Source organism: Kribbella deserti (assembly GCF_042434725.1).
Lineage (GTDB): Bacteria > Actinomycetota > Actinomycetes > Propionibacteriales > Kribbellaceae > Kribbella > Kribbella deserti.
Map to the genome: position 1 here is coordinate 1 of NZ_JBHLTC010000008.1, position 113479 is coordinate 113479.

A 113479-nucleotide genomic window follows, 5' to 3' on the forward strand; every position below is an offset into this window, starting at 1 on the left:
CGACCGTCCACAGGCCGAACGAGAACTTGTCTTCCTTGCGAGGGGTGTAGTCCGTCATAGCGCGATCTCCTGCCATTGTCGGGTCGCCGAACTCTCCTCGACGGCGGCCAGCACACGTTGGACCTGCAGGCCGTCGGCGAAGGAGGGCAGTGGGTCACGGTTCTCCGCGATCGCGGTCACGAGATCGACCACCTGATGGGTGAACCCGTGCTCGTAACCGAGCAGGTGACCCGGCGGCCACCACGCCGCGACGTACGGGTGCTCGGCTTCGGTCGCCAGGATCCGGCGGAAGCCGGCAAGCTGGCTGGAGTCACCTGCGTCGTAGTAGTGCAGCAGGTTCATGTCCTCGAAGTCGAAGGCCAGACTGCCCTCGCTGCCGTTGATCTCGATCCGGATCGCGTTCTTCCGGCCGGTCGCGAACCGCGTCGCCTCGAACACGCCGAGCGCGCCACTGCCGAACCGGGCCAGGAAGATCGCGGCGTCGTCCACCGTGACCGGACCACGCTCGGTACCCGCCGTACCGGCGAGACCGCTGTGCTCGGTCGGGATCGGCCGTTCCTTGACGAATGTCTCCAACTGACCGCTGACCTGCCTGATCCGGTCGCCGGTGATGTACTGCGCCAGGTCGACGATGTGCGCGCCGATGTCACCCAGTGCTCCGGAGCCCGCCCGCTCCTTCTGCAGCCGCCACGACAGCGGCGCCTCCGGGTCGACGATCCAGTCCTGCAGGTACTGCGCCCGCACGTGCCGGATGGTGCCGAGCTTGCCCTCGGCAACCAGCTGCCGGGCCAGCGCGATCGCCGGCACCCGGCGGTACGTGAAGCCGACCATCGACCGTACGCCCTGGGCGGAGGCCTTCGCGGCGGCCGCGGCCATCACTTCCGCCTCGGCCACCGTGTTCGCCAAGGGCTTCTCGCACAGCACGTGTTTGCCGGCTTCGAGAGCCGCGATCGCGATCTCGGCGTGGGTGTCGCCGGGTGTGCAGACGTCCACGATCTGCACGTCGTCCCGGGTCAGCACCTCGCGCCAATCGGTTTCGACACTGTCCCAGCCGAGTTTGCCCGCGGCCTGTTCGACCGCGTTCTTGTCCCGTCCGCACAGCACCGACATCGCCGGGTTCAGCGGCAGGTCGAAGAAGCGGGGTGCGCTCCGCCAGGCCTGGGAATGCGCCGCACCCATGAACGCATACCCGATCAGCCCCACGCCGAGAGTCGTCATCAGGACTCGAAGGCGGTCGGCAGGTACTGGTCGACGTTCTCCGACGTCACCACCGGCGCGTACAGCTGGATCGTTCGCGGCACCTCGACCTCGACCAGGTCACCAAGGGCCTTCTTCTGCACGATCAGCCGGGCCAGCCGGATACCGTCGGCGCCCTGGGTCGACGGGTAGATGACCGTCGCCTTGATCAGGCCGTTGCCGGCCTTGATCTCGCGCATGACGTTCGCCGAACCGGCGCCACCGACGACGAAGAACTCCTTGCGGCCGGAGTTCTTGATGGCGGCCATCACGCCGACACCCTGGTCGTCGTCGTGGTTCCAGATCGCGTCGATCTTCGGCGCGGCTTGGAGCAGATTCGCGGCGGCCTTCTCGCCGGACTCGACCGTGAACTCGGCCGCGACCCGGTTGTTGACCTTCAGCCCGCAGTCCGCGAGTGCCTCCTTGAAGCCCTTGCTGCGGTCTTGGGTCAGCGGCAGCGAGTCGATCCCCGCGATCTCGGCGACCACCGCGTCCTTCTTGCCGTCGAGCTGCTTGCAGACGAAGGTGCCTGCCGAACGGCCCATACCGTAGTTGTCACCGAGCACGGTCGAACGCGCCGCGAACGGGCTGTTGAACTCGCGGTCCACGTTGACGACGGTGATGCCCGCCTCCATCGCCTTGGTCGCGACCGCCGTCAGCGCCGCGCCGTCGAACGGCAGCAACACGATCGCGTCGACCTTGTCGTTGATGAAGGTCTCCACCTGGCTGATCTGCAGGTTCACGTCATTGGTGCCTTCGGCAACCACCAGCTCGACGTCGGAGTGCTTGCCGGCCTCCTTCTTCGCGGCGGCCGTGATCGCGCCCATCCAGCCGTGGTCCGCGGCCGGCGCGGAGAACCCGATCTTGACCTTCTTACCCGGCTGGTCGTTCGCACCGGCTTGAGCCTGGTTGGTGGCGCCCGGGGCACTCGGCTCAGCCTCGGGTGTGTTGCTGGTACAGGCCGTCACCAGCAGCGCGCTGATCCCGACAACGGCTGTGGCGGATAGCAGCCTTCTTGCGGACATCTTCGTCCTCCTCGGACTTCGTACTGTCTACAGGGGATTTCAGGAACTTGTGGCGCGGGTGGCGAACCGTTGCTGCAGCAGAACCGCGATCACGATGATCACGCCCTTCGCCACCGACTGCGCCGAGATCGACAGGTTGTTCAGCGTGAAGACGTTGCTCAGCGTGGTGAAGATCATCACGCCGAGCACCGTGCCGAAAATGGTGCCGCGGCCACCGGACAGCAGCGTGCCGCCGATCACCACCGCGGCGATGGCGTCGAGTTCGTAGAGCGTGCCGTGGGTGGAACTGCCCGTGGTGGTCCGGGCCATCAGCATCACCGCGGCGATGCCACAGCACAGCCCGGCCAGCACGTAGAGCGCCACCGTGTGCCGCTGCACCTTGATACCGGCCAACCGCGCCGCCTCGGCGTTGCCACCGACGGCGAACGTACGACGGCCGAAGGTGGTCCGGTTGAGCAGCACCCAGCCAGCGACCGCCACTAGCGCGAACATCCACACGATCGTCGGCAGGCCGAGGAACGAACCGCCGAAGAAGTCGACGAATCCGGGCACCTTGACGGTCTGCGTCATCCGCCCGGCGATGATCTCGGCCAGACCTCGGGCACCGGCCAGCATCGCGAGCGTGGCGATGAACGGCACCACCCGCCCGTACGCGATCAGCAGCCCGTTGATCAGGCCACAGGCGGCACCGACCAGCAAGGCGGTCGAGACCATCAAGATCCAGTGGTAGTCCCTCGCCATCTGCTGAGTGGCCAAGGTGGTCGCCCAGACCGAGGCGAGTGCCAGCATCGCGCCCACGGACAGGTCGATACCGCCACCGGTGATCACGAACGTCATACCGATGCTGACCACGCCGATGACGGCTGCGAGCCGCAGGATCGTCAGGACGTTGGCCGTACTCGCGAACCGGTCCCCCGCGGTGATCATGCCGACCACACAAAGCAGGATCAGCGCGATCACCAGACCGAGGCTGCGCGCGCCACCGCTGTTCATGGCCTTCTGGAAGTAGTTGCTACCGCCAACTACCGCCGGTTCTGGCCGCGCGACTCCCTCACTGGTCACACGACGCTCCCTTCCATCACCAGGTCGAGCACCCGGTGCTCGTCGATTTCGTCCGCGGGTCCGCTGAACACGGCCCGCCCCTCCCTCAGCACCACCACCCGGTCGGCCAGACCGAGCACCTCCTCCACCTCGCTGGACACCAGCACGACCGCGACACCGCTCTCGGCGAGACGCCGTACGAGCGCGTAGATCTCGGCCCGGGCGCCGACGTCGACACCCCGGGTAGGTTCGTCGAGCAGTAGCACCCGGCAGTCGCGCAACAGCCAGCGCGCGAGCACCACTTTTTGCTGGTTACCGCCGGACAGGTTGCGGACCGGTCGATCGACGCCGGCAGGCCGTACGTCGAGGGCCGTGGTCAGCTCCTCGGCGGCGTCCCGCTCGGCCCGCCGGTTGAGAAAGCCGGTCGTGGCGAACCGGGCCAGGCTCGACACGGTGATGTTGCGATAGACGGATTCGTCCAGCAGCAGGGCCTGGCTCTTGCGTTCCTCCGGTGCGAGGCCGATACCCGCCCGGACGGCGGCTGCAACCTGGCCCGGGCGGAGCCGACGGCCGTCCACGTACACCTCGCCGGTGGCGGCGCGCCTGGCGCCGTACAGGGTCTCGAGGATTTCGGAACGGCCCGAGCCGACCAGACCGGCCAGCCCGAGCACCTCCCCGGCGCGGACCTCGAACCCGATGTTCTCGAACTCTCTCGGCCGGGACAGGCCTTCGACCTTCAGCACCACCTCGGCGTCCGGCGGAATCGCGCGGCGAGGTGGGAAGACGTACTCGATGGAGCGGCCGGTCATCAACCGGATCAGCTCGGTCGTCGGAGTCTCCTTGGCCGGCAGACCGGTCGCGACGGTGGCGCCGTCCTTGAGCACGGTCACCCGGTCGCCGATCTCGCGGATCTCCTCGAGCCGGTGCGAGATGTAGACGACGGCGACACCTCGTTCGGTCAGGCCCCGGATCACCCGGAAGAGGTTCGCGACCTCCTCGGAGTCGAGCACCGCGGACGGCTCATCCATGATGATCAGCCGCGCGTCCCGGGAAAGCGCCCGGGCCATGCTGACCACCTGCTGGCCCGCGGCCGGTAGCGCGCCGACGCGGCGGCCCGGCGGGATCTCCCCGTGGCCGAGGCCGCGCAGCAACTCCCGCGTCCGGCCGACGATCTCCGTGCGGTTGGTGAAACCGAAGCGGGCCGGCTCGTGGCCGAGAAAGACGTTCTCGGCGACGGTGAGATCCTGCACCAGGTCGAGTTCCTGGTAGATGGTGGCGATACCGAGCTTCATCGCGTCGGCCGGTGAGCCGAAGGACGCTTCGTTGCCGTCGACAACGATAGTGCCCTGGTCCGGCTGGTGCGCGCCGGAGAGCACGCGGATCAAGGTCGACTTGCCTGCGCCGTTCTGGCCGAGCAGGCAGTGCACCTCGCCGCTGCGCACGTCGAGATCAACGCCGTCGAGGGCCCGCACACCCGGGAACTGCTTGACGATGCCGGTCATCCGGAGAAGTTCCGAACTCATGCCGATGCTCCAACCTGAGTGGGGACCTGGGTCGGGTCGTCGAAGACCGAGTCCAGGGAGATCTGCGCGCCGCCACGAACCGCGGCGGTGAAGCCGAGCCCGGAGCAGACCACCCGGCAGCCGCCGCCGTCCGGCGCGATCACGCGGTCACGGATCGCCTCCTCCAGCGGTGCGGTCAGCCAGGGCCCGAGCGCGCCGAAGTAGCCGCCGAGCACGAGCACGTCCGGGTTGAGAATGTTGACCACGATCGCGCCACCCAGGCCGAGCCAGGTACCAACGTCCGCCAGCGCGGCCAGCGTGCGCTCGTCACCGGCCTCGGCCCGGCGGGTGATCTCGGCCAGCCGCTGCTCGACGTCGAGCGACACATCGCGAACGGGGTCGTCGGGATCGGTCGCCTTGTCCAGCAGGGCCGTGAGACCGACCACGGTCTCCCAGCAGCCGGTCCGTCCGCAGCCGCAACGACCGCCGGCCGGCGCGACCGGCAAGTGGCCGACCTCGCCGCTGAAGCCGTGCCCGCCGCGCTGCAACTGCCCGCCCGCGACAACGCCACCACCGACACCGACGGCGCCCGTGAGCAGTACAAGATCCCGGACCGCGGCGGGATCAGCCGCCGCGAACTCGGCGTACGCCGCCAGCGCGCCCAGGTTCGCCTCGTTGTCGACGCTCACGTGGTAGGTCGGCTCCTGCAGGCGCTCGGTCATGGCGCGCACGATGTCGACCGATTCCCAGCCCAGGTTGGGCGCGAGGGCCAGGATGCCGGCCGCGCTCTGCACCAGACCCGGTACGGCGAGTGTGACGCCGACGGTCTGACCGCCGCGAAGGCCGATCGCGGCTACCGCCTGCTCGATCAAGCCTGCCAGCCGGTCGAAGGTGGCGTCCGCGCCGAGATGCGCCGCGTCGAAGGGGATCCGGCTCTCGATGATCACCTCGCCGGTGAGATCCAGCGCGGTGACCGCGAGGTACTCGACGTTGAGCTCGGCGCCGACGCCGCAGACCCGGCGGCCGTCGAGTTCGACCAGCTGCCCTGGCCGGCCGACGGCACCACGCTCGGACTCGGCTTCGCGGAGCAGCCCGCGGTCGACCAGTTCGGCGACGAGGCTGCTCACGGTGGCCTTGTTCAGCCCGGTGTCAGCGGCGATCCGCGCCCGGGACCGGGGGCCCGCGTCGCGGATGTGGCGCAACACCACCGCGAGGTTGTGACGCCGGAGGGAGACGTGATCGGCGGGGGCGACGACACCGGTCGATCGTTGGCCGTCAGACAGGCTCACGGCGCCTCCTCACCTCAGTCTGTGATGGGCATCACAGACTTTGTCTGTTGGGCCAACAAACTAAAGAGCGGTGGCAGAAGCGTCAAGATGTTGCGAGGAAGTTTCTTTCCAGCTCCGCAAGATTGCAGTTGCGCCGCCTGCAACCGCTCGCTCAGGCATTGACAACGTGCGTCTTCAGGTCCGAAGCTCGCTCATCAATCAGGTTTTTGCGTCTTTGTGCACGTTGCTTGCGAGACCAAGCAACCGTTTGTATCTCCCGCAGCTCTACCCGCCCCCAGTTTTGGAGACTGCAATGGATCTATCCCGGAGGAACTTCCTCGCCCTCAGCGCGGCGGCCGGCACCGGCATCACCGCGCTCTCGACCTCACCTGCATGGGCCACCGGCACCGGCTCAACCGCCAGCCCGCCCGGCGACGTGGTCGGCAAGATCACCGTTGGCTACCAGGGCTGGTTCGCCTGCGCTGGTGATGGCGCCCCGATCAACGGCTGGTGGCACTGGAGCCACAACTGGGGCCAACCGCCCTCGCCGAGCAACAACGCGATCGCCAGCTGGCCGGACGTTCGCGAATACACCAGCACCTACCAAACGGCGTACTCGAACCTCGGAAACGGACAGCCCGCAAGGCTCTTCTCGTCGTACGACCAGCAGACCGTCAACCTGCACTTCCAGTGGATGCAGCAGTACGGCTGCGATACCGCCGCCCTGCAACGGTTCAACCCGACGGGCGGCGAAGGCCCGACCCGCGACCAGATGGCCGTCAAGGTTCGCCAGGCCGCCGAGCAGTACGGCCGGAAGTTCTACATCATGTACGACGCCACCGACTGGGCGAACATGCAGACGGAGATGAAGGCCGACTGGATCAACAAGATGCGGGTGATGACCGAATCCCCTGCCTACGCACGGCAAAACGGCAAACCCGTCATCTGCATCTGGGGTTTCGGCTTCAACGAACCCAACAAAACCTGGCCCGCCTCGGTCTGCCTGGACGTCGTGAACTGGTTCAAGAGCCAGGGCCTGTACGTCATCGGCGGTGTGCCGACGCATTGGCGCCGCGGCGTCGAGGACTCGCGCGCCGGCTACCTCGACGTGTACCACGCGTTCAACATGCTCTCGCCGTGGATGGTCGGCCGGATCAGCGACGTCGCGGGCGCGGATCACTACTACAACAACGTGAATCAGCAGGACCAGGCCGACTGCAACGCCCATGGCATCGACTACCAGCCGTGCGTGATTCCGGGTGATCTGCAGTCCGGGCATCGCCGGCACGGTGATCTGATGTGGCGGCAGTTCTATAACCTCACGCGGATCGGCGTGCAGGGCATGTACATCTCGATGTTCGACGAATACAACGAGGGCAACCAGATCGCCAAGACCGCCGAGTCCTCGGCCTGGATCCCGAATGGTTCAGGCATTCGGGCTCTGGACGAGGACGGCACCCCCTGCTCATCGGACTACTACCTGCGTCTCACCGCCGATGGTGGGCGCATGTTCAAGGGGCAGATCGGGGTGACGCCTAACCGGCCTACCTCGCCGATGCCAGGTCAGGGTGGAGGTGGCGTTGTGTTCTACCAGCATGTGGATTATCTGGGCTCCGCGGGGCAGCCGTTGGGGCGGGGGCAGTACACGGCGGCGCAACTGGCGGCGGCTGGGGTTCCGTCGTTGTGGGCTTCGTCGGTGAGGATTCCGCCGGGGTGGAATGTCACGATCTATGCGGGTGACAACTTCACCGGGCAGTCGTGGAACCGGACGGGCGATACGCCTAACTTCACGACGCTTGTTCCCAATGCGAATGATCAGCTGGTCTCCTGTCGCATCAGTTAGCCCTGGGGATTTGCTGGGCACCCGTCCCCCTGAGTCTTTCGAATTGTCAGGTCGGTTGCTATCAGGGGGACGGGTGAGGTCTGGCCGGGTTTTCGGGTGGTCCCGCATGCTTCGCGTGAGGACTCGCCGCGCGCCCTGCGCCGGGGTTCGTGCGATGCGCGTCAGGGTTTGCGGTGTGCAGTGCGCCGGGTTTGCCGTACTTGCGCCGGGTGGTTGGTGGCGTGCGGGTGGTCCGAGGTCGGCTGCCGACTTTTCGTACGACTACCTGGTTGCAACCGGGTAGCGGTGCAACAACTCGGCAGCGGGGATGCCGAAGCCCGGTAGGCGCGCGAAAACCCGGCAGCGGGCTGCCCTGAAACCCGGGTGGCGATCGCGTGTTGCCGTCGGAGGCCGTTGCGCCGGTTGAGCGGGCCCCGGGCAGTGGCTGGCCATTCGGAGCGTGGGTTACCACCTGGGATTCCGGGGTGGTAACCCACCTTCCCCGTGGCCAGCCACTCTCAGGGCAAACCCCGGGCCGTCGCGCCAGCGTCTCGCAGATCGTCGCAGCGCATCGCGTACAGCTCGCGCGTCGGGGCCCTCGCGTATCGCGCACCGATCGCGGCTTCCCGTCCGGCCGCCATCAGCCGGTGTCGGCCGATCAGGAGTTCAGGTGACTGAGGTGGTGACGGCTTGGCCGGTGGGGGTTTGCCAGTAGAGGACCTGGCGGCCGGAGCGTCGGCGTTGGAGCAGGCCGGCGCCGGATAGGACGCGGAGGTGGTCCGCCACGGTGGCTAGCGGTAGGCCGGTGGCGGCTACGAGGGCCGTCGTACTGATGGGGGCTGCGGACTCGACCAGGATGCGTGCTCGGTTGCGGCCCAGGAGGCGGACCAGGGGTTCGGCGAGTGGCTGGGCCGTGGCGAAGATGCCGGTGACGGGATAGCTGAGGGCGTAGCGGTCCGGAAGGCGCCAGCTGACGTTGACGCCGCGGCTGTGCGCAGCGATGAACATGAGGTCGCGGCCGCGGATGTCCGTTGGTGGAAAGTTCGACCGGTTCACCTGCATGCGGCCGTTGCCGAGCCAGCGCACATCCGGCCCGAGACCGCGCAGTACGCCGGACCAGCCTTGCTCGCTGAGGCGAGAGGTTCTGGAGACGATGTCGGCCTGGAGCACGCGATGGCGGCGCGGCCATTCCGCTTCGACAGTGGTCGTCCAGACCCAGCGGAGCAGGTCGGCAACGTGTAGCGCCAGGCCGCTGCCGTTGGCGAGTACGGGCGGGAGCGGCGACCGTACGACGGCCAGGTCCGCGCGGATCCGGTCGTCCGGCAGGGCGCTGAGCGGGCCTAGCTCGTCCTCGATGTCCAGGTCCGGCGCGAGCGGTGGAACGGTCAGGAAATCGGCGGTCCATCGATTGCCGAAGGCGCTGTCGACCAGGGCCTTCCACACCGGCTGGGCGTCCAGTTGGGCGGTGAACGCGGCCAGGTGTGCGTCGCGCCAAGGGCGGTACCACGGCTGCGCCGGCTCTCTGAGCATCTTCAGGGCCGAGACCGTCTCCGTGAGCTGAGACGTGCCGAACCGCGCGTTCGCCAGCACATCGGCATCGACGATGAACTCGGACATTGTTTCGCCTCCATCCGAAACTGTAGGCGATCGCGCTGGGCCAGGTGAGGGTGATCCACCATGAGCACCTATCGCGAGATCTTCCGCCAGCGCGAGTTTCGGACGCTGTGGCTCAGCAGTGCTCTGGGCAATGTGTCCGCGACGATGACCAGTCTCACGCTTGCCATCGTGGTCAACGCCGACACGGGCTCAGCCTTGCTGTCGGCCTTGATCATGTTCGGCCCGTCGCTGGTGCAGGTTGTTGGCGCGTCGACGCTGATGTCCGCCGCCGACACCGCGAGGCCGCGGCGGATTCTCGTTGTCCTGGCAGCTGTTTCCACTGTCGCCGTCGTGGTCCAGGCCGCGTTTGATCTGCATGCCATGACGCGGTTGCTGCTCACCCTGGCGGTCGCGTACGGGCTGTCGATCGCGTCCGGCGTGCGGTGGGGTCTGCTGAACGAGGTGGTCCACCGAGACCAGTTCGTCCTCGGCCGGTCGACGATGAACCTCTCGGTCGGCGCAATGCAGATCGCGGGCTTCGGCGGCGCTGGTCTGCTGCTCCAGGTGTTTGACCCGGCTCAGGTGTTCTGGCTGGCTGCGATCTGCTCGGCGCTCACGTTGCCCATCCTGCGTTTCGGCCTGCAGGACCGGGCGCCACGACGGGCGGCGGCAACGAGTCCGCGCGAAACCTGGCGAGGCAACCGCAGACTGCTGGCCGAGCCCGCCACTCGCCCGTTGCTGCTCGCGCTGTGTCTGCCGAACGGTCTCATCGTCGGATGCGAGGCGCTGTTCGTGCCGTACGCCGGTGCCGCGGCCGGTCTGCTGTTGGCCGCGGCCGCCGCGGGCATGATGTTCGGCGACCTGGTGACCGGCCGCTTCCTCAGCCCTGCCATGCGGCGGAAGGCCAGCGTTCATCTCCGGATGCTTCTTGCCGTGCCGTTCCTCGGGTTCGTGGCGGAGCTCCCCATGGGCGTACTCGCGGTGCTGGTCGCCATCGCGTGTATCGGCTATTCCGCGTCCTTGTCCCAGCAGGAGTTGCTCGTCGCGGTCACGCCGTTCGAGCTGCGAGGGCAGGTACTCGGCCTGGAGTCGGCCCTGCGCATGACCACCTTCGGCGTGTGCGCCGTACTGGCCGGTGCCGTGGCGGACCTCGCATCACCGCGCCCGGTCATCGTCGCGTTCGCCGCGTTGTCCCTGCTGGTGTCGATCGCCCTGACCCGCCCGCTGACTCGCGTGGCCGTGGCCGTTCCGGCGGCCGCGTAGATCCGTTAGATCAAAGGAGTTCGAGGGTGTCCGTGGTGAGGGTGATGACGGCGCCGGGCAGGAGCGTTCGGCAGGCGATGGCGTGGCCGGTGCAAGTATGCAGGGCTGGGCCGGCGGCATCGATGACGCGGTACTCCACCGACTGGGTGCAGCGATCCGGCACCCCCGCCTCGCGGTAGCAGCCGATGATGCGGCAGCGAGACACGTGGCCATACACGACGAGCGTGACGCCATGCTCCGGGCAGATGCCCCACGCGACTTCGCAGGTGCGCTCGGCGTTCGCCACCACGCGTACGAGTTCACCCGCGGTGGACTCGAGTTCGCCGGCCATCTCGCGGCAGGCGCGGGCCACGTCGTCGAGGCGGCGGCGGAATCGGCGGGCTTCGGCGGATTCCGGCAGCTGTTCCGTTGCCGCGCGTAAACCGTCCGAAAGGGCCATCGCGGCCACGGCGATCTCGTCAACGCGCACGGGCATCGTGAGGCCGTACTGGCCCTCGGTCACGTCCGCACCACTGTCCCCCGCATTCTCGTCCTGACCGCCCCTACCGGGTTCCCTGTTCGGGTCGGTCTCGTCGGCCATCGGCACGTCGGCATCGTCGGCGGCGAGCGCGCCCGGGATCCACCTGGGCCGTTCGTTCCCGCTGCGATGGCTCGCGCGTCTGGTCTTCGCCATGGTCCCGTCCCCCAACGTCGGCAACTCCCCCGTGCCGGGATGTTGCCACGTCAACGAAGTCAGGCAAAGACCTGGGGTGGACCGGTGACCAAAGGCAACCAAGATCTTGCGTACAGCAACAGGATTTGAGGTCTCGGATCACCCAGCGTCAAGACCCACGCGGGTGCTGACACCGGAAACTAGGTCAAACGTTCGCTGGGACGTCACAACCTGTGACCGCGCGTCGAAAGCGGGAGGGCCCGGCCGCGCCCGCACCTCGGCGGTCGGCACCGAGTGCGCGGTTCTGCGGAAGCATTACCAAGCGTGAACCTGCGGCCACGCTCGAAAGGATTGCCCGGCGCGGTGTGCATCGTTGTACTGAGGGTTCCGGGTCGCCAGCGGCCCGCCGCCCCCAGGGAGGACCTTGATGAGACGTTCGAGACCACTCGGGCTCACCGCCGTGATCGCCACCGTGGCCGGTCTGGCTACCGGGTTGACGCCTGCGCAGGGAGCAGCCGCCGAGCAGATCGTGAAGTACCACGGCTACCAGGTCGCCGTCCCGGCCGGCTGGCAGATCGTGGACCTGGCCAAGGACCCGTCCGCCTGTGTTCGCTTCGACCGGCCCGCGGTCTATCTCGGCCATGTCGGCGAACAGCCCAATTGCCCCGCCCACCTCGTCGGCCGAACTGCCGGCCTGCACATCGAGGCCCTCGACCGGCAGGCCACGGTGACAGCCGACACGGCCGAAACCGCCGCAGGCCAGGCCGTTCAACACTCCGCGAAATCGGTCGGCGGCGAGATCAAGGTGGCCGTCGAGGACGCGGGTGTACTCGTCACCGCGGTGCACGCGCCGGAACAGGAGAAAGTCGTTCGCGACGTTCTCGGCAAGGCCAAGCTCGCGTCCGGCGGCAGCCGCGTGGAGTTGGTCAGGCCCGCGCCCGTACGAACCGCCGCCGCGCCTATCGTTGCCCCGGGCAACCTTCTCGGCGAGGCTTTCGACGCTTGTACGGCGCCCTCGCTCGGGGCGATGAACGCCTGGCGCAGTTCGCCGTTCAAGGCCGTCGGCATCTACATCAGCGGTAGCGTCCGGGCCTGCGGCCAGGCCAACCTCACACCCTCGTGGGTGGCGGCCAACTACTCGAACGGCTGGCAGTTCATCCTGATCGATGTCGGCCGTCAGGCGCCCTGTACGACCTACGCCACCAAGATGTCGAGTGACCCCGCGACGGCGCGGCAGCAGGGCCGGGACGCGGCGGCGGCTTCGGCGCAGTCGGCGATCAACCTCGGCTTCGGCGGCGGTAGCGCCATCTACTCCGATATCGAGAACTACCCGTCCAACGCGAGTTGCAAGGCCGCTGTGCTGTCGTACGTGAGCGGCTGGACTCAGGAACTCAACGCCCGCGGCTTCCTCGGTGGCGTCTACACCAGCGCAGGCTCGGGCGGCGTCGACCTGTCCTCCGGGGTGGGTGATTCGCGGTACACGCCGCCGGACCACATCTGGTTCGCTTGGTGGAACGGCCTGGCCAACACCGACGGCGGCCGCTACATCCCGGCAGGCCTATGGGTGAACCACCAGCGGCTGCATCAGTACCGCGGCGACCACAACGAAACGTGGGGCGGCGTGACCATCAACATCGACAGCAACTTCGTCGACGTGGGCACACCTACTCCCCCGCCACCGATGAGTGACGGCATCTACCGGATCAAGGCGGAGGTCGGCGGCTTCGACCTGGACGTGACCGACTGCCAGAGCCAGGACGGCGCCGACGTACGGATGTGGGACCGCATCGCCGGCAGTCCCTGCCAGAAGTGGCACGTTACTTCTACGGGCAGCCCCAACGTTTTCAAGATCTACGACGGCCACACGGGCAAGCCGCTCACTACGCAGGGCTGTGCCACGGCAGACGTCACTCCGGTGACCTTGTGGACTGAGACCAACACCCCGTGCGAGACGTGGCTGATCGAGCCGCTCGCGGGTGGAGCGTACAAGGTGATCAACAGTGCCAGTGGTACGTCGCTAGACGTGGCGGGCTGTTCTGCCAGCCGCGGCGCTGACGTAATCCTCTGGCCGTTCCATGGTGGTTCCTGCCAGCGCTGGTACTTCAGCCCGGCCTAAGTAGCTTGAAGGCCCACTACCGCCTAGCGGGGGTAGCGGGCCTTCTAGCTGGCTGTCAGCCCCAGAGTTGGCGGAGTTCTACGTAGCCGTCTTTGGCGGCTGGGTGCTTGGAAGCGACCTCGATGGCCTCCTCGAGGTCACGGCACTCCAGCAGATCGAAGCCGCCCATCTGCTCCTTGGCCTCCGCGAACGGCCCATCCGTCGTCACCACCTTGCCGCCGCGCACGGTGACCGTGACCGCTTCCTCGGCCGGCCGGAGCCGATCACCGACGAGCCGGACACCGCGTGCCTGCATCTCTTCGACCCAGACCGTGGCCTCCGCGATCGCCTCGGGCGAGACCTCGGCCGGGGAGTCGGGGCCCGCGCCGATCAGCAGCAGATACTTCATCGTGGTTCTCCTCGTCTCACGCCCCATCCGGGCGCGTTCACGGGGGACGTCGGAACGGGATTGCACGAACTGACATTTCGGCCGAACCTTTTTGTCCCCGGGCTCTGACATACTCCGCCCTGTTGTCACTTCGACCCTGGGGGGGTCCTGTGTTCTTCCGTCTTTCCTTGCCGGCAGCCCTGCTCGCCGCCGTGCTGGTACCACCCGCGACGCCGGCCGTCGCCGCGCCGCCACTGCCTGTGCCCGCACAGCTACCGTTCGCCCAGCCCGCGCCCGGACAGGCGTTCGCGCCTGACACCGTGCTGGTGAAGTTCCGCGCGGGCGCGGAGGCTCGCGAGCAGACGCTGCGGCGCAACGCGGCCCGGGTGACCGGGAACCTGCCCGGCGGTTTCGTCGAGGTGAAGGTGAGCGGCCGGGCCGAGGCCGCCCTGGCGACGCTGCGCAAAGACCCGTCGGTCGACGTGGCCGCGCTGGACTACATCCGCCAACCCACCGTCGCGCCTGACGACCCCTTCTACAAGGGCGGCAGCCAGACCTACCTGGATCTCGTGCGCCTGCCATCGGCGTGGTCCCTGAACCGCGACGCCACCAAACAGATCATCGCCGTCCTGGACAGCGGCGTGGACTCGGGCCATCCCGAGCTGGCCGGGCGGCTCGTGCCCGGCTACAACTCGGTCGACGGCGGCAGCACGAACGACGAGAACGGGCACGGCACGTTCATCGCGGGCGTGGCCGCCGCCAAGACCAACAACGCGCTCGGCGTCGCCGGAGTGGTGTGGAACGGCCGGGTCATGCCGGTCAAGGTGACGTTCAATCCCAAAGGCCACTCCCGCGACAGCGACATCATTCGCGGCCTCGACTGGGCCGTCGCGCACGGCGCCACCATCGCCAACCTGTCCTTCAGTGGCACCGCCGGAAACCCTGCACTGCACGCGGCGATCCAGCGCGCCACCAGCAAGGGCGTGCTCGTGGTCGCCGCCGTGGGCAACTCCGGCAGCGGCCAGATCGAGTATCCCGGTGCCTATCCCGAGGTGCTCGGCGTCGGCGCCACCGACATAACCGGCAAACTCGCCGACTTCAGCACCTGGGGCAGCTGGGTCGACATCGCCGCACCAGGTACGAGCATCGTGTCGCTCTCCCCGCGCGCCCTCTTCCCGTCGGGCTACGGCATCAGCAGCGGTACGTCGTACTCCGCGCCGCTGGTGGCCGGGGTGGCCGCGCTGCTGCGGACGCGCTACCCCTCGCTCACGCCCGCGCAGCTGATCGGCCGGCTCAAGTCGACTGCCCGTGACGCCGGACCGCGGGGCATCGATCCGTACTACGGCTTCGGCATCGTCGACGCGTATGCCGCGCTCGGCGGCACCTTGGGCGGCGATTTCGGCACCGCCTCACCGGATGGCAACGAGGTTCCCGATCGCGCCACCGCGGTGACCGCGCCTGGCTCCACCACCGGCACGATCGCGATCGAGGGTGACACCGACTGGTACCGGTTCGATGTCGACGAGGCGAAGTCGGTCCGGATCCAGCTCGACGCACCGCCACTCGAAGGGGAGCAGAACCTGCGCGCCGCCTTCGGCGTCTACGGACCAGACCTCAAACGAATCAACGGCGTTTCGGCCGAGTTCACCGGGGACGATCTGACCTTGACCGTTCCGCTCGAGGCCGGCCGCAACTACATCGCGGTCAAAAACCTCAGCGGTGCAGCGGTCAGCCGCGCGTACACACTGACGCTCACCGATGCGACCGGTGGTCCTGCATTGCTGGACGAGCAGGAGTGGGTTCGGGATCTTGGCCCGGCCGACTTCGCCGGCGGCGTCGCGCTCGCGGCCAAGCCGTTCGTGCGGTTCCAGCGCGAGATCGACCCGGCGTCGGTTGGCGCCACCACGGTCCGGCTGATCCAGAACCGCAGCTACGCGTCGGTTCCCGCCACCGTGGCCTACGACGAGACCACCCGCACGGCCACCCTCACGCCGGCCAACCCGCTCCAGGACGGGACGCCGTACCGCCTGGTGGTGAACGGCGTGCGCGATACGGACGGCGAGACCTTCACCGAGGGATACTCGACCACTTTCCAGACGGTGAATCTGGCTCCGCCGGCAGTCGGAGGCTTTGACGCGACCGGCGGCTACGGAACGGCCAGCGTGAAGTGGACCGTGCCGACGCTTGGCGATCTCGGCCAGGTCATCGTCCGCCGCGAGGTTGGGACCACGCCGCCGGCTTCCCCGGCCACCGGCACGGCTGTCTACAACGGGACCGGCTCAAGCGTCGCCGTCAGCGGTCTGACCGCCGGCACGACGTACACCTTCCGCGCCTGGGTGAAGGACCGCGCGGGCGTGCTCAGCACACCGGTCGACACCCGGCTGTTCGGGACAAAGGCAACCATCGGCGTTTCGCCGGCGACCCTCACTTACGGCGGATCCACCACGATCAGCGGCAAGCTCGTGCGCGCGGACAACGGGGTCGGCGTGGCAGGGGCCTCGTTGACGTTGTACCGCAAGCAGAAGGGCGCGACGGCCTGGCAGACGGTCACCACCCAGAAGACGACGAGCGCCGGAGTCGTGTCGTACCCGCACAAGCCGGTGTGGGGGCAGGACTACCAATGGGCCTACAACGGTTCGACGGACCTGCTCGGCGCCCGCAGCGCGATTGCCGCCGTCGGAGTCCGGCCGGTCGTGACGGCCAACGTCTCGAAGAACACCTTCGCGCTCGGTGGATCGGTCCTGGTCTATGGCAGTGTCACGCCCGCGCATCCGGGTCAGCCCGTTTACCTGCAGCGCTGGATCGGCGGCAAGTGGAACCACGTGACCGCTGTGAAGACGACCAGCTCGAGTACGTACATGTTCACGATCAAGCCGACCGTCCGGGGCACCTATGCCTATCGCGTGGCGAAACCCGGTGACGTCGACCACCTGACCACAACCAGTCCGATGCGGACCTTCAAAGTCACCTGATCTCAGCAGTACCACCTGACCGCCACCAGGGAGTGTGCACGAACCGATGCGATCCATCCTTACGGCGCTGACCGTCGCCGGTCTCACCTTGACCGTTGGCACCAGCCCCGCCACCGGCGCGACGCCGGCCGGCAAACTCGTCTCCTATTCCGGCTACCAGGTGACGGTTCCGGCCGCCTGGCCTGTCATCGACCTCGCGAAGGACCCAACCGCCTGCGTGCGGTTCGATCGGCCGGCCGTTTACCTCGGCCGTAGTACGGCGCAGCCCAACTGTCCGGCCGACGCTGCCGCGGATCGCGCCGCGGGTCTGGTGATCGCGCCGCTCGACAGCCCGGCCGCCGGCTCGATCGCCAAGGATGGCGACATCCAGGTCGAGGTCAAGGAAGCGGGTGTCCTCGTCACGGCCTTCCACAGCCCGGCCCTGGAACAAACCGTTCGCAACGTGCTCGCCACCGGTACCCTCGCCTCTGGCCGCAAAGCCACAACCACAACGGCCCGCACCGCGTCCTCCACGGCCGCGGCTGCTTCGCTTGTGACGCCAGGAACCCTCAAGGGCCAGGCGTTTGACGCTTGTACCGCGCCGTCTCAGGCCACGATGGATGCCTGGCGCTCGGCTGCGCCACGTCCGTTCGAAGCCGTTGGTATCTACATCAGCGGCGCCCGGCGGTTGTGCGCCCAGCCGAACCTGACCCCGAGCTGGGTCCAGGCCAACGCTGCGAACGGGTGGAAGTTCCTACCGCTCGACGTCGGCAAGCAGGCGCCCTGCTCGAACTACTCCAGCCGGATGTCCTACGACCCGGCCACCGCCCGCGCCGAAGGCCGAGCCGCGGCCGTCGGTGCCGCACAGGCCGCCGGCGCGCTCGGCATCGGCCCGCGCAGCACGATCTACTCCGACATCGAGTCGTACACCACGACCATCGCCTGCCGGGCCGCCGTCTTGTCGTACGTGAGCGGCTGGACCAATGAGCTCAACACCCGCGGCTACCTCGCCGGCGTCTACACGAGCATCGGCACGGGCGGCGCGGACCTGAAGTGGGGCTACAACGACGCCCGCTACACGCGTCCGGACAGCCTCTGGTTCGCCTGGTACAACGGCAAGGCCGACGTCGAGGCCGGCACCTGGCTCGACCCCGGCCAGTGGGTGAATCACGAGCGCGTCCACCAGTACCGCGACAGTCATGACGAGACGCACGGTGGCGCGACGGTGAACATCGACAGCAACTTCGTCGATCTCACCGTGCCGCCTGCTGCGGTTCGTGGATTCGACGCGACCGGCGGCTATACCCAGGCCACGCTTCGGTGGACCGCTCCGCCCGCGGGCGATCTCGGCCAGGTGATCGTTCGCCGCAACACCGGTACCACGCCGCCGGCGACCCCGGCCAACGGCACCGCGGTGTACGCCGGAACCGGAACGTCCGCGACCGTGACCGGCCTGTCCAGCGGCACGACGTACACCTTCCGCTCGTGGGTCAAGGACAAGTCGGGCAAGGTCGGCCCGCCCGCGGACACCAGGCTCGTCGGCACCCGCACGACCATCGCGATCTCGCCCGCCTCCCTCACCATGGGCGGCGCCACCACGATCACCGGCCGGGCGACCCGGATCGACACCGGCGCCGCGCTGGCCGGCGTACCGCTCAACCTGTACCGGCGGCAGAAGGGCACAACCGCCTGGCAGCTGATCAAGACGACAACCACCAACGCGAGTGGCGTCGCCTCGTACGTGCACAAGCCGGTCTGGAGCCAGGACTACCAGTGGGGCCCGAACGGTTCCGCCGACACCCTCGGCTCGCGCAGCGCCAGCATCGCCGTCGGGGTTCGGCCGGTTGTCACTGCCAGCGTGACGAAAACGACCATGCCGCTCGGCAGCGCGTTGCTGCTGTACGGCAGCGTCAGCCCGGCTCATCCCGGTCAGGCCGTCTACCTACAGCGCTGGGTCGGCGGCAAGTGGAACCACGTGACGGTCGGCAAGCTCACCACCAAGAGCACCTACATGTTCACCATCAAGCCAACCGTCCGCGGCACCTACGCCTACCGCGTCGCCAAGCCCGGCGACGTAGATCACCTGACCACCACTAGCCCGATGCGAACCTTCAAGGTCACATAGCTAGCTCCCGAGGGACCTGCTGCAGCGTGGGCTGCGGCAGGTCCCTCGGCGATTTACGGCTGGTAGGTCTGGACTGATCCGCCCTGGGAGAAGTCCACGAGTCGCGGCGCGACCTCTCGAGCCTGGCAAACGATGTCGGCGAGGTCTAGGCGGATCAGCCGTCGTTCGTGCACGACTACATCGCCGTCGACTATTACGGTGACCACGTCGCTCGCCCGGGTGGAGTAGACCAAGGCGGCTCGCGGGTCGTGAACCGGCTGCACGTGCGGCTGGTTCAAATCGACCAGGGCGATGTCGGCCAGCCTTCCGGCTTCCAGCGCTCCGGCTTTCGCGCCAAGCCCGGCAGCCGCCGCACCGCCGCGCGTCGCCATCCGGAGCACGTCCGAGACGGTCATCCAAGTGGCGTCCCGCTCGTTTTGCTTCTCCACCAGTCCGATCAGCCGCAAGGCCTCCCACACGTCAAGCGTGTTGTGCACCGCGGCGCCGTCCGTCCCCGCGCCCACGGCAATACCAGCCTCACGCAGTCCGCGGAACGGCGTCGTCGAACCGATGGCCATCTTCAGGTAGACCTTCGGACAGGACGCGACGGCCGTCCGATCGGCATACCGCTCGAGAATCGCCAGATCGCCCGGGAGAATGCCGCACCCGTGCGCGATCAACGAGCCCGCGTCGAGCACACCCGTACGTTCCAGCACCTCGACCGGCGTCACCCCGAACCGCGCTTGCGACGAAGTGGTCTGGTCCATCGTTTCGGCCGCATGCAGGTGGATCCGGAATCCCTCGGCGCGAGCCACCTCCGCGGTCCGCTCCAGATCTTTACCGGTGACCGTGTACGGCGCGTGCGGTCCGAGACTCGCCGTCACCCGGTCCAGCCCGAGCTCGCCAATCCCCCGGGCCGCGTCGTACGCCGCCTCCCGCTCGTCCGGCCCGTTCGAGGAGAAGAACGTGGGCGCGAGGTCAGCCCGAATCCCCGTCTCCGCCGCCGCGAACGCGATCTGATCGGAGTGAAAATAGTGGTCCACGAAGGTGGTCACGCCACCCAGGAGCATCTCGGCGCACGCCAGCCGGGCTCCAACCCGGACGAGCTCCGGCGTCAGATTCACTTCCATCGGCCAGATCCGCTCGTTGAACCAGCGATCCAGCGGCAAGTCCTCCGCGGCACCACGCATCAACACCATCGGGCTGTGCGTATGCGAGTTGGTCAGCCCCGGCACCGCCAGCAGTCCACACCCCTCTACCACCTTGATGCCCTCGGCAACAACCGGGCTGGTCGGTTTGATGGCGGTGATCACGCCGTCGTCGATCCAGATATCGCGAGCCGGTTCGATCGAACACTCGCCCACCTCCGGTACCACCAGCACAGCGCAGTTCCGCACCACCAGTTGCCGCATAACCCTCCTCGCCCGGACCCCCTGAGCGGGCAAGTCTAGAGTGGAAGATGGCTTCGCGAACGCATACGATCGAGGTCGACGGTCCCATCGTCCGCAAGCGCTACCGCAGCTGGCACCAGGAGTGAACGAGCACGCTGATGGCGCAGGACGGACGGCGTCGGCCGGTGCTTCACCTCCTTGGCTGATTCAGTTTCGCGATGAAGCGCTGATAGTGCGGGTCGAACAACGTCGCGTCGGTGGCGTCGATCTCCGCCGGAGTCCACCATCGGGCCTCGCGGAACTCCGCCGGGTCGGGCGTCAACGGCATGCCGCGCTGTCCGATCAGGACATACCAGAGGCTGACATCGGTATGGCCATGATCGATACCGACCGTCTCCGTGATGGTGATGAACGCGGGCACGGGCGCGGATTCGACCACCCGCAATCTCCCGACGCCCCCAGCAACCGCCCCTTCGACCCCGGGACCCCTGGAAGCGCCCGCTCGACCGGCCGCGGGATCGGTGAAGGCATCCGCGCGCGCGAAGCGGGGGGTGATGCCTAGTTCTTCTTGTGCCTCGCGGCGGGCGGTGTCCGCGGGATCTTCGCCGGGCTCCACGTGACCGCCGGGCGGGAGCCAGCGTCGCGCGTTGAGGTGATCAACGAGCAGGCTGCTTCCGTCGGTTGGGTCGAGCAGCACGACGTACGAGACGAGGTGAGGACTCGGGGTCGCGGGTTTGGATCGCCGGAACACATCGGCCGTTTTCGTCAGCCATTGCAGGGCTTCTGAACGATGCGCAGACTCCAGTTCGTCGAAAGGCCTTATCCCTTCGACGAGCCGGTAGATCCGATCCACTGCGATATCCATAGCGAAACCCTGCCATCCGCCACCGACATTCTTGAACGCGCGCACGCCGGGCTGACTAGTGGCCGAGTCTCTGGCGGTCATAGCCGGCGGGACGCCCGGCTGGCGTACCAGCCGAGAGTCGGCCCGCCGTACCGACTTGGCCATGTGGTGGCTAGGCGGAGGCGGCTTCTACCGCGGGAGTGGTTAGGGTGCGGCGGGCGGTGGTGAGGCTGGCGGCCATGGTCAGGGCTAGGGCGGTGCCGGCGATGCCTAGGTAGAGGGCGAGGCCCATTTCGGGGAAGACGGTGCCGGTTCGCGCGAGGCTGTACGGCACGATCGCGACCACCGCCGCGAGTGATCCGAACAGCACGCCGGTGATGGCGAGCGCGGCGCCTTCGAAGCCGACCATGCGCAGCACCTGGCCCGGCGTGGAGCCGATCAGCCGTTGCTGGCCGAATTCCTGCCGCCGGTAGGTCGTTGCCGCGATCAACGTGTTGATCAGCATGATGGCGGCGAACAACGCGATCATGCCGACCACGACGAAATTGAGCGTTTCGATGGCCTTGGCGTCCGCCGCGGTGGTCGACGTACCTGCGGACGGCATCGCGGAGTTCTCGATGCCTTGCATATAGAGGGTGCCGGTCGCGATACCGGTGAACAGGATGATCGGAACCAGCGCGCCGGCCATCTGCTGCGTGCGGCGGCGCACGTTGATCACCGTGAGATAGCCGGCCGCCCCGGCGCCACGCAACGGAGCCGCCAGTACCGCGGTGACCGAGCGCAGCAGCACCGGCGCGAACAACGCGAGACCGATCGACGACAGAATCGCTGCTTGTCCCCCGACGGCCATCGCGTCGATGCCCTTGCCGTTGAACACCGTCGCAGTGACGACGCCGCAGCTCAGTCCCGCGCCCAGGAAGACCCAGGCGGCGATGAGGCGGACACGGCCCATCCCTGAGGTTTCCATCGAGGCGTCCGCCAGTGCGTCGCGGGCTCGCATCCGGGTCACTCGGCGGGCGGTCAAAAGCGCGGCGGCGACGGCTGCGACGAAGGTGATGCCCAGGCCCATCTGGATGGCGATCGAGCCGAATCCGTAGCCGATACCAGTCGCAACCTGACCAGTGTCCTTGAGGACCGACAGCAGGAGCGCCCCGCCCACGGCCGCGAACGGAATGGCCAGCGCGGCAGCGACCAGCGCCACCAGACCTGCCTCGACCACGATCATCGAGCCGACCTGTCCAGGCGTAGCGCCGATGCTTTTCAGCAACGCCATCTCCCGGCCTCGCTGGCGTACCGACAACGTCAAGGTGGACGTCACCGCGAACACCACGATCAGCATGCCCCAGCCACCAACGATCGTGGCCATCAAGCTCAACGCCTGCTTGCTCACCTCGTCCACCCCTGGCCCGGCGGCGGTATCGAGCATCGACGCGAACGTCATCAAGATGATCGCGCCGAGCCACATCGCGAGAAAGCTCGCCGCGAACGCACTCGCGCGATAACGCAGGGAACGCAACGCCAGTCCGATCATCTCAAGCACCGGCCTGTACGTCGTGGGTCTCACCGAGGTGGGCCATCCGTTCCGCGACCGCGTCGGCCGTCGGGTTGTCCAAGCCACCGGCAAGTCGCCCATCCACCAGGAAGACCACGGAGTCGGCGTACGACGCTGCGACCGGGTCATGCGTCACCATCACCACGGTCTGGTCGTAAACCTGTACGGATTCCCGAAGTAGTTCCAGCACCTCCCGGGCGCTCCGCGAGTCCAAGGCTCCAGTGGGCTCGTCGGCGAAGACCACGCGCGGATCGGTCACCAGCGCTCGGGCGATCGCCACACGTTGTTGCTGGCCTCCGGACAGTTCAGCGGGCCGATGGTCCAGCCGGTCGCCTAGACCGACTCGGCCGAGTATCTCGCGGCAACGGCGTCGGTCGATCTTGCGGCCTGCCAGGCGCAGCGGCAGCGTGACGTTCTGCATGACCGTCAGCGTCGGCAGGAGGTTGAACTGCTGGAAGACGAACCCGACGCGCTGCCTACGGAACTTGGTTAGGACGGCCTCGCTGTTCCCCGCCAGTTCCTCCCCCTGGATGTACACCCGGCCGGTAGTCGGCAGATCCAGCCCTGCGGCGCATTGCAGGAACGTGCTCTTGCCCGAGCCGGACGGACCCATCACGGCGGTAAAGCTGCCAGAGGGCAGACCGAGCGTTACGCCGTCTAGGGCTGCAACGGGGTTCGCGGTCGTTCCATAGACCTTGCGAACGTTAACGAGCCTGACGGCTTCGACTGCCGCTCCGGCCGGTTGACCGTCGTCACGAACGACAGCGCGGGGTGTGGTCGTAGTCATCCTGAAGCCTCCCTACCAGCGCCCAGCGCGCCGATACCCCGACGCTAGGCAGTCAGCCGCTCCAGCTCGATGGGCCTGTCCCCACCGCCATGGTGGACACAGCACCACCCTGCGCCGACGGCATCAGTAACCAGCCAGACGGTCATTGAGGAGTTCGACCTGCGCCGGGTTGCTGGTGAGCGCTAGCGCGCGCTGGTCGGCCTCGCGCGCCTCTACGGGTCTGCCGTCGGTGCGGAGCAGTTCGCCACGTATAGCGTGAAACAGCGGGTAATGCCGCAGCGCCGCGTCTAAGCCGTCCAACTCGGCTAGTGCCGCCTGGACGCCTTTGACGTACCGAATCGCCACTGCGCGGTGCAACTGAGTGACCGGGCTCGGCTGAAGATGAAGCAGCATGTCGTAGAGAACGAGGATCTGCTCCCAGTCCGTGTCGGGCCAGGTCGCGGCCTCGCAATGGCAAGCAGCGATCGCGGCCTGCAGTTGGTAGGGCGCCGGGCTCCGATGGCGACGCGCCGTACGAGTCAGTAGTCCGGTGGCAGCGGCTATGGCGGCGTGGTCCCAGGTACTGCGATCCTGGTCCTGCAGCAGCACGAGCCGCCCGTCCGGGGTGAACCTGGCGGCAGTACGCGCGCGGTGAAGCCGGATCAACACAAGCAGCCCAGCCACCTCCGGCTGGTTGGGCAACAACCCGGCCAGCAGCGCGGCGAGCCACTCCGCGTCGTCGACGAGATCGCGTGAATGGGCCCGATCGCCCGTACTGGACAGGTAGCCCTCGTTGAACATCAGGTAGACGACCGCGAGCACCTCGCCGAGCCGTTCGGTGAGCTCGTCATCCCGCGGTACGCGATACGGGATTCCGGCGTCCGCGATCTTCCGTTTGGCGCGAGTGATGCGCTGCGCCACGGTGGCCTCCGGTACGACGAAGGCGGCGGCGATCTGCGCGGTGGTCAGGCCGCACACCACGCGCAAGGTCAACGCGATCTGGACCTCCCGCGCCAGCGCCGGGTGACAGCAGGTGAAGATCAGCCGCAGCCGGTCGTCCGACGCCGAACCCACCGGCCATTGCAATTGCGCGAGCTTGGCGTGGTAGTTCTCCTGCCGCCGCAGTACGTCGAGCCCCCGGCGGCGGGCCACGGTAAAGAGCCACGCGTCGGGCCGATCAGGTATCCCCTCCACGGGCCAGCGCCGAAGCGCCGTCTCGACCGCGTCCTGGACAAGATCCTCGGCCGCGGAGAAATCGCCGAGCAGTGAGACGAGCGACGCCGCGAGGCGGCCCGCGTGGTCTCGTACGACGCGGGCCAGCTCGTCAGCGGCGGGACTCGGGGTCATCGCGGAGTCGTGGTCATCGGGACTCGTGGTGTGGTGGCCGCGGCTATCCCTGGACCGGGCGGATTTCGACCGTTGGGCAGGCGGGCCACGCCTTGACCATGCGTAGCGCCTCGTCGAGATCGGCGACCTCGATCTCGGCAACGCCGGTGATGACCTCCTTGCCCTCCATGAACGGGCCGTCGGTCGTGACCGGCTCGGGACCGCCCAGCCGCACGGTTGTCGCCGATCCCGGGTGCTGGAGTTTGCTGTGGCTACGGAGTTTGTCCGCGTGATCGATGAACCACTGGTTCACTCGTTCGTAGGCCTGCTCGAGCTCAGGCTGGCTCAGCGCCGCCAGCTCCTTCGCGAATTCCTCGGTCTCAGCGAACATCAGGACGTACTTCACGTGCTCCACCTCCTGTGGACAGTCTGGCCGGTCGGATCAGCTGGTGGGGAGAATCGCGTAGAGATCGATGCCGTTGCCGGACGGATCCGCCACGGTCGCGTACCGCATGCCCCAGGGCGCATCCCATGGCTCTTGCAATTCGGTAACCCCAGCGGCGGCCAGTTCGGCGTACTTGGCGTCGACGGCCGCGGGCGACTCGAGCTGGAACGCGAGGAACGTCCGCCCGGCCGAAGGTGCCGACCACCCGGCGGTGATCTTGGTGCGCGCCTGGTCGGTGTCGAGCATGAGGTGCAGCCCGTTGGGCAGATCGCAGCCGGCGTGGTCGGACGGCATATGCGGATCCGGGACGAACTCCAGCCCGAGGAGCCGGTAGAAGTCGATCGCGGCGCCCAGGTCGGTCACGCAGATGTCGAGCACATTCAGGGTCGGTTGCATGCCGGTCTCCTGTGGAAGTGAGGTTGCTGTCGTAAGGGAGACGATCGGCGCGCAGCCGAATACGACAGGCAGCCGGAATTGCTCAAGCCGGCCGGGTGGCGCGACCCATCGCGTGCGGGGACGCCGGCGACGGTTTGTCCGGCGGGAAGGCGAACCGCTCGAGCTCGTCGATCAGGAAACCTGCCGCGCCGATCGCGGAAACGGTGTCCCGGCCGAGGTGGCATCCACCCATCAGGCGTGGCCAGAGCGTCGCGTCGGCGATCCGCTGTACCCGGGCGAGGCGGGTGCCGGTCTGGGCCGCGACGTGCTCGTAGAACCGCAGCTCACCACCTGGCCGCAGTACGCGGAACGCTTCGTCGAGCGCGGCGCCCTGGTCCTCCACCGAACACAGCACAAGGCACATCACGACCGCGTCCACCGTGCCGGCGTCGACGGGCAGCTCACTCGCGAGGCCTTCCACGACCTTGATGTCGGCCGATGCCTCAGCGGCAGCCTGCGTCGCTTTGGCCCTGAGGTAGGGATCCGGCTCGATCGCCACGACGCCTGTCACACCCGCCGGATAGAACGGGAAGTTGCCACCATCGCCGGCGCCAACCTCGACAACGCGACCAGTCAGGCCCTCGAGAAGCTGCCGTCGGTGCTCGGTGACGCCCTGGCTGTCCATGGTGGGCCGCAACCGGACATAGATCCGGGCGAAGAGCGGGTGCGACAGGGTTGGGCTCATACGACGACCGTGCTGCGTTGGGCCGCACAGTGTCAACCACGCCTCGCCGGGCAGCGTCACCGCAGCCCGATCGGCTGAACTGGTCAGCGGACGCCGCGGGGGCGGAACTGGATGCTGATGCGAGGGCCGACGTACTTGGTGGTTTTGGGTATGGCATGTTCCCACGTGCGCTGGCAGGAACCGCCCATGACGATGAGATCGCCGTGGCCGAGCTGGTGCCGAATGGTCTCTCCACCACCGCCTCGTGGACGTAGTAGCAGCGCTCGCGGCGCGCCAACGGACAAGATCGCGACCATCGTGTCGACGGTGTTGCCGCGCCCGAGGTTGTCGCCATGCCAGGCGACGCTGTCCCGGCCGTCGCGGTAGTAGCAAAGCCCAGCCGTCCGGAACGGCTCCCCCAGCTCCTCCGCGTAGTGCGCGCTCAACGTCGCCTTGGCCTCAGTCAGCACCGGGTCGGGTAAGGGCGTGCCCTCGTCGTAGAAGCAGAGCAGGCGCGGCACGTCGACGACTCGGTCATACATCTGCCGGCGCTCTTCCCGCCAGGGCACGTCCGCGGCCAACCGGTCGAACAGCGGGTCTGCTCCGCTCAGCCAGCCGGGCAGTACGTCGATCCAGGCCCCGCGCGACAGAGATGTGCGCCGGAGGCCGGTCAACGCCGTCAGAGCAGGCTCGTCCACCTGATCGAAAAGCGATGCCTGAAGCGCGGTCATGACCCCACAATACCTCGCCTGCTCGAACAGGTGTTCCCTTAAAACCCAGCCTCGGCCGGCACCAGGTGGCGACACGAGGCGACTGGGAGCCACATCTAGGCATAGGTAGAGGCCGAGTGACGGGGCGTGTCATCAAAATGTCATCGCGGCCACGGATCGTACGTGCATGAACGGTCACCCAGCGCGAACCCCGGCCCAGCCGGCCAGCGGCGGGATGACCGGGCGGCGGGTAAACCGTCGTCCCCGACGTGTCACTTCCTGGGGGTGCCTAACAATGCACAGGCTCTTGACGATCGTGGACCAGCCGGACCGGATCCATCGCGTGCCGGTGACCGATGGCGTGCACACGTTGCTCGCGGCGGCACGGCGTGAGGTGATCGCCTTGAGCACGCTTTCCGGTGCGGGCGGCATCCGGCACGAACCACCCGCCCGGCGCGGCTTGCGGTATCGCGCGGTGTTCCCCGACAGCGCCCGGAATTCGGCCGCCCAGTACCGACGGCTCAGCACGTTGGCGCTCGGCGGGGTGGACGTCCGTACGATGCCGGAGGTGCCGATCGACGCGCTGGTGATCGACGGCTCGATCGCGGTACTGCCGGCCGACTCGTCCACCGGCAACGTGCTCGTCCTGCGCCTGCCGAGCGTGGTGACCACCGCCACCGAACTGTTCGAGCGGATCTGGCCCGTCGCCGTGCCGCTGGCGGCCGGTGATCCGCCCACGGACGCCGACGTCACCGACCGCGAGCGGGACCTGCTTCGGCTGCTCGCGCTCGGAGCGACCGACGAGGTCACGGCGGCTCAGCTCGGCATCTCGGTTCGCACGGTCCGGCGTTCGATGGCGCAGCTCATGCACCGCCTCGGCGCCCGGAGCCGTTTCCAGGCGGGCGTGAAGGCGGCCGATCGCGGCTGGCTCGTGGATCCGGCCAGCAACCGGGACCACCTCGGCACCCGCGCCAGCTAAACCCAGCCACACGCCGGAATAATGGCTTGCCCGGCGACGTACGTCGGGACCCTCATCCCGGCCGATCGCGCCTCCAGACCACATGCGGACGCGACAACCACGAGCGGCCCGGGCTTCCCCTAGCCTTGGCGGCATGAGTGACTGGCGAGCTGACCGGATCGGATCGGCGCTGCGTGGCGAGAACCCGACCGTGCTGGCCCGGCTGGCGACCGGGTTCGCGGTGATCGGCGACAACCAGCACCTGCCCGGGTACTGCGTCCTGCTCACCGACAACCCCGCCGAGGATCGCCTGGCCGACCTGCCACGCGAACGCCGACTCGCCTTCCTCGCCGACGTGGATCTGCTCGGGGAGGCGGTACATCGGGTCTGCCAACGCCGCGATCCGCAGTTCCGCCGGGTCAACTACGCCGTTCTGGGCAATTTCGACACCTACCTCCACGCCCATATCCACGCGCGCTACGACTGGGAACCGGCCGAGTTCATCATCGGGCCGGAAACCAGCTATCCCCGCTCGTACCGCGAGAACGCGCCCCTCGGTCCAGAGCACGACGAGCTACGCGAGGCGCTCGTCGCGGAACTGGCCGACCTGAGAACTCGCTACAGCTGATTCAGCCCATGGCGTCGACCACCCGCTCGGGCACGGCGATGTAGAAGCCGAGCAACGGCATAGCCACTTGCTCGCACAGCCGACGGGCAGCGTCCGCCCACGCCCGGTCGACCGGAGTGACGTCGGGCAGGCCGGTCCTGGCGAGAGCCATCAGCAGACCGGCCTCAGGTCTTGTTTGGCGAACCAGCTCGAACAACGGCCGGAGCAAGAGCCCGAACTCCTCCGGCCGTTTCGCCCCGATATTCCCAATGGCCATCGGCGCGCGCACGCGGTTCTGGCCGTCGCAGAAGAGCAAGTAGAGCGTGCCCTCGCGCCGGCCCTCCTCGGTCACGAACAGGTCGACGATGTCAGCCGTCAGCTGCGGGTCCGCAACCGACCGGTCCTGCCAATCCAGTGGTAGATCCTGAAATCCCATGCAGGGAGAATGCACCGGTTTTCAGCCCGGATCCGCGTTATCCACAAGCCAATTTGGCGCTGATCGGAGAAACTCCGGCGAAGCGAAGCCGCAGGGCTGGGTGGCACCTGATCCACCCAGCCCCGCGACGTCAGACCCGATCCCGTGCGGAGACGTCAGGCCCCGGCCAGCACCGCCCGCGTGTCAGTCTGCGACGCTTCCAGCTCCCGAACCAGCGGCAGTACCTTGGCGCCGAAGTACTCGATCTCTTCCTGGAAGTGCAGGAAGCCGCCCAGGATCAGGTCAACGCCCCGCTGCCGATAGGCCACGATCCGCTCCGCGATCTGCTCGGGCGTTCCGATCAGCTGCGTCTTGAAGCCGTCGTTGTACTGGACCAGATCCTCGAACGACGAGTCCGCCCACATGCCTTTGCCGTTGGGCGCGGAGGCGCCCGCCTGCGTAACCGCGTCGCGGAACCCCTCGACCGCAGGTTTGTTGGCCTTGGCAACGATCTCGCGCAGCACCTCGCGGGCCTCCTTCTCGGTATCCCGCGCGATGATGAAGCCGTTCAGCCCGAACTTGACCTCACGACCCGCCTGCCGCGCACTCCGCTGTACGTCGACAAGCTGTTCGGTCACGCCATCGAAGTCCTTGCCATTGGAGAAGTACCAGTCGGAGTACTTGCCCGCGTTGTCCCGGGCAGCGGTCGAGTTGCCGCCCTGGAACAGTTCAGGAACCACGGTCGGCTTGGGCTTCAGCGTGAAGTTGCGGATCCGGTAGAAGTCCCCGGCAAACTCCACGTTGTCCTCCGTCCACAGCCGGCGCAGTACCTGCAGGAACTCGGCAGACCTCCGGTAGCGCTCGTCGTGCTCGAGCCACGGCTCTCCCAGGGAGGTGAACTCCCCCTTGAACCAGCCACTGACCACGTTCACCGCGAACCTGCCGTTGGACAGGTGGTCCGCCGTCGCCCCCAGCTTCGCGAGTACGCCTGGCTGCCAGAGGCCGGGATGAACCGCTGCGATCACCTTGAGCCGCTCAGTCGCCAGCAGCAGCGCAAGGCTGAAGCTGGTCGACTCGTGCTGGAACTCGGCGCCGTAGCTGGCGGTGTAGCGGACCTGGCTCAGCGCGTACTCGAAGCCCGCGCGCTCGGCCGTCTGCGCGAGCACCTTGTTGTACTCGTAGTCCCAGCTGGTCCGCTGTTCGATGTCACTGGTGACCAGACCGCCACTGACGTTCGGAACCCAGTAGGCGAACTTGATCTGGTCGGACAATCTTTCCGTGGTCATGGACCTTGCCTCTCAGGAGTACCAGGTGGGCTCGGGCAGTTCGCCCGTGAGCAGGTGCCGGCCGACCTCGCGGCGCTTGTACGCGACGGGGTCGTGCAGCGTGTGCGTCCGTACGTTGCGCCAGAACCGGTCGAGGCCCTCCTTGGTCGCCGTGGCACGCGCCCCGGTGACCTCGAAGATCCGGCTGGTCACCTCCAGTGCCACGTCGGTGGCGCGCGCCTTGACCGCGGCCACGCGTACCTCGTGTTCGCCGCGCTCTTCGGCGGTGACGTTCCACGCGTTCTCGTGGATCACCTGCGCTTCGAGGGCGACGGCGTCGGTGAGCGCTTCGACCGCCCAGAGTTTCGAGGTGAGATCGCCGTAGATATCGATGACATACGGCTCATCCACGGCCTTCTCATAACCGCCATGCAACCAGGAACGGCTCTTTTCGCGGGTATACGTGACGGCCGTTTCCAGCGCACCCCGGGCAATACCCAGATAGAAGTTCACGAAGACCAGTTGAATCGTCGGCACATTCAGCGTGTTGTACACCCGGGGCTGGAAGACCTTATCGACGAAACCAGCCGCCTGGCCCCAGCCGACCCGAACGTGATTCAGGCTGACGCTGCCGCTTTCGGTGAGCCGCTGGCCGATGTTGTCCCAGTCGTCGTGGAAGTTCAGGCCGTCGATATCCGACGGCACGATGGCGAAAACGTGCGTGTCACTGCCCAGCAGCGTGCCCTCCAGCACGGTGACATCCGATACCTTGCCGCCGGTGGAGAAGGTCTTGTGGCCGTTGAAAACGATGGTGTCGCCCTCGTCGGTCACCACCACGTCCTCGTCGCGCGGATTGACCGCGCCGCCGAAGAACCACTTGTTTTTGGTGGCTTCCGCCTCGACGTGGGCAATCTGCTCAGGCGTACCGACCAGGCGTGCGGCCCAGAACCAGAGCAGGTGATAGCCGAGCAACTGGCCGATCGAGCCGTCCGCCGCCGAAACGGTCCGGATCACCTGGTACGCCGTGGGCCAGGTCTGGCCGCCACCGCCATGTTCAGCCGGCCCGAGCAAAGTAACGAGGCCGGATTCCTTCAACAGGCGAACCTCTTCGAACGGGGTGGCGCCGGCGCGGTCCCGCTCAGCGGCGTCGACGGCGAGAATCGCGGCCACCTCGGCGGCACGCTGGATCCATTCCTCGGGGTTTTTCGGATTCACGGCGGTCAGGGCAGGGCGATGCGAAACAGTGGTCATGGTCATTCCTCGTTCCAGGATGAGATCGTGCGATCGATTACGGACGCACAGGGGAATTCAGCGCCAGGACGGCAGCAGCCGCGGCGTACTACGGGAAACGAGGCGGATCAACACGCCTGCGAGGCGACACGCAGCAAATCGATGTGGCGGCGCTGCACCAAGATCAATTCGGCGGTCATGGGGTTAATGTCAACAGACCTACTAGACATTCGTCAACCACGTTCCAGTCCTTCTCATCATCCGGCACGGCAGACGAAAGTGGCCCATGAGATACGGGCCTAAATGGCACTGCCGCGTGGGCCGCTCAACTTCTAGGCTCGAACCACCGAGTCCAGGGAGCTGACATGACCACTACCGCCGTACGCCGAACCGCCGGCCTTCTACCGCCCGCAGGTCACGCCAGGGGTTTGGCGCTTGCTCAGTTGGCCAACGCCATCGGCGACGGCGCCTTCCTCGTCACGTCGGCCCTGTTCTTCACCCGAGTAGTCGGCCTGAGCGCGGGCCAGGTCGGCCTAGGCCTCACGATCGCCTGGGCGCTGGGATTCCTAACCGGCGTCCCACTCGGCCATCTGGCCGACAGACGAGGCCCGCGCGGCACGGCGATCCTGCTGGCCGTTCTCACCGCTACAGCCGTCGGGGCGTTCCTCTTCGTCCGGTCGTTCCCGTTGTTCGTACTAGCCGCGATCGTCTACGCGACAGCTCAAACAGGTTTGGCCGCGGCTAGACAGGCACTACTCGCTGGACTGGTTGATGCGGCTGAGCGAACCACCGTACGGGCGTACCTCCAGTCGACCGTCAACGCGGGACTAGCCATCGGAGCCGGCCTAGGCGGTTTGGCCCTCACGGTCGACACCACCACGGCGTACCTGGTCGTATTCGCCATCGACGGCCTGAGCTTCCTCGTGGCGGCTATGGCGCTGCACCGACTCCCGGCGGTCCCAGCGGCAACCACCCGAGTTGCCGGGCCGAGGCTCGCCGTACTGCGGGACAAGCCTTACGCCGTACTCACCTTGCTCAACTCGATCATGTTGCTCTACATGCCGTTGCTGAGTCTGGTGATGCCGTTGTGGATCGTCACCCGTACGGACGCACCCGGGTGGACTATGGCGGCACTCCTCGTGCTCAACACCATGGCTGTCACCTTGTTCCAGGTGAAGTTCGCCCGGCGGGTTACCAGCCTTCAGAGCGCGGCCAAGTCGGTACGGACGGCAGGCGTGGCCATGCTGCTCGCCTGCGCGGTATTCGCAGTCTCGGCCGCAGGACTGTCGACGGAGTCCGCTGTGCTGGTACTGGGACTTGGCGCAGCTCTACTGGTTGTTGGCGAGATGTTGCTTGCCTCGGGCTCTTGGGAGATCAGCTTCGGTTTGGCGCCTGCGGACAAGCAAGGCCAGTACCAGGGCTTCTTCGGAAGTGGGCCGGCTATTGCCCGCATGCTCGGCCCGGTCCTCCTTACGACGGTAGTGCTCGGCTGGGGCCCGATCGGCTGGCTAGTGGTTGGTGCGCTGTTCCTAGGAACCAGTTGGCTGACTGGTCCCGCCGTACGATGGGCAGCACGGAGTTCCTTGCCTACAAAGGAGTATGCGCACTGATGGAAATCCCCGGACTGGTCGAGATCACCTCTCCCGAAGAGCTGCGGGAGATCGTTCCGCCGCCCCTGAAGGCCACCGCCGAGAAGGCCCGACCCGCTCTGCATGAGCTCGACCGCCAGTGGCTTGCCGCGTCGCCGTTCTGCCTGGTCGCCACCTCCGATGCCGACGGCAACTGCGACGTCTCCCCGAAGGGCGACCCGGCCGGCCTGGCCCTCGTGCTGGACGACCGCACGATCGCCCTGCCGGAGCGCCCGGGCAATCGCCGGATGGACGGATTCCGCAACATTCTGAGCAACCCGCACGTCGGCCTGATCTTCATCCTGCCCGGCCGTGGCGACACGCTGCGCATCAACGGACGCGCCCAGCTGGTCAAGGACGCGCCGTTCTTCGACCAGATGGTGGTGAAGGGTCATCGCCCTCAGCTGGCGCTACTGGTCGAGATCGACGAGGTCTTCCACCACTGCTCGAAGGCCTTCCTCCGCTCCAGCATCTGGAAGCCGGAGACCTGGAACCTCGACGCCGTGCCAAGCCGCCCGCGCATCGCCAAGGCGCTCGAGCGGCCGAACGACGACCTCAATTTCCTCGAGCAGTACTACGGCCCCAGCTACGCCGACCGGCTGTACGCGTCCTGACGTTACGCAGCCGTCACGACTCCGCCACGCAGTCCCCGGCCGCTCGCCGACAGCTCCGATATGCTTACCGAGCTGCCGGCATGGCGAGTTCGGACACAATGTAGGAGAAGGCGGATAAATGGGGCAGGCCGTCACCGAAGATCACTCCGCCGCGGCGCAAGAATTGTCGCCGCAAATGCGACATTTGATTCGCGAGGTCGAGCGAATCATCGACGAAAGCATTGAAGCCGCCCGCCGTGCGCGGAGGCGCAGCAAGCTGTGGAACGTTGTGCACCTCTCATTCGGGCTACCTGCTGCAGTGCTGGCAGCAATAGCAGGCGCGGCTGGGCTTGCATCACCTGGTGGGCGTGTCCCCGCTGCGATCCTTGCCTTGTGCGCAGCAAGCCTGTCCGCGGCGGTTGGATTCGTTCGCCCTGAGGCTCGACAGGTATCGAACCTACAACGGCGGTACGCTTGGCAGGACCTGGAGCGCAGGGCCCGGCTGGCATTGGCCCGTGAGGCTTATATGGGACCGGAAGAACTCTATGGAGCACTCTCCGGTCTCCTTGATCTCCGTAATGGCGTTCCGTCATCGGCACTCGTCTTCATTGAGTCAGTCAGCTCACAGTCAACCTCGCCCTCACCTGCCAAAGAGCCTGCCATTTCGGGACCACCCGAAGCCGACGCCTGACGGCTAAGCAGCGCTGCGACTACTCCCACGGGCGCAGCGGCGGATACGCCGTGGCGACGATGATTTTGTCGCTGCCGGGCTCTACGGTTCATACGTGACCAGTACTCAGCCCGAATCCCGCCGGCAGCAGCTGCGCCGGTTGTGGATGCCGCTTGCGGTCGGCGTGGTGCAGGTCGCCGGGTCGTTCGGCGCTTATCGCGGCCAGGCCGACCGGCGCGAGCCCGACCTGCTGATGGTGCTGCTCGCGCTGATCGGGCCGATCGCCTTGTACTGGTTGCGCCGCCGGCCCGTGGTCGTGTTGACCGCGGTGACGGTGTCAACGCTCGCGTACATGCTGCTGCAGTATCCGTACGGCCCGATCATCCTGAGCTTCGTCATCGCGGTGTTCTCGGTTGTGATCGCGGGCCATCGGCTGGCCGGCTGGATCGCGACGGCCGGGCTCTACTGCGGGCATGTGCTCGGTCGAATGGTGCTCGGCATCAACGAGGACGGGGTCTACCAGAGCCTCGCGGTCGGCGCCTGGTTCGTGGTGATGGTCGTGGTCGCCGAGCTGGTGCGCAACGGCCGCGAGCGCTCGGCCGCCGTCGCGCGGACCCGCAAACAAGAGGAACTACGCCGCGCGGGCGAGGAGCGGCTGCGGATAGCCCAGGAGCTGCACGATGTGGTAGCGCATCACATCTCGCTGATCAACGTGCAGGCCGGTGTCGCGCTGCACCTCGTGGACCGGCAACCCGAGCAGGCGGGGACGGCGCTGGCCGCGATCAAGGAGGCCAGCAAGGAGGCGCTGGTTGAGCTGCGCTCCATCGTCGGCGTGCTGCGGCAGTCCGACGAGTCCGCGCCACGACAACCCGTGCCCGGCCTCGAGCGGCTCGGGCAACTACTCAACCGGACCTCCGGCGCCGGGCTGGAGGTGCAGCAGACCACCGCCGGCGCGCCGCATCCCCTGCCGACCAGCGTGGAGCGCGCGGCGTTCCGGATCATCCAGGAGTCGCTGACCAACGTCGTTCGCCACAGCGGCGCAACCTCGGTCCAGGTCCACCTGCAGTACGGCGGCACCGCCTTCGAGGTGCGCGTGGACGACAACGGCCGCGGCGTGCCCGAAACGGTTGTCGAAGGCAACGGCCTGGTCGGTATGCGGGAGCGCGCGACGGCCCTCGGCGGTTCGCTGAGCATCACCCGGTCGCCCAGTGGCGGCTTCCGGGTGACGGCTCAGTTCCCCATCACTGCGGCAGACGAACGTGATCCGGATTGAGGTCCGACACCTGACGCACGCCGAGCAGAGCCATCGTGCGCCGAATCTCCGCGCTGAGGATGTCCGCCGATCGCTGCACGCCGCGCTCTCCCCCGGCCATCAAGCCGTACAGGTAAGCCCGGCCGACCAGGCACGCGTCAGCTCCTAGCGCCAGCGCCGCCACGATGTCGGCGCCACTCATGATGCCCGTGTCGAGGTAGACCTCCGCGTTGTCGCCGACCGCCTTCGAAACCTCCGGCAGGATGCGCAGCGGGGTTGGCGCCCGATCGAGCTGGCGACCGCCATGGTTGGAGAGCACGATCGCGTCGGCGCCCGCGTCCACCACCCGGCGCGCGTCCTCTGCGGTCTGGATGCCCTTGACGATCAGCGGGCCGGACCAGATCGAACGCAACCAGGCCAGGTCGTCGATCGTCATCGTCGGGTCGAACAGCTTGTCCAGCAGCTCCGCGACCGTACCGTCCCAGCTCGACAGCGAGGCGAAGGTGAGCGGCTTGGTGGTCAGCAGGTTCATCCACCACGCGGGATGCGACGCCGCGTCCAGCACGGTTTTCGCCGTCAGCGATGGCGGAATCGTGAACCCGTTCCGTACGTCGCGAAGGCGCGCACCCGCGACTGGCACATCCACCGTCAGCATCAGCGCCTCGTACCCGGCGGAGGCGGCGCGCTTGACCAGGTCCTCCCCCGAGTCGCGGTCCTTCCACACGTACAGCTGGAACCACTTGCGCGCGTTCGGCGCGGCCGCGGCGACATCCTCGATCGAGGTGGTTCCCATCGTCGACAGCGCGTACGGAATGCCGGCCCGATCGGCCACTCGCACGACGGCGCTCTCACCCTCGTGGTTCATCATCCGGGTGAACCCGGTCGGCGCGAACGCGAACGGCTGCGCGGACCGCTTCCCGAGCATCGTCGTACCGGTGTCGATATCTGACACGTCGCGCAGGATCGACGGCCGCAGCTCCATCTCGGCAAAGAGGCGGCGGGCCCGGCCCAGGCTGATCTCCCGCTCGGCCGCGCCGTCGGTGTAGTCGAAGACCGACCGCGGCGTACGACGCTTCGCGATCGCGCGCAGGTCCGCAATGGTCAGGGCCTTGCTAAGCCGGCGCTCGGTCGGATCCAGCGTCAGCGGCTTGGGACGCAGCAGCGGCTTCAGCTCGGACCAGCGGGGAATCTGGCGGTCGGTCATGCGAACTCTCCGGGATCTCAGCGTCGCGCCCGACGGGCCTGACGGTGTTCGATCGTGTGGTCTGACCACACTGTACGTCCTGTGGTCTGACCACACCACTACAGTGTCCGTATGAAGAACTACGAGCTCGTCCTCAGCCACGTCGAGGCCGATCTCGCCGCGGGCCGCCTGCGCCTGGGCGGTCGCCTTCCGGGTGAGCGCGCGCTGGCCGAACAGCTCGGCATCAGCCGGCCTTCGGTACGCGAGGCGATCCGTGTTCTGGAGGCGCTCGGCGTGGTCCGGACGGCTGTGGGCTCGGGCCCGGACGCTGGAGCGGTGATCGTGGCCGAGCCGAGCTCCCCGATGACCTCGCTGCTGCGGTTGCACTTGGCCACGAACCACCTGCCGATCCGGGACATCGTGCAAACCCGCGTCCTGCTCGAGTCCTGGGCAGCGCGCGAGGCCGCCACCCGGACCGACGTCGAGCCGGAACTCCAGGCCGCGGAGGCCCTGCTCGACACGATGGACGACCCGTCGATTCCGCCGGAGGACTTCCACCTGCTCGACGCGGAGTTCCACGTCGCCTTGTCCGGTCTCGCGGGCAATGTGCTGATCGCGGCCGTGATGTCCTCGCTGCGATCCGCCATCCACGGGTACGTGCTGGCCGCCGTACCGAACCTGCCCGACTGGGACGCCACCGCGATCGGCCTCCGCGCCGAACACCGCGCCATCATTGCCGCCATCCGCGCCGGCGACCCCACCCGCGCCGCCACCGAGGTCACCTCCCACATCGAAGGCTTCTACCGAGCCGCCCGCCTCGGCTGACCCTTGCTCGCTGTACGCCGGAGGCCGGGGATGAGCACGGCGCCAACGGTCAGGTGGAGTAGGACCAGGCCCAAGGCGTCGGACCAGCCGACGGCTTGGACGATGGGGCTTGGGAGCGAGAGGACCAAGGACGTTGAGGCGGCGACGGTGTAGATCCACGATGGGTTGATTGGACGGCCGCTGCTGTGGCGGCGACTGGTGGCAAGGCGTTCCAGGGTGGTCAGAAAGGCCCATGCCAGCAGAGCCATCACCAGGGCGGAGAAGACCACCGAGACGATGTCCACCTTGCGGGTGGATGGACCCCAGCTGACCTCCAGGTCGACGCCGGTCATGCGGAGAACAGCCCAGACCAAGGCGGCCATTCCTACGGTTAGCGCGGTGATCTGCAGGCGGTGCAGCTTCAGGTTGGAGCGGGTGGTCGTCATTTGTGTGGTCATCAGGGTTCACCGTTCGTCGAGGCCAACTGTTGGGGATGAGCTTGCTGGTGGCGGGCACCACTCGGCATCGGCCTGGTGGCTAAGAAGGGGTAGGCCGAAGATCCACAGACCTAGACTTTGGTCGGTACTCGGCGGGCTGAACGCGGCCTACTGTCGGGCCTATGGAATGCGACGAGATGACGGCGCGGCCGCCAAGGTGGATGCCGCCGGCGGCGGTGGCTGCGATCGCGGTGTTCACAACGGCCACCATCGTCGGGCGCCACACCAACTCGGATGGCGCCGGGCTGTTGGCGCTCGACATCGCAATCGGCGTGCTCTGCTGCGGACTGACGCTGCTGCTGTTCACCAGGCCTGCCACCGGAGCGCTTCCGATGGCTTTGCTCGCGGCGGCTTCTCCGGCGGCAACAACCGCGGCCACGCTCGGCACGTTGATGACGGCCCGCCGCCGCCCATTCCGGACCGCCGCCGCGATCGCTCTCGCCGGGATCGCGGGTCATGCCGTGCAGGGACTTTGGCGCCCGATCACCGGCCTGGGTTACTGGTGGTACGTCGTCTTGGTTGTGGCGGTCCATGCCGCCCTACTCGCCTTCGGGGCGATGGCCCACGCCCGGCAGGCGCTGCTTGATTCGTTGCGGGAGCGGGCTCAGCGAGCCGAGGCCGAGCAGGAGCGGCGCGTGGCGGAGGCTCGAGCGATGGAGCGCAATCTGATGGCTCGGGAGATGCACGACGTGCTGGCGCACCGGTTGTCCCTGCTGGCGACGTACGCCGGGGCGCTGGAATATCGGCCCGAGTCGTCGCCGGAGCAAATCGCTCGTGCGGCGGGGGTGGTTCGCGAGGGCGTGCATCAGGCGCTCGACGAATTGCGCGACGTGATCGGTGTGCTCCGGCGCTCCGAGATCGACCACCTGTCCGGGGAGAGCCTCAGCGACGGCAGGCCGCAACCGACGGTCAACGACCTGGCCAGACTGGTTGAGGAGTCGCGCGGCGCCGGTCATGTCATCCGGTACAACGCCACCCTGCGGCGGGCTGAGCTGTTGCCCTCAGCAACGGTGCGGACCGCCTACCGCGTGATGCAGGAAGGGCTCACGAACGCGCGACGGCACGCCGCTGGAGAACCCGTGACCGTCAACCTGCAGGGCGAACCAGGCGCCGATCTGGTCATCTCGATCGTGAATCACCGGAGCAGGCTCCCGACTGCCACGGTCGGCAGCGGGATGGGCTTGGTCGGCTTGACCGAACGGGTGAACCTCGCGGGAGGCCAGCTGGATCATCGAACCGATCCAGAAGGGCGATGGTGTTTGGAGGCGTCGCTACCGTGGCCGTCATGATGCAGGCACCAACAGCCGAGGACGATATGACGGTGGTCCGGGTGCTGGTGGTCGACGACGATCCGCTGGTCCGGGCCGGACTGGCGATGATGCTGGACGGCGCGAAGGGGATTTCCGTGGTAGCCGAGGCCGCCGACGGCGAGGAAGTACCGGACGCGGTCAACGCACATTGGCCCGAGGTGGTGCTGATGGACATCCGGATGCCCCGGATGAACGGCATCGAGGCCACGCGCCGCCTGCGGGCGCGTCCGAATCCGCCGGAGGTTGTCGTCCTGACCACCTTCGACAGTGACGACAACGTGCTCAACGCTTTGCGCGCTGGGGCCTGCGGGTTCCTACTCAAGGACAGCCCACCCGTGGACATTGTCACGGCGGTGCTCAAGGCTGCCGCGGGTGAGCCGATCCTGTCCCCCACGATCACCCGCCGCCTGATGGACCGGGCGGCCACCGCGGCCGGCGCGCACGAACGGGCCCGGCAGGTGCTCGCTCGCCTCAGCCCTCGTGAGCACGACGTGATGCTCGCGATCGCGAGAGGCCGTTCGAACGCGGAGATCGGCGCCGACCTGTTCATGAGCGTCGCCACGGTCAAAGCCCACGTCACGCGAATCCTCACCAAACTAGAAGTCGGCAACCGCACCCAAGTAGCCCTCCTAGCCCACGACGCCGGCCTCGCCTAACCCACCAGGAGTCACCAGCACGACGTTCAGACCGGCGTCGGCAACGCCACCGGCGTACCCGCCCATACGGCGCACGGGCGCCCTTCACCACGAGCCAATTGGGACCGCGGGGAGGCGGCTCAGGTCAACGCGCGCCGAGAGGCAGTTGGCGTGAGCGCGCGCTTGGTGACGCTGGGGTGGGTTAGCGTGGGCGGGTGATTCGGGTTCTGCTGGCTGATGACCAGGCGTTGGTGCGGGCTGGGTTCCGGGCGTTGTTGAGCGCCGAGGATGACATCACCGTTGTTGGTGAGGTTGCGGATGGCGCCGAGGCGGTGCGAGTCGCCCGCGTGGAGAAGCCGGATGTTGTGTTGATGGATATCCGGATGCCGGGCATGGATGGGCTGGAGGCGACTCGGCTGATTGGGGCCGATCCTTCGCTGGTTGACGTGCACGTGGTGATTCTGACGACGTTTGATCTGGACGAGTACGTGTTCGAGGCTCTGCGGATTGGGGCGAGCGGGTTTCTCGTTAAGGACACGGAGCCGGTGGAGTTGCTGCAGGCTGTGCGGGTTGTTGCTCGCGGGGATGCCTTGCTGTCGCCTGGGGTGACGCGGCGGTTGGTGGCGGAGTTTGCGTCGCGGAGTCGGCAACCCCATGCCACCAAGGAACTTGACGTATTGACCGAGCGCGAGCGGGAGATCGTGGCGCTTGTCGGTGAAGGCCTTTCGAACGACGAGATCGCCGCGCGGCTGGTGCTCAGTCCCGCGACGGCCAAGACCCATGTCAGCCGTGCGATGATCAAGCTTGGTGTGCGCGATCGCGCTCAGCTCGTCGTAGTGGCGTATCAGACGGGTCTCGTCCGCCCCGGCTGGCTGGGCTAAGCGGCCAGCCAGTCAGACGTCGGGCCTATTCGGGTCGCCATGCTGTGAGGACGGCCGACGCGCGGCATCGGTCTCTCCAACTTCGAGGCGAACCTCAACGCACCGTTCGACTATTCGAACGGGAGACCGATCAACCCGACCAGCTAGTGGCGCAACCACCTCGTCCGCGACGTCGAGATCACCGCTGACTCTAGTGAGGCTCCAGCATTCGGGCATGCTGAGTGCTGCTGCATCTGTGGCGGCACGGGTGCTCGATTCGCCTTGTGGATAACGAGATCCGCGTTGATGGGCGCGATATAATCGAGAGTATGTTCGATCCGATTGCTGATGAGCTCGACGTGGACCAGACGCTGGACCGCGGCGCGGCAGCGCGTGCCGCCGAGAACGCCGCTCAGGTTGAATTGATTTTAGTTGCTTTGCACTACGCCGATCTCAACGCGACCGTGGAGCCGCCGACGGAGGGCGAGATCGTGCCGGGGATCGAGCGGTTGCGGGTGTTCGGCGGTGAGGGGTGTCCGCCGCTGGCGGAGTTTTGTGCGATGGAGTTCGGTGGGCGGCTCGGTATGTCGCACGGGGCCGCGGCGGCCTATCTGGGCGAAGCGCTCGCACTGCGGCACCGGTTCCCTAAGACCTTCGCGCAGGTTCTGGCCGGCAAGGCCGAACCGTGGCGCGCCCGTCAGATCGCCCGCGCGTGTTTGTCGCTGAGTTTGGTCGCGGCGGGAATCGTCGACGAGCGGGTGAATGCGATCATCAACAAGGTCTCACCAGCGCGTCTGGGCCGGATCGTTGCTGCCGCGAAGATGCAGGCCGATCCCGAGAAGGCGAAGGCAGACGCGGAGTTGCTCGCGCGGCAGCGTGGTGTCTGGCTCGGTCAAGCCAACGAGCATGGCACCAAGTCGGTGATCGCCCGCACCGCGGTCGGTGACGCGAACCGGCTGGACGCAGCGGTCGAAGAGCTGGCCGAGATCTTGGCGCTGTGCGGTGATACCGACAGCCGCCAACAACGCCGCGCCAAGGCCCTTGGCCTCCTCGCCGATCCGGCCGCCGCCCTCAAACTACGCCAACACGGCCGCCAAAAAGCCTCCACTTCTGCCACCTCCGCCTCCGCCTCCACCTCCGCCTCCGCCTCCACTGCAGCTGCCGATGCCCATGCCGATGGCGATGCCGCCGGTGGTGGCACGGGCGATGGGGCGGCCGATGGCGACCCGCATGGCAGCGCTGGCGAGAACGACGCCGCTAGCCGTGATGCTGACGGCGGTCGGGCGCACATGGCTGGAGCTGAATCCGAGGACCGCAAGGACCGCAAGCACCGCAAGCACCGTGAGGCCGGCGAGGACCATGAGGCCAGCGCTACAGGGGACGTGCCGCTGGATCGGTTGCTGACTGACATCAAGTACCGCAGCAAGCGGACGCCGCACACCTTCTACGTGCACATCACCGACGCAGCCCTGCTCTCCGGCGAAGGCGTCGCGCGGGTAGAAGGAATCGGCCCGATGCTGGTAGCGCAGCTGAAGGAACTAGTCGCTCACGAACACGTCGTCCTCAAGCCGGTCATCGACCTGCGAGAACAGATCAGCGTGGACGCCTACGAAGCACCCCACCGGCTCAGAGAGTGGATGAAACTGCGCTACCCGACTCCGATGGTGCCCTGGGCAACAACCGAGACAACCCAGGGCACGGACCTTGACCATGTGCGGCCGTTCAGCAAGAACGGTCCACCCGGCCAAACCAGCACAAAAAACCTCACACCGGTCACACGCCTGCCGCACAACGCCAAAACCCACGGCGGCTGGCGCAACCTCATCCTGCCCGACGGCAGCATCGAATGGACCAGCCCACGAGGAGCCCGCTACCTGGTCGACCACACCGGCACCCAATACCTCGGCCAAGTCAACCTCACCACCGGAGCCCTCACCCCACCCCCAGGAGCCCTCATGCCATCCCCGCAAGGAGCCCTTACGCCATCCTCTCCAGGAGATCTCACGTCGACCTCTCCAGAAGGCCTTGATCCAGAGCCGTCGCCTTCAGCGGGCCAGACGTCGAGGGTGGTCGACATCAGCGGCCCCCGACCACGCACCCGGCCCCGCCCCCGCCGATGACCCCGCACTCGCGGACGCCCCCAAGGCCGCCGTAGCAGAACAGCGTCCGCGGAACGGCCGAGCCGGCCCCGCTCGAGCGTCCCACTCGGCTCGTCCGCGCGCGCCATCTTGGCCGGGTCGGGTTAGCGCATGGCGGAGACGCCTGGGTACTCCCCCGGAGGTAGGGATGGTCACTCCCGCGGGACGACGCGCGGGACGACTGCGGCGCGGGAGGGTCGGGGTATGACTACTACTGTTGCTCCGCTGGTTGAGGTGACTGGCCTGACCAAACGCTATGGCGACACCATCGCGGTCGATGGGGTTGATCTGACCGTCCGGCCCGGCGAGGTGTACGGCTTCCTTGGGCCGAACGGCGCTGGGAAGACCACCACCCTGCGCATTCTCACCGGGCTCATCTCGCCATCGAGTGGCCAGGTCCGGGTGCTCGGCGGACGGCCCGGCCAATCTGATGTACTCAGACGGATCGGGAGCCTGATCGAGGCGCCGGCGTTCTACCCGTACTTGTCCGGTTTGGACAACCTGCACCTGCTGGCCGAGTACGCCGGCGTGCCGCGTAGGCGGATCGATGAAGTGCTCGAGCTGGTGGATCTCACCTCCCGCGCACGGGACCGCTTCTCGACGTACTCCCTCGGCATGAAGCAGCGCCTTGGTGTCGCGGCGGCCCTGCTCAAGGACCCCGAACTGGTGATCCTCGACGAGCCGACGAACGGCCTCGATCCGGCGGGGATGCGGGATATGCGTCAGCTGATCCGCGAACTCGGCACGGGCGGTAGGACTGTGCTGCTGTCGAGCCACCTGCTGGGCGAGGTGCAGCAGATCTGCGATCGCGTCGGCATCATCAGCCACGGCCGGATGGTCGCCGAACACGATGTGCGAGAGCTCAGTGCCCAGCAGGACCTCGTGATCAGCGCGAAACCGCTGGACAAGGCCGAGCGGATCATCGCCGACCTGCTCGGTGCCGACGCGGTCCACGCGTATGACCGGACGTTGCGCGTGCAGGTCGATCCAGCCCGTACGGCGGAGCTGAACCGGCACCTGGTCGAGGCGGGCATCGCCGTTTCCGAGCTCCGTACCACCGAACGCGCTCTGGAAGACGTCTTCTTCCAGCTCACCCAGAACGACCTGATTCAAGAGGAGAAGACCGATGTTGGGTAGCTATCGCGCGGAGGTACTGAAGCTGCGGAAGCGCGCGGCCGTCTGGGTGTTGTTCGCGGCCGGGCTGGTGCTCAGCCTGATCTTCGGCTATCTCCTGCCGTACCTGAGTTACGCGACCGGCGACGACAACCAGCAGACCGCCGGAGTGCCGCGAGACCAAGTGCTGAAGGGCATTCTGCCCGAAGGCGTGCTCGACAACACGGTCGGCGGTTTCCCGGTCTTTGCGGGCGCGCTCGCGCTGGTGCTCGGCGCGATCGTGGTTGGCGGGGAGTACGCGTGGGGAACGCTCAAGACGATCCTGACTCAGCGTCCGGGCCGGATTCAGGTACTGATCACACAGGTCCTCGCGCTCGTCACGATGCTGGCAGTCTGGGTGCTCGGCATCTTCGCTGCCTGCGCCCTATGCAGTATCGGCATCGCCGCCGCGGAGAACGGCCCGATGAACTGGCCCGGACCGTTGGCGATGGCCCAAGCCCTCGGCAGCGGCCTGCTGGTCCTGACCACCTGGTGCCTGTTCGGCGCGCTGCTGGCCGTTGCCTTCCGCAACGTCGCGCTGCCGATCGGTCTAGGCGTCGTATGGATCCTGGGCGTTGAGGCACTACTCGCAGGCGTCGTTGCTAGCCTCTTGCCCGATCTGGACCTCATCGCGAACTTGATGCCAGGAGCCAATGCGGGATCGCTGATCTTCGCCGCGACGGATATGGCCGCCTTGGACGCTCCGCCCGGCGTACGCGACGCCGTCAGCGGGAGCCGCGCACTAGTCACTCTGTTCGCCTACGCGGCCTTCTTCACCGTGACAGCCGCCATCTCAATGAGAAGGCGCGACGTGACTTAGAGCGGTGGAGATGGTCAAACCCGCGCAGTCGAGTGCAAGCTCGCAGAACATCGCATTAGCCCAGGAGAACCATTCCCGGGTGAAGACGGCCGGATCGTCGCAGTGGAACGACTCGTGCATCTGGCCCGTCCCGCCATCCGTATCCCGCAACAACCTCAGAAGCCGCAGTTTCTCCTCCGATGAGTCACTGCTCAGTCCCTGCACCGCCAGAGCAATAGGCCAAACGTGCCGCTCTGGGGTGTGGGGACTACCTATGCCGACTGCAGCGGTCCCCTCGTAGTAGTACGGGTTGTCCTCGCTCAGCAGCAGCGCACGCGTCGCCAGGTAGACCGAGTCCGTCCGCGAGGCATAACCAGTCAGCGGCAGAGACAGCAGGCTCGGCATGTTCGCGTCATCCATGAGCAAAGAGCCGCCTAGACCGTCCACCTCGTAGGCGTAGACCCTGCCGTGCCGCGGATGCTCCACTACGCCGTACGCCTGGATGCCGGCGTCGATCTGCACTTGCAGGTCGATGGCCCGCGCGGCCAGTTCGGGGTCGTCAAGCACCTCACGCGCCAGCACGTCCAGATAGCCCAGCACCACCGAGGCGAACATGTTGCCCGGTACGTTGAACCCGTACGTGGTTGCGTCGTCGCTAGGCCGGAAGGCGCTCCACGACATCCCAGTCGGTCGCGTCAACGGCCCGAGGCCGTCGCGGACCAGGGTGTCAGTTGGCGCCTCACCGTGCCGCTGGAACCGGTACGGCGATCGCGCCTCGTGGTCCTGCTCGACGGTCCAGAGGTCCAGGATCGCCCGAGCGGCTACGGCGAACCGCTCGTCGATCACGTCCTTGCGCCCGGTGATACGCCACAGCCGGTAGGCCAGCTCGATCGGATAACACAGCGAGTCGATCTCGTACTTGCGCTCCCACACCCACGGCGACATCTCGGTCGCGTCGGTGGTGTGCCCGGCTCCGTTGGCCTCGCGGTTGAAGGCGTTCGCGTAGGGGTCGTGCGCGACGTACTCCAACTGACGGTGCAGCACGCCGATGAGGATGTCCTGCAGCGCCGGGTCCTGCCCGCACAGCACCAGGTACGGGCGCAACTGCGCGGCCGAGTCCCGCAACCACATGGCGGGAATATCGCCCGTGAGCACGAAGGTGGTGCCGTCGCCAAGGCGTTCGGCCACGGCCGGCAGGTTCTCCCGCATCGAGCGTTCGAACAGCTCCGCCACCACGGGATCACCGGTCGCCCGGCGGACCTCGTCGACTGCCCGGGCCAAAACCTGACGATCGATCACTGCATCACCTCTCGAGAATTCGGCATCAGCCGAGCAACAGCACGGACGGATTGGGCGAGAACGTGTGATCCAGCACCAGGCTCGCCGCGCCAACGGCACCCACGTCCACGCCGAGCGACGTACCGACGGCGGCGAACGGATGAACGGCGCGGACCAGGAAGCGCTGTTCCAGTTCCGCGCTTACGGCGGGACCGAGCAGAGGCCCGAGTCGTTCCCAGTGTGGGCCACCAAATACCACCCGGTCCAGATCGAGCAGGTTCGCGACGTCCTCGACCACCTTGGCGATCCGGGTCGCCAGCACCGACAGCAGCGGAGTTGCCCCGGGCAACGAGCAGAGCCGGGCGAACGCGGCGTCCACCTCATGACGATCGTCCAGGTCGATGCCCTCGGCAAGGATTCCGGCGGCGATGCCTTGCTGGACCAGATAGCGCGGCTGGCTCGATTCGCCGATACAGCCGCGACGGCCGCACGGGCAGAGCGGGCCGTCCGGGTCGGCGATGACGTGGCCGATCTCGCCCACGTTGCTGGACGAACCGCGCACTACCTCGTCACCGATGACCAGTCCGGCGCCAACGCCCGTACCGAGATAGAAGAAGACGAAACTGCCTTCGCCCTGCGGACCACCGGCCCACTTCTCGGCCGAGGCCGCCGCGGTCACGTCCTTGTCGAGCAGTACGGGCAAGCCAGTCCGACTGGCCAGCTCGTCGCGCAGCGGCACGTTGTGCCAGCCGGTGAGGTTCGGCGGATCGACCACCACCCCACGTTGTACGTCGATCGGCCCGGGCGCGGCGATACCGACACCGACGACCCGGCTCACTTCGATGCCGCTCGACTGGATCAGCTCGTCGATCGCGGAGGCGATCCCGTCGATCAACGCGGCGGGTTCGGCGGCCGCAGCTGGTTCGGACCGATGGCGAGCAACCACCTGGCCGGTCAGGTCGAGCAGTACGACGGTCACGATCGCAGGATCGAGGTGCACCCCGACGGCGTACTGGCCGGTGGGTTCGAGTGCGAGCAGCGTGCGGGGTTTGCCGAGGCCACCGTCGGCCGGACGGCGGCCCGCCTCGCGGATCAGGCCGGCCTCGAGCAGGCGACGGGTGATGTTCGAGATGGTCTGGCCGGAGAGGCCGGTGGCGGCGGCGAGTTCGACCCGGCTCAGCAGGTGCTCGGCTCGGCGGATCGCGTCCAGAATCACGATCTCGTTGAAGTCACCCACCCGGAGCAGGTTCGTCCCGCGCCGGGCCATGGGCAACTGACCGGCCATCAGCCTGCCGCCGGGTCGGCGCCCCACGGTTCGGACCAGCCGTACTTCACCGTGCCGCCGCCCGTCGCCCACTCCTGCGGCGTCGTGTTGTGCAGCCAGTCCAACGGTCGGATGCCACCGGCGTCACCACCGTCGAGCGCGATCCGGATCGCCGCACTGAGGTCGCGATCGGCCTCGTCGGTTCGCGCCGCGGGGTCGATCGACACGAACAGGGCCGTGCCCGACCGTGCCACCAGATCAAGGAAGCGGCGGTTCAGCCCCCACGGCGTCTGCGGGGTGCAGGGCACGCAGTCGGCGTCGAGCGCGAAGAACCGCCCATGCTGCGGCAGCCGGAAGGCCAGCGTGTTGACGCCCATCTTGCGAGTGCGTTCCCATTCGCGGCCCGAGGTGTCGTCACCCGTGCGCTGGATGTCGACCAGCCCGGCGGCGAGATGCCCAACGGTGTTGCAGCCGATCAGGACGAGGTCGTCGGCCGCTTCGCGGATCACCCGGTAGAAGTCCAGAATCACCTCGGCGGTCGTCCGGGTGGGATCGGCCAACTGCCAGCCGGAGTGAGTCAGCCCCGCGCCCATGGCAGGCCCGAACCGGCCGAAGACGTCGAACGTGCTGAAGTCGTGCTTGACCAGTTCGAAGCCCCAGTCGCGGAAGCGCTGGAGGTCCGCCCGGACCAGGTCGAGGACCTCGGGTCGCGACGGGTCGAGCGTGCGCTCGCGCCGCCCGGGCAGGCCCCACGGACCAGGCTCGCGGGACAGCAGCGGGCGGAACCAAAGGCCCGGCCGGGCGCCGATCTCCTTGACCGCGGCCGCCGTACCGGCGAGGTCGTCGAACAGCCCCGGCGTACCGCTGTCCCAGGGACCGCCTGACGCGGGACCACCCGGGTTCCAGCCGTCGTCGACCACGCTGAAGGGTTTGACCGGGTGGCCGTCGGCCAACTCGACGATGGTACTCGCGTCTTTCAGCACGGCCTTCTCGTCGAAGTCCACGCCGTACGCGTAGTACCAGTTGTTGGCCCCGACTGCCGGCGCGGGCTCAGGTCGCGCCGGCAGTCGGGTGCTCATGGTGGCGACTGCTGCTTCCAGCGTCGCCCAGGGATCGCCCGCGTCGGAGAACGAGCGAACCGTCGCGGCGGTCAGCACCCGGCTACCGAGCTCGACCGGGCCACCGCCGTTACGGAGGTCGAGCCACAGCGTCACACCGTCGGCGTCGACCGTCCAGGAACAGAAGGCGGCCGGCTGTACGTCGACCCCCATCCCGGTTGTCCGGCCGGTGACCGGGTCGTGCGCCAGCCAGTACCAAGGCAGGAACCGGTCGGGCTGAAGGTGCCGCCACTGCAGATCGCCATACGAACGCTCCCAGGCATCACCAAGGATCAGGGAACCCGGCGACGCCGGCAAGGCCCAGCGCACCGCGATCCGGGACAACCCGGCCGTGCTGCCCACCTCGACATCGGCCGAATCGTCGCGCTGTCGCCAGGTGATCTGGGTGTGCGAACCGGTCCACTGGTCCCCGGATGGGCGCAGCGCCGCCAGGTGGCTCGCGCCGTTGTCCTGGACAAAAACCGCGGTCGGACGGAACACCCGGCAGCCTCTCGCGTCGACGATTAACTCCAATGACTTTAGTTAGTTGCGCGAGCACGTGTCAAGGACGTTGACGGTTGCACTACTACTCGGGTAGACAAGCGGGGAATACGCTTTCCGCCCTTTGGAGGATCAGTATGTATCAAGTCGCGATCGTCGGCACCGGTGCCATCGCCGCCGCCCATGCCGAGGCTCTGCGCGCCCACCCCGACCGGGTGCGCGTGGTCGCCGCCGTCGACGTCGACCGCGATCGGGCGGAGGCCTTCGCGAAGCAGTGGTCGATCCCGGCCGCGGTGACCGCGCTGGCCGAGGTCGACGAGTACGACCTCGTGCACATCTGCACCCCACCCGGCAGCCACGTCGAACTGTCCGAGCAGGCCCTCGCGGCCGGCGCGACCGTGGTGGTGGAAAAGCCGCTCGCGACCTCGCTCGCCGCGGTCGACCGGCTGCTCGCGGCGGAGGCCGAGTCGAACGGATCCGTCGCGGTGATCTCGCAGCACCGATTCGGTTCGGGCGCGGAACGACTCCGCAACATCATCACCTCGGAGACCTTCGGGCGGCCGTTGATCGCGACCTGCCACACCCAGTGGTACCGGGACGCGGCGTACTTCGCGGTGCCTTGGCGCGGCTCGTTCGAGATCGAAGGCGGCGGCCCGACGATGGGCCACGGCATTCACCAGATGGACCTGCTGCTGGCCATGCTCGGCGAATGGCAGGAGGTCACGGCCCTGGCCGCCCGGACCTCCCGCGACACCGGCACCGAGGACGTCTCGATGGCGATGATCCGCTTCAACTCGGGCGTACTGGCGAGCGTGGTGAACTCGGTCGTCTCGCCGCGCGAGGTATCCCACCTGCGGTTCGACTTCGAGCACGCGACGGTCGACCTCGAGCACCTGTACGGCTACACCGACGACGACTTCACCGTCACGGCCGCGCCCGGACACGAGGACCAGGTGGCCGCCGCGTGGGCGGAAGGCCCGCACGGGCGGCCCAGCAGTCACACCGCCCAGGTCACCGCCGTACTCGATGCCCTGGACAACAAAACCGTGCCGCCCGTGTCGTTGCGCGAGGCAAGGACCACGCTTGAACTGGTGGCCGCCATCTACCGTTCGGCCTTCACCGGCCGGCCGGTCCCCCGCGGCGACATCACCCCGGCCGACCCGTTCGCCCACCGCATGGACGGCCCCGGCGCCCCTTGGGCATAACCGCCGGGAACCTCAGCGAAGGGCCTCGATGAGGCGGGAGATGTCGGTGTGGTCGCTGTACGGCGCGAGGCCCGCGCGAACTGCACCGGCGTCTCCCAAGCCGAGGTGGCGCGACGCCTCCAGCGCGTAGAACGAACCGGCGGGCGCGTTGACGCCCTTCTCCGCAAGGGCTTTCGCCACCTCGGCCGACTCGCGGCCTTCGATCGAGAACAGCACGGTCGGCGTACCGCGGCGATCGTACCGGCTAGCGGCAAGCACTCCGCAGTGCGGCCCGAAGAACTTGTACGGTGAACACGCGAAGAAGTCCGCACCCGATCCGAGAGCACCTCGGCCACGTCGTACAGCTCGGTGGTTGCCGGGGTCGAACGCGAGCCAGCGCACGGTCGCGCCGACGGCCTCCGCGGCCTGGACCCAGGGCCGGATGTTCGCGTCGTGATCCAGCCGGGTCACCACCACCTCGTCACCGGGTCCGCGTTGAGCAGGTCGGTCATCGACTGGCGGGCGGCGACATCGAATCCGGTCATGGCGGTCATCCTGCCGTCCGGCGGCCCACTATCCAAGGTGCGAAATGTCGGTTCCGTACTGCAAGATGACAGGAGTGAGCACACTGACGACTCCTGACAAGCCGCCGGTTCGGTCCTGGCTGCCGACGATGTTGCTGCTGGCCGCCATCTGGGGCTGCAGCTTCCTGTTCATCTCCGTCGGTGTGCGCGAACTGCACCCGGCCTATCTCGCGCTCGGCCGGGTCGCTGCGGGTGCCGCGGTGCTGCTCGCGCTGCTGGCGATCAAGCGCGACTCGTTGCCCCGGGATCCGCGGATGTGGGGTCACCAGTTCGTGCTGGGCGCCGTCGGCTCGGCCATTCCGTGGACGTTGTTCGGCTACGGCGAGGAGCGCATCCCCTCGCTGCTGGCCGGCATCTGGAACGGCATCACACCGTTGATCGTGCTGCCGATCGCCGTGCTGATCTTCCGGACCGAGGTGTTCAACCTGCAGCGCGGGCTCGGTCTGGTGATCGGTTTCGCCGGCATGCTGGTGGTGCTCGGCGCCTGGAACATCTCCGGCGGCGCCGATCTGGTCGGCCAGCTGCTCTGTATGGCCGCCGCGATCTTCTACGGCATTGCCATTCCGTACCAGAAGCGCTTTGTCGCGGGTAGCTCGATCTCCGGCATCTCGCTGTCCGCCTCGCTGCTGATCTGCGCGACGGTGCAACTCGCGGTGATGGCGCCGCTGCTCGCCGGCGGCGCGCCGCCCGCGCCGTGGGACCTGTCGATCGAGGTGCTGCTGAGCGTACTGGCCCTCGGCGCGCTGGGTAGCGGACTGGCGTTCGTGCTCAGCCTGCGCAACATCCGCATCATGGGCGCGAGCGCGTCGTCGATGGTGACCTACCTGATGCCGATCTTCGCGATCGTGGTCGGCGTCCTGGTACTGAACGAGCGCCTCACCTGGTACCAGCCCGTCGGCGCCTTGGTGGTGCTCGCCGGAGTCGCGGTCTCCCAGGGCGTCTTCACCCGCCGCCCCACCATCACCCCGAAGCCGTTGCCGCAAAGCGCCTAACTGGTGGAGCGGCGGAGGCCGGGGATGGCGGCGAGAATGACGGCGGTGAGGGCGAGCAGCGTGCCGGCGACGACCGGCGCGGTGACGGGGTTGTCCCCGGCGGGCAGGAACAGGTCGATGAACAGGCTGGCGATCAGCTGGCCCGCGATCGTGCCGAGCCCGAGCACGAACACCCCGACGATGCGAACGACCACCGCCGCGAGGCTGATGAACGCGACCCCGCACGCCCCGCCGACGTACAGCCAGGGCTCGGTCGGCAGCGGCCGGGGTGCGCCACGCAGCGCCAGGTCGATCGCGAACACCACCGCCAACGCCGTCGTACCGACCACGAAGTTGATCACCGCGGCGGCCACCGCGCCGTAGCCGTCGGGTGATGCCGTGCGGGCGACCCGGCCGTTGATGGCCTGCTGTACGGCGGTACCGACCCCGGCGAGGGCGGGCAGGATGGCGAGCGCGAGCCCGGCCGGGTGGCTCAGGCGGTCCGATACCGCTAGCACCACGGCGAGCAGGGCGACGACCGCGCCGATCACCCGCAACGGGGTGTACGGCTGCGGGCCGGCCGGACCGAAGCCGAGGCGGTCCACCACCAGGCTGCTCATCGCCTGGCCCGCCACCACCGCCACGGTGAAGACCGCCACCCCGATGATCGAAACGGTGATCGACTGGGTGGCCACCAGGAACGCACCGGCCAGGCCGCCGATGCACTGCCACCAGCGCAGTCCGTGCCCCCGGACCAGCTTCGACTCGGGTGCGCGAATGGTGCGCCAGACACTCGCCAGCCCGCCCCGGATGCGCGGTACGACCGCACAGGCGATCAGCAGCATCACCAGGCCGGAGCCGAACGAGATCAGCGCGGCCGGAATACCGTCTCCGAGCCGCTGACCCAGATCGCCGTTCACGCGCGACTGGATGGCGACCAGGATCCCGATGCCGAAGGCGGCACCGAGGCCCCAGTACTGCGTGGTCTGGGCGCTCCGCACGGGCGAGGGCTGAATCGTGGTCATCTGTCCCGGCGGATCAGCGCGAGGTACATCGCGTCGGTGTTGTGCCGGTGCGGCCACAGCTGGATGTCCGGCCCGTCCCCCAGCTCCGGCACGTCCGGCAGGTACGGCCGGGCGTCCACGAGGGAGGCGTCCCCGCGACGCTCGAGCACCGCTTCCACGACCCCGCGGGTCTCGTGCAGATGCGGCGAGCACGTCACGTACGCGACGAGTCCGCCGGGCCGGACCGAGCGAATGGCCGAGTCGAGCAACTGCTCCTGCAACGGGGTCAGCTCGGCGACGTCCTCCGGCGTACGACGCCAGCGCGCCTCGGGCCGACGGCGCAGCGCGCCCAGACCACTGCACGGTACGTCGGCCAGCACCCGGTCGAACGAGGCCTCCGGCCACGTGGGTTCGGTCCCGTCGCCGACGATGACCTCGTGCTCACCGTGTACGGCGCGCAGGTTCGAGCGGACCAGGTCCGCGCGGTGCGGCAGGGGCTCAACCGCGGTGAGCAAGCCGTCGCGTTCGCTGACGAGCGCCGCGAGCAGAGCGGCCTTGCCACCCGGACCGGCGCAGAGGTCGAGCCAGTTCTTGTCCTCGCCCTCGACCGGCGCGGCCGCAAGAGCCAGCGCCACCAGCTGCGAGCCCTCGTCCTGGACACCCGCGCGGCCGGTCGCGACGGCCCCGATCCGGCCGGGGTCTCCGCCGCCCTGAAGCACCGCGGCGTACGGCGACCAGCGGCCGCGGGTGGCTCCGGCCTCGACCAGTTCGTCGAGATCGGCGAGCCCGGGCCGGGCGATCAACGTCACCCGGGCGGGTTCGTTGTCGGCGGCAAGGAGTTCGGCGACCTCGGCCAGCGAGTCACCCGGCTCGACTCCAAGGGCGTCGGCGAACGCCTCGATCACCCAGCGCGGGTGGGCCCGGGCGATCTCCAGATGGCCGATCACGTCCTCGGCGACGGCCGGTGCGACGGAGTCGATCCACTGGTCGAACGTGCGCTGGCTGACCTTGCGCAGTACGGCGTTGACCAGGCCGCTGCGGCTCTGGCCGACCTCGGTGCGGGTCAGCGTGACCATCTCGTTGACGGCGGCATACGAGTCGACGCGCATGCGCAGCAGCTGGTGGGCCCCGAGGCGCAGCAGATCGAGCAGCTCCGGGTCGAGATCCGCCAGTGGCCGCGATACGCAGCGCGCGAGGATCGCGTCGTACGTGCCCTGCCAGCGCAGGGTGCCGTGCACGAGTTCGGTGCAGAAGGCGGCGTCGCGGCCGCTCAGCCGGTGATCGCGCAGCGCCTTGTTGAGCGCGAGGTTGGCGTAACCGTCCTCGGCGTTGACCTGCCGGACGACCAGGTACGCGACGCGGCGAACCTTGTCCGCCCGGCTCTGCGGCGCGCGGTTACGGGCGTTGCGCTGCCCGTTCACCGCGTACCGAGTCGGTCTTCGGCGGACACCCGGACGCCACGCGCCCAGTCGGCGGCGGCCATCGGCTTCTTACCTTGGGGTTGCACGGTCACCAGTTCGATCGGGTGGCTGCCGGTACCGGCGAGCACCGACGACTTGGTGGCGAGCAGCTCGCCCTGAACCATCGTTTCGGCCTCTGGGGCGGGCCGGGTGACGAGCACCTTGAGCCGCTCGCCGCGGAACGTCGTCCACGCGCCCGGCGACGGGTTGCAGCCGCGCACCAGCCGGTCGACCCGCTGCGCCGGAGCCGCGAAGTCGATCTCAGCGTCCTCCACGGTCAGCTTCGGCGCGAGCGACACCCCTTCGGCCGGCTGTTCGCGGGCCTCGAGAATGCCCGACTCGATGCCGTCGAGCGTGTCGACCAGCAGCTTCGAACCGGATTCGGCCAGCCGCTCCAGCAGATCGCCCGCGGTATCGGACGGGCCGATCGGCTCGGTCAGTACGCCGAAGACCGGGCCGGCGTCGAGCGCCTTCACGATCCGGAACGTGCTCGCGCCGGTGACGTCATCCCCGGCGATGATCGAGTGCTGCACGGGCGCGGCACCACGCCAGGCCGGCAACACCGAGAAGTGCAGGTTGATCCAGCCGTGGCGCGGAATGTCGAGCGCCGCCTGCGGCAGGAGCCCGCCGTACGCGACGACGGGGCAACAGTCCGGCGCGAGCTCGGCCAGCCGGGCCAGGAACTCCGGCTCCTTCGGCGAGACGGGCTTGAGGATCTCGACACCGAGGGTCTCGGCGTAGTCCGCGACCGGCGACGCGACCAGCTTGCGGCCCCGGCCGGACGGCGCGTCGGGGCGGGTCACCACGGCGACGAGTTCGTGGCCGGACTTGGCGATGGCCGCGAGCGCGGTGACGGCGACCTCGGGGGTACCGGCGAAAACGAGTCTCACAGACCGAATCCGTTCGTGAGGTGGGGTGAGGTCGGGTGGGGTGAGACCTTCAGTACGGGCGGGCCTCCGAGCCCAGACCACTCGGCTTCGCGGATCGCCTTCATCGCGGCCTTGCGGGTCTCGGTGTCGAGGCGATCGACGAACAACACGCCGTCCAGGTGATCGGTTTCGTGCTGGATGCACCGGGCCAGCAGGTCCGAGCCCTCGATCACCACCGGTTCGCCGTACATGTTGTAGCCCTTGGCAACCACCTGGAGCGCGCGGCGGCAGTCGTAGGTCAGACCCGGGATCGACAGGCAACCCTCCGGCCCGAACTGCTCCTCCTCGGACAGCGTCAGGTCCGGGTTCACCAGGTGCCCGATCTCACCGTCGACGTTGTACGTGAACACGCGCAGGCCCACGCCGAGCTGCGGCGCGGCCAGGCCGGCGCCGGGCGCGGCCAGCATGGTGTCGGTCAGATCGCTGACCAGGCGGCGCAGCTCCGCGTCGAAGTCGACGACCGGATCGGCCTTGGTCAGCAGAATGGGATCGCCGAACAGGCGAATGGGCACAACCGACACGCGAACTCCACAACACCGACCAACGGGGACGCGCCCAGTCTAGGGCTTCGCACCCCCAGCTCGGCGGTGCGCGCCCGGCGGGGACCTCTCTTCCCGTCTTAGGGGATGACAACGTACTGTGTCAACAGGCGTACCTACAGTCACATCAGTCACACGCCCAACGGGAGAACACCATGGCCACAGCAGCACGGGGGGCCGCACTCATCCTCATCAGTGCCTTTCTGACACCCCTGACCGGACCGATCGGCAGTGCGCACGCGACCCAGACTGCCCCGCCACCGATCGAGCGCCCGGCGTACTCCTGGAGCCAGCTGGTCCAGCAGGTCGTCGAGACCGCGCCGAGCGCGAGCGCGGCGGCCGAGGCCGGCCCCGCGGAGCGGGCGCAGCAGATGATGCGTTGCTTCAAGCTTCAGGACGAGAACTACTGCCTCGGGCTCGGCTTCGTGGACGAGGTGCCCAGCGATGACGAGATCGCCGCGGCCGCCGCCGAACCCGTGACACCGGCCGACGAGACCTTCGGTGGTCGTACCGGCGCACTCAGCACGGCCGACTTCGTGCACGAGCGGGCCGCGCTGAACGAAGAGGACCGCCTCGACAGCGAGCTGGCCGAGATGCGAACCGCCTGGCAGGGCCGGGAGAAGGCCAAGGCGCTGCGCACCGACCAGGTGGAGGTCGCGCGGGAACTGCCGAAGAAGCTCGCGCTGATGGGCGGCTACGGCACGTCGCAGGAACGCGGCTACTGGTGTGGCCCGGCGACGTTCCAGTCGATCGACTGGGCCAACGACAACCAGAAGGACAGCCAGGCCTCCTGGGCCGAGGACCTCGGTACGACGACCGCCGGCACCGGCATCGGCGCGATGGTCCAGCAGACCAATCTGAAGACCACCTGGGACAACTACGCCGGCACCTACATCGTGCAGAGCGTGGGCCACTGGGACACCAAGAAGTTCTTCGACGTGCACCGCAAGCACCTCGGTGACGGCACCGGCGCGCCGGTGATCGAGCACACCCAGCTGCTGAAGCGGTACTTCCCCTACCTGGCCTACAACTACAGCGGGCACTACCAGGTCGGGCGCGGCTACGACACCGACCAGGGCACGATCACGATCTTCGAGGTGTTCAACGAGAAGCGGTTCAACAGCCGCGGCAACGACACCGCCGGATCGCAGGAGATTCCCGCCTCAGCGCTGTTCAACGCGACGCTTGCCAACCAGTTCAAGAACATTGGGCTCTAACCGAATGCGGAAGTCCCCCCTCGCCGTCTGCGTCGTCACAGTCGTCGTACTTGTCTCCTCCTGCTCGAGCCCGTCCGACGACCAAGGCCAGACTCCGCCCACTACTAGTACGTCGAAGTCGAGCGGGTCCGCCCCGGCGCCACAGTGGACCCGGCTACGGCGTGGTCCGGTCGACGGGGATCACCTGATCGGGTTCGACGGGCCGTTCCTGGTGATGCGCGCGAGCGATCCCGCCGGTACGACGACGATCATCGATCGCAGCACCGACAAGGTGGTGCTGCGGCACAAACCCGAAGCAGGGTTCGTCGCCCAGTCGCCGGTCGTACTGGCCGGGCGTTGGGCGTTGATCCAGGACATCCGCTCCGAGGGACCCGCGCCGCAGATCCGCGCGACGCGGTACAACCTGGACGCCGGCACCAAGCAGGACCTCGGCAGCGTCAAGGGTCTCCCCCGCATCACCGAACCCGAGATCGGCGCGAACGGCGCCACCTTCGCCTACACGACCACTGGCGCGAAGGAGTTGTCGTGCCTGGTGGTCGCGGATCTCGGCACACTCGAGAACCGGATGGTCGGCTGCGTGCAGGCCCCCGGTTACCTGGCGGACCCGATCATCTCGGCGGACTCCGTCACCTACAGCGAGATCACCGCACCCGGTACGGCGAAACGCTGCAAGCGCCTCCTGACTGCCTCCCTGACGGGTGGTTTCGCCAAGGCCATCGCGCCGATGCGGCCGTGCATCCAGTGGAGCGGCGCCACCCTGAACGGGACGACGGTGTGGTCCGAGGTACCGGCCGATGCGCCGAACCAGTACCAGAGCGAGGCCTACCTGCGGACGAACGCGGCCGCGCCCACTCGGAGGCTGGGGCAGATCCTGACGGACACGATCGTTCCGTGCGGTAGCTGGATCTACTGGCAGGTGCGACGCGTCACCGGTGGTGTGGAGCACTTCGAGATCCACCGCTGGCGGGAAGGCGCTGACCCGCAAAGCGTGTTCGTCAGTGAGCCGGAGACGGCCTTGACCGCACCGACGTGTCAGGACTCGCAACTGCTGATTGAGAGCGCCACCCTCGGCGCCGGCGCCAAGCACGCCGACGCGCTGGTGACCGTTGCAAGTTAGACCGGCAGGCCGCGCTGTTTGAGGTGGTGGCGGAGGTCTGTGGCGCCGGTGAAGAGTTCGGCGTCCAGACCGACGGCACGAGCCGCGTCGACGTTGCGCTGGACGTCGTCGGTGTAGAACGACCGAGCCGCGTCCAGCCCGTACCGCTCCAGCAGGATCCGGTAGATCTTCTCGTCGGGTTTGACCGTCTGCTCGACTCCGGACACTACTGCGCCCTCGAAGTCTCGGAGTACGGGGAACGCCTCCAGCGCAACCTCCCACTTCTCCGCCGAGAAGTTGGTCAGCGCGTACGTCGGAATGCCCGCTTGGCGTAGTTCCTCGACCAGCTCGACCGTGTCCTCGATGAGCCCGCGGGCCATCTTCAGCCAGCCGGCGTCGTACGCGCTGATCCACTCGGCATGCTCGGGGTGGAGGGCCGAGAGCTCCGCGACCGCATCCGCCCAGGTTCGGCCGGCGTCCTGCCGCATGTTCCACTCGGGCGTCGCGATGTTCGTCAGGAAGTGCTCGCGCTGTTCCTGGTCGGGGATCAGCTCTTCGTACAGATAGTTCGGGCTCCAGTCGAGCAGCACGCCGCCGATGTCGAAGACCACGGTGTCGATAGGCATGGCCCCCACCCTCTCATGCACCTCAAGCCCCTATTGGCGGCTGTCAGGCGACTGAATGCTCTAGGTCGGCTCGGGCGGCTCGAGCCCGTAGTGCCGGTGCCAGCAGCATCTGGACGACGAAGAGGCCTACACCCAGTACTGCACAGCCCACCCAGACAGTGGTTGCTCCTGAGCTGTCCAGGACCCTCGTACCGACCAGAGGCCCAACGACGGCTCCTAGACCCCACGCCATCCCACCAAAGCCCATGTAGCTCCCGCGCAGGTCGATCGGCGCCAAGTCCGCGAAGACCGCTCCGAACATCGTGGCGTAGCCGATCTCGCCGATAGTCCACACGATCACCGACAGGCCGTACGTCCACCAGCTGTCCGCTAGAGCGCCTAGACCGAAGCCGAGGCCTACCAGCGCCATCGAGACGGCTAGCACGGTTGGACGGTCCTTCTCGGCTAGACGCCTTCCGACGAACGGCTGGACCAGCACGATCACGACGCCGTTCAACGCCAGCACAACGCCGTACGTCGAGCTGGGAAGGCCATCGGCCGCCATAGCCAGTGGCAGCGTCGAGTAGCCCTGGAAGTAGATCGCGGCGTAGATGACGGAGATACCGACCATGATCAGCAGAGTCGCGTCACGAAGTGCCACCGGCAGGAACGGCCGCCGGACTTGCTCGATCAGGACCGGCCTGGTCTCGGGTACGACCCGGTAAATGATCAAGGCGGCTACTAGTGACGTACCGGCGTTGATCCAGAACAGCAGGCTGTAGCCGACACTGGCGAGCACACCCGCACTGACGGTCGAGATCGAAAAGCCGAGGTTGATCGCCCAGAACAGCAGACCGAACGCGCGAACCCGCTCACGCGGGCCAAGCAGATCCGCGACGGTCGCCTGGACCGCCGGGCGGAACAGGTCGGCCATCAGGCCCACCCCGAACGCCGCGGCCCAGATCGAGGCCATCGAGCTGGCCGAACCAAGGGCGATCAGGGCGGCAGCGGTACCAACAAAGCCGGTGAGCATCGTGCGCCGACGGCCGATCCGGTCCGTGAGCCAGCCGCCAACGAGCTGGGAGACGACGGAGCCGGCGCCAACCGCCGCAGCAACCGCACCAGCGGTTCCGGCCGATAGCTGCCGCTCCTGGGTCAGGTAGAGAACGAGGAACGGTTGAACGAACCCGCCGAGCCGGTTGACCAGCTGGCAGGCCCACAACGCCCAGAACGCTTTCGGCAGGGCGGGAACATCGGTAGCCATGGCTCAAGCCTTCCGGCTATCCGAGACCGCGTCGATGATTAGGTTGTGCGCTAATCTATGCCGGTGATCACCATCGGGCTCACCGCGGACGACCTGGCCCGGATCCGCTTCGCCTTCTCGCCCATCTGGGAGACGATCACCAGCGTGCGGGCGCTGCGTACGAACGGGTTGAACAGCCTGCACGGCCCCTGGCTGAGCCGGGTCCGGCCGATCGCGGCCGGGCCGGACTATTCGTTGCTGACGGCCCTTATCCCGCCGGTGGGCTACATTCCCGACTTCATCACGCCCGCGCCACCTCGCCGGTCGACCAGTTTCGAATCGGGCCTGGCCGCGATCGCCGCCACGCCGCACGATCTGGTGGTTGCCGAGCTGACCAAGTTGCGGCACGAGTCGCCCGACGGGGATCCGGTGATCGACGAGCTGATCGCGGCACCGGCCGAGGCGCTCGAACGCATCACCGACGCGTTGCACAGCTACTGGAAGCGCGCGCTCGAGCCGGACTGGAGCCGGATGCGCGCGCTGCTGCAGGACGATCTGGCCTTCCGGCTGGAGGAACTGGCCAGCGGCGGCGTGAACCGGCTGTTCCGCAACCTGCATCCGTCCGTCTCGTTCGCCGGGAACCGGATCGAGATCGACCGGCCGTTCCACTGCACCGACAACCCCAATTTGGGACAAGGTCTGCTGCTGGTGCCGTGCGTGTTCACCTGGCCGACGCCGTTGTCGGTGATGGCCGCACCGCACGTGTTGACCATCACCTATCCCCCGCGCGGGCTCGGCCGCTTGTGGGAAAGCCGTCAGGACACCACTGGCTCGCCACTCGCGGATCTGGTCGGCAAGACCCGCGCGGCGATCGTGGGGCACCTGGACCTGCCGATGTCGACGACCCACCTGGCCCAGCAGCTCGGCCTAGCGGCGCCGACGCTGAGCGTGCACCTCGGCATTCTCCGCGCCGCCGGCGTGGTCGACGCCCGCCGCGACGGCCGAACCGTGCTCTACTTCCGCACCACCCTCGGCGACAACCTCCTCCAGGCCGCCTGAGACTTACCCGAGGTGGGGTGGGTCGATCTGCACGCGGACCGAACCCGGCACTTTTTTGGTACTGCGCACGGCCTGGACCTCGTGCAGCGACTTCGCGAACTCCAGGCCCATGCCACGCGGCACCTTCAGCACCGCGCGCACGTTCTCGTCGTCAACCGGCGCGGGCCCCAGCACCGTAACCGCCTGGCGCACGCGCCCGAGGAAGTCCTCCACCGCCTCGGGTGATCCCGTCACCTCGGCGACCCGGGCCGCCGGAGGCAGCCGCGCCGTACGGCGATCCTCCAGCTCGCGCTCGGCGTACGACTCGGGGCTCCAGCGGACCAAGGCCTGCATCGGCGCCGTACCGGCCTCGCCCACGACCATCACCGAGCCGTCGTGGCGGACCAGCGCCGCGGCGTTGAACCAGCGCCGTACGGCTTCCTCGGTGGCCTTCAGCTCGGGCCGCGCCAGCATCAACCAGGTGTCGAGCAACAACGCGGCGCTGTAGCCACCAGCCGCCACCGGCTCCGACCCGGGCGTACAAACCACGAGCGCGGGCTTGTCCGCGACGGTGTCGAGCATCGAGTCACCACCCGACGTACGAATCGTCGTACCGGGGAAGGCGCGGCCGAGCTCCTCCGCGGTACGGCGCGCGCCGACGACTGCCGCGCGCATCCGGTGGTCGCCGCACTCGGGACAGCGATGGTCCTCCGCCGGGCGGCCGCACACCCCGCACACGGCCGGCCCGGCCGCCGCCGTACGACGAAGGGCGCCGGCGCACGCCGTACAGCGCGAGGGAGTTCGGCAGGTCTGGCAGACCAGGCTCGGCAGGTATCCCGCGCGTGGCACCTGGACCAGCACCGGGCCCGTCTTCAGACCGTCGCGGGCCACCTCGAAGGCCTGGTGCGGGATTCGGGCCGCGCGGGCGGCGGGATCGCGGGCCAGGTCGGTATCGGACTCGCCCGTCACGTGCACCGAAGGTGATGCCGCGCGGATCGTCACCCGGTCGGCCACGAGTTCGCGCATCCAGCCGGATTCGAGCAAGGCCGCCACCTCGGTCGACTGGGCGAACCCTCCGACCAGCGCCGCGCAGCTGTGCTTGTGGGACCTCAGCAGCCCGACCTCGCGGGCATGGGGATAGGGCGCGCGGGGCTCGGCGTACGAGTCGTCGCCGTCGTCCCAGATCGCGACCAGGCCAAGGTTCGTGATGGGGGCGAAGGCGGCCGCCCGGGTCCCGATCACCACCCGGGTATTTCCGCGCAGCGCCATCAGGAAGGCCCGGTAGCGGGCAGTCGGCCCGAGGTCCGCCGAGAGCGTCACGAACCCGTCCGGCCCTAGTACGTCGACGCAGGCGTCCGCGAGGCGGGCCAGGTCCCGCGCGTCAGGCGCCAACAGCAGGGCGCCACGGCCCGCGGCGGCGCAGACCGAAGCGGCCTGGGCGAACGCGCGCGGCCAGTCGGCGCCAGGGATCGCCCGCCACGCGGCGCGAGGGGCTTCCTTGCGGGTCAAGGCGTCCAGGAAGGACTGCGCGTGCGGATAGGGCGACCATTCGGACAGATCCCCGACGGGCGCGACCGGCTGATCGGGTTGAGGCGGCTCGCCCTCGACCTTCGCGTGCCGGGGTGGCACGGCCAGGCGGGTGACGTCGGCGAAGACGCCCGCGTAGCGATCGGCGACCGCCCGGCACAGATCGGCGACCTCCGGCGAGAGCACCTGCTCCCCCGACACCACCTTGCGCAGGCGCGACAACTTGCCGAGGTGGGCCGACTCGTCCAGCCGGGCCAGCACGAAGCCGCCGTACTCCTTGCCGGCGAAGCGGACCTTCACCCGGGCACCGGGCTGCGCCTTCTCGTCCTGATCGGCCTGGACCAGGTAGTCGAAGGGGCGATCCAGATGCGGCAGGGGGACGTCCACCGCGACGCGCGCGACCGGCCGCTCGGTGGCCAGGCCGGGTGGTTCCTTGGTCTTCGAGCGGCGGACGGTCTCCCGCAGCAGCATCAGCTGCTCGGGCTCTTGTCCTTGCTCGGTCACCAGCGCACTCTAAACGGCGGCATGGACAGGTCCGGGATCAGACACACGACAGCCCTGGCCAGTGCATGGCCGGGGCTGTCGTGGGTGCTGCTGGAACTACTGGTTAACGGCGGCCTTGAGCTGCTCGACGCGGTTGGTCAGCTCCCAGGTGAAGGCGTCGCCGGTCCGGCCGAAGTGGCCGTTCGCGGCGGTCTGGGTGTAGATCGGGCGCAGTAGGTCGAGGTCGCGAATGATCGCGGCCGGACGCAGGTCGAACACCGCGAGCACGGCGTCGGTGATCTGGTCCACCGGCACGGTCTCGGTGCCGAAAGTGTCGACGTAGAAACCGACCGGAGCGGCCTTGCCGATCGCATACGCGACCTGGCACTCGCACCGGGTGGCGAGGCCCGCGGCAACGATGTTCTTGGCGACCCAGCGCATCGCGTAGGCGGCCGAACGGTCCACCTTCGACGGGTCCTTGCCGGAGAACGCGCCACCACCGTGGCGGGCCATGCCGCCGTACGTGTCGATGATGATCTTGCGGCCGGTCAGACCCGCGTCGCCCATCGGGCCGCCGATCTCGAAACGGCCGGTCGGGTTCACCAGCAGGCGGTAGTCGCTGGAGTCGATCGCGAACTGCTCGAGGATCGGGTCGACCACGTGCTTCTTCACGTCCGGCGCCAGCATCGACTCCAGGCTGATGTCGGCGGCGTGCTGGCTGGACACCACCACGGTGTCGATCCGGACCGCCTTGTCACCGTCGTACTCCACCGTGACCTGGGTCTTGCCGTCAGGACGCAGGTACGCCATGGTGCCGTCCTTGCGGACCTCCGACAGCCGCTCCGACAACCGGTGCGCGATGGTGATCGGCAGCGGCATCAGCTCGGGCGTCTCGTCACAGGCGTAACCGAACATCAGGCCCTGGTCGCCGGCACCCTGCAGGTCGAGCTCGTCGGCCGAGGCACCGGTCCGGGTCTCGTGCGCGGTGTCGACACCTTGGGCGATATCCGCCGACTGGCTGCCGATCGCGACCGAGACACCACACGAGGCGCCATCGAAGCCCTTGAGCGAGGAGTCGTAGCCGATCTCGAGGATCCGGCTCCGGACGATGCCGGGAATGTCGACGTACGCCGAGGTGGTGACCTCGCCCGCGACAACGACCAGACCGGTGGTGACCAGGGTCTCGACCGCGACGCGGCTCTTGGGGTCCTCCGCCAGCAGGGCGTCGAGAATGGAGTCGCTGATCTGGTCAGCGATCTTGTCCGGGTGACCTTCAGTCACCGACTCGGACGTGAATAGGCGCCGTGCCACGGTTCTCCCTCATATCCCTCGGATCGTCTGCCCCGGCAGTATGCCAGCCCACGGAGCCGAATCCACGTCCGTGAGACGCTTGACCACGTATCAAGATGACTCTGCCCGCCACTCGAACACCCGATCCACCGCCTGGGTACAGTTGCGGCGTGACCGCCCGTACTGGATCGAACACCGCGGGAGCCGTTCTGCTCCGGTTCGCGGTACTGGTCTGCGCGTCGGCCTTGGTGCTGATCGGCGGTTACTGCGCCGAGCGTTTCACTACCGACGCCAGTACCCCGAGCGTACCGACGTACACGATCCAGCTCGACGATCTGGCCATGGACGAAGGCGCCTCGACGCCGATCGGCGTGGATTTGCCGGAGCTGTGCGGAATGCTGCTCGGCATTCTGCTCTTCGTGTTGATGCTGCTGAGGCCCACGAGTTGGGTCAGGCGGTACCAAACCCCCTTGCCGCCTTGGTCGATCGAGACCGGGCAGGCCGCCCTCACCGCGATCACTCCGATGCACCTGGGGATCTCCCGGACCTGAGCCGCTCAGCGGTTCAACGCGTCCTCAACCAACAGGCAGGCCTGTTGGTCCTTTCGGCATTGGGAGATCACTATGAGTTTGAACACCAGGCTGTCCCTTGGCATCGCAACCGCCTTCGCCCTCGTCGTCGGCGTACTACTCGTCGTCAACGCGACCAAGTCCCCCTCGACGCCGTCATCGGGCGGCACTGTGGAGTCGCGATCGGGCGAAACGGTGGATCCACGGCTGGTGCGGCCGGACAGCCACCGGCTCGACACGGCCCCGGACGGCAAGGTCACCTTCGTGGAGTTCCTCGACTTCGAGTGCGAGGCCTGCGCCGCGGCCTTCCCGGCGATCGAAAAACTTCGCGAGCAGTACGACGGCAAGGTCACGTTCGTCGTCCGGTACTTCCCGATCGAGTCGCACTTCAACGCCGAACGCGCCGCCCGGGCGGTCGAGGCGGCATCCAAGCAGGGCAAGTTCGAGGCGATGTACCAGAAGATGTACCAGTCGCAGGGCGAATGGGGTGAGCAGCAGGTCCCGGCCGACGCCAAGTTCCGGTCATTCGCGAAAGACCTCGGCCTGGACCTCACCGCCTTCGACAAGGCGTACGCCGACCCGGCGACCCTGGCCCGCGTGAAGAAGGACGCCGAGGACGGAATCGCGGTAGGCGTTCGCGGTACGCCCTCGTTCTTCCTCAACGGCAAGCAGATCCAGCCCCAGTCCCTCGACGAGCTAACGGCCGCCATCGATGCCGAACTCAACCGCTGACCCGGCCATGGCAGGTCCGGCGTCGGGTGGCGCGGCGTCGGGTGATCGCGCGGTCGGGTGGTTGATGGTGGGCGGCGGGTCGGTTGGGCTGCTTGCCGCTCTGGTGCTGACGGTCGAGAAGTTCCTGCTGTTGAAGGATCCCTCGCATCGGCCGTCTTGCAGCATCAACCCGGTGTTGTCGTGCGGCTCGGTGATGACGAAACCGCAGGCGGAGGTCTTCGGATTTCCGAACCCGCTGATCGGGATCGTTGGATTCACCGTGGTTGTGACGCTCGGGGTCGTGGTGCTGGCCGGGGTGAGTTTGCCGCGGTGGATGTGGCGTGGGCTGCAGGTCGGGGCGTTGGCCGGGGTGGTGTTCGTACACTGGCTGATCTTCCAGAGCCTTTACCGGATCGGCGCGTTGTGCCCGTACTGCATGATCGTTTGGGCGGTCACCATTCCGCTGTTCTGGTACGTCGTGCCGCATCGGTTGTCTCCACGGCTGGCCCGGTTCCACGGCGTCGCGCTGACGGTTTGGGGACTCGCGATCGTTGGGCTGATCCTCGTACGGTTTTGGACGTACTGGGTGACGCTGGTGTGAGCGGCGCGGCCGATTGGACGGGTCCGCCGGTGACACCCGTCCCCGTCAGGGGTCGGCTCGGTGAGGCCTGGCCGGATCCGGTCCGAGGCGCCGCACCAACCGGCCGCCCGGTACCGGGTTTCAGCGCGACTACCCGGCTTCGGTGTCCTCGCTGCCGCACCACCCGCCAACCCCATTCGGACCACCAGCTGGGCCATCGAGACCGCCAGCCGGCCAAAAGCCAGCCCGGCAGCCGAGCCAACCCGGCGCGCAGCGTGCGGGACCCCGCAAACCCGGCCAGACCCCACCCGAGCGGACGCACCAACAACCACCCGCGCCCACTCCGCAGTACAACCCCAACGGCCGCCACACCCGCCGCCCAGGCGCCAGCTGAAGGCCGACAGGAACGCCTACGCGTGCGGCCCAACCGTCACGGTCTCGAACGCCACCGTCGGCTCTGCACCAACGATCTCCCCCACCCGTACCGCCTCCGCCTCGACGGCAGTGCGCACGCGAGCACCACCACCCCCACCAAGCAGCTCCACCGTCACCCGCGCCCGTCGGCCCGAGCGACGAAGATGCCAAACGCCCGCGACCACCCCGTCAACCAGCACAACCGGATAGTTCCCCGCCTGGCCACCGCCCAGCGCCCGCTCGAACGCCTTCCCCGGAAAGAGCAACTCCCGCGGCTGACTCCCCACCACGAAGGCGTCGAAGTACGGCAACAACCGCACCCCGGCCGGATCGGAAGACTCGAACGACACGTCATCCGCCATCACCCAAGCCTCCAACCCGTCCACCTCGACCCTCGCCAGTTCAGCCCGCTCGAACACCGACGAGGCCCACCCGCGCGGAGCACTGAGCCACTGGGCGAAGTGGGCGGGTGTTGCCGGACCGTAGGCCCACAAGTACCTCCGCAGCAGTTCGTCGACTGCCTCGTCCGCCGGCATCGGCTTGAACCCAGGCAGCCAGCGATGCGGGTTGGTGTACGCCGCCTTGCGACCCTTGTTCGGCGCGTAGCAAAGCACTCCCGCGTTGGCCGCCTCCGCGATCGCCTGCTGCCAGCGCGGCCAGAAACCTTGGAACGCGGGCATCACCAGATCCCCGGCCCACTCCCCGAGCCGGGCTACCAGCGCCGTGGTCAGCTCCTCGATCGTCAGCTCGTCATCGGCAAGCGCCTCCGCGAGGGCCTCGATCACCAACTCGGTCTGCCGCTCGCTCATCCGTACGTCTTCCTTGAACGGCGACACCTTCGTCGGCAAGGCCTGCAAGGCGCCGGTCCACAGCGGCAGGTCTTCGGTCGGCAGCAGGTGGACCGTGCCGCGGGGCCCGAACGTCTTCACCAGGGACCGCCCGGTCCACAAAGCGTCCTGTACGTCGTACCGGGTGGTGCCGCCGCAGCGCAGCGCGATCGACAGTTCGGCGGCGGTGATGATCTGCGCGTGCGCGCCGGACATCGCCCGGACCACCCCGGCCGGATCGTGGCCAGGGGCAACGGTGAGGAAGTGGCGCAGGAGGCGGCGAGCGGAGACCTCGTCCCAGGTGAGCTTCATACCCGGACCCTAGGCAGCAATAGCGGTCAGGATCAGGCCACTACTGCCAGCGAGCGTCGACCAGGTTCCAGATGACGCCGGCCAGGGCGTCCTTGCTGCCCGAGGGCACCGGCAGGGCGCCGCCGTCGCGGTCGAGAATGACGGCCTCGTTCATATCGCTGCCGAAAACCTTGCCGCCGGAGACGTCGTTCACCACCAGCAGGTCGCAGCCCTTGCGCTCGAGTTTGGCGCGGGCCAGGTCGATCACGCTGTGCTCGGCATCACCGGTCTCGGCGGCGAACCCGACGATGACCTGGTCCTTGCGGGCACGGTCGTGCGAGATGGTGGCGAGAATGTCCGGGTTCTGTACCAGGTTGACCGCGGGCACGGAACCATCGGCGGTCTTCTTGATCTTGTGTTCGGCCACATCCGCCGGGCGGAAGTCCGCCGGGGCCGCGGCCATCACGACAGCGTCGGCGTCGACCGCGCGGGCGGTGATCTCGTCGAACAGGTCCCGCGTCGAGGTCACCGGTACGACGTGCACGCCGGCGGGATCGGGCAGTTCCGAGTTCGCGGCGACCAGCGTGACCTTGGCACCTCGGGCGGCGGCGATCCGGGCCAGCGCATAGCCCTGTTTGCCGGACGAGGAGTTGCCGAGATAGCGAACCGGATCGAGGTGCTCGCGGGTACCACCGGCGCTGACCAGAACGTGCCGGCCGGTCAGGTCGGCGATCTTGTGGCCGGCGGCCCGGGCGGCCTCGTCGGCGAGCATCAACTGGCTGATCGCGAAGATCTCGGCCGGTTCCGGCAGCCGCCCACGGCCGGTGTCCTTGCCGGTGAGCCGGCCGACCGCCGGGTCGAGCACGGTGATACCGCGCTCACGCAGGGTGGCGACGTTGGCCTGCGTGGCCGGGTGCTCCCACATCTCCGTGTGCATCGCGGCCGCGAACAGGATCGGGCAGCGCGCGGTGAGCAGGGTGTTGGTGAGCAGGTCGTCGGCCAGGCCGTGCGCCGCCTTGGCGATCAGGTTCGCGGTGGCGGGCGCGACGACAACGAGGTCGGCGGCCTTACCGATCCGCACGTGCGGAACCTCGTGCACGTCGTCGAACGGGTCGGCCGTGACCGGCTGACCTGAGAGCGCGGCCCAAGTGGAGGCGCCGACGAAGTCCAGCGCGGCAGCGGTCGGCACTACCCGAACCCGGTGGCCGGATTCGGTCAGGCGGCGAAGCAGGTCACAGACCTTGTACGCCGCGATGCCGCCGCCGACACCAAGGACGACCGACGGGCGCGCGGTGGCAGCGCCGTCGGCCGTCTCAGTCGTCATCGAGAAACCTTCGAGGTACGACTACGCGCCGGACTTCTCCGCGGCGGCGGCCTCGGCCTCGGGGTCGATATCGGTGCAGGTCAGGACGCCCTCGTTGATCTCGCGCATGGCGATCGAGAGCGGCTTCTCCTGGACGTGGGTCTCCACCAGGGGACCGACGTACTCCAAGAGGCCCTCACCGAGCTGCGAGTAGTAGGCGTTGATCTGCCGCGCACGCTTGGCCGAGTACAGCACGAGCTTGTACTTGGAGTCGGTGTGGGTGAGCAGGTCGTCGATCGGCGGGGAGGTGATGCCGATGGCGACGGGCTGGGTGCCTGACAAGGTTCAGCTCTTTCCAGAGATGGAGGGTGATCGAATCAACTTTACCAAGTGATCGGCCGCTTCCCGTACCGAAGCGTTCACGATCGTGACGTCGAACTCTTTTTCGGAGGCCAGCTCGACCCGCGCGGTGTCCAGCCGACGCTCCCGCTCCTCGAGTGTTTCGGTACCGCGACCGACCAGCCGGCGGACCAGTTCGTCCCAGCTGGGCGGTGCCAGGAAGACAAAAAGTGCCTCCGGCATAGTCTCGCGGACCTGCCGCGCGCCCTGCAGGTCGATCTCCAGCAGCGCGGGCCGGCCCTCGGCCAGCTTCTCCAGCACCGGCTGCTTCGGCGTGCCGTAGCGGGCCGCCTTGTGCACGACGGCCCATTCCAGCAGCTCGTCCTCGGCCTGCATCCGGTCGAACTCCTCGTCGGAGACGAACAGGTAGTGCACGCCGTGCACCTCGCCCGGCCGGGCCTTGCGGGTGGTGGCCGAGACCGAGATCCAGACCTCGGGATAGCGCGTGCGGATATCCGCGGCGACCGTGCCCTTGCCGACCGCGGTGGGACCGGCGAGCACGGTGAGACGTGCGCCACCGTGGCCCGTCTTGTCGGTGCTCGTGACGTCCGGGGTGCCCACCGTGGCCTCCATCGACTGAATGCTCACTCGGCGAATTCGCGCTCGAGCGCGGCGATCTGGTTGGTACCGAGACCCCGGACCCGCCGGGATTCCGAGATTCCCGCCCGCTCCATCATCTGCTGCGCCCGGACCTTGCCGACACCGGGGATGCACTGCAGCAGATCGCTGACCCGCATCTTGCCGATGACGTCGTTCGTCTGGCCCTCGTGCAGCACGTCGCGCGGGGAGGCCCCCGAGTGACGGATGCGGTTCTTGACCTCTGCTCGCTCTCGCCGCGCGGCTGCGGCCTTCTCCAGGTTTGCTGTCCGCTGCTCCGGACTCAACGAAGGAAGTGGCACCGTTTCACCTTGTCCCGTTTTGTGGCTTCAGCAGGTGAACCTAGCCAACGAGCCCGGGCAGCGGCAAACACCAGGCTTATTCGAGGTGACCTACAGGCGGCGCAGGCGGCTACTCGATACCCGGTACGTCGACCTTGCAGGCGTCCTTGGCGTGCGTCGCGATGGCCTTGTACGCCGTTGTCACGCCGCCGGTCTGCTGGCTCAACCGGGCCAGCTCGACGCGGTTCCCCTGGGCCTTCTGCGCCTTCTCGGCGAACGCGATGACCTTCTGCCAGTCGTCCTTCACCTCGGCCGGTGCGTTCGCGCCGACCTTCTTGGCGTCGTCCAGGATCTTGCCGTAGTCGGCCGCGTTCGTCGGGTCGACCCCGCTGGCAGCCGCGGCGAACCCGGCCAGATCCACGCAGTACGCCTGCTCAGCCGTACACGCGGTCAAACCACTCGACACCAGCACGGCGGCCGCCGCCATACCGGCCGTCGCGAAAACCTTGCGCATCCTCACCCAATCAGTTCGAGCTGCTGTGAACCACGAACCTACCGACCCGGGCCAACTACCCACTGGTACGACCCGTCACGCGAACTGGTCAGCAGACCACCGGCCGCCGGGTTTCCGGCGGCCGGTGGCGGAAAAACGACGACGCGATCAGGGACCGGTCTTGATGTCGACCTTGCACTCGTCCTTGGCGTACTTCGAGATGGCCTGCGAGGCCTCGCCCACCTTCGCCGCCTCACCGGCCAGCTCCGCCATCTTCGCCTGGTCGCCCTTGGCCGCCTCGGACTTCTCCAGGTAGCCGATCATCGTGTCCCAGTGCGCCTTCTGCTCCGACGGGGCCTTGTCGCGGACCGACTTCATCTTCGTGATCGCGGCGGACATGTCGCCGGCCTTGATCGAGGCGGCGTCCGAGTTGTCCTTCAGGGCGCTGCAGTAGCCGCCGTTGCCCGAGCAGGCGGTGAGGGCGCCGAGGCTGATGGTGACAACGGCAGCGAGAGCCGCAACTTTACGCATCTGGTTCTACTTTCGTACCTGTGGGGAAATCCCGAATGTTTCCCGGTCGAGTGGAAGCCTGTCCGATCGCCGGGGTCATCCGCGGCCCGGTCGCGCGTGATGAATAACGCGCGCCCGAAATGGAACGAGACCGTGACCTCTCGCGTCAATCGCCGGGCGACGACTCCAGGTCCGCGAGGACTTCGCGGAACTTGGCCGTCCGGACCTCGTCGCCGAGTTCCGTGACGATCTGGATCGCCTCGCGGACGCGGTTGAGGCCGTCCGCGCGGTCGCCGTGCCGCACCAGCGCCGTACCGAGATCGACGGTGGTCTCCGCGATCCCGGCCCGGTAGCCGATCGACCGATGCAACTCGATTCCGGCCAGCAGCGACGAGATCCCATCCGCGACTCGCCCCGTCTCGACCAGCAGCGTGCCGAGGTTGTTCTCGGCGAAGGCCAGACTCCGGACGTTGCCCAACTCGGCCAGCAGGTCGCGGCTTCGCGCCACCATCTCCAGGCCGTCGTCGCGAAGCCCGTCCGTCCACAGCGTCATGCCCAGGGTCATCAGCAGCGCCGCCTCGCCCTCGGCCAGGCCGGCCGCCCGGTGTAGCGCGAGGCCCTTCTCCAGCGGTGCGAGGGCTTCGGTGCGTCGGCCGCTCAGTGCGAGCGCCCGGCCAAGATTGCCCCAGGCAACCGCCGCGGCCGCGCGATCGTCGGTCCGGTCCAGTACCTCGACCGCCTGCTCGAAGGCCGCGATCGAATCGTCTTCATGGCCGAGCAGGATCTCGGTGATGGCCAGATCCCCGAGCAGCATCCCGCGGGTGACCAGGTCGTCGATCAGCGGCAGCGTCGCCTGGATCAGCTCGCGCCAGGTGGCGATCGGCCCGTGCGAGGTGAAGTACGGGGTGAGGGCGAGAACCAGGCCGGGCACCACCGCTACCGCCGTACCGCGGCCGAGCGCGATCGCCTGGGAGACCGCGCCGAGCAGGTTCGGCAGTTCGGTATCGAGCCAGTTGAACGCCGTAGGCGCATCGGGGAACCCCGGCTCCGGCTTGAGCCAGGCCTCGTCGGCCCAGCGCAGTACCTGGCTGTTCGGCGCATAGTGCACGGTGGATTCGAGCGCCACCCGGCGATAAAGCTCCAGGACACGAGCCAGTACGGCGTCCCGCTCGCCCTCGTCCAACGCGATACTCGCCTGCTCGCGCGCGTACACCTGCAGGAGATCGTGCAGGTGGTATCGCTCGGGTGCCGCCGACTGCAGGACGTGCAGGTCGACGAACTCCTCCAGCACCGCCTCGGCCGCCGACTCGCGGCGATCGAGAATGGCCGCGCCGACGGCCAGGCCGATGGTCTCCAGGTCGACCACGCCGAGCCGGGCGAAGTCGAGCTCGTTCTCGATCGAGACCGAGAACGTGGCGCGTAGCTCGGCGTCATCCGTGGCCAGCTCGTCGAGCCTGGCCTGTTCGTCGGTCAGCCGGTCCGCCAGCTCGCGCAGCCGCCACGACGGGTGGGCGCCGAGCCGCGCGGAGGCCAGGCCGATCGCGAGGGGCAGCCCGCCGCAGTGCTCGATCAGGCGGTCGGCCTCGGCCGGTTCCGCGTCCACCCGGTCGCTGCCGAGCACCGAACGCAGCACCGCGCGCGCGGCCGCCGGCTGCAGCAGACCCAGTTCGAGGTGCTCGGCACCGGCCAGGCTGATCAGCTTGCGACGACTTGTAGTGATCACCGCGCAACCGGCGTCGGCCGGGATCAGGTGCTCGACCTGCCCCGCGTCGGCCGCATTGTCCAGCAAGAGCAGGACCCGCCGCCCGGCCAGCTTGGACCGGACCAGCGCGGACGCCTCGGCGACATCGTCGGGCACGGCCTTCGCCGGGACCCCGACGGCGCCCAGCAACCGCGTCAGCGCCTGCATCGCGGTCAAGGCCGGGCGGGCGCTGAAGCCGTTCAGTTCGAGGTAGAGCTGCCCGTCCGGGTACGCGTCGGCCAGCCGGTGCGCGGCGTACACGGCAAGTGAGGTCTTGCCTGTCCCGGCCATACCCTCGATCGACAGGATCGGCGCGGCGCCCCGGCTGCCCCCGGCGCGCAAGCGGTCGACCACCTCCTCGACCTGGCCGTCCCGTCCAGCGAAATGCCGCAACACCGGCGGCAACTGCCCGAGAACGCCCGCCTCCGGCCCGGCAGGAGTCGCGCGCGGCCGGGCCGACCGTTCGAACTCGGCCCGGACGTCGTCCGCCAGCTCGAGCGCGTCCGCGAGCTGTTCCACCGTCTCCCGGTACGGCGCTCGCCGGGTACCGCGTTCCAGCGCCCCGATCGCCTCGACGCTCAGGCCGGACCGCGCGGCAAGCATCTCCTGGGTGATACCGAGAGCCCGGCGATGCCGACGCAGCAGCTGTCCGAACGGAGCACTCAAACTAGTAGCCCAGGACGGGGCCAAGGGTGTCGTTGGCCTTCGCGGTGGCGTCGCGCAGCGCCTGCACCGAGGGGCCTTGGGCCAGGATCTCCCGGGACATGTTCGGTACGACGTTGTGCAGAGCGGGTCCGAAGATCTTGGCCAGGCTCTCCGCGGTGGCCCCTTGGGCGCCCAGACCCGGCGCGAGCAGCGGGCCGCAGATGTCGAGGTCCTCGTCGGTCGAGCCGATGGTCGCCCCGACGACCGCGCCGAAGGAGCCGAGGTCCTCGGCACCTTCGTTGAGCTTGTACAGGCCGTCCAGCACGGACCCGGCGACGGTCGCGCCATCCGCCGTACGGGCGGACTGCAACGCGGGGGCTTCCGGGTTCGAGGTGAGCGCCAGCACGAACACCCCGGCTCCCGCGATGCGCGCCTCATCGAAGGCCGGCTGCAGCGATCCGAAGCCGAGGTACGGGCTGACGGTCAACGCGTCACAGGCCATCGGCGCGTCCTTGGACAGGTACGCCGAGGCGTATCCGGCCATGGTCGAACCGATGTCCCCGCGCTTCGCGTCCAGCAGCACCAGCGCACCGGCCGAGCGCGCCGCCGGAATGGCCCGTTCCAGTACGGCGACACCGGCCGAGCCGAAGCGCTCGAAGAACGCGGACTGCGGTTTGAACATGGCGACCTGCCCGGCCAGAGCCTCGATCACGGTGAAGGTGAACTTCTCCAGGCCGCTCGGGTCGTCGGGCAAGCCCCAGGCCTGCAACAGGTGGGCGTGCGGGTCGATGCCGACGCAGAGCGGGCCGCGCTCGACCATCGCGGCGCGCAAGCGGGTGCCGAAGGGAACGATCATCTGGTCTCCAAAGCAACAGGGGCCTGACGCAGCGCCCGGTTCGTCTGCCGGATGAGGCCGGGCCCGCGATAGATCAGGCCGGTGTAGATCTGCACGAGGCTCGCGCCCGCGTCGAGCATCCGGGTCGCGTCGTCCGGATCGAGAATGCCGCCGACCCCGATGATCGGCAGTTGCCCGGCGGTGGCCTCGTGGATGTGCGCGACGGTACGGCGCGCCTTGCCGGTCAGGGGCCGGCCGGACAGTCCCCCGGCCTCGGCACCGCGCGCGACGTCATCCGGCTTGAGCCCGTCCCGGCTCAAGGTGGTGTTGGTGGCGATGATCCCGGCGATCTTGGTCTCAGTGCAGACGCCGAGCAGTTCGTCGATCGCCTCCAGGGTGAGATCCGGCGCGATCTTGACCAGGATCGGTTTCGGCTCCGCTCCGTTGCCGAGGGCAAGCGCCTCGTTGCGCAGGGCAACCAGCAGCTCACGGAGCTGGCCGGCGTCCTGGAGCGAGCGCAGGCCGGGGGTGTTGGGTGAGCTCACGTTCACCGCGAAGTAGTCGCCATAGGCGTACAGCCGGCGCAGGGAGGTGACGTAGTCCGCGACGGCGTCCTCGATCGGCGTGACCTTGGACTTGCCGATGCTCACGCCCAGCGGATAGCCGAGATCGCCGTACGCGTCCAGCCGGGTCGCGAGGGCCGCCGAGCCCTCGTTGTTGAAGCCCATCCGGTTGATCACGCCCTCGCTGTCCACGAGGCGGAACAGCCGCGGCTTTGGATTTCCCGGCTGCGGCTCGGCCGTCACCGTGCCGACCTCGACGAACCCGAAACCAAGGGCCCGCCAGGCCGGCAGCGCGACGCCGTTCTTGTCCATTCCGGCGGCCAGCCCGACCGGCGTCGGGAAGCGAATGCCGAACACGGTCCGCGCCAGCGCGGGCGACGTCCGGCCCAGGGCGGCGGCCAGCTTCGGCGCCGCTCCGAGCAGACGCAGCCCGCGCAGGGTCTGCTCGTGCGCGATCTCGGCATCGCCACGGCCCAGCCGGTAGAGCACCGGCCGGACCAGGTGGCGATAAACCGTCACTGCTCGGTTCCGCGGATCCGGGCGGCCCAGTCCTGCAACGAGCGCACGCCGATGTCGCCCGCGCGCTGCGCCTCGATGCCCTGTACGGCGGCCGCGAGCCCCTGCACGGTGGTGATGCAGGGGATGTTCCGCGCGACGGCCGCACTGCGGATCTCGTAGCCGTCGATCCGCGGGCTACCGTCCTGAGTGATGCCGATCGGGGTGTTCACGATCAGGTCGACATCACCCTCGTGCACGATCTGGCCGATCGTCGGCTCGCCGTTCGGGCCCGGCCCGGCGCTGTTCTTGCGCACCACCGTGGCCACGACGCCGTTGCGCCGCAGGACGTCGGCCGTGCCCTCGGTGGCGAGGATCTCGAAGCCGAGATCGGCCAGCCGCTTCACCGGGAAGATCATGTGCCGCTTGTCCCGGTTGGCCACCGAGACGAACACCTTGCCGGTCGACGGCAGCGGCCCGGAGGCGCCGGCCTGCGACTTGGCGAACGCCGTACCGAAGGTGTCGTCGATGCCCATCACCTCGCCGGTCGAACGCATCTCCGGCCCCAGCACGGTATCGACCGAGGCGCCTTCGATGGTCCGGAAGCGGTTGAACGGCATCACCGCCTCCTTCACTGCGATCGGCGTGTTCGGCGGCAGCGTGCCACCGTCACCGGTCGCGGGCAGCATGCCCTCGGCGCGCAGCTCCGCGACGGTCGCGCCGAGCATCACCCGGGCGGCCGCCTTGGCCAGCGGCGTGGCGGTCGCCTTGGAGACGAACGGCACGGTCCGCGAGGCGCGCGGATTGGCCTCCAGCACGTAGAGCACGTCGCCGGCCAGCGCGTACTGCACGTTCAGCAGGCCGCGTACGCCGACGCCGCGGGCGATCGCCTCGGTGGAGGCACGGATCTTCGCGATGTCGGCGCGGCCCAGCGTGATCGGCGGCAGCGCGCAGGACGAGTCGCCCGAGTGCACCCCGGCCTCCTCGATGTGCTCCATCACGCCGCCGAGGAACAGTTCCTCGCCGTCGAACAGGCCGTCCACGTCGATTTCGACCGCGTCGTCCAGGAACCGGTCGATCAGCACCGGGTGGTCCCAGCTCGCGATCTGCTCGCCGCCGCTCAGCCGGACCAGCGCCGCGCTCAGCTCGGCCTCGCTGTAGACGATCTCCATCCCGCGACCACCCAGCACGTACGACGGCCGGACCAGCACCGGGAACCCGATGTCGGCCGCGATCACCTGGGCCTCGTCGAACGACATGGCCGTACCGTGCTTGGGCGCGGGCAGGTTGGCCTCCGCGAGCACCTTGCCGAAGGCACCGCGCTCTTCGGCCAGGTGGATGGCCTCCGGCGACGTACCGACGATGGGCACACCCGCGTCCGCGAGGCGCTGGGCCAGTCCGAGCGGGGTCTGGCCACCGAGCTGCACGATGACGCCCGCGATCGGGCCCGCCTGCATCTCGGCGTACACGATCTCGAGCACGTCCTCGGCGGTGAGCGGCTCGAAGTACAGCCGGTCCGAGGTGTCGTAGTCGGTCGAGACCGTCTCCGGGTTGCAGTTGACCATGATCGTGCAATACCCGGCGTCGCGCAGCGCCATCGAGGCGTGCACACAGGAGTAGTCGAACTCGATGCCCTGGCCGATCCGGTTCGGGCCCGAGCCCAGGATCAGCACCGCGGGGGTCTCGCGCGGAGCCACCTCGGTCTCCTCGTCGTACGACGAGTAGTGGTACGGCGTGGCGGCGGCGAACTCGGCCGCGCAGGTGTCGACCGTCTTGTAGACCGGGCGGATTCCGAGCGCCTGGCGAACGCCGCGCACGACGTCCTCCTCCAGGCCGCGGATCTCGGCCAGTTGCAGGTCGGAGAACCCGTGCCGCTTGGCCAGCCGGATCACCTCGGGCGTCATTCGGGTGCCCTTGGCAACGGTCAGGGCGGTCTCGTGGATCAGGAAGAGCTGGTCGATGAACCACGGATCGATCTTGGTCGCCTCGAAGATCTGCTCGGCCGAGGCGCCGGCCCGGATCGCGTCCATCACCTTGCGCAGCCGGCCGTCGCGCGGCGTCCGGATCTCCTCCAGCAAGGGCTCGACCGAAGTTGCCGGGGGCAACAGCCAGGAGAACCGGGCCTCCGGCTTCTCCAGCGAGCGCAGCGCCTTCTGCAGTGCCTCGGTGAAGTTCCGGCCGATGGCCATCGCCTCGCCGACGCTCTTCATGTGCGTGGTCAGGGTGTTGTCGGCCGCCGGGAACTTCTCGAAGGCGAACCGGGGCACCTTGACGACCACGTAGTCCAGCGTCGGCTCGAAGCTCGCCGGGGTCTGCTGGGTGATGTCGTTGGGAATCTCGTCCAGGGTGTAACCGATCGCCACCTTGGCCGCGATCTTGGCGATCGGGAAGCCGGTCGCCTTCGACGCCAGCGCGGACGAGCGGGACACCCGCGGGTTCATCTCGATCACGATCAGGCGGCCGTCGGCCGGGTTGACCGCGAACTGGATGTTGCAGCCGCCGGTGTCGACACCGACCGAGCGGATGATGCCGATCGACAGGTCCCGCATGGTCTGGTACTCGCGGTCGGTCAACGTCATCGCCGGCGCGACCGTGATCGAGTCACCGGTGTGCACGCCCATCGGGTCCAGGTTCTCGATCGAGCAGATGATCACGACGTTGTCGGCCTTGTCGCGCATCACCTCCAGCTCGTACTCCTTCCAGCCGAGGATCGACTCCTCGATCAGGACTTCGGTGGTCGGGCTGGCCGACAGACCCGCACCGGCGATGCGGCGCAGATCGTCGGCGTTGAAGGCCATCCCGGAACCAACGCCGCCCATCGTGAACGACGGCCGGACCACCAGCGGATAGCCCATCTCGTCGGCGGCCGCGAACACGTCGTCCAGCGTGTGGCAGACGGCCGAGCGGGCCACCTCCGCGCCGAGTTCCTCGACGATCGCCTTGAACGACTCCCGATTCTCGCCGCGCTGGATCGCGTCGACGGAGGCGCCGATCAGCTCCACGCCGTACTTGGCGAGCACGCCGTTCTCGTGCAGGGCGATCGCGGCGTTCAGCGCGGTCTGGCCGCCGAGGGTGGCGAGCAGCGCGTTCGGGCGCTCCTTCTCGATCACCTTCTCGACGAACTCCGGCGTGATCGGCTCGACGTAGGTGGCGTCGGCGAACTCCGGATCGGTCATGATCGTGGCCGGGTTGGAGTTCACCAGGACGACGCGGAAGCCCTCCTCCTTCAGCACCCGGCAGGCCTGGGTGCCGGAGTAGTCGAACTCACAGGCCTGGCCGATCACGATCGGGCCGGAGCCGATCACCAGCACCGACTCGATATCAGTACGACGAGGCATCAGCGATCACCCATCAGGTCTACGAAGCGGTCGAACAGGTACGCCGAGTCGTGCGGGCCGGCCGCCGCCTCGGGGTGGTACTGGACCGAGAAGCCCTTGAGCTTCCCGTCCTTGGTGAGCTTGAGCCCCTCGACCACGTTGTCGTTGAGCGAGACGTGACTGACCTCGGCCAGCCCGTACGGCGTCTCGACGCCGCCGTCCAGCGGAGCGTCGACCGCGAAGCCGTGGTTCTGCGCGGTGATCTCGACCTTGCCAGTGGCCCGGTCGAGCACCGGCTGGTTGATCCCGCGGTGCCCGTACTTGAGCTTGAACGTGCCGAGCCCGAGCGCGCGGCCGAAGACCTGGTTGCCGAAGCAGATACCGAAGTACGGAATCCCCTGCTCCAGCAGCGCCTTGAGCAACGTGGTCGGGTGCTCGGTGGTTTCGGGATCACCCGGGCCGTTCGACATGAACACGCCGTCGGGCTGAACCGCGAGCACCTCTTCGAGGCTCGACGTCATCGGCATCACGTGCACCTCGACCCCGCGCTCGGCCAGGCGCTTCGGCGTCATCGTCTTGATGCCGAGATCGAGCGCGACCACCGTGAAGCGCTTCTCGCCCTCGGCCGGTACGACGTACGTCTGCTCGGTGGTCACCTCGGAGGCCAGGTCCGACCCGGCCATCGACGGCTGCTCCAGGACGCGGGCCAGCAGCACCTGCGGGTTCAGCTCCTCGGTCGAGATGGCGGCCCGCATCGCGCCGCGCTCGCGCAGGTGGCGGGTCAGCGCCCGGGTGTCGATACCGGAGATACCGACGATGCCCTGGGCCTTCAGCTGGTCGTCCAGCGTGCGCACGGACCGCCAGTTCGACGGCACCCGGGCGGGATCACGCACGACGTACCCGGCGACCCAGATCTTCGACGACTCGTCGTCCTCGTCGTTCACGCCGGTGTTGCCGATGTGCGGGGCGGTCTGGGTGACGATCTGGCGGTGGTACGACGGATCGGTCAGCGTCTCCTGGTAACCGGTCATGCCGGTGGTGAACACCGCCTCGCCGAAGGTCTCGCCGTGCGCACCGTACGACGTACCGGCGAAGGTCCGGCCGTCCTCCAGCACCAGCAGTGCGGGCTTGTGCGAACTCATCGGTCTGCTCCGATCAGGGTCGAGATGGAACTGGTCAAGGTGGCGGTGTCGGCCTTGCGGCGGGGGCGGAAGCCGGTATCCAGCTCGCGCCCGTCGTGCAACCAGGTCACCACCACGAGACCCGACGACTCCGCGGTCACCTTGCCGGCGATACCGCGGTCGGTGCGGACGCCGGTGACCTGGTCCGCGGGAATGAAAACGTCGGCGGCGCCGCGACGGCGGAACAGCAGGCCGGCCTCGGTGACGGCCAGGTCCGCGACACTGCGGACACCCAGCTCGTGTACCGCGATCCGGTCCATCCAGTCGCCCGCCGTGGTGGTGGCGATGTAGACACCTTCGACACCTTCCGGTGCCTCGGCGAGCGCCGTAGGTACGGCGGGAAGTGTGGCTAGATCGGCCTGCCGCTGCTGGCGGTGGCGCCAGCCTTTCAGCATGCCGAAGTAGGCCAGCGCGATGATGGCCAGCGTGCCGGCGGCGCTCAGTGCGTAGGTCACTTGGCCAGCTTTCCGTCCAGCACGGTCGCCTCACCGCGCAGGAAGGTCGCGACCACCCGGCCGGGCAGCTGCATGCCGTCGAAGGGCGTGTTACGCGACAGCGAGGCCGTCTCGCTCGGCACGATCGTGCGGGTGGCGTTCGCGTCCACCAGCGTGAGGTTCGCCGGGGCACCGGCGGCCAGCGGCTGCCCGTGTCCGCTGAGCTGGCCGATCCGCGCGGGCCGGAAGCTCATCCGGTCGGCGACGTCGGCCCAGGTCATCAGCTTGGTGTCCACCATCGCGTGCTGGACCACTGACAGCGCGGTCTCCAGGCCGAGCATGCCGAAGGCCGCCGCACTCCACTCGCAGTCCTTGTCCTCGACCGGATGCGGCGCGTGGTCGGTGGCGACGATGTCGATGGTGCCGTCGGCCAGGCCCTCGCGAACCGCCTCCACGTCCTCCTTGGTACGCAGCGGCGGGTTCACCTTGAAGACCGGGTTGTACGTCGTGGCCTTCTCCTCGGTCAGCAGCAGGTGATGGGGCGTGACCTCGGCGGTGACCGCGAGCCCGCGCTTCTTGGCGGCGCGCACGATCTCCACCGAGCCCTTGGTGGACAGGTGGCACACGTGCAGCTTGGATCCGACGTGGGCGTTCAGCAGGATGTCGCGCGCGATGATCGACTCTTCGGCGACACTCGGCCAGCCGGTGAGCCCGAGCACGCCGGACAGCTCGCCCTCGTTCATCTGCGCGCCCTGGGTCAGCCGCGGTTCCTGCGCGTGCTGCGCGATGACGCCGCCGAAGGCCTTCACGTACTCCAGCGCGCGGCGCATCAAGGCGGCGTCCCAGACGCAGAGGCCGTCGTCGGAGAACACCCGAACCCGGGCGGCCGAATCGGCCATCGCACCGAGTTCGGCCAGTTGGGTGCCCTTCAGGCCGACCGTGACCGCGCCGACCGGGAACACGTCGCAGTAACCGGCCTCCCGGCCGAGGCGCCAGACCTGCTCGACGACACCCGCGGTGTCCGCGACCGGGTCGGTGTTGGCCATCGCGTGCACGCCGGTGAACCCGCCGAGGGCGGCCGCTCGCGTACCGGTCAGGACGGTCTCGGCGTCTTCCCGGCCGGGCTCGCGCAGGTGCGTGTGCAGGTCGACCAGGCCGGGCAGCGCGATCAGGTCGGTGCCGTCGATCTCCTGCGCGCCTTCGGGCTTGGGCAGGTTTTTGCCGACGGCAACGATCTCGCCGTTGTCGAGGTGCAGGTCCGCCGCTTCGCCGCCCAGGATGCGGGCGTTGCTGATCAGGTAGGCGGTCATGCGGTCGTCTCCTCTGTGCTTGCGTTGTCGTTCGCTCCAGACAGGAGCAGGTAGAGCACGGCCATCCGGACCGCCACGCCGTTCGTGACCTGTTCGACGATGACCGAGCGGGTCGAGTCGGCCACGTCCGCGGTGATCTCCATACCGCGGTTCATCGGGCCGGGGTGCATCACGATGGTGTTGTCCTGCAACTGCGCCATCCGGTGTACGTCGAGCCCGTAGCGGCGGCTGTACTCGCGGGCGGACGGGAAGAACGCCTCGCCCATCCGCTCGCGCTGGACCCGCAGCATCATCACCGCGTCGCTCTTCGGCAGCACCGCGTCCAGGTCGTACGACGTCTCGCATGGCCAGCCGTTCATGTTCACCGGCAGCAGCGTCGGCGGGGCCACCACGGTGACCTCGGCGCCGAGCGTCGAGAGCAGCAGTACGTTCGACCGGGCCACCCGGCTGTGCAGCACGTCGCCAACGATCGTGATCCGGCGGCCGTCCAGCGAGCCGAGGTGGCGCCGCATGGTGAACGCGTCCAGCAGGGCCTGGGTGGGATGCTCGTGGGTGCCGTCACCGGCGTTGACCACACTGCCGCGCAACCAGCCCGAAGTGGCCAGCAGGTGCGGTGCGCCCGAGGCGCCGTGCCGGCAGACCACACCGTCGGCGCCCATCGCCTGCAGGGTCAGCGCGGTGTCCTTCAGGCTTTCGCCCTTGCTGACGCTGGAGCCCTTGGCGGAGAAGTTGATGACATCGGCCGAGAGGCGCTTCGCGGCGGCCTCGAACGAGATCCGGGTGCGGGTGGAGTCCTCGAAGAAGAGGTTCACCACGGTCCGGCCGCGCAGCGCGGGCAGTTTCTTGATCGGGCGGTCGGCCAGCGACCGCATCTCCTCGGCGGTGTCGAGGATCAGGTTGGCTTCGTCCAGGCTCAGATCGCCGGCGCTCAACAAGTGTTTCATCTCACGCTCCCCTGACGCTGATCAGCACGGCGTCGGAGTCGTCGTACTCGGTGAGCCGCACGGTGACCCGCTCGACCAGGGAGGTGGGCAGGTTCTTGCCCACGTAATCGGCCCGGATGGGCAGTTCGCGGTGACCACGGTCGACCAGCACGGCCAGCTGGACCGCCTTCGGGCGGCCGATGTCGCTGATCGCGTCGAGCGCGGCGCGGATCGTACGGCCGGAGAACAGCACGTCGTCGACCAGCACCACGACCTTGCCGTCGATGCCGTCACCGGGGATGTCGGTGTGCTCGAGCGCGCGAGCCGGCTTGAGGCCGATGTCATCGCGGTACATGGTTACATCGAGTGACCCTGTCGGCACCGTCTGCCCCTCGACGGCGGCGATGCGTGCCGAGATGCGGGACGCGAGTCCCACTCCACGGGTCGGAATGCCCAGCAGCACCACCGGATCGGCGCCGCGGTTGCGCTCGAGAATCTCGTGCGCGATCCGGGTCAATGCCCGGGAGATGTCGGAAGCGTCAAGGACCGTTCTCGGCGCAGTCGCCGAGGCAGGAGTCATTGCCACCGTTCCTCCTTTCCCGCCTCTCTGGACGGGTCTTTAAAGGATGTTCGGACCACTTGACATGCTATCGGAAGTGACACGCCGTCTTGACGCTGGCCTCTGACCCGGAATATTGTTACTCTGTGTAACCGTGGGGGGTTCACCGCAACGGGATCCGCAAAGGGATTCGTACATCGGAGGGAATGACCAGCGTGCCTAGCGAATACGCGAAGACACTTGGCGGCAAGTTGCGCGCCATCCGCCAGCAGCAGGGCCTGTCCTTGCATGGCGTGGAAGAGAAGTCCAAGGGTCGCTGGAAGGCGGTAGTGGTCGGCTCGTATGAGCGTGGCGACCGCGCCGTCACCGTCCAGAAGCTCGCCGAGCTCGCCGATTTCTACGGCGTGCCGATCCGTGAGTTGCTCCCAGGTTCCGCGAGTGCGGCAGCTGCCGCAGCCGCCCCGCCGAGGCTGATCCTCGACCTGGAAGCCCTGCAGCACCTCGACGCGTCGGAGGCCGGCCCGCTCACGCGGTACGCGGCCACCATCCAGGCGCAGCGTGGTGACTACAACGGCAAGGTGCTGTCGATCCGTCAGGACGACATGCGCACCCTCGCCGTGATCTACGACGAGTCTCCGACCACTCTGACCGAGCGCTTCATCTCCTGGGGTGTTCTCAACCCCGAGGCGAAGGGTGACGTCGAGGTCGAGGAGACCGCCGGCGCCTGAGCAGTAGCAGCTGCTTGAGCAGTACCAGCTGCATTCTGAGGAGATCGCAGCGAACGTAGGACAGCCTGACGGCGGAGTTGAGCCTTCATACGCGGCTCAAAGCTTCGGCAGGCTGGCAGTTGCAGGGCTTTTGAGGAGAGTGGGATCGCCCACCCTGGGCGTAGTGGTGGTCAGACGCCGAGGGTGGGCCAAGCGGCCAGCAGGGAACCCGTGACCCCTGCAGGCCACCGGATTTCCGGTCAGCCGGCCTCTCACCAGTGGACTCATTCCGTCCACCACCACCGATCGTTCCGCCGCACCGACGGCCGCCCAAAATCCCGGCCGCACCGCCCCAGCCGCACAGCGCCGCCGTCCACCGCGCCCTGACGCCGCATCGCGCCACTCCCGCCGCACCTCGCCACGCCCGCGAAGCCACGGCGACCTCATTCCGAGGGTCGACGGTCGGAATCGGGGGTGGAATGGCCAAGTGGGACGGGTCGACCCCCGATTTCCCTGGTCGACCTCCGAAATTTGCCGCCCGGACCGTCGTACGGACGAAGGCGAGGGGGCGGCGGCCGAAGGCGAGCGGAGGCGTGCGAAGAGCCGGTTGCGTGGGGCAACCGGCTCTTCGGAACATGCAGGATGCGGGTCAGACGTTGAGGGTTGGCTTGAGCTGGAGGAGGCGGGCCAGCAGGCCGTTGACGAAGGCTGGGGACTCGTCGGTGGAGAGGTCGCGGGCCATGGCGACGGCTTCGCTGACGGCGACCACGTCGGGCACCTCGTCGTCGTACAGGAGTTCGTAGACGCCGATGCGCAGGATGTTGCGGTCGACGGCGGGCATCCGCTCGAGGGTCCAGCCGACCGAGTGGGTGCTCAGCAGGTCGTCGATCGCCGCGATGTGCGTGGAGACGCCCTCGACCAGCGACACCGTGAACTCGGCCACCGGCGGGTCGTTATCCTCGATCCGGTCGGCCAGGGTGCCGCCCACGGCCAGGCCACGCACCTCGGACTCGTACAGGACGTCGAGGGCGCGCTTACGGGCCTTGCTGCGGGCAGACATCTTCTGGTGAGGGCTCTCTCGCGACGGGTCGGCTGATCAGGACGTGACGCGGCCGAGGTAGTCCCCGGTCCGGGTGTCCACCTTGACCTTCTCGCCGGTGGTGAGGAACAGCGGCACCTGAATGGTGTAGCCGGTCTCCAGCTTGGCGGGCTTGGTGCCGCCGGTGGAGCGGTCGCCCTGCAGGCCTGGCTCGGTGTACTCCACGGTGAGCTCGACCGAGGCCGGGAGCTCGACGTACAGCGGGATCTCGTTGTGCACCGCGACGATGGCGTCCTGGTTCTCGAGCAGGAAGTTCGAGGCGTCGCCGACCACGTCGGGCGTGATCGCGGTCTGCTCGTAGGTGCCCTTGTCCATGAACACGTAGCTGTCGCCGTCGGCGTACAGGTAGGTCATGTCGCGCTTGTCGACGTTCGCCACCTCGACCTTGACGTCGGCGTTGAAGGTCTTGTCGACGACCTTGCCCGACAGCACGTTCTTCAGCTTGGTGCGCATCACGGCGCCGCCCTTGCCGGGCTTGTGGTGCTGGAACCAGACGACGGACCACAGCTGCCCATCCAGGTTGAGCACCATGCCGTTCTTGAGGTCGTTCGTCGTTGCCACGCGGGAAGCCCTTCGAAAGTCGTCAGCGGTACACCGGATTGTAGCGGTCAGCACCCCCTGGAGCCGATTCCGCGCAACCGGCGGCCGCCCGCGCCGGGCTGGTTGGGCTGGTGGCGGCCTACGATGCGAAGCAGACCAGCGGTACGCCGGACCCCGGAGGCTCCATGTTCGAGTTCATCTTCGCCCTCGTGGTGGTAGCCGTCGCCATCGTGGGCAACGCGATGAAGGCGTCCACGAAGAAGAAGCAGGCAGCTGCGGCGCCCTGGGCCCGGATCCAGCACGACGCGCAGCGGCTGCGGAACATGGTCACCCCGCAGCCGATGCCACCCGCGATGCAGCCGGCGCCCATCCAGGCGTACAACTTCCCCGTGCCCGGCCCGGGCCAGTACCAGGCCGGCCCGCAGCAATACGGGCCGCCGCCGCAGCACTTTCAGCCCGGTCCCCCGCAGTACCAAGGCCAGCCGCAGCCGTACCAGCCCGGCCCGATGCCGTTCCAGACCGCGCCGGGCCAGCAGCCGGTCCACCGGGTGCCTGCGAACCAGGGCAGCCTCGACGACCGGGTCCGCCGGATGATGGGCGCGGGCAACGAGGTCGGGGCGGTTCGCCTGCTCTGCGACGAGGCGGACCTGGGCATCATCGAGGCGCAGCGCTACGCCCGTTCGCTGGTCCAACCCGCCACCGACGGCCAGGAAGCTGATTCCGGCGGCACGGACGACGCTGAGCGCCGTACCGCTGAGGACGCCGAGACGCGGTACGTCGGATCGGCCGCGATCGCCACGTCGACGTTCGACCTCGGGCAGGACGACGGCTGGGCCAGCGGGTGGACCGACACGGCCGAGCCGGAGGACCGTTCGGACATGAACGAGCTGTGGGAGACGGTTCGCCAAGCCGGTCGCCCCGGCGCGGGCAGAACCTCGGGAAGCGGCGGCGACAACTCGACGTTCGACTCCGAGATGGACCTGGACTGACCGCCTGAACTCCTGATGGAACCCGGCCACCCCGGCCGGACTCTTCCGGGTATGAGCACACGATCAGCAACGCTGGGGGTGGCCGTCTCGATGACGTCGCGCGCGGACCCCGATCAGCACCTCTGGGCCCGCCTGCGCGAGGCCGACGAGCACGCCCTCACCGCGCTGTTCCACCGGCACAGCGACGCGGTCTACAACTTCGCGTTCCGGCGGCTGTCGTCCTGGTCGGCCGCCGAGGACGCGGTCCAGGCGACCTTCACCACGCTGTGGCGGCGGGCCCTCAACGGCCGGGTGGACGCGCTCACCCTGCCGTCGGCGCGGCCGTTGCTGCTGGTCATGGCCGGGCACGAGTGCGGCAACCTGCGGCGGTCCAGCCGTCGGCAGTCGGCCCTGCTGGACCGCGTCAGCACGCTCGACCCCGGCGACGAACCTGACCCGGCGACGGCTACCGCCGCCCGGCTCGACGATGAGCGCGCGATGGCCAAGGTCCGGGCCGTACTGGACGAACTACCCACCAAACAGCGTGAGGTGGTCGAACTCGTCATCTGGTCCGAGTGCTCGATGGCCGAAGCCGCCCGCGCTCTCGGCGTACCAGAGGGCACGGTGAAGTCCCGGCTGGCCCGGGCCCGCCGCACACTCGCCGCCCGTATCGATCTCGGCACTTCCCAGGAGGAGACGGCATGACTCTCAAGCTTCCCACCGAACGACCGCTCCCCCGCCCGCAGACCGTACTCGACCACGTGCTTGCCACCGGCAACGAGCCGGTACGGCGGCGGGGCTGGCTGGTTCCGGTCGCGGCGGCCGCCTCCGTGGCCGTGGTCGCGGGCGGAGTCCTCTCGGTCTCTCGCGGCGGTACGCCCGAGCCCATGCCCGTCGAGGCGCCGGTCGCGTCCACCTCCAAGTCGACCGGCAAAACGGCGACGACGGGCGGAACGGCGGCCAGCGTCCGGCTCGCCATCCGGCCGCTGAACGCGAGCGAACGTGCGGCCGCCGCCAAGGCCTGCCTCAACGATGTCGCCTCCAACGGCGTGCTCGGCGAGGTCAGTAGCGCGGTGCTGACGCGGACCTGGGGCAAGTACCCGGAGAAGGCCAGCATCGCCGTGCTCGATCGTCGCAGCGGTCTGGTCTACGCCTGCACCGGCCGATTGGCGCCGGGCGTGCCCTTCGAGGGATCCGCCATCGGTGGCGACCCGGCGAAGGCCAAGTCCGGCAAGATGGCGCTCAACCAGCCCGACGAGACCCATCCGGCGGTGCCGACCGACAACATCACCGAGAAGGGCAGCATCGAACTGGACGCCCGGCCCGACCTGCTCGCCCGCGAGAGCTGGTATCGCGTCGACGACCGGGTGGCGTCCGTTCGCCAGCGCATCCTCGTCAACGGCAAGCCCGGCCCTTGGTACGTCGCGGACGCGGCGGGCGGCTACGCCCACGTGCTGGTGTGGAACCAGACGGTGGTCTTCCGGAAGGGTGACAAGGTCCGGCTGGAGACCCAGGTGCTGGACCGGGCTGGACGCCTGCTCGACGCACCGGCGGACCAGAAGGGCGGTGGCGGCCTGACCCCGAGCCCGGGCACCACCCGCGTGGACAACGGCATCGTGATCGCCTCCCCCAGCCCCTGGCGGCCGGCCAACGGTGAGATCGACTGGCAGCCCTGATCCGTGCCCACCGGAACGGCCGGCAGCGGCACCGACTTGACGGTGTAACCAGCCCCGGAGTCGTACGTCGTGAAGGGCGCCGGGCCCAGACCGAGCGGGACACACGCCGGGTCGATCACACCCCAGGAGAACCCGAGCCGGTCGAACCGGCGCCCGCGCGGGTCGTCGTACACGCTGACCGACAACCGCTGGCCCTTGGGAAATCCGATGTTGCCGGTGCTCTTCCCCGAGACCACCGCCACCGGGCCCGCCGTCATCACGTAGTCCACGTCGATCGTGCCCCAGTTGTCCTTCATCCCGCCCTGGCCATCCGGCGTCGGGTGGTTGAAGCGGATCGTGCCGCGGGCGTCGCCAAAGACCACTTTGTTGCCGACCACCTTGTACGGATTGCCGTGCGCGTCGACAATGAACCGGCGCAGGGGTTGCCCGGGTCGAGCGAGAACGAGATCCAGGCGTCACCGGTGACATGGCCTTCGGTCCGCTTGGGTGGTGCCGCCTCGGAAGGCGCGCCGATCAGCGCCAGCCCGCCGGCCACCATCGCCCCGGTGGTGGCCAGCCGTACCAGGCGGTTGACGAGTGTGCTGCGCATCGCGATTCTCCTTGTGCGGTTGGGGAAACCTTGTTCCCCAACCCTCGCGAAACCGGCTCGCCCGGGCCTCCCCCGCTCGGGCCAGCCGGTTGGCTCGCGTGGGTGAAGCGGGCGTCAGATGAACCCGGCGCGCAGGGCGTAGGCGACCGCGTGGGACCGGTTGCGGAGCTGGAGCCGGCTGGTGACGTCGTGCAGCACGCTCTTCACGGTTCGCTCGGAGTAGGACAGTTCGCGCGCGATCTCCTGGGTGTCCTTGCCATCGGCAACAAGGCGCAGGACCTGGGTCTCGCGGTCGGACAGGTCGGTTTGCACGCGGCCCGCTGCAACCTCGGTGAACGGTGCCGGCCTGGGGTGCGGGCGGCTGGCGGCCGCCGACTGAATCATGCGGATGATGCCGTCCGGAGTTGCGTCGGATCGCCGGAGTACGCCGGACACGCCGAGCCGGGCGGCGGCCAGTACGGTCTCCCGGTCGAGCGAACCGCTGATCAGCACCGTCCGGCGGCAACCGCGACGGCTCGCCGCCCGCAGCGCCTCGACCGCGATCGGGTCGAGCGAGTCGGCCGCGATCAGCCCGATCGCCACCGGGCCGGCGCTGGTACCGCTGGCCAGCAGGGTGATCTCGGGCCGCTGGCGCAACGCGTACACCAGGCCGAACTGGGACAGCGGGTCAAGAGCCTTCACCCAGACGGGAATCCGGTGATTCGGCATGGTTCCTCCCCAAGAACGTGGCGTCGGCGCAGCAGTGCCGACCTGTTCCCAAGGATCCGGATGGTCCTTCAAGCAGCCTTAAAGCGCGGTCAGGGCGCGCAGGGCCAGCCGGTAGGAGTCGAGCCCGAAACCGGCGATCGTGCCGCTGGCGACCGCGCCGACGACGCTGGTGTGCCGGAATTCCTCCCGCGCGGCCGGATTGCTGATGTGCACCTCGATCAACGGGGCCGTGCGCTGGGCGCAGGCGTCGCGCAGCGCGTACGAGTAGTGCGTGAAGGCGGCCGGGTTGAGCACCACCGGCACCTTGCCGTCGGCGGCCTCGTGCAGCCAGCCGACCAGTTCGGCCTCGTCGTCGGTCTGCCGCACCTCGACCCGCAGGCCGAGTTCCGCGCCGGTCTTCTCGCAGTCGGCGACCAGATCGGCGAAGGTGGTCGCGCCGTAGACGTCCGGCTCCCGCGACCCCAGCCGGCCCAGATTCGGCCCGTTCAGCACCAGCACCTCGCGCGCTTCAGTCACGCGGTCAGCCTAGTCGGTGAGTTCGGCGTAGGCCGCGACCAACAGGCTCGGGTCCGGCGCCTCGAGGATCGTCGGCTTGGCCAGGGCGTCGAGAATGACGAAGCGCAGGCGGTCGGCGCGGGTCTTCTTGTCGAGCTTCATCGCGTCCTGCAGGTGCGGCCAGGCGTCCGCGCGGTAGCGGACCGGCAAGCCCAGGGACTCCAGCACGGTGACGTGGCGGTCGGCCGTCGCGTCGTCGAGGCGTCCAGCGGCCCGGGCCAGTTCGGCGACAAAAACCATGCCGATGCTGATCGCGGCACCGTGACGCCACTTGAACCGCTCTAGCCGCTCGATCGCGTGCCCGAGGGTGTGGCCGTAGTTGAGCGCTTCCCGGCCGATCTTGCCGGTGGTCGAGCTAGTGCGCTCGCGGAGATCCGCACCGACCGAATCGGCCTTCACCTGGATCGCGCGGGCGATCAGCTCTTCGGTGTGCTGGTACTCCGGTGAGGTCGAACCAGCCGGGTCGGCCTCGACCAGGTCGAGGATCACCGGGTCGGCGATGAAACCGCACTTGACCACTTCGGCCAGACCGCTGACGTAGTCGTTCTTCGGCAGCGTTTCGAGGGCCGCGAGGTCGCAGAGCACTCCAGCCGGTTCCCAGAAGGCGCCGACCAGGTTCTTGCCCTCGGCGGTGTTGATGCCGGTCTTACCGCCAACGGCCGCGTCGACCATGCCGAGCAGGGTGGTCGGGATGTGCACGACCCGCACGCCACGCAGCCAGGTGGCCGCGACGAACCCGGCCAGGTCGGTCGTCGTACCGCCGCCGATCGAAACGATCGCGTCGGACCGGGTGAAACCGGCTTGCCCGAGCACCGACCAGCAATAGGCCAGCACCTCGGCCGACTTGGCCTCTTCGGCGTCCGGGATCTCGATCGCGTGCGCGGTGAAACCGGCCGACACCAGGTCGTCGCGAATGGCGTCACCACTGGCTCGCAGCGCTCGCGGGTGGATGACCGCGACGCGCTGCACGCTGTCGCCGAGCAGCCCGGGCAGTTCGCCGAGCAGGTTGTGACCGATGACCACGTCGTACGGCGCGCTGGCGGCAACGGTGATCCGGCGGGCGTCGCTCACTACTTCGTCTCCAGCTTCTGCAGGATCTCGTCACTGACGTCCGCGGGCGTCCGGCCGTCCGTGCTGACCACCAGCGCGGCGACCTCTTCGTACAACGGGCGGCGCGCGTCCATCAGGTTCTTCATCTGGGTACGGACGTTGCCGAGCAGCAGCGGCCGCGACGTACCGAGGCCGACTCGTTTGGCGGCCTCGCCCAGCGTCACGTCGAGAAAGACCACGAAGTGCCCGGCCAGTTCGGCCCGGGTCTCCGGATCGAGGATCGCGCCTCCGCCGAGCGACAGTACGCCATCGTGCTGCAGCGCGGCGGACACGGCGGCCCGCTCGAGCTTGCGGAAATGGGCCTCGCCGGAGTCGACGAAGATGTCGGAGATCGGCCGTCCGGCCTCGGTCTCGACGGCGGTGTCCGTGTCGCGATGGGGCACGCCGAGCCGGGTCGCGAGCTCACCCGCGACGGTCGACTTGCCCGAACCGGGCGGGCCGACCAGTACGATCACCGGGCTCATCGGAGCGCGGCGATCGTGGCCGGCAGGCTGTCCAGGTACGCCTTGTGGTTGCGGGCGGTCTCGGTGACCGAGTCGCCGCCGAACTTCTCCACCGAGGCGTCCGCGATGACCAGGGCCACCATCGCCTCGGCCACGATGCCGGCAGCCGGGACGGCGCACACGTCGGAACGCTGGTGATGCGCCGAGGTGGCCTCGCCGGTGACGGTGTCGATCGTGCGCAGCGCCCTCGGCACGGTCGCGATCGGCTTCATCGCGGCCCGCACGCGCAGGGTCTCACCCGTGCTCATGCCGCCCTCGGTACCACCCGAGCGGCCGGTGACCCGCCGGACCACGCCGTCGGTGTTCACGATCTCGTCGTGCGCCTTCGAACCGGGCGTCCGGGCCAGGTCGAATCCGTCGCCGACCTCAACACCCTTGATCGCCTGAATGCCCATCAGGGCGCCGGCCAGCTTCGCGTCGAGGCGGCGGTCCCAGTGCACGTAGCTGCCGAGGCCCGGCGGCAGGCCGTTCACGACCACCTCGACAACACCGCCGAGGGTGTCACCGGCCTTCTGCGCGGCGTCGATCTCGGCCACCATCGCCTTGCTGGCGTCGGCGTCCAGGCAGCGAACCGGGTCCTCGTCCAGCCGGGCGACGTCCTCGATCGTGGGCACCGAGCCGTACGGCGCCTTGACCGTGCCGAGCTCGACCACGTGACTGACGATGGTGATGCCGTAGGCCTGGCGCAGGAACCGGGCGGCGATCTCCCCGAGCGCGACCCGGGCCGCGGTCTCCCGGGCGCTCGCACGCTCCAGCACCGGACGGGCCTCGTCGAAGCCGTACTTCTGCATGCCCGCGAGATCGGCGTGGCCGGGCCGGGGCCGGGTCAGCGGCGCGTTCCGGGCGAGATCGGCCAGGATCGCCGGGTCCACCGGATCCGCCGCCATCACCTGCTGCCACTTCGGCCACTCGGTGTTGCCGACCTGGATGGCGATCGGGCTGCCGAGGGACAGCCCATGGCGGAATCCGCCGATGAACGTCACCTCGTCCCGCTCGAACTTCATCCGGGCGCCTCGGCCGTAACCGAGACGACGACGAGCCAGGGCGTCGGCCACATCTTCAGTGGTGGCCTGGACGCCTGCGGGAAGACCTTCGAGTACGGCGACGAGCGCTTGTCCGTGCGACTCGCCGGCGGTGAGCCAGCGCAGCATGAGCCCGATTCTTTCACGCTGCGCCGCCCACCCCGCACACGCGTCCATCCCCGGCCACTCCGCTGTGGCTTGCGGGGCCGCGCCGGCACGGCGTCGGCGCTACCATCGTGCGGTCTGTCAAACGGAAGGACGTCATGGAACGGGCTGCGGCCGAGGAGTACCGGGCGAGGGTCCGGGGGTGTCTGCTCGGCGGTGCGATCGGCGACGCGCTGGGCGGCCCGGTGGAGTTCGATCCCCTGGCGAAGATCCTGGGCGACCATCCGGACGGCGTGCGCACGTTTGTCGCCGGTGGGCCGGGCTGGCCGCCGGGCACGGTCACCGACGACACCCAGATGACGCTGTTCACCGCCGAGGGCATGATCCGCGCGGGCGTTCGCAACGACCTCGGCCTCGGCTTCACACTCGCGGCCGTGCACCACGCCTACGACCGCTGGCTCGACACCCAGCTCCTGCATGGGCCTAGTGGTGAGCGGGACGGCTGGCTGCAAAACGAGCCCTGGCTGTACGCGCGCCGGGCACCGGGCAACACCTGTCTGACCGCGCTACACGAATCCCGCGCGAACCAGCAGTTCGGGCAGCAGGCGAACAACGACTCCAAGGGCTGCGGCGGCGTCATGCGCGTCGCCCCGATCGGCCTGTTGCCACCCGGCCAGGCCAATCCGCGCTGGACGTTCGACGCCGCGGCCGAGGCGGCCGGGTTCACCCACGGCCACCCGACCGGCAAGCTCGCCTCGGGCGCGCTGGCCGTGCTCATCCGCTACCTGGTCGAGGGCCAGGATCTCTCGACAGCCGTCGAGAAAACCCTTGCGTTACTGGGCGAATACCCCGGTCACGAGGAAACCAGCCGCGCCATCGTCGCTGCCCGGGAGGCTCCCCCGCAGGCGATCGAACAGCTCGGCGGTGGCTGGGTGGCCGAGGAAGCGCTCGCGATCGGGTTGTACGCCGCGCTCGCCCATCCGGGGCCGGACGAGATGCTCGATGCCCTTGCCCTCGCGGTGACCCACTCCGGCGACAGCGACTCGACCGGTGCGATCTGCGGCAACATCCTCGGCGCCCTGCACGGTGAGACCGCACTTCCGCAGGCTCTCGTACAGGGCGTCGAGGGTCGCGACACCATCTGCCGGCTCGCCGACGACCTCATCGCCGAATTCAGCTCGGACAAGCACGAGCACGACAGTGAACGGATCAGGCTCTACCCAGGCTCGTAAGGCCTACGGCTTGGTGATCGACATCGAGTGGTGGAAGACGTTCCGCGGATCCCACTTCGCCTTGATCCGCTGCAGCCGCGGGTAGTTGTCGCCGTAGTACAAGGTCTGCCACGGCACGCCCGAGGTGTTCCACGCCGGATCCGCCAGATCCAGGTCCGGGTAGTTGATGTATGAGCCGGCGTTGTACTCGTCATGCAACGGCACACCGCCAGTAGTCGCGTAGAGGTCCCGGTAGAACTTGCGCGTCCAGTCGGCGTGCTTGGCGTCCTCGGCCGGATCCGACCAGACGATGTTCATCACCATCTTGGCCACGGTGTCGCGCTGGAAGGTGGCAGTGGCGTCCGGGCGAACCGTGTTGACCTTGCCGCCGTACGGCACCAGCAGGAACGTCGCGTTCTGCGGGCGGCCCGCCGGATCGGTGAGGTACTTGTGGATCGTGCCGAGCTGCGCGTCGGTGTAACCCTTGCGCAGGTAGCCCGCCTTCCACAGATTGCGTTCCGGGGTGACGAGCTCCGGGATCGAACGCTCGATGGTGGTGTGCATGAACGGCCTCGCGCCAACCTCGATCGCAGTCGGTGCCGGATCCACACCTTCGGCGATGGCCGCGTTGAACGCCTTCAACAGCTTCTCCGCATCCGGCACGGAGGCGTCCAGCTGGGTCGAGAGCAGGAACCCGTCGGTCGAGCTGACCGGAACCAGCAGCGGACTGTACAAGCTGTCGTACGGCGAACCGGCGGTGTTATGCCGCTCGTAGAACGTGAAGAAGTTCCGAAGGCTTCGGATGAACCCAGCCTTGGTGACGGTCTTCCAGTCCCACAACACCAGGCTGCTCAGCAGTTGGCCCGGCGCCTTCGGTAGCAGCTTGGCCGGGTCGGACCCGGTAGCACCGGCCGTACGCATCAGGTACCGGGTGATGACGCCGAAGTTGCCGCCGCCTCCACCGGTGTGCGCCCACCACAAGTCCTTGTACTGGTTGTCGCGAGTCGCGACCACAGGACGCGCCTTGCCCTCGGCATTCACCACGACGACCTCAACGCCGTACAGGTGGTCCACGACCGAACCGTGCTGCCGAGACAGCGGCCCGTACCCGCCACCGCTGAAGTGGCCGCCGACGCCTACGCCGAGGCAACCGCCTCCTGGCACCGTGACGCCCCAGCCGTAGAACAACGCCTCGTAGACCTGGCCGAGCGTCGCACCCGCTCCGATCGAGAAGGCGCAGTACCGCTCGTCAAACTCCACTTCGGCGAACTGGGACATGTCGAGCAACACCTTGACGTCAGGGTTGTCCACGAAGTCCTGCGCACGTCAACGGCTCGCGTCCGTCCGGAGGATGAAGTCCAACCTCATCCCAGGTACGCGCGCGCTACCGGCTCTCCCAGCACGACACCCGCTAGTGCGCCTACGAGCATGAACGGCCCGAAGGCGAAGGCCTTACGGTCGAAAACCTTCAGAGCCGTCAGGAGTACGCCGAGCACGGCCCCGAGCACGAACCCGCCGTACACGCCGATGACCATCTCGCTCCAGCCCAGCCAGCCAAGGGCGCCACTGAGCAGCCCGGACAGGCGGACGTCCCCGAAGCCGATACCGGCCGGGTAAACGAACCACAGCAGGTAGAACACGGCGAAGCCGACCGCACCCGCTGCAGCCGCTCGTCCGAACGCACCCCAGTCGCCGGTGGCTGCGGAGGCTCCGAGCAATAGCAACGCGACTACCGCGTAGGTCGGCCAGATGATGGCCGAAGGCAGGTACCGCGTGCGCAGGTCGACGTAGCAGAGCACGGCACCCGAGATGGCCAAGGCGAGCCAGGCCGCCAGCGGCGCCGACCAGTCAAGCTTCAGCCCGAGTACAACGCCCGCGATGGCCCCGCCGATCCCGCACCAGATCGCGGCCCGCCGTGTCGCCAGCGAGCGGTACGTCAGCTTCGTATCGCCCTCGTCGAGTTCCGGCTCTGGGATCCGGCGGAACAGCCAGGGCCCCAGGAAGGCCGCGGCGCCACCGCACACCACAAGGGCGGCCAGAGCCACGGCCAGATTGCTTTGCATGGTGGTGCAGCTTAGGGCAGCCGGGCAGTACGACGCCGCCGAACGCCGATCAGAATCGCGATCAACCCGGCCAGCGGCGGAACCGCCAGAATGGCCAGCGTCACCGGCACCGGGTTGTTCCGCTCAATCGTGACCACCTGCCGGAACTCGTCATCGGTCGGCGCCTGCGCGAAAGTGAAGTCGTTCGTGATCCGGCCAGGCTGGTCGTACTTGACCGAGTACGCCGTCAGGTAGATCGACGACAGCGCCGCCACGTCGGCCCGGCCCGCAAAAACCAGCTCAGGCTGAACGGACGGATCAGGCAGTACGGTCGGCTCCACCCGGTGCCCGGTCGCGACGTACACCGTCACGGTCTGCGGCGTGGTCGCACCCTTGCTCAGCCGCATCGGGTAAACGATCCGGTCCGAGGCGAAGCTCAGCCGCAACGGCGGCGTCTCCCCCGACAGCTCGCCCTTCTTGTCCTCCGGCGCCAACCGCACCGCGATGATCTCCCACTTCTCCATCACGTACGGCGCGAGGTTGGCCGCCAGCCCGTCGGGCACGACGTATCCATTGGTGGCGAGCCATCGCGTCACCGCGGTCGGATCGGTCGCGCCGAGCCGGGCCACCTCGAACGGGCCGAGCCGCATCTGCTGGCGGACGTCGACGCCACCGCCGGCAGCGGGCGCGCCAGCTCCGTCACGCCGGCCGCCGATTTCCTTCAGGAACCCGCGGAACGGCCAGTAGGTGGTGCGATACACCTTGCGCGGCCGGGTCGCCATCGCCAACTGGCCGAACAGGTCCCGATCGCCGAGCTGGACCCGCGCCTGTGAAGGCACCGGCATGATCCACGCGGCCTTCTTCGACGAACCCCGCACGGTCATCGCGAGCGTGATCGTCTCCTGGCCGTTTGCGTGCTGCACCAGAGCCCGTTCGCCATAGACCCGGGCACGCTCGGACGCCGTACCGGCTCCTAGCTCCGGCATGTATCCGCCGCAGCCACAGGCCCAAGCCGGTGACACCACACCCAGGCCGGCCGCCGCCAGCACGATTCCCGCCACTACCCGCCATCGCATACCCGCACCCTATGGGCGCGGAGGGCCTAACTGATCCCGTACGGCCCACCGAAGACGTTTGCCGGGTCGTACTTGCGCTTGATGGTGCGAAGCCGGTTCCAGCTGCCGGAGTAGTAAGACTGAACCGCCCGCCCGGGTTCGACGTAGTTCACGTAGCCACCGGCCGACGCCTTCGCGACGGCCCGGTGGCCCGACGTGATCCACGCCCGGGCCGAGTTGTAGGACGTGCTGGTGGGATGCGCCGCGAGTCCGACGTACCACTGGATGACGCCGAGGCTCGACCGCCACGGCCAGGCCGAACCACCCGTCGGTACCTTCACCGCCTGGCCGCCGAGCGGATCGAGAATCGCGGAGGCCGTCTTGCCCGCGCGGGCCCGGGCCTTCACCGTGTTCACCAGACCGTTGATCGTCGCCGCGTCCATCGGGCCACGCAGCACGTCCGACCCGGCGGTGAAGCCCGTGCGCGGGCTCGTCGTACCGCCGCCGAGGAAGCGGACCGCCTCCAGGTGCGACCTCTGGCTGAAGGTTCGCGATGACGCGCGGGCGCCCACGAACGACTCCAGTTGCGCCGCGGCGGCCGTCGCCGAGCCGGTGGTGGAGACGCCGACGGCCCGTACGGCGATGGTGCCGTCGGCCCGCGCGTCGAGGTGCAGGTTCGCCCAGGAGGTGGTCGGCGCCTCGCGCGCGAAGCGTTGCCAGCCGCGAATCACCGCCGCGGCCTGCGCCTGGGTCCACTTGAGTACGAAGATGCCGAGCCGGCCGCCGGGGATCGTGGACAGCCGGAACGACGTGACGATGCCGAGGTTGCCGCCGCCACCACCCCGCAGCGCCCAGAACAGGTCCGCGTTCTGCGTTGGGCTGCAGGCGCGGAAGACGCCGTCTGCGGTCACCACCTGCATCGACAGAATGCGATCACCGGTCAGACCGTAGGCCCGGGTGTGCACGCCCATTCCACCGCCGAGCGCGAGACCCGCGACACCGACGGTCGGGCAGGTGCCGGTCGGCAGGGACCGCCCGTACCGGTCGAGAAACGCGTGTACGTCGTACAGCCGGGCGCCCGCGCCGACGGTCAGCACGCCGTTCGCGTACGACATCGACCGCAGGTTGCCGATATCGACCACCAGGCCGTTCGCCACGCTGGAGGCGCCGACGTACGAATGGCCGCCGGCCTTCGGCGCACAGCGCAGGCGGTTCTTCCGGGCGAACGCCACCGACTCGCGGATATCGGCGATCGTGGCCGCCTTCACCACACCGGCCGGTTGCACACTGTCGAAGCGCGGGTTGAACAGCTGATGCGCGCCCGCATAACCGGAACTGCCCGGGCGATAGAACCTGCCGTCCAGCCCACGTCCGAACCCGGCCCAGTCCGGCGCCGCCGCGACGTCCGGACCACCGGGTGCGATCGGCGCGATCGAAGGCGACGCATGACCGGAAGGCGATTCGGTGCAACCGGCGGCGGCCAGGGCGGCGAGCGCGCCACCGGCCTTCAGTAGCGTCCGGCGGTTAACGGGCTCCGGGGTCACGGTTATCAAGCTCCTCAAGGGCGGCGGACCTCATGGCCGCCAGAGGCGCGGGCGACCTACCCGTCATCATCTCCACTTGCAGAGTTGCTTGGTGCACGAGCAGATCAAGACCGTTCAACAGCTCCGTACCGATCCCGTAGGCCACTTGCGCCAGGCGCGTCGGCCACGGGTGATAGGCCACGTCGAACACCACGGGCGCCACCGCGGCGAAGTGCTCGGCATACGGATCGACGGCACCACCGGGCAGCGTCGAAATGCACAGATCGAAACCACCGATCTGCTCGGTCTGGTCGAACGTCGCCACCGCTGTCGCGATGCCGAGCTCCGCGGCCAGATCCGCCAGGCGGGTGGCCTTCGAGGCGTCGCGAACCACCAGCGTCGCCTCGCGCACTCCCATGCCCCGGATCGCGGCCAGCGTCGAGGCGGCCGTCGCGCCACCACCGAGAATGACCGCGCTGTCGGCCTGGGCGATGCCGTGCTCCGCGAACGCGTTGACCAGGCCTGGTACGTCGGTGTTGTACGCCGACCGGCTGCCGTCCGGCTCGAACACCAGCGTGTTCGCGGCGCCGATCAGCTCCGCGACGGGATCCACCTTGTCCGCCAGGTCGATCGCGACCCGCTTCAGCGGCATCGTCAGCGACAGCCCGCGCAGGTCCGGTCCGGCCGACGCCAGATAGGCCGCGAGCTCGTCCTCGGCGACCTCGAAGGCGTCGTACGTCCAGTCGATGCCCAACTCGGCGTAGGCCGCGCGGTGCATCACCGGGGACAGCGAGTGCGCGATCGGCTGGCCCAGGACGGCACAACGGTCCGGCATCAGCACCGCCCCTTGTGCGCCTTGCACCAGGCCTGCAGCCGGTTCACGTTGCGCTGGTGCTCCGCGAGCGAACTGGCGAAGGCCGTCTCACCGGTGTCCAGGTCGACCAGCGTGAAGTACAGCCAGTTGCCTTTCGCCGGGTGCAGCGCGGCCTGCAGCAACTCCTCGGTCGGCGAGTTGATCGGGCCGGGCGGCAGGCCCGGGTACTTGTAGGTGTTGTACGGCGAGTCGTAGTTACGGGACTCGGCGGTGGTGAACACCTTCCCGTCACGACCGGCGACGTAGTGCACGGTCGAGTCCATCTGCAGCCGCATGTTCGCGTTGAGCCGGTTGTAGATGACGCGGGCCACCTTCGGATAGTCCTGTTTGCGGTTGGTCTCCGCGCCCACGATGCTCGCCACCCGCACCGCGGTCCACGGGTCCACCCCGCCCTGCTGCGCGATCCGCTGCATGTCGAGCTTGATCGCGGCCTTGGTGTACTCGATGGTCATCTGCCGCAGGATCGACGTGGCCGTCGCGTTCTTCGGCAGGTCGTACGTGCCCGGGTAGAGAAAGCCCTCCGCACTGCCGTGCGCGTACGACGGGAGACCGAGCGTGCTGGGCTTGGCCAGCGCGGCCGCGACCGAACCGGCCGGCAGCTTCGCCGCCTTCGAGTTCTGCAGGATCGCGGCGGCCTCCTTCAGCGTCTTACCGGCCGGAATGCTGACCCGGCGGACCTGGATCGACGACTTCGGATCCAGCATCATCGCCAAAGCGGCCTCGGCCGACATCTTCTTGCGCATCGTGTACGTACCGGCCTGGATCGACAGTGAGTCGGCGTCCTTGCGGGCGACCCGCTCGAAGGCCTTCGCGCTCTTCACCACGTCCTTGGCCTCGAGCGCCTCGGCGATGCCCTTGGTGGTGGAGTTCTTGGCGATTTCGACGGTCACCGAGCCGGTACCAGGACCGGTGTAGTCGGGCGCGGCGAACATGCCGTCGACCTTGTCCCGGATCCGGCCGAAGCCCAGCGCCACCGCGACCACCAGCGCGCCGACGACTGCCAGCGAGATCACCACCGCGAGGCAGCCCCGGCCGCGGCGGGCGCGCACGCGCCGGACCTCCGCACGGCGATCCGCGCGGCTGGCCGGGCGCAGGCCGAGGTCTTCGTTCAGATCGCCGTCTTGGTCCACCGGTGTCCCGTCCACTGTCACAACGGGCTCCCCGGTGGGTTACCCGTCTCCCGCTCGAAGTCGAGCGCGTGCTGCAGAATGACCACGGCCGCGGCCTGGTCGACCACGGCTCTGCGCTTCTGGCCCTTCTTGCCCCGCTCCCGCAACATCCGTTCAGCGGTGACCGTGGTGAACCGCTCGTCCACCAGCCGCACCGCCACCCCCGGAATCCGGTCGGCGATCTGCGCCGTGACCTCGCGGATTCGCTCCGCCGCGGGACCCTCCCGGCCGGACAACGACCGGGGCAGCCCCACGATGATCTCGAACACCTCGAGGTCGGATACGAGGATAACGATCCGGTCAAGGTCCCCGTTACCCCGGCGAACCGTTTCCACCGGGGTCGCGAGAATTCCGTGCGGGTCGCTGGTGGCGACGCCGATCCGGGCGTCGCCGATATCCAGCGCCAGCCGCACTCCCCTACGCATGCGCGGGGGTATCAGCCGGTGACGGACTGACCGACCGCGTGCTCGACCGCGGCCAGGGCCTGATCGACACCGGCCGGATCGGTTCCGCCACCCTGCGCCACGTCATCCTTACCGCCACCACGGCCACCGAGCGCCTCGGCCGCGATGCGTACCAGGTCACCCGCCTTCAGCCTCCACTCGCGTGCCAGATCGTTGAGCGCGACCACCACACCCGGCTTGCCGTCGGACACGCCCGCGATCGTGATCACCGCGGGACGGTCGGTCGGCATCCGGCCACGGATGTCCAGCGCCAGCTTGCGCAGGTCGCCACCGCCCAGACCGTCCGGCGTGCGGTGACCCACGTAGTTGACGCCGAACACGTCCTTCGGGTTGGCAGCCAACTCGGCCGCGGCCGCCAGCACCTGACCCGCACGGGCCTTCTCGATCTCCTTCTCGGCCACCCGCAACCGCTCGACCAGGTCGGCGATCCGGGCCGGCAACTCCTCCGGCCGGGCCTTCAGGTTCTCGCTCAGCGTGCGAACCAGGGCCCGCTCGCGGCCGAGGAAGCGCAGCGCCTCCATGCCGACGAAGGCCTCGAGGCGCCGTACGCCGGCACCGACCGAGGACTCACCCGTCACGGTCAGCGTGCCGACCTGGGACGAGTGCTTGACGTGCGTGCCACCGCAGAGTTCGCGCGACCACGGCCCGCCGATCTCGACGACGCGCACCTCCTCGTCGTACGTCTCGCCGAACAGGGCCAGCGCGCCGATCTCACGGGCCCGCGCCAGCGGCATGTACTCCGCGGAGACCGGCAGGTCCTCGCGAACCGCCAGGTTGGAGACCTCTTCGATCTCGCTGCGCGTGGCCTGGTCCAGCGACGAACCCCACGCGAAGTCGAGCCGGAGGTACCCAGGCTTGTTGTACGAACCGCTCTGCAGGGCCGTCGGGCCGAGCACCTGGCGCAGGGCCGCGTGCACAACGTGCGTGCCGGAGTGGGCCTGGCAGGCGGAGATCCGCCATTCGCGGTCGACCTGCGCGTGCACGTCGGCGCCGGGCTGCAGCACGCCCTCGAGGACCTTGACGCGGTGCACGATCAAACCCTTGACCGGGCGCTGGACGTCGAGCACCTGCAGCTTGACGCCGTCGGCGACGATCTGGCCCTCGTCGGCGATCTGACCACCGGATTCGGCGTAGAACGGGGTCTTCTCCAGCACGACCTCGACGATCTCGCCCTGCTCCGCGGCCGGCGCGATCGTGCCCTCACGCAGAATGCCGCGAACCTGGGAGTCGGTCGCCAGCTCGGAGTAGCCGGTGAACTCGGTGATACCGCGCTCGCGCAGTTCCCGGTAGCCACTGGTGTCCGCGTGCCCGAGCTTCTTCGCCCGGGCGTCGGCCTTCGCGCGCTCGCGCTGCTCGGCCATCAACGTGCGGAAGCCCTCGGTGTCGACCTCCAGGCCCTGCTCGGCCGCCATCTCGATGGTCAGGTCGATCGGGAAACCGTAGGTGTCGTGCAGCTGGAACGACTGCGCGCCCGGCACGGTCGTGACCCCGCTGGCCTTCAGCTTGGAAACGGCCAGGTCGAAGATGCTCGTACCGGCCGTGAGCGTACGGCGGAAGGCGTCTTCCTCGGCGTACGCGATCTGGCTGATCCGCGCGAAACCCTGCTCGAGCTCGGGGTAGGACGCCTTCATCTTGTCCTTGCTGACCGGCAGCAGCTCCGGCAGGCTCGGGTCTTCGTAACCGAGCAGGCGCATCGAGCGCACCGCGCGCCGCAGCAACCGGCGCAGCACGTAACCGCCCTGCTCGTTACCCGGGGTGACGCCGTCGCCGATCAGCATCAACGCGCTGCGCACGTGGTCCGCGACCACGCGGAACCGGACGTCGTCGACCGGGTTCTCGCCGTACTTCTTGCCGCTGAGCTCCGAGGCCCGGGCGATCACCGGGAAGACCTCGTCGATCTCGTACATGTTGTCGACGCCCTGCAGCAGGTAGGCCACCCGCTCCAGGCCGAGACCGGTGTCGATGTTCTTGCTCGGCAGTTCGCCGAGGATCTCGTAGCCCTCCTTGCCCGGGCCGTCACCGCGCAGGTTCTGCATGAACACGAGGTTCCAGAACTCCAGGTAGCGGTCACCCGCCTCCCAGTCACGGTCGGCACCGAACTGCGGGCCACGGTCGATCAGGATCTCCGAGCACGGGCCACACGGACCCGGCACACCCATCGACCAGAAGTTGTCCTTCATGCCCAGGCGCACGATCCGGTCGTCGGGCAGTCCGGCGACCCGCTTCCAGATGTCGATCGCTTCGTCGTCCTCGTAGTACACCGAGGCGTACAGCACGGACTCGTCGAAACCGTAACCACCGTCGGCCTGCGACTTGGTGACCAGGTCCCAGGCGAACTGAATCGCCTCTTCCTTGAAGTAGTCACCGAAGGAGAAGTTGCCGTTCATCTGGAAGAACGTGCCGTGCCGGGTGGTCTTGCCGACCTCCTCGATGTCGAGGGTCCGGACACACTTCTGCACGCTGGTGGCGCGCTGGTACGGCGGCGTCTGCTGGCCGACGAAGTACGGCACGAACGGCACCATGCCGGCCGGTACGAACAACAGGTTCGGGTCTTCCGACGGCAGCGGCGCGCTCGGCACCACCGTGTGACCGCGGTCCTCGAAGTACTTCAGGAACCTGCGGCGGATCTCGCTTGTCTCCATGGGTTGTTACCGAAAGTCCTCACGCTGCTCGTTGGTGGCTGTGTCGATACCGAGGGCCTCGCGGAGTTCGTCCTCGCGCTCGGCCATACCGGCGCGGACCTCGTCGCCGAAGTGCCGGATGGCGCTGGCCACCTTCTCGGCGCTGGCCTGCAGGCTCTCCGGAGCGAGCACCTGGGCCCGCTTCTTCAGCCGGGTCACCGCGTAGACGCCCACCGCCGTACCGACGATGAACCAGAAGATCTTCTTCACAGCACCGACTCCGGGTTGTCGAAGTTCTGCCGGGGCGCCGCGCTGCGGCCCGCCCGCTTGCCGGCCTTGCGCTCGGCCTTCATGTCGCTCTTCACCCGGCGGGCGACATCGCGGCGCTGGCTCTCGCCGAACGCGCGGCGCACACCGTAGGTGAACGCGGCGGCCTTGACCAGCGGCCCGCCGGCCGTCGCCGCGAACAGCGAAGCCAGTGCGGCCGCGTTCGTGGTGACGGTGGTGGCGTTGTCGGTGATCGTATCGACCTTGGCCAGCTGCGCGTTGGTGGTGGCGACCGTGGTCGTCACCTCACCCAGCAGCGGCACGCTCGAGTCCGACACACCCTTGACCATGATCCGGGTCTCGTCGAACACCTTGCCGAGCTTCAGGATCGGATAGGCCAGCAGGCCCACCAGAATGAGCAGTGCGCAGGCCGCGATCAGCCCCGCGACTTCACCGACGCTCATGGATTCGATCCACCTTCCGTTCGAAGCTCTGTGCATTCCCTGGGGTAACCGATGGTGGCGCTGTCTCGTTACGCCTCGGTACCGGGACCTTATCGCGCGAGAGGCATGTCGTCGGGTACCAGGTCCGTACGCCATGCCCGCGTCCTGTCCGCCTCTACCGGTGGCGCCGTCCGGAGGAAAAGAGGTTTGTCATGCTGGTCGCCGATCGCTACCGGTTGACCACGTCCCTCGGGCGTGGCGCGATGGGTGAGGTCTGGCGCGCGACCGACGAGGTGCTCGGCCGGGAGGTGGCGGTCAAACTGCTGCTGCCGACCAGCCCGGACAAGTCGGCCCACGAGCGGTTCCGCCGCGAGGCCCGGGTGGCCGGCCAGATGGCTCATCCCAACGTCGTCTCGGTGCACGACTTCGGCTACCACGACGACCATCCGTACCTGGTGATGGAACTGGTCAGCGGCTTATCGCTGGCGGAGGAACTTGAGCGGCACGGGCCGTTCACGCCGGACCGGGTGCGCGACGTCGCGGGCCAGGTCGCGGCCGGGCTTGCGGAAGCCCATCGCCACGGCGTGATCCACCGCGACATCAAACCGGGCAACCTGCTGATCGCCACCGACGGCACGGTCAAGATCGCGGACTTCGGTATCGCCCGGTTCGGTGATTCCGATGGCCTGACCAGCGCGGGGCTGATCGTCGGCACCAGCTACTACCTCGCGCCCGAGCGGGCGATGGCCCAGCCGACGGGTCCAGCCGCCGACATGTACTCCCTCGGCTGTGTGCTCTACCAGTTGATGACCGGGCACGTGCCGTTCACGGCCGACACCCCGGCGGGCATCATCTACCAGCACGTGCACACGCCGCCGGTTCCACCTGGTGAGTTGCGTCCGGCCTTCGCTGGGCCGTTCGAGGACTACTTGATGCGGCTGCTGGCGAAGGAGGCTGAGGACCGGCCGACCGCCGAGGAGCTGGTGCGCTGGGCCCGCCACGATCTGACCGTGCCCTCCGCACTGGCGGCGCCACCGGCCCGGAAGACCGTCACGCCGAAGGCCGGCGCGTTGATCGTCAGCGGCGCACTCGCGCTCGCGATGGCGGTCGGGACGGCGCTGATGCTGGATTCGGGTGGCCGGGGCGGCCTGGTGCCGGAGGATGCGAAGGTGCCGGCGCAGAGCACGCCGTCGGTCAAGCCCACGGTGAAGCCGTCCAACCCCTCCACGGGCCGTACGCCGACGCCCCGGCCGACGCGCGTACCGACCACCGCGACCCGCGTCAGCCGTACGACGACCACCACCGCGGTGAAGCCGAGCGTGAAGGCGAGCACCGAGAACGCCGGCCCGAATGCCAGCAAGGGCAAATCGAGCGGCAAGGCCAACGGTAAGGGCAAGGGTAAGAACAAAGGCTGACCGTCTGGTCAGCGGTCCTTGAGGATCTCGCGGATCTTGGCCAGCCGGTCCGCATACGCCGCTTCGCCGCCGCGGCGGGTGGGCTCGTAGTACCGCGCGCCGTCCACGACGTCGGGCGCGTACTGCTGCGATACGACGCCGCGTGGGTCGTCGTGGGCGTACTTGTAGGTCTTGCCGTGGCCGATCTTCTTCGCGCCGGCGTAGTGCGCGTCGCGAAGATGCGGCGGCACCGGCCCGATCTTGCCCGCCTTCACGTCGGCGAGGGCGGCGTCGATGGCCTTGATCACGGCATTGGACTTCGGCGCGAGCGCGAGCGCCACTACCGCCTGGGCCAGGTTGATCCGGGCCTCCGGCATACCAATGAACGCGACCGCGTCCGCCGCGGCGACGGCCACACCCAGCGCGGTCGGATCGCCCATGCCGATGTCCTCGCTGGCGGAGATGACCAGCCGGCGCGCGATGAAGCGCGGGTCCTCGCCTGCGGCGATCATCCGGGCCAGGTAGTGCATGGCGGCGTCCACGTCGGAGCCGCGGATCGACTTGATCAACGCCGACGCGACGTCGTAGTGCTGGTCCCCGGCGCGGTCGTACCGAACGGCGGCCTGGTCGACGGCCGTTTCCAGCGTCGGCAGGTCGATCACCTCGGCCTGCTTCGCCCGGGCACCGCCCGCGGCGGCTTCGAGGTACGTCAGCGCGCGGCGGGCGTCTCCCCCGGCCATCCGGAGCAGGTGGTCCCGCGCGTCCTCGGCCAGCTCGAACTCGCCGTTCAGCCCGCGCTCGTCGGCCAGCGCCCGCTCGAGCAGCAGCGCGATGTCGTCATCGGTGAGTGATTCCAGCGTCAGCAGCAGCGAACGCGACAGCAGCGGCGAGATGACCGAAAAGAACGGGTTCTCCGTGGTGGCCGCGACAAGCGTGACCCAGCGGTTCTCGACGCCGGGCAGCAACGCGTCCTGCTGGGCCTTGGTGAAGCGGTGCACCTCGTCGATGAACAACACCGTCTCGACGCTCTGCCCCGGCCGGGCGAGATCCCGGCGGGCACCGTCGATGACCTGGCGAACGTCCTTCACCCCGGCGGTAACGGCCGAGAGCTCGACGAACCGCCGGTTGGTCTGGTGGGAAACGACCGCCGCGATGGTGGTCTTGCCCGTGCCGGGCGGGCCCCAGAGCAGCAGCGACATCGGCTGATCGCCCTCGACCAGCCGGCGCAACGGCGAACCGGGCGCCAGCAGGTGCTGCTGCCCGACGAGCTCGTCCAGACTGCGCGGGCGCATCCGCACCGCCAGCGGCGCCGAGGTGTGATCGGCATCCGACAGGCTGCCGCCCCCGCGGGCAGGAGCGGGCGCGCCAGGCAAATCGAACAAACCTTCGGTCACAACCCAAGCCTACCTACCGTCCCCGCCTTTGCGGTCATCCGTCACAATCCGCCCTCGGCCACCGCCGTGACGGAGTTTGCGTCAGGACGTTGGTGACGTTCGGCAAGTGACGTCGGCAAGTGACGTCGGCAGGGGTGAGGCGACGGAGGCGTGCATGCTTATTCGCGAGTGGTCGCGAGTGGTCGCGAGTGCACGCGAGTGGTCGCGAGTGGTCGCGAGCGCACGCGAGTGACCGGGCTGTCGGATCGGTCGGAGGTGGTTCCGCGCCTGCGAAGGCGGGTCTTCCCTCGCCTCTTCACCGGGTCGACCTTTGAAGTCGGGGGTCGACGTGCCAAATCTGACGGGTCCACCCCCCATTCCGACAGTCGACCCTCGGAATAAGTCGCTCGAGACGATCCACTGCCGAGTCTTTGCGCCGCTACCTGGCTGCAGCCGGGTAGCGGCGCAAAGACTCGGTAGCGGGCACGCCACAACCCGGTAGCCGCACTACAACCCGGTAGCCGCCGCCACAACTCGGTAGGTGCAGGTCCGCAGCGACGACTGTGGGCGGATTCCGACGAATGAACGCGAAGACAGGGAGCCGGCGGCTACTTCTTCTTGTCCTCGTCCGTGTCGGCCTTGTCCTCGTCCGCGTCGGTCCCGGCGTTCACGTCGGTTTCGGCGTTCACGTCGGTTTCGGCGTTCACGTCGGTCCCGGCGTCCGCGTCGGTGTCGTCTTCGTCGTCATCGGCGTCGCGAAGCTCCGGCGGCAGGTCGACGAACTCGGTGTCGAGATCGACCTCCGACGGTACGACGTCCTCGATCGCGGGGGCGTCGGGCTTGACCAGGTTGCGCAGGCGGCCGAGGATCCGGTCGGCCTCGGTACCGAAGGGGTTGTCGTTCACCAGGTACGTCCAGGTGGCCGTCGGCCGGGCGACGCCACTGGCCTCGACGTTGAGCCCGTCGGCGGTGATCTCGGCCGTCGCGAACGTCTCGGCGGCGTCGTTCCACGCGTCGGCGATCAGCGCGTTGAAGGACTCGATCGCCGAGCGGTTGAACTCGTCGATGGGCTTCATGTGCACCATGCCACCGGCCAGCGAGCGCAGGTGGATGCCCTCGCGCAGGTCGGCCAGGAACGCCAGGTGATCGGTCCAGCGCCGGTCCAGGTGGTGCAGCGCGATCGTCCGGGCCGCGGTCGCGACCACCTCCTCGCCGTACTGCTCGACCAACTCGTCGAACCGCTCCTTCTGGCGATCGGCCAGTTCGGTTTTGGCGAGGTCGTCGGTCAGCACCTTCTCGCGCACCTCGAGCACGATGGCCCGCTGCTGTCCGGTCAGGCGGTGGTACGACCAGGTGTTGCGGTGCAGTTCGTGGTTCGCGCCGTCGGCGACGCGCTGCGCGTGCTCGAGTACGCCGAGCGCCTTGCGGTCGGTCAGACGGCCTTCGGAGTCCGGCGACGGGCGGAGACCACTCGTGACCGAGTAGCGGGTGACGAGTTCGTCCGCGAGGCTGGCGAAGAACACCGAACCACCCGGGTCGCCCTGGCGTCCGGCCCGGCCGCGGAGCTGGTCGTCCAGCCGGCTGGAGGGGTGACGGCCGGTACCGATGACGTAAAGGCCGCCGAGCTCGATCGCGCGGTCCCGGTCGTGGCTGCCGTCGCGACCACCGAGGCGGATGTCGGTACCACGGCCGGCCATCTGGGTGGAGACCGTGACCGTCTCCGGTACACCGGCCTCCGCGATGATGGCGGCCTCTTCGGCGTCGTTCTTGGCGTTCAGTACGACGTGCTCGATCTCGGCGGCTTCGAGCAACTCGCTGAGCTGCTCGGACTCCTCGACCGAATGCGTACCGATCAGGATCGGGCGGCCGGTCTCGTGCACCTCGGCGATGTGCTCGACCAGCGCGGTCTGCTTGTCCTTGACCGTCAGGTAGAGCCGGTCGGGCTCGTCCTTGCGGATGTTCGGCTTGTTCGGCGGCACAACCGCCACCTCGACGCCGTAGAACTCCTGCAGCTGCTCACCGACGACCACGGCCGTACCGGTCATGCCGCACAGTGTGGGGTAGCTGGTGATCAGGGCCTGCACGGTGATGCTGTCGAGGATCTCGCCGCTCTCGCTGACCGGCACGGCCTCCTTGGCCTCGACCGCGGCCTGCAGACCGTCGGGCCAGCGCTGCAGCTTGGCGATCCGCCCGCGGTTGGTGTTGACCAGGTGCACCTTGCCGTCGCGAACCAGGTAGTCGACATCGCGACGCAGCAGGACCTCCGCGTGCAGCGCGACGTTGACCTGGGTCATCCGGTCGAGGTTCTCCTCGTCGTACAGGTCGATGCCGCCGAGATGCGCCTCGACCACATCGGTGCCCTTGTCGGTCAGCGCGACCGAGCGCCCGTCGCCGTCGATCTCGTAGTCGACACCCGCGCGCAGCGTGCGGACCAGCGCGACCACGTCGTCGTCGATCTCCTCCGAGGACGACGCGCCCGCGAGCACCAGGGGCACCCGGGCCTCGTCGATCAGCACGGAGTCGGCCTCGTCGACCAGGGCCACGTCCGGCTTGGCGCTGACCCGGTCGGCCGGATCCGCGACCAGCCGGTCACGCAGTACGTCGAAGCCGATCTCGCTGACCGGCGCGTAGCAGATCTCCGCCTGGTACGCCTCGCGCCGCTCGTCCGGCGTGGAGGCCTGGCCGACCGCGCTGACGCTCACGCCGAGCAGCTTGTAGACCGGGCCCATCCACTCCGCGTCACGATGCGCGAGGTAGTCGTTCACCGCCATCACCTGGACGCGGCGGCCGCCGATGGCGTACCCCGCGGCGGCGATGGCGCCGGCCAGGGTCTTGCCCTCACCGGTGGCCATCTCGATCACGCGGCCACCCAGCAGCGCGATGGCGCCGACCAGCTGGCCGTCGAAGGCCCGCTCGCCGATGGCACGGCGAGCGGCCTCACGGGCCAGGGCCAGGTACTCGATCAGGGCGTCCTCGTCCAGACCGCCCTCGGTACGCAGCGCCTCGACCGCCGCGGTGAGCTCTTCGTCGGTCAAGACCTCGACCGATTCTTCACACTCGGCGATGGCAGCGGTCATCCGCTCATACGGGCCGAGGTCGATCGAGCCGGGGCGCTGCAGGAGCCGGCGGAAGCGCGAGGTGATTTTCAGTGCCATGGTCTCCGCAACGTACAGCCTCCGCGGCAGGTTCCCCCAGGCAGGTCGGTGTGTCGTGGTTTCAGTTGACGTTGAAGAGGTAGGGGGTGGTTGTCGCGACAGCGAACAAGCCGCACTTCTGCAGGATCGGCCGGGAGTCCTCCGACGCGTCTACCCGCAGGTAGTCGTACCCGTGCGCCTTGGCCAACTTGGCCCGGTGCATGAGCACAGCGCGGTACAAGCCCTTGCGCCGCCACTCCGGCAGGGTCCCGCCGCCCCAAAGGCTGGCAAAGCCCGTGCCCGGGTGGAACCGCACCCAGCCCGCAGTAAGCGCCGGACCGGTTGGGGCCTCTTCCACGACCGTGACGATCAACCGGTCGGGAAAGTCCCGTTGTTCCGTCGAAAGCTGCTCGTGAACCGAATCCCGGTTGGAACCCCACAGCTCCACCTCGAGGTCGGCGATCCGCCTGAAGTCGGCAGACTCGTGTACGTCGCGCAGTACAACCTTGGAAGGCAGTACCGTCGGCATGGCCAGTACGGCGTCCACGTGGCCCAGGATCAACGTCTCCGGCTCATCCGGCACAAACCCGGCGTCCGTAAGACGCTTGGCGAGATCCACCGGCTCGTCGTAGTCGTACGTCTTCCACTCGACGTTCATCCCCATCCCGGCGAAGAAGTCCCGCTGCTCCGCGATCACCGCGTCCGGATCGTCCCCCAGCCCTCTGGGCGACTCGATGAACCCGCGCGCATTCGGCCCCGGATCCGGCGGATACGACCGATGCACCAACCCGGACGTCTCCTGCACCCAACCCGGAATCGCATCCGCGTCAGGCAACCGAACCCGCTCATGAAACACCCGCAACAAGTCATCCACTCCCCGATCCTCCCTCCCCCACGCAACCCATTTACCCGGTGAGTCGTACGCGCCCGTCGGCGTACCGGCAATCCAGAAGACCGAGACGGGTTGCCCCGCCTTCCTCCCGTTCCCCTCCCGCGAGCCAACGCATCCGAACGGCCCACCCGCCACCCCAGCCACGAGTCAACGCGTACAAACAGGTCCTCGTGTACCCAAACAGGTCCCCGTGCACCGCGAACCAAACCCGGCGCCTCCCCTGTAAACATCTTTCGCACGGTCGGACCCAAAATGCGGCTCCCGCGCACGGCTCTCTCTCGTCACGGTCGGACGCGGAATTCCGCCCACCTGTGGACGGCCCTTCCACGGTCGGACGCAAGATGCGAACTTGCCTCGGCCGTCCCTCCCTTGACATCCGGCCGCTGCGTCGGATGGCCGCAAAATGCGTCCGACCGTGCGAAGCCTGTCCACAGCGCGCCGCATTTTGCGTCCGACCGTGGCAGGGCTGTCCACAGCGCGCCGCATTTTGCGTCCGACCGTGGCAGGGGTTTGCACAGGGCGGGGTGGGGTGGTGGGGTTGTGGATCGCACAGGAGGCGTGTTCGAATGAACAGGTGAATGGTGAGGAGCGGCTTAGGTATGTTGTGGAGGAGTTGGCGCGGACCGGGCGGGTCGGGGTGGCTGAGTTGGCCCGGGACGCGGGTGCTTCGGAGATGACGATTCGGCGGGATCTCGACCTGTTGCAGAGCCAGGGGCTGCTCCGGCGGGTTCGCGGCGGGGCGGTCGGGGTGGTGCAGCGCGGGGAGATCATCCCGTTCGCGTTGCGCGACAAGCAGGGCGCCGAGGTCAAACGGCGGATCGCGGCCGTGGTGGCGGAGCTGATCAGCGATGGCGAGGCGGTCGCGCTCGACAACGGCACCACCTGCCTCGCGATCGCGCGCGAGCTAGCCGGACGGGCCATCACCGTGATGCCGCTGTCGCTGCACTCGGCCGTCGTACTCGGTGAATCCGCGCGGACGAAGTTGATCCTGCCGGGCGGCGAGGTGAGTTCGCCCGAGCTCGCGTCGTACGGCGCGATGGCGGAGGCGGCCGTTCGGGGCCTGCACTTCGACACCGCGGTGGTGAGCAGTTGTGCGGCGATGCCCGCGGACGGCCTGACCACCAACACGCTTGCGGACAACGCGATGAAGCGGGCCCTGATCGCCTCGTCGGCGCGGGTTCTGCTGGCGATCGAATCGGTCAAACTCGAGAGGACGGCGATGGTCACGGTGGCGGGAGTCGAAGCGGTCGACGTGCTGGTGACGGACGCGGACGCCGATCCGGATGCGCTGGAGGTCTATCGCGCGGCCGGGGCGGAGATCCGGCTCGCATGACGACATCCACCGAAGTCTCCAGCCCACTGGCCGCGAAGTCCGCGGCAGTCGCCGTCGGCGCGTTGTTCGCCATCAACGGCACGATCCTCGGCGGTATCGGCGGTACCCTGCCGGCCTTGCGTGAACGCCTCGGCATCGACGCGAGCGGCATCTCGCTCTTGCTGTTGTCCCTGGCGGTTTCCGCCGTGCTGTCCATGCAGATCGGGGGCCGGCTGGCCGACGCGATCGGGGCCCGGCCGGTCGCGCTGTTCACCGCCGTCATGCTGGTTGTTGCCATCGGCACCCTTTCGGTGGCGCACTCGCTGCCGCTCGCGATCGTGGCGATGGTGCTCGCCGGCCTCGGCAACGGCGCGATGGACGTCGCGATGAACTCCCTCGGCGTGCAGGTCGAGAAGGTCCGGCCGAAACCAGTGATGAGCCGGTTCCACGGGTTCTTCAGCATCGGCAACCTGGTCGGCGCGGCGGTGATCGTGCTGATCGCCCGGGCCTTCGACCGCCCCGGCGGGTCGGTGGTCGGCCCCGCCCTCGGTACGCTGTGCGTCTTCGGCCTGGTCGCGCTGGCACTGGTCTTCCGGTTCGTGCCGGTCGGTGAGCGGGTCACGCACCACCAGGACGGAGTTCGTACGCCGTTGCCGCGGCTGACCTGGTTGCTCGGCGTGATGGCCTTCTGCTTCGGCCTGGCCGAGGGTACGGCGGTCGACTGGTCCTCGGTGCACGTCACCGACGTGGCCCGGATCGATCC

At 68.3% G+C, this 113479-nt stretch carries 105 protein-coding genes (1 of these 105 cut by a window edge); 33 read left to right on the forward strand and 72 right to left on the reverse strand.

Annotated features, from left to right (window positions below):
- Nucleotides 1–54: 54 nt before the first annotated feature.
- From ACFFGN_RS07235 to ACFFGN_RS07255, 5 genes are read right to left on the reverse strand one after another with little or no spacing between them, the layout of a single operon-like run.
- Nucleotides 55–1218 carry a Gfo/Idh/MocA family protein gene (locus tag ACFFGN_RS07235; RefSeq protein WP_380044554.1) on the reverse strand — a complete coding sequence of 388 codons (1164 nt, stop codon included), beginning with the start codon at nucleotides 1216–1218 and terminating at the stop codon, nucleotides 55–57.
- Complete coding sequence (locus ACFFGN_RS07240) at nucleotides 1218–2261, reverse strand: substrate-binding domain-containing protein (protein WP_380044555.1); 1044 nt, start codon at nucleotides 2259–2261, stop codon at nucleotides 1218–1220. Before ACFFGN_RS07240 ends, ACFFGN_RS07235 begins: the two co-directional genes overlap by 1 nt.
- 39 nt (nucleotides 2262–2300) lie before the next feature.
- Nucleotides 2301–3323 carry an ABC transporter permease gene (locus ACFFGN_RS07245; RefSeq protein ID WP_380044556.1) on the reverse strand — a complete coding sequence of 341 codons (1023 nt, stop codon included), beginning with the start codon at nucleotides 3321–3323 and terminating at the stop codon, nucleotides 2301–2303.
- Entirely contained in the window at nucleotides 3320–4825 is a 1506-nt protein-coding gene (locus ACFFGN_RS07250; protein WP_380044557.1) for a sugar ABC transporter ATP-binding protein, read from the reverse strand. The genes ACFFGN_RS07245 and ACFFGN_RS07250 overlap by 4 nt, the downstream gene beginning before the upstream one ends.
- Nucleotides 4822–6093 (reverse strand): ROK family transcriptional regulator, encoded by a 1272-nt coding sequence (locus ACFFGN_RS07255; RefSeq protein ID WP_380044558.1) that lies wholly within the window; start codon nucleotides 6091–6093, stop codon nucleotides 4822–4824. Before ACFFGN_RS07255 ends, ACFFGN_RS07250 begins: the two co-directional genes overlap by 4 nt.
- Before the next feature lie 292 nt (nucleotides 6094–6385).
- On the opposite strand from ACFFGN_RS07255, the gene ACFFGN_RS07260 reads away from it, so the two are divergent.
- Entirely contained in the window at nucleotides 6386–7915 is a 1530-nt protein-coding gene (locus tag ACFFGN_RS07260) for a glycoside hydrolase family 99 protein (protein WP_380044559.1), read from the forward strand.
- Nucleotides 7916–8560: 645 nt separating this feature from the next.
- On the opposite strand, the gene ACFFGN_RS07265 is transcribed toward ACFFGN_RS07260, so the two are convergent.
- Nucleotides 8561–9511 carry an ArsR/SmtB family transcription factor gene (locus tag ACFFGN_RS07265; RefSeq protein WP_380044560.1) on the reverse strand — a complete coding sequence of 317 codons (951 nt, stop codon included), beginning with the start codon at nucleotides 9509–9511 and terminating at the stop codon, nucleotides 8561–8563.
- 60 nt (nucleotides 9512–9571) lie between these two features.
- Between ACFFGN_RS07265 and ACFFGN_RS07270 the strand changes: the two genes are divergently transcribed.
- Nucleotides 9572–10753: an MFS transporter gene (locus tag ACFFGN_RS07270; RefSeq protein ID WP_380044561.1), complete on the forward strand. Its 1182-nt coding sequence runs from the start codon at nucleotides 9572–9574 to the stop codon at nucleotides 10751–10753.
- A gap of 10 nt (nucleotides 10754–10763) precedes the next feature.
- Here ACFFGN_RS07270 and ACFFGN_RS07275 read toward each other — a convergent pair whose 3' ends face one another.
- Nucleotides 10764–11426, reverse strand: a complete 663-nt coding sequence (locus ACFFGN_RS07275; protein ID WP_380044562.1) for a hypothetical protein — start codon at nucleotides 11424–11426, stop codon at nucleotides 10764–10766.
- Between the two features lie 406 nt (nucleotides 11427–11832).
- Between ACFFGN_RS07275 and ACFFGN_RS07280 the strand changes: the two genes are divergently transcribed.
- Entirely contained in the window at nucleotides 11833–13521 is a 1689-nt protein-coding gene (locus ACFFGN_RS07280; protein WP_380044563.1) for a glycoside hydrolase domain-containing protein, read from the forward strand.
- A gap of 55 nt (nucleotides 13522–13576) precedes the next feature.
- Here the strand turns inward: ACFFGN_RS07280 and ACFFGN_RS07285 are convergent, their stop codons facing one another.
- Nucleotides 13577–13909, reverse strand: coding sequence for a YciI family protein (locus ACFFGN_RS07285; protein ID WP_380044564.1), 333 nt, complete (start codon nucleotides 13907–13909; stop codon nucleotides 13577–13579).
- A 167-nt stretch (nucleotides 13910–14076) separates the two neighbouring features.
- Here ACFFGN_RS07285 and ACFFGN_RS07290 point away from each other — a divergent pair, with 167 nt between their 5' ends.
- The gene (locus ACFFGN_RS07290; protein ID WP_380044565.1) at nucleotides 14077–16860 is read left to right on the forward strand and encodes a S8 family serine peptidase; all 2784 of its coding nucleotides are present in this window, start codon (nucleotides 14077–14079) and stop codon (nucleotides 16858–16860) included.
- Between the two features lie 46 nt (nucleotides 16861–16906).
- Complete coding sequence (locus ACFFGN_RS07295; RefSeq protein WP_380044566.1) at nucleotides 16907–18964, forward strand: DUF1906 domain-containing protein; 2058 nt, start codon at nucleotides 16907–16909, stop codon at nucleotides 18962–18964.
- Between the two features lie 53 nt (nucleotides 18965–19017).
- Here ACFFGN_RS07295 and ACFFGN_RS07300 read toward each other — a convergent pair whose 3' ends face one another.
- The 9 genes from ACFFGN_RS07300 to ACFFGN_RS07340 form a co-directional block, all read right to left on the reverse strand.
- Nucleotides 19018–20355 carry an amidohydrolase gene (locus ACFFGN_RS07300; RefSeq protein WP_380044567.1) on the reverse strand — a complete coding sequence of 446 codons (1338 nt, stop codon included), beginning with the start codon at nucleotides 20353–20355 and terminating at the stop codon, nucleotides 19018–19020.
- Nucleotides 20356–20524: 169 nt separating this feature from the next.
- Nucleotides 20525–21244: an NUDIX hydrolase gene (locus ACFFGN_RS07305; protein WP_380044568.1), complete on the reverse strand. Its 720-nt coding sequence runs from the start codon at nucleotides 21242–21244 to the stop codon at nucleotides 20525–20527.
- Between the two features lie 106 nt (nucleotides 21245–21350).
- Entirely contained in the window at nucleotides 21351–22709 is a 1359-nt protein-coding gene (locus ACFFGN_RS07310) for an FtsX-like permease family protein (RefSeq protein WP_380044762.1), read from the reverse strand.
- A gap of 1 nt (nucleotide 22710) precedes the next feature.
- Nucleotides 22711–23517: an ABC transporter ATP-binding protein gene (locus ACFFGN_RS07315; protein WP_380044569.1), complete on the reverse strand. Its 807-nt coding sequence runs from the start codon at nucleotides 23515–23517 to the stop codon at nucleotides 22711–22713.
- Between the two features lie 123 nt (nucleotides 23518–23640).
- Nucleotides 23641–24843: an RNA polymerase sigma factor gene (locus tag ACFFGN_RS07320; RefSeq protein ID WP_380044570.1), complete on the reverse strand. Its 1203-nt coding sequence runs from the start codon at nucleotides 24841–24843 to the stop codon at nucleotides 23641–23643.
- A 43-nt stretch (nucleotides 24844–24886) separates the two neighbouring features.
- Nucleotides 24887–25228: a YciI family protein gene (locus ACFFGN_RS07325; RefSeq protein WP_380044571.1), complete on the reverse strand. Its 342-nt coding sequence runs from the start codon at nucleotides 25226–25228 to the stop codon at nucleotides 24887–24889.
- A 36-nt stretch (nucleotides 25229–25264) separates the two neighbouring features.
- On the reverse strand, nucleotides 25265–25663 hold the full coding sequence (locus ACFFGN_RS07330; RefSeq protein WP_380044572.1) for a VOC family protein: 399 nt from the start codon (nucleotides 25661–25663) through the stop codon (nucleotides 25265–25267).
- An 82-nt stretch (nucleotides 25664–25745) separates the two neighbouring features.
- On the reverse strand, nucleotides 25746–26387 hold the full coding sequence (locus ACFFGN_RS07335) for a class I SAM-dependent methyltransferase (protein ID WP_380044573.1): 642 nt from the start codon (nucleotides 26385–26387) through the stop codon (nucleotides 25746–25748).
- 83 nt (nucleotides 26388–26470) lie between these two features.
- Nucleotides 26471–27097 carry an alpha-ketoglutarate-dependent dioxygenase AlkB gene (locus tag ACFFGN_RS07340; protein ID WP_380044574.1) on the reverse strand — a complete coding sequence of 209 codons (627 nt, stop codon included), beginning with the start codon at nucleotides 27095–27097 and terminating at the stop codon, nucleotides 26471–26473.
- Nucleotides 27098–27371: 274 nt separating this feature from the next.
- On the opposite strand from ACFFGN_RS07340, the gene ACFFGN_RS07345 reads away from it, so the two are divergent.
- Together ACFFGN_RS07345 and ACFFGN_RS07350 are read left to right on the forward strand one after the other, a co-directional pair.
- Nucleotides 27372–28055, forward strand: a complete 684-nt coding sequence (locus ACFFGN_RS07345) for a helix-turn-helix transcriptional regulator (RefSeq protein WP_380044575.1) — start codon at nucleotides 27372–27374, stop codon at nucleotides 28053–28055.
- Between the two features lie 133 nt (nucleotides 28056–28188).
- On the forward strand, nucleotides 28189–28662 hold the full coding sequence (locus tag ACFFGN_RS07350) for an HIT family protein (RefSeq protein WP_380044576.1): 474 nt from the start codon (nucleotides 28189–28191) through the stop codon (nucleotides 28660–28662).
- A 1-nt stretch (nucleotide 28663) separates the two neighbouring features.
- Here the strand turns inward: ACFFGN_RS07350 and ACFFGN_RS07355 are convergent, their stop codons facing one another.
- The 4 genes from ACFFGN_RS07355 to ACFFGN_RS07370 all read right to left on the reverse strand — a co-directional run bounded on the left by ACFFGN_RS07355 (nucleotide 28664) and on the right by ACFFGN_RS07370 (nucleotide 31781).
- A complete protein-coding gene (locus ACFFGN_RS07355) occupies nucleotides 28664–29077 on the reverse strand; it encodes a hypothetical protein (protein WP_380044577.1) in 414 nt (137 codons plus the stop codon).
- 155 nt (nucleotides 29078–29232) lie between these two features.
- Entirely contained in the window at nucleotides 29233–30342 is a 1110-nt protein-coding gene (sfnG, locus tag ACFFGN_RS07360; RefSeq protein ID WP_380044578.1) for a dimethylsulfone monooxygenase SfnG, read from the reverse strand.
- A gap of 12 nt (nucleotides 30343–30354) precedes the next feature.
- On the reverse strand, nucleotides 30355–31572 hold the full coding sequence (locus ACFFGN_RS07365; RefSeq protein ID WP_380044579.1) for an acyl-CoA dehydrogenase family protein: 1218 nt from the start codon (nucleotides 31570–31572) through the stop codon (nucleotides 30355–30357).
- Nucleotides 31573–31679: 107 nt separating this feature from the next.
- On the reverse strand, nucleotides 31680–31781 hold the full coding sequence (locus ACFFGN_RS07370) for a putative leader peptide (protein WP_380044580.1): 102 nt from the start codon (nucleotides 31779–31781) through the stop codon (nucleotides 31680–31682).
- 135 nt (nucleotides 31782–31916) lie between these two features.
- Between ACFFGN_RS07370 and ACFFGN_RS07375 the strand changes: the two genes are divergently transcribed.
- The 3 genes from ACFFGN_RS07375 (at nucleotide 31917) to ACFFGN_RS07385 (ending at nucleotide 35715) form a co-directional block, all read left to right on the forward strand.
- Nucleotides 31917–33161 (forward strand): MFS transporter, encoded by a 1245-nt coding sequence (locus ACFFGN_RS07375; protein ID WP_380044581.1) that lies wholly within the window; start codon nucleotides 31917–31919, stop codon nucleotides 33159–33161.
- A complete protein-coding gene (locus ACFFGN_RS07380) occupies nucleotides 33161–33793 on the forward strand; it encodes a pyridoxamine 5'-phosphate oxidase family protein (protein ID WP_380044582.1) in 633 nt (210 codons plus the stop codon). Before ACFFGN_RS07375 ends, ACFFGN_RS07380 begins: the two co-directional genes overlap by 1 nt.
- Before the next feature lie 764 nt (nucleotides 33794–34557).
- Nucleotides 34558–35715 carry a sensor histidine kinase gene (locus ACFFGN_RS07385; protein WP_380044583.1) on the forward strand — a complete coding sequence of 386 codons (1158 nt, stop codon included), beginning with the start codon at nucleotides 34558–34560 and terminating at the stop codon, nucleotides 35713–35715.
- Here ACFFGN_RS07385 and ACFFGN_RS07390 read toward each other — a convergent pair.
- On the reverse strand, nucleotides 35684–36898 hold the full coding sequence (locus tag ACFFGN_RS07390) for an alpha-hydroxy acid oxidase (RefSeq protein ID WP_380044584.1): 1215 nt from the start codon (nucleotides 36896–36898) through the stop codon (nucleotides 35684–35686). The two genes, ACFFGN_RS07385 and ACFFGN_RS07390, sit on opposite strands and share 32 nt — an antisense overlap.
- Nucleotides 36899–37009: 111 nt before the next feature.
- Between ACFFGN_RS07390 and ACFFGN_RS07395 the strand changes: the two genes are divergently transcribed.
- A complete protein-coding gene (locus ACFFGN_RS07395) occupies nucleotides 37010–37702 on the forward strand; it encodes a FadR/GntR family transcriptional regulator (RefSeq protein ID WP_380044585.1) in 693 nt (230 codons plus the stop codon).
- Here the strand turns inward: ACFFGN_RS07395 and ACFFGN_RS07400 are convergent.
- Nucleotides 37678–38139, reverse strand: coding sequence for a DUF6069 family protein (locus ACFFGN_RS07400; protein WP_380044586.1), 462 nt, complete (start codon nucleotides 38137–38139; stop codon nucleotides 37678–37680). The two genes, ACFFGN_RS07395 and ACFFGN_RS07400, sit on opposite strands and share 25 nt — an antisense overlap.
- Before the next feature lie 161 nt (nucleotides 38140–38300).
- Here ACFFGN_RS07400 and ACFFGN_RS07405 point away from each other — a divergent pair, with 161 nt between their 5' ends.
- The 6 genes from ACFFGN_RS07405 to ACFFGN_RS07430 all read left to right on the forward strand — a co-directional run bounded on the left by ACFFGN_RS07405 (nucleotide 38301) and on the right by ACFFGN_RS07430 (nucleotide 45093).
- The gene (locus ACFFGN_RS07405) at nucleotides 38301–39467 is read left to right on the forward strand and encodes a sensor histidine kinase (protein WP_380044587.1); all 1167 of its coding nucleotides are present in this window, start codon (nucleotides 38301–38303) and stop codon (nucleotides 39465–39467) included.
- Nucleotides 39464–40144, forward strand: coding sequence for a response regulator (locus ACFFGN_RS07410; protein WP_380044588.1), 681 nt, complete (start codon nucleotides 39464–39466; stop codon nucleotides 40142–40144). The genes ACFFGN_RS07405 and ACFFGN_RS07410 overlap by 4 nt, the downstream gene beginning before the upstream one ends.
- Nucleotides 40145–40338: 194 nt before the next feature.
- Entirely contained in the window at nucleotides 40339–41004 is a 666-nt protein-coding gene (locus ACFFGN_RS07415) for a response regulator (RefSeq protein ID WP_380044589.1), read from the forward strand.
- Nucleotides 41005–41312: 308 nt separating this feature from the next.
- A complete protein-coding gene (locus ACFFGN_RS07420; RefSeq protein WP_380044590.1) occupies nucleotides 41313–43103 on the forward strand; it encodes a 13E12 repeat family protein in 1791 nt (596 codons plus the stop codon).
- 222 nt (nucleotides 43104–43325) lie between these two features.
- Nucleotides 43326–44258, forward strand: coding sequence for an ABC transporter ATP-binding protein (locus tag ACFFGN_RS07425; protein WP_380044591.1), 933 nt, complete (start codon nucleotides 43326–43328; stop codon nucleotides 44256–44258).
- Nucleotides 44248–45093 carry an ABC transporter permease gene (locus ACFFGN_RS07430; RefSeq protein WP_380044592.1) on the forward strand — a complete coding sequence of 282 codons (846 nt, stop codon included), beginning with the start codon at nucleotides 44248–44250 and terminating at the stop codon, nucleotides 45091–45093. Before ACFFGN_RS07425 ends, ACFFGN_RS07430 begins: the two co-directional genes overlap by 11 nt.
- Here the strand turns inward: ACFFGN_RS07430 and ACFFGN_RS07435 are convergent.
- Genes ACFFGN_RS07435 through ACFFGN_RS07445 form a run of 3 tightly spaced genes read right to left on the reverse strand, consistent with a single transcriptional unit; the run spans nucleotide 45067 to nucleotide 49212 of the window.
- Entirely contained in the window at nucleotides 45067–46371 is a 1305-nt protein-coding gene (locus ACFFGN_RS07435) for a glycoside hydrolase family 125 protein (RefSeq protein WP_380044593.1), read from the reverse strand. The genes ACFFGN_RS07430 and ACFFGN_RS07435 overlap by 27 nt on opposite strands.
- A 25-nt stretch (nucleotides 46372–46396) precedes the next feature.
- Nucleotides 46397–47662 (reverse strand): ROK family transcriptional regulator, encoded by a 1266-nt coding sequence (locus ACFFGN_RS07440; protein WP_380044594.1) that lies wholly within the window; start codon nucleotides 47660–47662, stop codon nucleotides 46397–46399.
- Nucleotides 47635–49212 (reverse strand): alpha-amylase family protein, encoded by a 1578-nt coding sequence (locus ACFFGN_RS07445; protein ID WP_380044595.1) that lies wholly within the window; start codon nucleotides 49210–49212, stop codon nucleotides 47635–47637. Before ACFFGN_RS07445 ends, ACFFGN_RS07440 begins: the two co-directional genes overlap by 28 nt.
- 137 nt (nucleotides 49213–49349) lie before the next feature.
- Between ACFFGN_RS07445 and ACFFGN_RS07450 the strand changes: the two genes are divergently transcribed.
- Nucleotides 49350–50417 (forward strand): Gfo/Idh/MocA family protein, encoded by a 1068-nt coding sequence (locus tag ACFFGN_RS07450; RefSeq protein ID WP_380044596.1) that lies wholly within the window; start codon nucleotides 49350–49352, stop codon nucleotides 50415–50417.
- Between the two features lie 12 nt (nucleotides 50418–50429).
- Here ACFFGN_RS07450 and ACFFGN_RS07455 read toward each other — a convergent pair whose 3' ends face one another.
- On the reverse strand, nucleotides 50430–50867 hold the full coding sequence (locus ACFFGN_RS07455; RefSeq protein ID WP_380044597.1) for an aminotransferase class V-fold PLP-dependent enzyme: 438 nt from the start codon (nucleotides 50865–50867) through the stop codon (nucleotides 50430–50432).
- A 148-nt stretch (nucleotides 50868–51015) separates the two neighbouring features.
- Between ACFFGN_RS07455 and ACFFGN_RS07460 the strand changes: the two genes are divergently transcribed.
- On the forward strand, nucleotides 51016–51972 hold the full coding sequence (locus ACFFGN_RS07460) for a DMT family transporter (RefSeq protein WP_380044598.1): 957 nt from the start codon (nucleotides 51016–51018) through the stop codon (nucleotides 51970–51972).
- On the opposite strand, the gene ACFFGN_RS07465 is transcribed toward ACFFGN_RS07460, so the two are convergent.
- The 4 genes from ACFFGN_RS07465 to def are packed head-to-tail and all read right to left on the reverse strand — an operon-like array spanning nucleotide 51969 to nucleotide 55865.
- The gene (locus tag ACFFGN_RS07465; RefSeq protein WP_380044599.1) at nucleotides 51969–52976 is read right to left on the reverse strand and encodes a DMT family transporter; all 1008 of its coding nucleotides are present in this window, start codon (nucleotides 52974–52976) and stop codon (nucleotides 51969–51971) included. The genes ACFFGN_RS07460 and ACFFGN_RS07465 overlap by 4 nt on opposite strands.
- Nucleotides 52973–54376: an RsmB/NOP family class I SAM-dependent RNA methyltransferase gene (locus tag ACFFGN_RS07470; RefSeq protein ID WP_380044600.1), complete on the reverse strand. Its 1404-nt coding sequence runs from the start codon at nucleotides 54374–54376 to the stop codon at nucleotides 52973–52975. The genes ACFFGN_RS07465 and ACFFGN_RS07470 overlap by 4 nt, the downstream gene beginning before the upstream one ends.
- Nucleotides 54373–55305, reverse strand: a complete 933-nt coding sequence (gene fmt / locus ACFFGN_RS07475) for a methionyl-tRNA formyltransferase (protein ID WP_380044601.1) — start codon at nucleotides 55303–55305, stop codon at nucleotides 54373–54375. Before fmt ends, ACFFGN_RS07470 begins: the two co-directional genes overlap by 4 nt.
- A complete protein-coding gene (def, locus tag ACFFGN_RS07480) occupies nucleotides 55302–55865 on the reverse strand; it encodes a peptide deformylase (protein WP_380044602.1) in 564 nt (187 codons plus the stop codon). The genes fmt and def overlap by 4 nt, the downstream gene beginning before the upstream one ends.
- Nucleotides 55866–56038: 173 nt before the next feature.
- Here def and ACFFGN_RS07485 point away from each other — a divergent pair, with 173 nt between their 5' ends.
- Nucleotides 56039–57100: a C39 family peptidase gene (locus tag ACFFGN_RS07485; RefSeq protein WP_380044603.1), complete on the forward strand. Its 1062-nt coding sequence runs from the start codon at nucleotides 56039–56041 to the stop codon at nucleotides 57098–57100.
- A 4-nt stretch (nucleotides 57101–57104) separates the two neighbouring features.
- Nucleotides 57105–58217, forward strand: coding sequence for a hypothetical protein (locus tag ACFFGN_RS07490; RefSeq protein ID WP_380044604.1), 1113 nt, complete (start codon nucleotides 57105–57107; stop codon nucleotides 58215–58217).
- Here the strand turns inward: ACFFGN_RS07490 and ACFFGN_RS07495 are convergent.
- Both ACFFGN_RS07495 and ACFFGN_RS07500 read right to left on the reverse strand, forming a co-directional pair.
- Entirely contained in the window at nucleotides 58214–58822 is a 609-nt protein-coding gene (locus tag ACFFGN_RS07495) for an HAD family hydrolase (RefSeq protein ID WP_380044605.1), read from the reverse strand. The genes ACFFGN_RS07490 and ACFFGN_RS07495 overlap by 4 nt on opposite strands.
- Nucleotides 58823–58865: 43 nt before the next feature.
- On the reverse strand, nucleotides 58866–60065 hold the full coding sequence (locus ACFFGN_RS07500; protein ID WP_380044606.1) for an MDR family MFS transporter: 1200 nt from the start codon (nucleotides 60063–60065) through the stop codon (nucleotides 58866–58868).
- 57 nt (nucleotides 60066–60122) lie between these two features.
- On the opposite strand from ACFFGN_RS07500, the gene ACFFGN_RS07505 reads away from it, so the two are divergent.
- Nucleotides 60123–61103, forward strand: a complete 981-nt coding sequence (locus ACFFGN_RS07505; protein WP_380044607.1) for an ArsR/SmtB family transcription factor — start codon at nucleotides 60123–60125, stop codon at nucleotides 61101–61103.
- A 3-nt stretch (nucleotides 61104–61106) separates the two neighbouring features.
- On the opposite strand, the gene ACFFGN_RS07510 is transcribed toward ACFFGN_RS07505, so the two are convergent.
- Nucleotides 61107–63113: a primosomal protein N' gene (locus ACFFGN_RS07510; protein WP_380044608.1), complete on the reverse strand. Its 2007-nt coding sequence runs from the start codon at nucleotides 63111–63113 to the stop codon at nucleotides 61107–61109.
- A gap of 96 nt (nucleotides 63114–63209) precedes the next feature.
- Nucleotides 63210–64403, reverse strand: a complete 1194-nt coding sequence (gene metK, locus ACFFGN_RS07515) for a methionine adenosyltransferase (RefSeq protein ID WP_380044609.1) — start codon at nucleotides 64401–64403, stop codon at nucleotides 63210–63212.
- A gap of 149 nt (nucleotides 64404–64552) precedes the next feature.
- Here metK and ACFFGN_RS07520 point away from each other — a divergent pair, with 149 nt between their 5' ends.
- The 3 genes from ACFFGN_RS07520 (at nucleotide 64553) to ACFFGN_RS07530 (ending at nucleotide 66263) form a co-directional block, all read left to right on the forward strand.
- Nucleotides 64553–64933, forward strand: a complete 381-nt coding sequence (locus tag ACFFGN_RS07520) for a hypothetical protein (RefSeq protein WP_380044610.1) — start codon at nucleotides 64553–64555, stop codon at nucleotides 64931–64933.
- 72 nt (nucleotides 64934–65005) lie between these two features.
- Entirely contained in the window at nucleotides 65006–65683 is a 678-nt protein-coding gene (locus ACFFGN_RS07525; RefSeq protein WP_380044611.1) for a DsbA family protein, read from the forward strand.
- Entirely contained in the window at nucleotides 65664–66263 is a 600-nt protein-coding gene (locus ACFFGN_RS07530; protein ID WP_380044612.1) for a vitamin K epoxide reductase family protein, read from the forward strand. The genes ACFFGN_RS07525 and ACFFGN_RS07530 overlap by 20 nt, the downstream gene beginning before the upstream one ends.
- Before the next feature lie 389 nt (nucleotides 66264–66652).
- Here the strand turns inward: ACFFGN_RS07530 and ACFFGN_RS07535 are convergent, their stop codons facing one another.
- The 16 genes from ACFFGN_RS07535 to pyrR all read right to left on the reverse strand — a co-directional run bounded on the left by ACFFGN_RS07535 (nucleotide 66653) and on the right by pyrR (nucleotide 83381).
- The gene (locus tag ACFFGN_RS07535) at nucleotides 66653–67795 is read right to left on the reverse strand and encodes a winged helix DNA-binding domain-containing protein (RefSeq protein ID WP_380044613.1); all 1143 of its coding nucleotides are present in this window, start codon (nucleotides 67793–67795) and stop codon (nucleotides 66653–66655) included.
- 40 nt (nucleotides 67796–67835) lie between these two features.
- Entirely contained in the window at nucleotides 67836–69098 is a 1263-nt protein-coding gene (gene coaBC / locus ACFFGN_RS07540; RefSeq protein ID WP_380044614.1) for a bifunctional phosphopantothenoylcysteine decarboxylase/phosphopantothenate--cysteine ligase CoaBC, read from the reverse strand.
- 21 nt (nucleotides 69099–69119) lie between these two features.
- Nucleotides 69120–69419, reverse strand: a complete 300-nt coding sequence (gene rpoZ / locus ACFFGN_RS07545; RefSeq protein WP_380044615.1) for a DNA-directed RNA polymerase subunit omega — start codon at nucleotides 69417–69419, stop codon at nucleotides 69120–69122.
- Between the two features lie 3 nt (nucleotides 69420–69422).
- Nucleotides 69423–70049 (reverse strand): guanylate kinase, encoded by a 627-nt coding sequence (gene gmk, locus ACFFGN_RS07550; protein WP_380044616.1) that lies wholly within the window; start codon nucleotides 70047–70049, stop codon nucleotides 69423–69425.
- A gap of 11 nt (nucleotides 70050–70060) precedes the next feature.
- The gene (gene mihF, locus ACFFGN_RS07555; protein WP_380044617.1) at nucleotides 70061–70375 is read right to left on the reverse strand and encodes an integration host factor, actinobacterial type; all 315 of its coding nucleotides are present in this window, start codon (nucleotides 70373–70375) and stop codon (nucleotides 70061–70063) included.
- 109 nt (nucleotides 70376–70484) lie between these two features.
- Nucleotides 70485–70868, reverse strand: a complete 384-nt coding sequence (locus ACFFGN_RS07560) for a hypothetical protein (protein ID WP_380044764.1) — start codon at nucleotides 70866–70868, stop codon at nucleotides 70485–70487.
- Between the two features lie 147 nt (nucleotides 70869–71015).
- The gene (locus ACFFGN_RS07565) at nucleotides 71016–71378 is read right to left on the reverse strand and encodes a hypothetical protein (protein ID WP_380044618.1); all 363 of its coding nucleotides are present in this window, start codon (nucleotides 71376–71378) and stop codon (nucleotides 71016–71018) included.
- 145 nt (nucleotides 71379–71523) lie between these two features.
- Nucleotides 71524–73764, reverse strand: coding sequence for a tetratricopeptide repeat protein (locus tag ACFFGN_RS07570; protein ID WP_380044619.1), 2241 nt, complete (start codon nucleotides 73762–73764; stop codon nucleotides 71524–71526).
- 1 nt (nucleotide 73765) lies between these two features.
- Nucleotides 73766–74599, reverse strand: coding sequence for an orotidine-5'-phosphate decarboxylase (pyrF, locus tag ACFFGN_RS07575; RefSeq protein WP_380044620.1), 834 nt, complete (start codon nucleotides 74597–74599; stop codon nucleotides 73766–73768).
- The gene (locus tag ACFFGN_RS07580; RefSeq protein ID WP_380044621.1) at nucleotides 74596–75660 is read right to left on the reverse strand and encodes a quinone-dependent dihydroorotate dehydrogenase; all 1065 of its coding nucleotides are present in this window, start codon (nucleotides 75658–75660) and stop codon (nucleotides 74596–74598) included. The genes pyrF and ACFFGN_RS07580 overlap by 4 nt, the downstream gene beginning before the upstream one ends.
- Complete coding sequence (gene carB / locus ACFFGN_RS07585) at nucleotides 75657–78974, reverse strand: carbamoyl-phosphate synthase large subunit (RefSeq protein ID WP_380044622.1); 3318 nt, start codon at nucleotides 78972–78974, stop codon at nucleotides 75657–75659. Before carB ends, ACFFGN_RS07580 begins: the two co-directional genes overlap by 4 nt.
- Nucleotides 78974–80095, reverse strand: coding sequence for a glutamine-hydrolyzing carbamoyl-phosphate synthase small subunit (carA, locus tag ACFFGN_RS07590; protein WP_380044623.1), 1122 nt, complete (start codon nucleotides 80093–80095; stop codon nucleotides 78974–78976). The genes carB and carA overlap by 1 nt, the downstream gene beginning before the upstream one ends.
- Nucleotides 80092–80589: a PH-like domain-containing protein gene (locus tag ACFFGN_RS07595; RefSeq protein WP_380044624.1), complete on the reverse strand. Its 498-nt coding sequence runs from the start codon at nucleotides 80587–80589 to the stop codon at nucleotides 80092–80094. The genes carA and ACFFGN_RS07595 overlap by 4 nt, the downstream gene beginning before the upstream one ends.
- The gene (locus ACFFGN_RS07600; RefSeq protein ID WP_380044625.1) at nucleotides 80586–81878 is read right to left on the reverse strand and encodes a dihydroorotase; all 1293 of its coding nucleotides are present in this window, start codon (nucleotides 81876–81878) and stop codon (nucleotides 80586–80588) included. Before ACFFGN_RS07600 ends, ACFFGN_RS07595 begins: the two co-directional genes overlap by 4 nt.
- A complete protein-coding gene (locus ACFFGN_RS07605; RefSeq protein WP_380044626.1) occupies nucleotides 81875–82822 on the reverse strand; it encodes an aspartate carbamoyltransferase catalytic subunit in 948 nt (315 codons plus the stop codon). Before ACFFGN_RS07605 ends, ACFFGN_RS07600 begins: the two co-directional genes overlap by 4 nt.
- Before the next feature lies 1 nt (nucleotide 82823).
- Nucleotides 82824–83381 carry a bifunctional pyr operon transcriptional regulator/uracil phosphoribosyltransferase PyrR gene (gene pyrR / locus ACFFGN_RS07610; protein WP_380044627.1) on the reverse strand — a complete coding sequence of 186 codons (558 nt, stop codon included), beginning with the start codon at nucleotides 83379–83381 and terminating at the stop codon, nucleotides 82824–82826.
- Between the two features lie 185 nt (nucleotides 83382–83566).
- On the opposite strand from pyrR, the gene bldD reads away from it, so the two are divergent.
- The gene (gene bldD, locus ACFFGN_RS07615) at nucleotides 83567–84088 is read left to right on the forward strand and encodes a transcriptional regulator BldD (RefSeq protein ID WP_442914266.1); all 522 of its coding nucleotides are present in this window, start codon (nucleotides 83567–83569) and stop codon (nucleotides 84086–84088) included.
- Nucleotides 84089–84716: 628 nt separating this feature from the next.
- Here bldD and nusB read toward each other — a convergent pair.
- Nucleotides 84717–85127 carry a transcription antitermination factor NusB gene (gene nusB, locus ACFFGN_RS07620; RefSeq protein ID WP_380044628.1) on the reverse strand — a complete coding sequence of 137 codons (411 nt, stop codon included), beginning with the start codon at nucleotides 85125–85127 and terminating at the stop codon, nucleotides 84717–84719.
- A gap of 36 nt (nucleotides 85128–85163) precedes the next feature.
- Entirely contained in the window at nucleotides 85164–85727 is a 564-nt protein-coding gene (gene efp, locus ACFFGN_RS07625; protein WP_380044629.1) for an elongation factor P, read from the reverse strand.
- 110 nt (nucleotides 85728–85837) lie between these two features.
- Between efp and ACFFGN_RS07630 the strand changes: the two genes are divergently transcribed.
- From ACFFGN_RS07630 to ACFFGN_RS07640, 3 genes are read left to right on the forward strand one after another with little or no spacing between them, the layout of a single operon-like run.
- Nucleotides 85838–86695 (forward strand): hypothetical protein, encoded by an 858-nt coding sequence (locus ACFFGN_RS07630; protein WP_380044630.1) that lies wholly within the window; start codon nucleotides 85838–85840, stop codon nucleotides 86693–86695.
- A 51-nt stretch (nucleotides 86696–86746) separates the two neighbouring features.
- Complete coding sequence (locus tag ACFFGN_RS07635; protein ID WP_380044631.1) at nucleotides 86747–87379, forward strand: RNA polymerase sigma factor; 633 nt, start codon at nucleotides 86747–86749, stop codon at nucleotides 87377–87379.
- Nucleotides 87376–88350: a hypothetical protein gene (locus tag ACFFGN_RS07640; RefSeq protein ID WP_380044632.1), complete on the forward strand. Its 975-nt coding sequence runs from the start codon at nucleotides 87376–87378 to the stop codon at nucleotides 88348–88350. The genes ACFFGN_RS07635 and ACFFGN_RS07640 overlap by 4 nt, the downstream gene beginning before the upstream one ends.
- Nucleotides 88351–88642: 292 nt before the next feature.
- Here ACFFGN_RS07640 and ACFFGN_RS07645 read toward each other — a convergent pair whose 3' ends face one another.
- From ACFFGN_RS07645 to aroC, 6 genes are all read right to left on the reverse strand, one after another.
- Nucleotides 88643–88939 carry a hypothetical protein gene (locus ACFFGN_RS07645; protein WP_380044633.1) on the reverse strand — a complete coding sequence of 99 codons (297 nt, stop codon included), beginning with the start codon at nucleotides 88937–88939 and terminating at the stop codon, nucleotides 88643–88645.
- A 114-nt stretch (nucleotides 88940–89053) separates the two neighbouring features.
- Nucleotides 89054–89647, reverse strand: coding sequence for a response regulator transcription factor (locus ACFFGN_RS07650; RefSeq protein ID WP_380044634.1), 594 nt, complete (start codon nucleotides 89645–89647; stop codon nucleotides 89054–89056).
- 78 nt (nucleotides 89648–89725) lie between these two features.
- Entirely contained in the window at nucleotides 89726–90163 is a 438-nt protein-coding gene (aroQ, locus tag ACFFGN_RS07655; protein WP_380044635.1) for a type II 3-dehydroquinate dehydratase, read from the reverse strand.
- Between the two features lie 9 nt (nucleotides 90164–90172).
- A complete protein-coding gene (aroB, locus tag ACFFGN_RS07660; RefSeq protein WP_380044636.1) occupies nucleotides 90173–91273 on the reverse strand; it encodes a 3-dehydroquinate synthase in 1101 nt (366 codons plus the stop codon).
- The gene (locus ACFFGN_RS07665) at nucleotides 91273–91776 is read right to left on the reverse strand and encodes a shikimate kinase (protein ID WP_380044637.1); all 504 of its coding nucleotides are present in this window, start codon (nucleotides 91774–91776) and stop codon (nucleotides 91273–91275) included. The genes aroB and ACFFGN_RS07665 overlap by 1 nt, the downstream gene beginning before the upstream one ends.
- A complete protein-coding gene (gene aroC, locus ACFFGN_RS07670) occupies nucleotides 91773–92966 on the reverse strand; it encodes a chorismate synthase (protein WP_380044638.1) in 1194 nt (397 codons plus the stop codon). The genes ACFFGN_RS07665 and aroC overlap by 4 nt, the downstream gene beginning before the upstream one ends.
- Nucleotides 92967–93100: 134 nt before the next feature.
- Between aroC and ACFFGN_RS07675 the strand changes: the two genes are divergently transcribed.
- Nucleotides 93101–94174, forward strand: coding sequence for an ADP-ribosylglycohydrolase family protein (locus tag ACFFGN_RS07675; protein WP_380044639.1), 1074 nt, complete (start codon nucleotides 93101–93103; stop codon nucleotides 94172–94174).
- A 3-nt stretch (nucleotides 94175–94177) separates the two neighbouring features.
- On the opposite strand, the gene ACFFGN_RS07680 is transcribed toward ACFFGN_RS07675, so the two are convergent.
- Genes ACFFGN_RS07680 through ACFFGN_RS07725 form a run of 10 tightly spaced genes read right to left on the reverse strand, consistent with a single transcriptional unit; the run spans nucleotide 94178 to nucleotide 104632 of the window.
- Nucleotides 94178–95464: an FAD-binding oxidoreductase gene (locus ACFFGN_RS07680; RefSeq protein WP_380044640.1), complete on the reverse strand. Its 1287-nt coding sequence runs from the start codon at nucleotides 95462–95464 to the stop codon at nucleotides 94178–94180.
- A gap of 53 nt (nucleotides 95465–95517) precedes the next feature.
- Entirely contained in the window at nucleotides 95518–96216 is a 699-nt protein-coding gene (locus ACFFGN_RS07685; RefSeq protein ID WP_380044641.1) for a prepilin peptidase, read from the reverse strand.
- A gap of 11 nt (nucleotides 96217–96227) precedes the next feature.
- Complete coding sequence (locus tag ACFFGN_RS07690; protein WP_380044642.1) at nucleotides 96228–97271, reverse strand: DUF2330 domain-containing protein; 1044 nt, start codon at nucleotides 97269–97271, stop codon at nucleotides 96228–96230.
- Between the two features lie 26 nt (nucleotides 97272–97297).
- Nucleotides 97298–98794: an FAD-binding oxidoreductase gene (locus ACFFGN_RS07695; protein WP_380044643.1), complete on the reverse strand. Its 1497-nt coding sequence runs from the start codon at nucleotides 98792–98794 to the stop codon at nucleotides 97298–97300.
- A complete protein-coding gene (locus tag ACFFGN_RS07700; RefSeq protein ID WP_380044644.1) occupies nucleotides 98775–99608 on the reverse strand; it encodes a shikimate dehydrogenase in 834 nt (277 codons plus the stop codon). Before ACFFGN_RS07700 ends, ACFFGN_RS07695 begins: the two co-directional genes overlap by 20 nt.
- A complete protein-coding gene (mltG, locus tag ACFFGN_RS07705; RefSeq protein ID WP_380044645.1) occupies nucleotides 99608–100798 on the reverse strand; it encodes an endolytic transglycosylase MltG in 1191 nt (396 codons plus the stop codon). Before mltG ends, ACFFGN_RS07700 begins: the two co-directional genes overlap by 1 nt.
- The gene (gene ruvX, locus ACFFGN_RS07710; protein ID WP_380044646.1) at nucleotides 100795–101241 is read right to left on the reverse strand and encodes a Holliday junction resolvase RuvX; all 447 of its coding nucleotides are present in this window, start codon (nucleotides 101239–101241) and stop codon (nucleotides 100795–100797) included. Before ruvX ends, mltG begins: the two co-directional genes overlap by 4 nt.
- Nucleotides 101242–101252: 11 nt before the next feature.
- Entirely contained in the window at nucleotides 101253–103922 is a 2670-nt protein-coding gene (gene alaS / locus ACFFGN_RS07715; protein WP_380044647.1) for an alanine--tRNA ligase, read from the reverse strand.
- A gap of 6 nt (nucleotides 103923–103928) precedes the next feature.
- Nucleotides 103929–104171 carry a DUF6167 family protein gene (locus ACFFGN_RS07720; protein ID WP_380044648.1) on the reverse strand — a complete coding sequence of 81 codons (243 nt, stop codon included), beginning with the start codon at nucleotides 104169–104171 and terminating at the stop codon, nucleotides 103929–103931.
- Entirely contained in the window at nucleotides 104168–104632 is a 465-nt protein-coding gene (locus tag ACFFGN_RS07725; protein WP_380044649.1) for a DUF948 domain-containing protein, read from the reverse strand. The genes ACFFGN_RS07720 and ACFFGN_RS07725 overlap by 4 nt, the downstream gene beginning before the upstream one ends.
- A gap of 191 nt (nucleotides 104633–104823) precedes the next feature.
- On the opposite strand from ACFFGN_RS07725, the gene ACFFGN_RS07730 reads away from it, so the two are divergent.
- Nucleotides 104824–106026 (forward strand): serine/threonine-protein kinase, encoded by a 1203-nt coding sequence (locus tag ACFFGN_RS07730; protein ID WP_380044650.1) that lies wholly within the window; start codon nucleotides 104824–104826, stop codon nucleotides 106024–106026.
- 8 nt (nucleotides 106027–106034) lie between these two features.
- Here ACFFGN_RS07730 and ACFFGN_RS07735 read toward each other — a convergent pair whose 3' ends face one another.
- The 3 genes from ACFFGN_RS07735 to ACFFGN_RS07745 form a co-directional block, all read right to left on the reverse strand.
- The gene (locus ACFFGN_RS07735) at nucleotides 106035–107399 is read right to left on the reverse strand and encodes a replication-associated recombination protein A (protein WP_380044651.1); all 1365 of its coding nucleotides are present in this window, start codon (nucleotides 107397–107399) and stop codon (nucleotides 106035–106037) included.
- A gap of 587 nt (nucleotides 107400–107986) precedes the next feature.
- Nucleotides 107987–110533 (reverse strand): accessory Sec system translocase SecA2, encoded by a 2547-nt coding sequence (gene secA2, locus ACFFGN_RS07740; RefSeq protein WP_380044652.1) that lies wholly within the window; start codon nucleotides 110531–110533, stop codon nucleotides 107987–107989.
- A gap of 61 nt (nucleotides 110534–110594) precedes the next feature.
- Complete coding sequence (locus ACFFGN_RS07745) at nucleotides 110595–111386, reverse strand: GNAT family N-acetyltransferase (protein ID WP_380044653.1); 792 nt, start codon at nucleotides 111384–111386, stop codon at nucleotides 110595–110597.
- 592 nt (nucleotides 111387–111978) lie between these two features.
- Here ACFFGN_RS07745 and ACFFGN_RS07750 point away from each other — a divergent pair.
- Together ACFFGN_RS07750 and ACFFGN_RS07755 are read left to right on the forward strand one after the other, a co-directional pair.
- The gene (locus ACFFGN_RS07750; RefSeq protein ID WP_380044654.1) at nucleotides 111979–112737 is read left to right on the forward strand and encodes a DeoR/GlpR family DNA-binding transcription regulator; all 759 of its coding nucleotides are present in this window, start codon (nucleotides 111979–111981) and stop codon (nucleotides 112735–112737) included.
- Nucleotides 112734–113479, forward strand: partial view of an MFS transporter gene (locus tag ACFFGN_RS07755; RefSeq protein WP_380044655.1) — the 5' portion only. Its footprint extends 427 nt past the window's final position; only the first 746 of its 1173 coding nucleotides appear in the window; it begins with the start codon at nucleotides 112734–112736; its stop codon lies off the right edge, out of view. The genes ACFFGN_RS07750 and ACFFGN_RS07755 overlap by 4 nt, the downstream gene beginning before the upstream one ends.

Excerpts from the sequence above, each read along its gene's own strand:
- ACFFGN_RS07235 (WP_380044554.1), bottom strand. The coding sequence starts at position 1,218 with ATGACGACTCTCGGCGTGGGGCTGATCGGGTATGCGTTCATGGGTGCG.
- ACFFGN_RS07240 (WP_380044555.1), bottom strand. The coding sequence starts at position 2,261 with ATGTCCGCAAGAAGGCTGCTATCCGCCACAGCCGTTGTCGGGATCAGC.
- ACFFGN_RS07250 (WP_380044557.1), bottom strand. The coding sequence starts at position 4,825 with ATGAGTTCGGAACTTCTCCGGATGACCGGCATCGTCAAGCAGTTCCCG.
- ACFFGN_RS07260 (WP_380044559.1), top strand. The coding sequence starts at position 6,386 with ATGGATCTATCCCGGAGGAACTTCCTCGCCCTCAGCGCGGCGGCCGGC.
- ACFFGN_RS07265 (WP_380044560.1), bottom strand. The coding sequence starts at position 9,511 with ATGTCCGAGTTCATCGTCGATGCCGATGTGCTGGCGAACGCGCGGTTC.
- ACFFGN_RS07270 (WP_380044561.1), top strand. The coding sequence starts at position 9,572 with ATGAGCACCTATCGCGAGATCTTCCGCCAGCGCGAGTTTCGGACGCTG.
- ACFFGN_RS07275 (WP_380044562.1), bottom strand. The coding sequence starts at position 11,426 with ATGGCGAAGACCAGACGCGCGAGCCATCGCAGCGGGAACGAACGGCCC.
- ACFFGN_RS07280 (WP_380044563.1), top strand. The coding sequence starts at position 11,833 with ATGAGACGTTCGAGACCACTCGGGCTCACCGCCGTGATCGCCACCGTG.
- ACFFGN_RS07285 (WP_380044564.1), bottom strand. The coding sequence starts at position 13,909 with ATGAAGTATCTGCTGCTGATCGGCGCGGGCCCCGACTCCCCGGCCGAG.
- ACFFGN_RS07295 (WP_380044566.1), top strand. The coding sequence starts at position 16,907 with ATGCGATCCATCCTTACGGCGCTGACCGTCGCCGGTCTCACCTTGACC.
- ACFFGN_RS07300 (WP_380044567.1), bottom strand. The coding sequence starts at position 20,355 with ATGCGGCAACTGGTGGTGCGGAACTGCGCTGTGCTGGTGGTACCGGAG.
- ACFFGN_RS07310 (WP_380044762.1), bottom strand. The coding sequence starts at position 22,709 with ATGATCGGACTGGCGTTGCGTTCCCTGCGTTATCGCGCGAGTGCGTTC.
- ACFFGN_RS07315 (WP_380044569.1), bottom strand. The coding sequence starts at position 23,517 with ATGACTACGACCACACCCCGCGCTGTCGTTCGTGACGACGGTCAACCG.
- ACFFGN_RS07320 (WP_380044570.1), bottom strand. The coding sequence starts at position 24,843 with ATGACCCCGAGTCCCGCCGCTGACGAGCTGGCCCGCGTCGTACGAGAC.
- ACFFGN_RS07330 (WP_380044572.1), bottom strand. The coding sequence starts at position 25,663 with ATGCAACCGACCCTGAATGTGCTCGACATCTGCGTGACCGACCTGGGC.
- ACFFGN_RS07335 (WP_380044573.1), bottom strand. The coding sequence starts at position 26,387 with ATGAGCCCAACCCTGTCGCACCCGCTCTTCGCCCGGATCTATGTCCGG.
- ACFFGN_RS07340 (WP_380044574.1), bottom strand. The coding sequence starts at position 27,097 with ATGACCGCGCTTCAGGCATCGCTTTTCGATCAGGTGGACGAGCCTGCT.
- ACFFGN_RS07345 (WP_380044575.1), top strand. The coding sequence starts at position 27,372 with ATGCACAGGCTCTTGACGATCGTGGACCAGCCGGACCGGATCCATCGC.
- ACFFGN_RS07350 (WP_380044576.1), top strand. The coding sequence starts at position 28,189 with ATGAGTGACTGGCGAGCTGACCGGATCGGATCGGCGCTGCGTGGCGAG.
- ACFFGN_RS07355 (WP_380044577.1), bottom strand. The coding sequence starts at position 29,077 with ATGGGATTTCAGGATCTACCACTGGATTGGCAGGACCGGTCGGTTGCG.
- sfnG (WP_380044578.1), bottom strand. The coding sequence starts at position 30,342 with ATGACCACGGAAAGATTGTCCGACCAGATCAAGTTCGCCTACTGGGTT.
- ACFFGN_RS07365 (WP_380044579.1), bottom strand. The coding sequence starts at position 31,572 with ATGACCACTGTTTCGCATCGCCCTGCCCTGACCGCCGTGAATCCGAAA.
- ACFFGN_RS07370 (WP_380044580.1), bottom strand. The coding sequence starts at position 31,781 with ATGTCTAGTAGGTCTGTTGACATTAACCCCATGACCGCCGAATTGATC.
- ACFFGN_RS07375 (WP_380044581.1), top strand. The coding sequence starts at position 31,917 with ATGACCACTACCGCCGTACGCCGAACCGCCGGCCTTCTACCGCCCGCA.
- ACFFGN_RS07380 (WP_380044582.1), top strand. The coding sequence starts at position 33,161 with ATGGAAATCCCCGGACTGGTCGAGATCACCTCTCCCGAAGAGCTGCGG.
- ACFFGN_RS07390 (WP_380044584.1), bottom strand. The coding sequence starts at position 36,898 with ATGACCGACCGCCAGATTCCCCGCTGGTCCGAGCTGAAGCCGCTGCTG.
- ACFFGN_RS07395 (WP_380044585.1), top strand. The coding sequence starts at position 37,010 with ATGAAGAACTACGAGCTCGTCCTCAGCCACGTCGAGGCCGATCTCGCC.
- ACFFGN_RS07400 (WP_380044586.1), bottom strand. The coding sequence starts at position 38,139 with ATGACCACACAAATGACGACCACCCGCTCCAACCTGAAGCTGCACCGC.
- ACFFGN_RS07405 (WP_380044587.1), top strand. The coding sequence starts at position 38,301 with ATGGAATGCGACGAGATGACGGCGCGGCCGCCAAGGTGGATGCCGCCG.
- ACFFGN_RS07410 (WP_380044588.1), top strand. The coding sequence starts at position 39,464 with ATGATGCAGGCACCAACAGCCGAGGACGATATGACGGTGGTCCGGGTG.
- ACFFGN_RS07420 (WP_380044590.1), top strand. The coding sequence starts at position 41,313 with ATGTTCGATCCGATTGCTGATGAGCTCGACGTGGACCAGACGCTGGAC.
- ACFFGN_RS07425 (WP_380044591.1), top strand. The coding sequence starts at position 43,326 with ATGACTACTACTGTTGCTCCGCTGGTTGAGGTGACTGGCCTGACCAAA.
- ACFFGN_RS07430 (WP_380044592.1), top strand. The coding sequence starts at position 44,248 with ATGTTGGGTAGCTATCGCGCGGAGGTACTGAAGCTGCGGAAGCGCGCG.
- ACFFGN_RS07450 (WP_380044596.1), top strand. The coding sequence starts at position 49,350 with ATGTATCAAGTCGCGATCGTCGGCACCGGTGCCATCGCCGCCGCCCAT.
- ACFFGN_RS07465 (WP_380044599.1), bottom strand. The coding sequence starts at position 52,976 with ATGACCACGATTCAGCCCTCGCCCGTGCGGAGCGCCCAGACCACGCAG.
- ACFFGN_RS07485 (WP_380044603.1), top strand. The coding sequence starts at position 56,039 with ATGGCCACAGCAGCACGGGGGGCCGCACTCATCCTCATCAGTGCCTTT.
- ACFFGN_RS07490 (WP_380044604.1), top strand. The coding sequence starts at position 57,105 with ATGCGGAAGTCCCCCCTCGCCGTCTGCGTCGTCACAGTCGTCGTACTT.
- ACFFGN_RS07495 (WP_380044605.1), bottom strand. The coding sequence starts at position 58,822 with ATGCCTATCGACACCGTGGTCTTCGACATCGGCGGCGTGCTGCTCGAC.
- ACFFGN_RS07500 (WP_380044606.1), bottom strand. The coding sequence starts at position 60,065 with ATGGCTACCGATGTTCCCGCCCTGCCGAAAGCGTTCTGGGCGTTGTGG.
- ACFFGN_RS07505 (WP_380044607.1), top strand. The coding sequence starts at position 60,123 with ATGCCGGTGATCACCATCGGGCTCACCGCGGACGACCTGGCCCGGATC.
- ACFFGN_RS07525 (WP_380044611.1), top strand. The coding sequence starts at position 65,006 with ATGAGTTTGAACACCAGGCTGTCCCTTGGCATCGCAACCGCCTTCGCC.
- ACFFGN_RS07530 (WP_380044612.1), top strand. The coding sequence starts at position 65,664 with ATGCCGAACTCAACCGCTGACCCGGCCATGGCAGGTCCGGCGTCGGGT.
- ACFFGN_RS07535 (WP_380044613.1), bottom strand. The coding sequence starts at position 67,795 with ATGAAGCTCACCTGGGACGAGGTCTCCGCTCGCCGCCTCCTGCGCCAC.
- coaBC (WP_380044614.1), bottom strand. The coding sequence starts at position 69,098 with ATGACGACTGAGACGGCCGACGGCGCTGCCACCGCGCGCCCGTCGGTC.
- gmk (WP_380044616.1), bottom strand. The coding sequence starts at position 70,049 with ATGGAGGCCACGGTGGGCACCCCGGACGTCACGAGCACCGACAAGACG.
- ACFFGN_RS07560 (WP_380044764.1), bottom strand. The coding sequence starts at position 70,868 with ATGCGCAAGGTTTTCGCGACGGCCGGTATGGCGGCGGCCGCCGTGCTG.
- ACFFGN_RS07565 (WP_380044618.1), bottom strand. The coding sequence starts at position 71,378 with ATGCGTAAAGTTGCGGCTCTCGCTGCCGTTGTCACCATCAGCCTCGGC.
- pyrF (WP_380044620.1), bottom strand. The coding sequence starts at position 74,599 with ATGATCGTTCCCTTCGGCACCCGCTTGCGCGCCGCGATGGTCGAGCGC.
- carB (WP_380044622.1), bottom strand. The coding sequence starts at position 78,974 with ATGCCTCGTCGTACTGATATCGAGTCGGTGCTGGTGATCGGCTCCGGC.
- carA (WP_380044623.1), bottom strand. The coding sequence starts at position 80,095 with ATGAGTTCGCACAAGCCCGCACTGCTGGTGCTGGAGGACGGCCGGACC.
- ACFFGN_RS07600 (WP_380044625.1), bottom strand. The coding sequence starts at position 81,878 with ATGACCGCCTACCTGATCAGCAACGCCCGCATCCTGGGCGGCGAAGCG.
- ACFFGN_RS07605 (WP_380044626.1), bottom strand. The coding sequence starts at position 82,822 with ATGAAACACTTGTTGAGCGCCGGCGATCTGAGCCTGGACGAAGCCAAC.
- pyrR (WP_380044627.1), bottom strand. The coding sequence starts at position 83,381 with ATGACTCCTGCCTCGGCGACTGCGCCGAGAACGGTCCTTGACGCTTCC.
- bldD (WP_442914266.1), top strand. The coding sequence starts at position 83,567 with ATGACCAGCGTGCCTAGCGAATACGCGAAGACACTTGGCGGCAAGTTG.
- nusB (WP_380044628.1), bottom strand. The coding sequence starts at position 85,127 with ATGTCTGCCCGCAGCAAGGCCCGTAAGCGCGCCCTCGACGTCCTGTAC.
- ACFFGN_RS07635 (WP_380044631.1), top strand. The coding sequence starts at position 86,747 with ATGAGCACACGATCAGCAACGCTGGGGGTGGCCGTCTCGATGACGTCG.
- ACFFGN_RS07640 (WP_380044632.1), top strand. The coding sequence starts at position 87,376 with ATGACTCTCAAGCTTCCCACCGAACGACCGCTCCCCCGCCCGCAGACC.
- ACFFGN_RS07645 (WP_380044633.1), bottom strand. The coding sequence starts at position 88,939 with ATGCGCAGCACACTCGTCAACCGCCTGGTACGGCTGGCCACCACCGGG.
- ACFFGN_RS07650 (WP_380044634.1), bottom strand. The coding sequence starts at position 89,647 with ATGCCGAATCACCGGATTCCCGTCTGGGTGAAGGCTCTTGACCCGCTG.
- ACFFGN_RS07665 (WP_380044637.1), bottom strand. The coding sequence starts at position 91,776 with ATGAGCCCGGTGATCGTACTGGTCGGCCCGCCCGGTTCGGGCAAGTCG.
- aroC (WP_380044638.1), bottom strand. The coding sequence starts at position 92,966 with ATGCTGCGCTGGCTCACCGCCGGCGAGTCGCACGGACAAGCGCTCGTC.
- ACFFGN_RS07675 (WP_380044639.1), top strand. The coding sequence starts at position 93,101 with ATGGAACGGGCTGCGGCCGAGGAGTACCGGGCGAGGGTCCGGGGGTGT.
- ACFFGN_RS07685 (WP_380044641.1), bottom strand. The coding sequence starts at position 96,216 with ATGCAAAGCAATCTGGCCGTGGCTCTGGCCGCCCTTGTGGTGTGCGGT.
- ACFFGN_RS07690 (WP_380044642.1), bottom strand. The coding sequence starts at position 97,271 with ATGCGATGGCGGGTAGTGGCGGGAATCGTGCTGGCGGCGGCCGGCCTG.
- ACFFGN_RS07700 (WP_380044644.1), bottom strand. The coding sequence starts at position 99,608 with ATGCCGGACCGTTGTGCCGTCCTGGGCCAGCCGATCGCGCACTCGCTG.
- ruvX (WP_380044646.1), bottom strand. The coding sequence starts at position 101,241 with ATGCGTAGGGGAGTGCGGCTGGCGCTGGATATCGGCGACGCCCGGATC.
- alaS (WP_380044647.1), bottom strand. The coding sequence starts at position 103,922 with ATGGAGACAAGCGAGATCCGCCGCAGGTTCCTGAAGTACTTCGAGGAC.
- ACFFGN_RS07725 (WP_380044649.1), bottom strand. The coding sequence starts at position 104,632 with ATGAGCGTCGGTGAAGTCGCGGGGCTGATCGCGGCCTGCGCACTGCTC.
- ACFFGN_RS07730 (WP_380044650.1), top strand. The coding sequence starts at position 104,824 with ATGCTGGTCGCCGATCGCTACCGGTTGACCACGTCCCTCGGGCGTGGC.
- secA2 (WP_380044652.1), bottom strand. The coding sequence starts at position 110,533 with ATGGCACTGAAAATCACCTCGCGCTTCCGCCGGCTCCTGCAGCGCCCC.